Here is an 87,054-nt window from a genome sequence, read left to right as displayed (position 1 = left end):
CTCTGTTCGCCTTAGTGCCACAACGGGGGGCGACGGGGCGGCGGGGGCGGCGGGGGCGACAGGGGGCGACGGAGGCGGACGGGGCGACGGGGCGGCGGGGGCGGACGGGGCGTCGGGGGCGGGGCTGGTGGTCAGCGGCGGTTGCGGGACACCAGGGCCTGGTTGAGGCGGCCCAGCAGGGTCGCCAGGGTGGCCCGGTCCTCGATGCTCCAGTCGCCCAGCATGTCGCCATAGAGCCGGGTGCGGGCGGCCTGCACGGCGGCCATCCGCTGCAGACCGGCCGCGGTGGGGGAGATGACCGTGCCCCGCCCGTCGGACGGGTCCGGGGTGCGGGTGATCAGACCGTCCCGCTGTAAGGCCGACACCTGTCGGGTCACGGTCGAGCCGTCCAGGTTGAGCCGCGCGGCGAGTGCGGAGACGTTCTGCGGCCCGGCCTCGTCCAGGTGCCGCAGGATCACGTACGCCGCCCGGTCGAGCACCCGGTGCTCGGCGGAGCCGGTGGCCCGCCGGGTGGCCTCACCGAAGCGCATCAGCAGGGCCACCTCCGTCTCGATCCGGCCGAAGGTGATCTCGTCGTCGTCGCTCATAGTTGTATGATACAGGATAAGTATCTGTATCATACAGCTAATTGAGGAGTTGGAGTGGATCGGCGTTCCGAACCCAACCGCAGTGCCATCTACGCCACCACGCTGGTGGCCTTTCTCGCCATCGCCGGCATCGCCGTCGTCGACCCGATCCTGCCGGCCATCGGTGACGCCATCGGGGTGACCGCGTGGCAGGTCGAGTTGCTGTTCACCGCGTACATCGCGGTCATGGCCCTCGGCATGATCCCGGCGACGCTCGCCAGCGGCCGGTTCGGCTTCAAGCCGGTGCTGATCGCGGGCGTCTCCGTGGTCGGCCTGGCCGCGATCCTCGCCTCGTTCAGCGACAACATCGTCCAACTGTCCGTGCTGCGCGGTGTCTGGGGCCTGGGCAACGCGATGTTCTTCGCCACCGCCATGGTGGTGCTGGTCAACCTGGCCGTCGACCGGGAGTGGGTGGTCGGCCTCTTCGAGACCGCCCTGGGTCTCGGCTTCGCCGTCGGCCCGCTGATCGGCGGCCTGCTCGGTGAGGTCAGTTGGCGGCTGCCGTTCTTCGTGTGCGGCGTGTTCATGGTGCTGGCGCTCGGCGTGGCCGCCCGCAAGCTGCGCGAACCGACCAACCGGCAACCCCCGGTACGCGTCGGCCAGATCTTCGCCACCTACCGTCGGCCGGCCTTCATCGCGCTCTGCGTGGTGACCGCCGCGTACAACTTCGTCTTCTTCGTGGTGCTCGGATACACGCCGCTCTTCCTGGGCCTGGACGTCATCCCGTTGGGTCTCGCGTTCACCGGCTGGGGCCTCGGCCTGGCCGCCGGCATCATGGTGATCGGCCACCGGCTGGCCCACCGGATCGGCGCGGTGCAGACCGTCGGCGTGGCCATCACCGGCCTGCTGGTCTGCATGGTCCTCTTCGCCACCTCCACGAGCACCGCCGAGGCGCTGGTGGTGCTGGTGCTCTCGGGGCTCTGCATGGGCCTGGCCAACGCCAACCTCACCGACCTGGCGCTCGGCCTCGGCTCCAGCGACCGCCGGGTCGCCACCGGTGCGTTCAACCTGGTCCGCTGGGGCGCCGCCGCTCCCGCGCCGATCATCGCTGGCAAGCTCGCCGAGCACTCCCTGGCCCTGCCGTTCTGGGTCGGCTTCGGCGTCCTCGCCGTCGGGGTGGTGGTCTACCTGGCCTTCGCGCACCTGATGGCCGCCGGCTACGGCGAGCGGGTGCTGTGGTCCCGCTGGAACCGCGCCGCCGTCGAGGCCGAACACGCGCCGGAAGAACCGGTAGGCGAGGTCTACTGACCGTCGTCGGTCGCGAGGGGGTCAAGGTCCGCGCAGTTTCGGTGATACTGCTGCCTCCCGGCGTTGTGAGGCAGCACTATCCCTGAAGTTGCGCGGATCTTGAGGTCGCGAGGTCGCGAGGTCGTGCGGTCGTGCCGTCGTGCGGTGGCGCGGCGGGGTCAGCTCAGCGCGCGCCACAGCAGGTAGAGGCCGATCGCCGTGCCGAACACCACGATCAGCGTCTTGAGCAGCACCGGCGGCAGCCGGCGGACCAGCCGGGCGCCCACGTACCCCCCGATCAGCGTGGCCGGGGCGACCACCGCGACCGCGGCCCAGTCCACCGGCCCGAACAGGGCGAACACCACCAGCGTGGTCAAGCCCACCACCGCGGAGAGCAGGTTCTTGATCGCGCTCACCCGGGCCAGCGTCACGTCCAGCACCAGGGCCAGCCCGGCCACCAGCATCACCCCGAGCGCCGCGCCGAAGTACCCGCCGTACACCCCACCCAGCGCGACCATCGTCTGCACCGCGATGGTCCGCTGGCGTGGCGACAGATCGCGGGGGTGGCCGACCAGCCGGCGCAGCGGATCCTGGAAGGCCAGCACCGCGGTCGCGCCGAGGACCAGAAACGGTACGAGAAGCTCGAACGCGCGAGCCGGGGTCAGCAGCAACAACAGCGCCCCGACAATCGTGCCGACGATCGTGGTCGGCACCAGAGTGGCCAACGCCCGAGGGCGCGGCAGATCCGCTCGACTGCCCGCCACGCTGGCCACGTACCCGGGGAACACGGCGATGGAGTTGCTGACGTTTGCCGGCACCGGGGGCAGCCCGACCGCGATCATCGCCGGAAAGGTGATCAGCGAACCACCACCGGCCACCGCGTTGACCGTGCCCGCGGCGAGACCGGCGGCGAGCAGCAGCGCGGCGTGGGAGAGATCCATAGCCCCACGAGGCTAGCGCCCGCTCCGCTCGGCAAAGACGCCGGAGTCGTACCCGGTGACCACCTCGACCGACCGTGACCTGCGCGATCTTGCCAGGGCGGGGCGGCAATACCGGCGTACGGCCCGTCGTTAGGATGGATGCGCGACGGACGAGTCGACCGGGCGGTCGCGTCGGCGGGCTTCGGCCCGCCGCCGAGGAACGTCCGGACTCCACAGGGCAGGGTGGTTGTTAACGGCAACCCGGGGCGACCCGCGGGACAGTGCCACAGAAAACAGACCGCCGACCCCAATGGGGACGGTAAGGGTGAAACGGTGGGGTAAGAGCCCACCAGCACCCCGGGTGACCGGGGTGGCTCGGTAAACCCCACCCGGAGCAAGGCCAAGTAAGGGCCGTCACCGCAAGCTGACGACCCGGCGCAGACGCTTGAGGGCTGCCCGCCCGATGTCTGCGGGTAGGCCGCTAGAGCCTGTCGGCAACGGCAGGCCGAGATGGATGGCCGCCGCCGACGCGAACCTTTCGGGGTACGCGCCGCGCACAGAATCCGGCGTACAGGTCGACTCGTCCGTCGCCCACCAGCGCGCAGTGGCGGTGATTGTGCTCGATCCAGGATGTAGTGGCTTCTCGCCGCGACCGATGCCACTACATCCTTGATCGAGCGCGAGCATGACGGCCGACCTGCACCGATCAGTGCACGAGCACGATTTTTCCGCGTGCGTGGCGGCTCTCGCTCAGTTCGTGCGCGGCTGCCACCTCGTTCAGCGGGAACGCCGCCGCCACCGGCACCCGTAGCCGGCCCTCGCTGGCGAGCGCGACCGCGATGGTGAGGCCGTGCACCGCCAGCGGGTCGGCCGACGATCCGACGGCTGCGGCCGTGTCGTCGGCCGGTGCTCCGTGCGACATGTGTACACCGTGGGCCGCCGCCGCGAAGTCGGCGATCGTCACCACCCGCGCCGGGTCGCCAGCGATGGCGATGAGGTCTGGCAGGGCACCTCCGGCGCAGTCGAACACCGCGTCCACGCCGCCCGGTGCCAGCGCGCGGACCCGTTCGACGAGCCCGGCACCGTACGTTGTCGGCTCCGCGCCGAGGGAGCGCAGGAAGTCGTGGTTGTGCTCGCTGGCCGTACCGATGACGGTTGCGCCACGGGCGACCGCGAGCTGGACGGCGACGGTGCCCACCCCGCCGGCTGCGCCCTGGATGAGCACGGTGTGCCCGGCGCCGACCGCGAGCCGGTCGAGGACCCGGGTGCCGGTCTCGACGGCTCCGGCGGCGCCACCGGCCTCCTCCCAGCTCCACGCGGCCGGTTTGGTCGCCCAGGCGGTCAGGACCGTGAAGTCGGCGTTGGCGCCGCGCGTGGCCGAGCTGGCCATGCCGAACACCTCGTCGCCGACGCGCACGCCGGTGACGCCGTCCCCGATCTCGTCGACCACGCCGGCGGCGTCGAAGCCGGTCCGGTAGGGGAACGCCAGGGGTACGACGTCGCGCAGCTCCCCGGAGCGGACGCGGATCTCTCCGGGCGAGATGCCGGAGGCCCGTACGGAAATTCTGATCTCGCCCGGCCCGGCGTGTGGCGCCTCCACCTCGGCGACCTGCATCACTGCTGGCGGTCCGTACTCGCTGAATTGAACTGCTCTCATGGGCCGACCGTAACGGAGCACCCCGTCCGTTTGGCTAAAGTGATAGAGGTGAAGGCCCAAGTGATAACGAAGCTCCGCTCGGACGCTCGCGACAACCGTGAGCGCATCCTCGCGGTCGCGCGGGCGGCCTTCGCGGCCGAGGGCCTCGACGTGCCGATCCGGGAGATCGCCCGGCGCGCCGAGGTCGGCGTCGCGACCGTCTACCGGCACTTCCAGACCAAGGAGGCGCTGCTGACCGAGGCCTTCGCCGAGCAGATGGCCTCCTGCTCTGCGGTCGTCGAGGAGGGGCTGGCGGCGGGCGACCCGTGGAGCGGGTTCCGTCTGGTGATCGAGAGGCTCATGGAGATGCACGCCCTCGACCGGGGCTTCGCCCGCGCGTTCACCTCGCCGCTTCCCCAGGCGGTGGACTTCGCCGCGGACCGCGACCGCACCCTGCGTCTGCTGCTCGAACTGGTGCGCCGAGCGAAGGAGGCGGGCCCTCTGCGGAAGGATTTCGTCCTCGAGGACATCAGCCTCGTGTTGATGGCGAACGAGGGCATCCGCGCCGAGTCGCCCGAGGTGCGGGTAGCGGCGTCGCGTCGGTTCGCCGCCCTGGTGCTCCAGTCGTTCCAGGCGAACCCCGTCCCGACGCCGCTCCCGCCGGCCGTCCGACTGCCCCTCTCCAGGGGCTAGCGCGTACCCCTGATCAGCAGCAGCTCGACGCGGCGCCGCTGGTGGCGGGCGCCTTCTCGGCGGCCGGAGCGCAGCAGGCGGTCGCCTTCTCCAGCTGCCCGGAGTCGGCCTTGACGGTGTAGACCTCCCACGGCTCGTTGCCGGGGCCATGCACCCAGACCTTGTCCTGGAGGGCGTAGCAGCACTCGGTGTCGTTCTCCTCCAACGCGATCAGGCCGGCGTCGGTGAGTCGCCGGGTGGTGTCGTGGACCTCGTCGGTGGTGGCCACCTCGACGCCGAGATGGTCCAGCGCGGTGGGTTGGGCGGGCTCGCCTTCGAGCAGGACGAGCTTCAACGGCGGGTTCTCGACGGCGAAGTTGGCGTAGCCGGGGCGGCGCTTGGCCGGTTCGACGCCGAACAGCCTGCGGTAGAAGGCGACGGAGCCTTCCAGGTCGGAGACGCGCAGGGCGAGCTGGACTCGGGACACGGGAGGGCCTCCTGGTGGGCGCGGCGGATGCCTTGTCTAGATGGTTTTCGAAGCAGTCCCACTGTTGCACCCTGTTTCGAAGACTGTCAAGATAGGCGAATGGCTAGACAAGCCCTCCCGATGGCGGACCAGCAGGCTCTCGCCTGCTGCTCGCCGCTGGCGGCACGTCCGCTCGACGCCGACCAGGCGGCCGTGGTCGCGCCGATGTTCAAGGCCCTCGGCGACCCGGTCCGGCTGCGCTTGCTGTCGATGATCGCGTCGGTTCCCGAGATCTGCGTGTGCGACCTGACCCCGGCGTTCGACCTGTCCGGGCCGACGATCTCCCACCACCTCAAGGTGCTTCGCGAGGCCGGCCTGGTCGACTCCGAGCGTCGGGGCACGTGGGTGTGGTATCAGGTCAGGCCAGAGGCCATCCGTCAGCTCGGCGTCCTGCTGGACCTGCCCGCGGTGGGCTGACAACCCCGCCCAACCGACCGGAACGGGCACAGCATGTCGGGTCACGCCCCGTCCTCCCCGCCTAGCGTTGCTGCTCGTAAGGGAAGGGAGACCCGGGTGCTGGAGCGGCTCAACGAGGCCATGGCGCACATCGAACGCCACCTCGACCAACGGATCGACGTGGCCGAGCTGGCGCGGATCGCGGTGACGTCGGAGTACCACTTCCGGCGGCTGTTCTCCGCGTTGGCCGGCATCCCGCTGTCGGAGTACATCCGTCGGCGGCGGCTCACCGTCGCCGGCGCGGACGTGCTGGCGGGGGAGCGGACGTTGCTCGACGTCGCGGTGCACTACGGCTACGGCTCCGCCGAGGCGTTCGCCCGGGCGTTCCACGCCGTGCACGGCGTGGGCCCCGGAGAGGCTCGGCGTACGAAGGCAGCGCTGAACGCCCAGCCCCGGATGTCCTTCCGACTCACCGTGGAAGGGAGTGGCAGCATGCGATATCGGATCGTGGAGAAGGACGAGTTTCAATTGGTGGGCCGCAAGGCTCGGGTGCCGCTGGTGCACGAGGGGATGAACCCGGCGATCGTCGCGTTCATCAAGGGCATCGACCGGGAGACGGTCGAGCGCATCGAGGCGCTCAACGATCAGGAGCCGAAGGGCATCGTCAACGTCAGCGACAACCTCGACGGCGGTCGCGCGGAGGGCACCGAGCTGGACTACTGGCACGGCGTGGTCACTGGCGCGGAGCCGCCGACCGATCTGGACGCGCTCCCCGTGTCGGCCGGTTCCTGGGCGGTCTTCGAGACCTCCGGCGCGTTTCCGCAGGCCGTGCAGTACCTGTGGCGGGACGTGTTCACCCAGTGGTTCCCGTCCAACCCGTACCGCAGCCGGCCCGGTCCGGAGATCTCCCGCGTCCGGGTGTCCGCCGACGGTAGTCAGGCCGAGGCCGAGCTGTGGATCCCGGTCGAGCGGGTCCCCACCCCTATGTAGAGTTCCGATACAGTAGCGGGATGCGGATCACCATTCCGGTCGCGAAGGTGCTGGCGGCGCTGCTCGCCGAGCCCGACGCCGAGCGCTACGGGCTGGACCTGATGCGGATGACCGGTCTGCCCAGCGGCACCCTCTACCCGGTGCTGCACCGACTGCGGGCGGCCGGCTGGCTGACTGCCGACTGGGAGGCGATCGATCCCGTCGAGGCCGGCCGGCCCGCCCGCCGGTACTACCGGCTCACCGCCGAAGGGGTGGCGGAGGCCCGTACGGCCCTCGCCGACCTGCGGGCCGCGATCCCTGACGGTCGTCCCTCCTGGGGCGGCACCACGCCGAGCGGCGCTCCGGCATGGTGACCCGTCGAGCTGCCGAGGCGCTGCTGGCGGTCGCCGCGCGACGTTGGCCCATCGACGTCCGCGACGACCTGCTCCGCGAGTGGATCGCCGAGCTGCACGTCCTCGCCGAGGGTGGGCGCCGGCGAAAGATGGTGGGGTTCGCCGTGAGCCTCGCCGTCAGCCGCGCCGGCGCCCCGCTCGTCGACCGCGCCATGATGCATCGGCGAGCCCGGCGTACGGCGGCCGCGTTGCTGCTGGCCCCGCTCGCCTGCGTCGCGATCGTGATCGTCGGCGCGGTGGTGATGAACCTGATCTACAACACGCTTCTCCTGCGGGTGAGCTGGTCCACGCAGGCGCAGATGCCGATCTGGACGACGTTGACCGCCGGGCTGGCGGTGCTGTTGGCGGTGCACGCAACTCGCTGGGCCCGGCACACCGCGCTCGGTGGTCCGCTGCGTATCGCGCTCGGCGTGGTGCTCCCGGTCGGGGTGGCCATGATCCCGCTCGGGTACGCCCTCAACACCGAGATGCTGGCTCGCACCGTACCCGGTGTGTTGCTCTGGCTCGGTGGCCTGACGCTGGCCCTCTGGGTCGCGGCGAGCCTCGCCGCCCGCGGCCGGGTCCGGGCCGCCTGGTGGTTGGGCGTTCTCGGCGCACTGGTCGCTGCCGACCTCGCGGTGATTCTCTTCGTGGTGGACACCATCCCGGCCGGCACCGGGGCCGCCGTCGGCGTCGGCGAGATGCCGGCCGACACCGTCGACCGGATCTCCGCGCCGCTGTGGCTCTTCAACTGCTGGACCGACTGGAACTTCGGCCTGCCCCGACCCACACCGTGGGAGATCTTCCTGATCACCGACCAGATCCTGGTGGAGCCCATGCTCTACCTGGCGTGCACGCCCTACGCGCTCGCGTACACCATCCGGGCCGCCCGGTCGGCGCCCGCTGAACCGGTCGCGATCGCGCCGACCCCGACCACGTCGCCGGCCTGACCCGGCTCAGCCGGGCACGTCCTCCCAGGTCGTGCCCGGCGGCAGGTACCCGGCCGACGGGTTGTCGCGCAGCGCGTAGGCGATGACCAGCAGGGCGTGCGCGTCCAACTCGGGCAGCCGGTCCAGCGGGAACCACCGCACGTCCAGCGACTCGTCGTCGTTGACCCGGGCGGTGCCGGACACCACCCGGCAGAGGAAGCCCAGGTTGAGGTACTCGCAGCGGTCCCCGTTGGGGTAGGTGTGCGGGTGCGAGACGGCGCTGGACAGTCGCACCGGCGTCACCTCCAGGCCGGTCTCCTCCTGCACCTCGCGGACCAGTGCGGCGGCTGGCTGCTCGCCCGGCTCGACGAACCCGCTGACCACCGACCAGCGCCCGTCGTCGGCACGCTGACCGAGCAGCAGCTCACCGGCGTCGTTGCGAATCACCGCGCTGACGCTGGGCAGCCAGAGCAGATCGTGGCCGACGTGCTTGCGCATCCCGAGGATGTACTCCGGTATCGCCATCCGGCGATCATAGGCCGGGTCCGCGGTCAGGCAGACCAGCTGACGGTACGACGAAAGCGCTCGTACTCCGCGGTCAGCTCCTGGTCGATCCGTTCGAACCGTGCCGGGGTGAGCACGACCTTCGGGTCCTGCCACGGGCGACGGTGAGCATCCGGCGACGCAGCCCGATCGGCGGGTGGCTGGCGAACAGCGACGACTCGTCGCGTACCGACAGTTGACGCAGAAGTGGCAGCCGTTCGGCGCCGGCCGCGCGGGCCTGGGCGAGCGCCGAGCGCCACCGGTCGGGTCCGTGTCCAGCCCGGGTTTCCCGGCGTACGGCCAGCGCGATCGACTCGGTGGCGAGCGTGACGTCGAGCAGGTCGGTCGCGGCAGTGCTGCCGGCCGCCCGGGCGGACAACTCGTCGGCGAGGTACTCGGCGCGCTGGGCATCCCGCAGCGCCACGCTCACCAGCAGCAGGTGGGCCATGAACAGCACCCGGGACAGCACCCCCTGGAACGCCCGGCCCAGCGCATCGCCGATCATCTCCACCAGCCCGCCGCCGACGGTGCTCCCCACCGGCCGGAACAGGTCGGCGGCCGAACCGAGCATGGTGAACGCGGGCTGGGTGAGCAGGCGCCGCCGCGGGTCATCGTTGACGAAGTGGCCGAGTTCGTGCCCGAGCAGCGCCACCCGCTCGCCGGCATCGAGCGAGCCCCAGAACGGCAGTCCCAGACAGAGCACCTTCCGGCGCCGCAGCCCGACCGTGGTCGCGTAGGCGTTGATGGCGCCGTCGACTCCGACCACGTCCGGAACCGGTGCCCCGATCGCCGAAGCCACCTCGTCGATCAGCGCGAACAGCTCCGGTGCCCGGTCCCTGGGGACCACCTCCAGCTCCGGGTCGAGCCGGCCGAACCGGGGCCGCAGCGCGATCGCCAGGCCGACCATCGCCACGCCCGGCAGGATCGCCAGGTTGGGAAACGGGAACGCCACGACCAGCCAACCACCGGTGACCGCGAGCGCGAGCACTCCGGACAACAGCACCAGTGACGCCACCGTGACCAGCGTCGCGGCGGCACCCGCCCCGCTAGCGCCGAGCGGCCGTCCGGTCAGCCTCGCGAACTGCCGCCCGGTCTCCCGGAACGCCAACCGGTGGGTCCACCGGTCGACCCACGTCCAGCCGAACTCGCGTTGGCGTCGCTCCGGGTCGTACGCGTCCAGATTCCACTCGCACCCGGGGCACCAGGGCACCGCGTCGCTGACCGACGCCGTCGTTGCCCCACACCCGGGGCACGCCCCCGCGCCGGTCACCGTGTTGATCACGAGGAAGGATCCTGCCCCAGCTCAGGCGTACATCGGAACTGGCCGTTCAGTGCACCTCTTTTGGCATTTCGGCCCGAGATGTCGAATGCATATCTACTGTGGAGAGGGTCGGTGACTTGCGTGATCCGGTGGCGGCTGGCCGGCTCGCGGTGCACAGTGATTCCCATGAGCGACAGCGGAATTGGTGGGCACTTCTACTGGTGCACCCGGCACCACCGGGTCGAGACCGACGACAACGTGTGCGCGGCGAGGCATGTTCTCGGCCCGTACGACTCGGCGGCCGACGCGGAGAACGCCCTGCAGCGAGTGCGGGAGCGTAACGAGGCGTGGGACGCCGAGGACGCCCGTTGGGCCGGGGAAGACAAGTAAACGGCGCGGGACGGCCCGTGCCGAGGTATGCCGTGCTCCGCGAGGAGGCACGCGAGAGCACGTCCCCAAGGAGGGAACCACGATGGCCGTTACACAGCAGGCCACCACCCGCCCGGCCGCCCGACGCACCACCGCGAAGAAGACCGCCGCGGCGGAGCGGAACACGGCGGCGAGCCGGACCACCCCCGTCCGTAAGTCCACCACCGGTGCGGCAGCAGCGAAGGCGCCGGCCAGGAAGGCGGCCGGCGGGGCGGGGCGTGCCCCGGCGAAGAAGACCACCACGGCGGCCAAGAAGGCGCCGGCGAAGAAGGCCACCACCACCAGGACCACCACGGCGGCCAAGAAGGCGCCGGCGAAGAAGACCACCGCCACTCGCAAGACGGCCACCGCCGCGAAGCGGAGCCCGGCGTCCGCCGCGAAGAAGACCACGACGTCCACCGCGAGGAAGACCACCACGGCCGCGTCGAGGACGACCGGAGCGGCGAAGAAGACCGTGAGCGCGGCGAAGAAGACCGGCACCTCGGCAGCGAAGAAGACCACCGCCGCGGCGAAGGCGCCCGCGCGCAAGGTCGCGGCGAAGGCATCGGCACGCAAGGCCGCGACGAAGGCTCCGGCACGCAAGGTCGCGACCAAGGCGTCCGCTGCGAAGAAGACGACCGCGAAGAAGGCCGCGTCCACCCGCCCGAGCGGCGGCGCCCGCAAGGCCCCGGCGAAGAAGGCCGTGGCGAAGAAGGCACCGGCCACGAGGGCGACCAGCACCTCGTCGAGCACCGCCCGCAAGGCGGCGGCGAGGAAGGCCCCCGCGAAGAAGACCGTCGCGGCCAAGGCCCCCGCCCGCAAGGTGACCGCCCGCAAGGCGCCTGCCCGCCCGGCCGCCGCGCGAGCCACCGCGACCCGGAGCACCGGGCGGAAGGCGACCGGCTGACCGACGTCCGTGAGATCTTCGGCCGGTCACCGGAAGCGGATCAACGGCGGCACTGTCAGGATTGACCCGTGGTCATCCGACGCGTACTCGCGCCCCGCATCGATTTCGGCACGCTGCGCCGCGAGCTCGGCCTGCCCGAGGACTTCCCGGCGGCCGCCCAACGGGAGGCCGACGAGTCCGCCGCCGCACCATCGCGGTCGCCCGTCGACCGCACCGACGTACCGTTCGTCACGATCGACCCGGCCAGCTCCCGAGACCTGGACCAGGCGATGCATCTCGCCCGCCGCCCGGGTGGCGGCTACCGGGTGCGGTACGCGATCGCGGACGTCGCCACGCACGTGAGCCCCGGCGGTGCGCTGGAGGCGGAGACCTGGCGGCGGGGGCAGACCATCTACCTGCCCGACGGCAACGTGCCGCTGCACCCGGTGACGCTCAGCGAGGGCGCGGCCAGTCTGCTGCCCGACGACGACCGGGCTGCGGTGGTCTGGACGATCGACCTGGACGCCGACGGCGGCACGGTCGCGGTCGAGTTGGAACGCGCCCTGGTCCGCAGCCGCGCCAAACTCGACTACACCGGGGTGCAGGCGGCGGCCGGTGCCGGTCGACTGCCCGAACCGATCGCGCTGCTGCCCGAGATCGGCGACCGGCTGACCGCCCGAGGGCTGCGTCGCGGTGCGATCAACCTGCCGCTGCCCGAGCAGGACGTGGAGCCCGACGGCGACGGCTGGCGGCTGGTGCTGCGCGGGCCGGTCCCGATGGAGGAGTACAACGCGCAGATCTCCCTGCTGACCGGCATGGCCGCGGCGGACATCATGCTGGCCGGTCGGGTCGGTCTGCTGCGTACGATGCCGCGCCCCAAGCCGGAGGCGGTGCAGCGGCTGCGGGCCGCCGCCGCGCCGCTGGGCGTGGACTGGCCAGATGACGTGGGCCCGGGCGAGGTGATCTCCAGACTGGACGTCGCCCAGCCACGCGCCGCCGCGTTCATCGACCAGGCGGCCGAGCTGATGCGCGGTGCGGCGTACACCGCTTTCGACGGGACCTTGCCCGAGCAGCCGGAGCACGGTGGGGTGGCCGCCGCGTACGCCCACGTCACGGCGCCGTTGCGGCGGCTGGCCGACCGGTACGCCACCGAGGTCTGCCTGGCCCTGCACGCGGACCGGCCGGTGCCCGACTGGGCGCGCTCGGCACTTCCCCGACTGCCCGAGGTGATGGCCAGCACCGACCGGACCGCCTCGGCGGCCAGCCGAGGCGCGGTCGAGCTGGCCGAAGCGGTGCTGCTGGCGGACCGCGTGGGGGAGACCTTCGACGCGGCCGTGCTGGATGTGGACGCCCCGCCCAACGGCAAATCCCGCCCCCGCCCGCCGGGCGGGACGGTCGCGTTGGACTCCCCGCCGGTACGCGCCCGCTGCCTCGGTCAACTACCACTCGGCGAACGGGTCCGTGTCCGCCTGGTCACCGCCGATCCGGCGTCCCGCACGGTCCTGTTCGAACTGGCCTGACGTCGGCGGCCGGCGTCCAGCGCCAGCGGTGCGGGCTGGCGTGGCGTGGCTTGGCTTGGTCCGGCTCGTCAGGGGTGGCCGGTAGCGGGGATTGTCACAGCGGCGCGCGCTGCTGCCACACCGGGCGGTTTGCGAGGATGAGCCCATGGCATACGACGCGAGCACGCTGCCCGACGTGTCCGGGCTGACGGTCGGCATCATCGGTGGCACCGGAGACCAGGGGCGGGGCCTCGCCTACCGGCTCGCCCGGGCTGGGCAGACCGTGCTGATCGGCTCCCGCTCCGCGGAGCGGGCCGCGGAGTCCGCCGCCGAGATCGCCGCCCTGCCCCGGATGCCCGCCGACGTCAGCATCACCGGGGCGGCCAATGACGAGGTGGCGCGGCGCAGCGACGTGGTGATCATCGCGGTGCCGTGGGACGGGCACGCCGCCACCGTCGCCGCCCTGGCGGAGCCGCTCGCCGGCACGATCGTCGTCGACTGTGTCAATCCGCTCGGTTTCGACAAGCAGGGCCCGTATGCGCTGACCGTCGCCGAGGGTAGCGCCGTCCAGCAGGCTGCGGCGCTGCTGCCCGACTCCCGCGTCTGCGCCGCGTTCAATCATGTCAGCGCGCCGCTGTTGGCCGACCCCGAGATCGACCGGATCGACCTGGACGTGCTGATCTGCACCGAGGACCGCGAACTGGTCGATGTGGTGGGTGCCCTCGCCGCCCGGATCCCGGGGATGCGCGGTATCTACGCTGGGCGGCTGCGCAACGCCCACCAGATCGAGGCGTTCACCGCCAACCTGATCGCGATCAACAAGCGTTACAAGGCGCACGCCGGCGTCCGCGTCACCGACGTGTGAGCGGCCGCGCCGGCCGGCTGGTTGCGCGCGCTCGGCGTCCACCGATCGATCATGGCCACTGGAATTGTCGTACGTTTGTTCTAGTGTCGGGTCGTGGTCGAGGAGTTGGCGCAGGCTGAGGATGCGGTGGCGTCCTGCGGCGCCGTGGCCACCTGGGCCGTTCCGGAGCCTGACCTCGTCGGGGCGCTCGAGACCGCGCATCGGCTCGAGCAGCGTCTGGCGGCGGTGAAGCTGGCGCTGGTGCGTGAGTTGGATGGTCGAGGCACGGCCGTGGCGCAGGGTGCGTCGTCGACGGCGGTGTGGCTCCGCGATCGGCTGCGGCTGACCATGCCCGCCGCTCGCCGGTTGGTCGACCTCGCCGGCTCGCTGGATGCTGGCGCCTCCGGCGTCCGAGACGCGCTGGCCGGCGGTGCGATCACTGTGGAGCAGGCCCGGGTCATCGGTGACACGGTCAGCATGGTGCACACCGCCGTCGGCGCCGAGGCTGCCGACACGGCCGTCGGCGTGCTGGTCGACTGGGCCGGGCAGTTCGATCCCACCCTGCTGCGCAAGTTGGGCACGCGGATCCTCGACCATGTCGCCCCGGAGGCTGCCGACGCCGCCGCCCGGGCGGCGCTGGACGCCGAGGCACGCCGGTCCGCCCGAGACCGCCACCTCACCCTGTCCGAGCTGTCCGATGGTCGCCTGCGCCTGTCCGGCAGCCTCGACGCCGAAGCCGCCGGTCTCCTGCGCGCCGCGATCGACCCGCTGACCGCGCCATCGGGCCACGACGACCCGCGCAGCCCCGGGCACCGTCGCCACGACGCCCTCGCCGACCTCTGCCGGCTCGCCCTGCGCAGCGGCCAGCTACCCGAGCACGGCGGCGAACCCGCCCAGATCGTCGTCACCACCGGCTTCGACGCGCTGACCCGACAGCTCGACGCCGGCACCCTGGACACCGGCCTCGGGCTCACCCCGGAGACGGTCCGCCGCCTCGCCTGCGACGCCGCGATCCTGCCCGCCGTCCTCAGCGGCGCCAGCCAACCACTCGACGTGGGCCGACAACGCCGACTCGTCACCGGGCCGCTACGACGCGCCCTGGTCCTCCGCGACCGCGGCTGCGCCTTCCCGGGCTGCGACCGCCCACCCCGCTGGTGCGACGCCCACCACATCCGACACTGGGCAGACGGCGGCACCACCAGCCTCGACAACGCGGTGCTGCTCTGCGCACACCACCACCGCCACATCCACCGCGGCGACTGGGCCGTCCGGCTGGGCGGCGACGGTCACCCCGAGTTCGTTCCACCAGCCTGGCTCGATCCCGACCAACTCGCCCGCCGCAACCAGTACCACCGGCGAACGTGACCACAACGATCGCCACGATCGCCAAGACTCCGGCCGGCCGTCTTGAACGTGTACCGCTCGCGTGCGGACCGGCTTGGCGTGCCTGCTCGTGGACCTTTTAGAAGGTGTGCTCAGCCGCCGGGAACTCGCCGCCGCGAACCTCGTCGGCGAACGTTCGGGTGGCGTCGGTGAGGATGCCGGCCAGGTCCGCGTACCGCTTGACGAAGCGAGGGGCCTTTCCGGTACGGAGGCCGGCCATGTCCTGCCAGACCAGCACCTGAGCGTCGGTGTCGGGGCCGGCCCCGATGCCCACCGTCGGGATCGGCAGCTCGTGGGTGATCCGCTTGGCCACCTCGCCCGGCACCATCTCCAACACCACCGCGAACGCGCCGGCCTCGGTCACCGCCCGGGCGTCGGCCAGCACCTCGTCGGCCGCGTCACCCCGGCCCTGCACCCGGTAGCCGCCCAGGGTGTGCTCGCTCTGCGGGGTGAAGCCGATGTGTGCCATCACCGGGATGCCAGCGCCGACGATCGCGGCGATCTGCTCGGCGCAGCGGCGGCCACCCTCCAGCTTCACGGCGTGGCAGCCGCCCTCCTTCATGAACCGTACGGCGGTCCGCAGCGCCTGGGTCGGGCCCTCCTCGTACGAGCCGAACGGCAGGTCGCCGACGATCAGCGTCTGCCGGGTCGCCCGGACCACGGCCCGTACCAGCGGCAGCAGCTCGTCCACGGTCACCGGCAGGGTGGTCTCGTAACCGAACACGTTGTTCGCGGCCGAATCGCCGACCAGCAGCACCGGCACACCAGCCTGGTCGAAGATCGTCGCGGTGTACTGGTCGTACGAGGTCAGCATCGGCCACCGTTCGCCGCGCTCCTTGGCGGCGATCAGGTCGCGGGTACGGACCCGTCGGGTGGCCGGGCCGCCGTACAGCGCGGTCACCTCGTTCGGAGTGGTCTCCACCATCACTGTCTCCCTTCCTCGAGGCCGCCTGCGCGGTCCCCGGGTTCCGTCGCGATCGTCGCACCGGGGGGCAGGGTGACGGCAGAGCGCAGTGGAAGATCTCACTCCGCCGTGGCGAGACGCCGGACCGGGCCAGCGACCCGGCGCGGCGCCAAGCGGTCGCAGCGCCGCGCGCCGGCCCAGCACCGCGCCGGATCGGCCCAGCGGTTTCACGCCCTCCCGGATGGCTCAGCCGTGTTCGCGCCACCGGTTGGTGATCGGGAGTCGGCGGTCCCGACCGAACGCCTTCATCGAGATCTTCGTGCCCGGGGCCGACTGCCGTCGCTTGTACTCGGCGGTATCCACCAGCCGGAGCACCTTGTCCACCACCGCCGGGTCGTGGCCCGACTCGACCAGCCCGTCCCGACCGAGGTCACCGTCGACGTAGCCGATCAGGATCGGGTCCAGTACGTCGTAATCGGGCAGGGTGTCGCTGTCCAACTGGCCTGGGCTCAGCTCGGCGCTGGGTGGCTTGCCGATCGAGTTCTCCGGGATCGGCGCGGTCTCGCCCCGTCGCACGGCGTCCGCGTTGCGCCACTTGGCCAGCCGCCAGATCAGCGTCTTCCAGACGTCCTTGACCGGGTTGAAGCCGCCCACCGAGTCGCCGTACAGGGTGGAGTAGCCGACCGCCAGCTCACTCTTGTTGCCGGTCGTCAGCACCAGGGGGCCCTCCTGGTTCGACAGCGCCATCAGGATCACGCCGCGTACCCGGGCCTGAAGGTTCTCCACGGCCAGCCCGGACAGCGAGAGGTTCGCCAGGAAGGCGTCCACCATCGGCTGGATCGGCTCGATCCGGTAGTCCAGTCCGGTGCGCTTGGCCAGGTCGGCGGCGTCCTCTCGGGAGTGCTCCGAGGAGTGCTGGCTGGGCAGTGACACCCCGACCACCCGGTCCGGCCCGAGGGCGTCGACGGCCAGCGCGGCCACCACCGCCGAGTCGATGCCGCCGGAGAGGCCGAGCACCACCGACGGGAAGCGGTTCTTGTTGACGTAGTCGCGCAGGCCGAGCACCAGCGCCTGCCACACCTCGGCCTCGTCGGCCACCGGCTCGATCAGCCCTCCGGTGGCCGCCGGCCCCGTCGGCGCGGGCGGAATGACGTCCAGCGTGCGGTGCGCCACCCGCATACCGTCCGCGACGATCGCCGCGGCCGGCCGCTCGACGGCGGCCGGCAGCTCGACATCGTGGACGAGCAGGTGCTCGACGAACTGCGGGGCGCGGGCGAGCAGTTCACCGTTGGCGGACACGATCATCGAGTCGCCCTCGAAGACCAGCTCGTCCTGGCCGCCGATCATGTTGACGTACGCGATGGCGGCGTTCGCCTCGGCGGCTCGGCGGCGGACCAGTGGTAGGCGGATGTCGTCCTTGTTCAGCTCGTACGGTGAGCCGTTGATGTTGACCACCAGGCCGACCCCGGCCTGCCCGGCGGCGGCGAACGGCCCGCCGGCCTGCCACAGGTCCTCGCAGATGGTCAGCGCGACGTCCACCCCGCCGATCCGCACCACGGTCAGCGTGTCGCCGGGGACGAAGTAGCGGTCCTCGTCGAAGACGCCGTAGTTGGGCAGGTGGTGCTTGAAGTAACGGGCGGCCACCACGCCCCGGTGCAGCAGCGCGGCGGCGTTGCGGGCGCCCCGGCCCGGCTCGGCATCGCCGCTGACCTGTGGGGGCCCGTCGGAGTCCAGGTAGCCGACGACGACCGGCAGGTCGCCGAGGCCGTCCGCGGCGAGGTCGGCGGCGAGCCGCTCCACCCCCGCCCGGGACGCGGCGACGAAGGACCGCCGGAAGACCAGGTCCTCGACCGGGTAGCCGGTCAGCATCATCTCCGGGAAGAGCACCAGCTGGGCGCCGGCGTCGGCGGCCTGGCGGGTCCAGCTGCGGACCAGGTCGGCGTTGCCGGCGAGGTCGCCGACGCTCGGGTTGACCTGGGACAGGGCGAGACGCAGGGTGGGCATGCCCTCATCTTGCCCCAGCCCGGCGGGGGCGTTCCCCAGCCTCGGACGAGACGGCCGCCACGCTGCGCGGGCGATTGCCGCCACGCTGCGCGGGCGAGGGCCGTCACGCTGCGGACGAGCGCCGCCCCGCGGCGGGCCCGACCCACCGGTTCGCTCCGCGTGGACACGAGGGGACGGGCGGCACCGCTTCGCGTAACGTCTGCGTAACCAGGCCCGGGAACACTGGGCGGCCAGGTCGGGTGTAGCCCGGCCGAAGGCGGACAAACTGTGTCGCGAGGGGTTGGGGAAGTGGACCGTCAGCAGGAGTTCGTCCTCCGTACGCTGGAAGAGCGGGACATCCGGTTCGTCCGGCTGTGGTTCACCGACGTGCTGGGCACGCTCAAGAGCGTCTCGGTGGCGCCCGCCGAACTCGAGTCGGCCTTCGAGGAGGGCATCGGCTTCGACGGCTCGGCGATCGAGGGCTTCGCCCGGGTCTTCGAATCGGACATGGTGGCCATGCCCGACCCGACCACCTTCCAGGTCTTCCCGTTCGAGGGCGGGGTCAGCGGCGAGAGCGCCCGGATGTTCTGCGACATCCTGCTGCCCGACGGTGGTCCGTCCTGGGCCGACCCCCGGCACGTGCTGCGCCGTGCTCTGTCCAAGGCCGCCGAGAAGGGCTTCACCTTCTACACCCACCCCGAGATCGAGTTCTTCCTGCTGGAGAACGGGCCGCAGGACGGGTCGGTGCCGATCCCGGTGGACACCGGCGGCTACTTCGAGCACACCACCCACTCGGTGGCCCGCGACTTCCGCCGGCAGGCCGTGCTGGCCCTGGAGCGGATCGGCATCTCGGTGGAGTTCAGCCACCACGAGGTCGCCCCCGGCCAGCAGGAGATCGACCTGCGGTACGCCGACGCGCTCACCACCGCCGACAACATCATGACGTTCCGGCACGTGGTCAAGGAGGTGGCGCTCTCCACCGGTGTGCAGGCCAGCTTCATGCCGAAGCCCTTCATCGACCAGCCCGGCAGCGGCATGCACACCCACCTGTCGCTGTTCGAGGGGGAGCGCAACGCGTTCCACGACGCCGGCGACCCGATGAAGCTCTCCAAGGTGGCGAGGTCGTTCATCGCCGGCCTGCTGGTGCACGCCCGCGAGTACACGGCGGTCACCAACCAGTGGGTCAACTCGTACAAGCGGCTCTTCCCCCAGGCGCTGCCGGACCGGATCACCGAGAGCCCGGCGTACGTCTGCTGGGGTCACCTGAACCGTTCGGCGCTGGTCCGCGTCCCCGCCTACGGCAAGCCCAACTCGGCCCGGGTCGAGGTCCGCTCGCTGGACTCGGCCACCAACCCGTACCTGGCCTTCGCCGTCATGCTCGGCGCGGGCATGAAGGGCATCGAGGAGGGCTACGAGTTGCCGCCGGGCGCCGAGGACGACGTCTGGTCGCTCACCAGCGCGGAGCGGCGCGCCATGGGGTACGAGGCGCTGCCGGAGAACCTCGCCGAGGCGATCGACGTGATGGCCGATTCCGAACTGGTCGCCGAGGTGCTCGGCGAGCACGTCTTCGACTTCTTCCTGCGCAACAAGCGGGCCGAATGGGAGCAGTACCGGCGCGAGGTCACCCCGTACGAGCGGCAGCGGTACCTGTCGTTGTAGCCGCGCGGGGCTGACGCGCTTGCGCGCTGCCGCTATCGTCTCGATCACCGCGCCGGCACCCGGCCGAGCGGGACCGGTCGGGAGGCAGTCGGTGCTGGAGGATCTGTTCAGCGGTGCCTGGCAGAGCGTTGTGTTCGGGATCGTCGGCGTCGGGCTGATGGCCGCCGGCTTCCTACTGGTCGACCTGCTCACGCCGGGGCGTCTGCGGGACCTGATCTGGGTGCAGCGCAACGCCAACGCGGGGTTGCTGCTCGCCGCCAATCAGCTCGGCATCGCGGGGATCGTCTTCACCGCGATCCTGACCAGCTACAGCGACTTCGGCAAGGGGCTCGCCTCCACCGTGGTGTTCGGGCTCATCGGGCTCGCCATCATGGCGTTGGCCTTCTTCGTGCTCGACCTGCTCACCCCGGGCAAGCTCGGCGACATCATCTGCTCGGACGAGCCGCACCCGGCGGCCCGGGTCAGCGCCGCCACGCACTTCGGTGCGGCCCTGATCGTCTGCGCCTGCATCGCCTGAGCGGTCCCGTCGTCCATCGGCGTCGTCGTACCCCGGTCGTAGCGTGCCGGGCATGAACCGCACCGACCGCCTCTACGCCCTGGTCGAGGAGCTGCGGGCGGTGTCGCCACGCCCGCGCAGCGCCCGATGGCTGGCCGCGCGCTTCGAGGTGAGCAGCCGGACCATCGAGCGCGACATCGGCGCGCTACAGGAGGGCGGCGTGCCGATCTGGGCGGAGCCGGGGCGCACCGGCGGTTACGTGCTGGACCGCGCCCGCACCCTGCCCCCGGTCAACCTGACCGCCGCAGAGGCGGTGGCGATGGCCGTCGCGCTGCACCGGCTCGCCGGCACGCCGTTCGCCGGGTCGGGCGCCACCGCGCTGCGCAAACTGGTGGCGGTCCTGCCGGCCGCCGACGCGGCCGAGGCGCACCGGCTCGCCGGCCGGGTGCACCTGATCGGCGACGGGCCGGCCACGCCCGTCCCGGCCACCGTCGCCGACGCGGTCTCCGCGCGGCGGGTGCTGCGCATCCGGTACACGGACCGCAGCGGCATCGATTCGGTCCGCGAGGTCGAGCCGGTGGGCTACCTGGGCAACAACCGATTCTGGTACCTGCTCGCCTGGTGCCGGCTGCGCGACGAGCTGCGCTGCTTCCGCACCGACCGGATCCACGAGGTCCGGCCGCTGCCCGAGATGGTGGTCCGGGAGCTGCGCCTTGCCGATCTGGACATCCCGCACGAGCGGGTCCGTCCGTTGAGCCTGGTCTGAGGCGCGCACGTCGGCGCGCAGGCCCGGGTGGGCCTTGTGAGGAGAAACCCCGCCGGGTGATCCGGAAACACCGACAGGACGTTGTCGCGAACGGCCCCGAGACTGCTTCAGACGACGGCCGAACGGCCGGCACGGAAACTCTGGAGGCAGTAAATGTCCAGGCCCACCACGCCTGTCACCTGGTTCGAGATCGGCACCGACCGACCCGAGGACGCGGAGCGGTTCTACGGAGAGTTGTTCGGCTGGACCTTCGAGGAGCAGGCCCCGACCAACGGCGGCTCCTACCGCGTGACCGGGGCCGGCGGCGACATCGGGATCGGCGGCGCGATCCGGGCGACCGACGGGACGTCGCCGAACTACGCGGTGTTCTACGCCGAGGTCACCGACGTCGAGGAGACCTGCCGACGGGCCGAGGCGGCCGGCGGCCGGGTGTTGGTGCCAGCGCGTACGACACCGGCCGGTCTCACGTTGGCCCACCTACTCGACCCGGCCGGCAACCATCTGGGCGTGTTCGCGCCCCCGCCCCAGCAGCCCTGACCCCCTTCCGGAGATGTGATCGACTCGGTTTTCAGGATGTCGGGGTGTCCGCGTGCGCCGGACACCGCGACATCATGGAAACCGAGTGGATCAAGCCGCGACAGACCCGAGCCGGCCCCGGCTCTACAGGGCGGACCGGGGCCGGCGGGGCGTACCGAGGCTGGCACTGGCTCCGACAGGGCGGACGGGGTCGTCCGGGGCGTACAAGGTCGGCCCCGGGCTGTCGGGGCCGAGGCAGCCGGGTTACTTGCCGGGCGTGCCCGCGGGAGCGCCACGCCAGCCGTGGCCACCGTGGCCGCCCAGGCCGGGGAAGACGCCGGCCTCGACGGCCTTGGTGATGGCGTCGGCCTGCTCCTGGGTGAGCTTGCCGTCCTTGACGGCCTGGTCCAGCCGCTCCTTCAGGGCGGCCTTCCGGGCCTCGGGGGACGGGCGCTCCGGTCGACCGGCCGGCCGGTGCTCCTCGCGCACCTTCTGCAGCGCGGCGGTCACCTTGTCGGTCGGGACGCCCAGCTCCTTGGCGAGCGCGGCGGCGAATTCGCCCTGCCGGTCGGCCTTCGGCGTGGCCGGGGCGGCCGCGGTGCTGCTGGCGCTCGGCGCCGGCGTGCCGGCGTCCGCGGCGAAGGCGATCGTCGGGGCCGCGATCCCCACGCCGAGGACGCCGGCGGTGGCCAGGCCGGCCAACAGGTGCTTCTTCGACATCGTGCGGGACATCAGTCCTCCAGATCTCAGTGCGTGCTGCGATGACATCACCGACAGTGACCGGCCAGCCTGGGCGGGACCCGTGGCGAACCTGTCAGCGGGCTGACAATTCGGCCGAGGTGAGCGGACAAACCGGTTGCACCATCGCAGACCGTGCGGCCAGGGTTGACGGGCCACCGAGGGAAGGACTGCGAATCGTGACGACCGCCAAGATTCGGGAGATTCCGCTCGCCGAGGCGGGTTCCGGCCCGTACGGCATCACTGCCGGCCCCGACGGTGCGCTCCTGGCTGACGCTGGTCCATGCCGGCGGGATCGCCCGACTGGACCCCGACGGCGCGACGCGGACGTATTCGCTGGGCTCGGCCGGCAGCCGCCCGCTGATCATCACTGCGGGATCGGATGACGCGCTCTGGTTCACCCGCTCCGGGGACGACCGGATCGGTCGGATCACCGTCGACGGCGAACAGCGCACGGTCGCCCTGCCGGCCGGCACCGGCCCGGGCGGTATCGCCGCCGGCCCGGACGGCGCCCTCTGGTACGCCGGGATGACCTCCGACACGATCGGCCGGGTGGACACCGACGGCGGGGTCACCTCGTATCCACTGCCGGTGACCGGTGGCCTCGCTTCGATGATCACCACCGGTCCGGACGAGGCGCTCTGGTTCACCCTCAACCAGGCGAACGCGATCGGCCGGATCGACCTCGCCGGCGCGGTGACCCTGCACCCGCTGCCCACCGGGAACGCCGGGCCCGTCGGCATCACCCTCGGCGGCGATGGTGCGCTCTGGTTCGTGGAGATCGCCGCCGGCCAACTCGGCCGCATCACCCCCGATGGGCGGTTGGACGAGTTTCCGCTGCCGAACCGATCGGCCCGTCCGCATGCCATCGTGGCCGACCCCGCCGGTGGCGCCTGGTTCACCGAGTGGGGCGCCAACCGGATCGGTCACATCGACCTCGCCGGCCGGATCGACGGCTACGACCTGCCCACCCCCGACGCCGAGCCGCACGGCATCACGGTCACCGGGGACGGCTCGGTCTGGGCCGCCCTGGAGACGGGCGCGGTCGCCCAGCTCAGCCCACCCGGGACGTCGGAGGGCTAGGCGACGGCGGGTTGGACGACGAGGGTCCCGGCGTCGGCGTCGAGGGTGGCCGAGGTGCCCACCGGGACGGTGAGTTGGTTGGGGCCGTGGCCGATCGGCAGGCCGCCGAGCACCGGCACGCCGAGGTCGCCGAGGCGTTCGGTGAGCACGTCGACGACCGTGGTGTCCCAACCGTCGCCGCAGTCGGTGAACTGCCCGACCGCCACCCCGGCCAACCCGTCCAGCGCGCCGGCGCGGCGGAGGTGGGTGAGCATCCGGTCGACCTTGTACGGCGGCTCCTGCACGTCCTCGATCAGCAGCACCGCCCCGGTCAGGTCCGGCAGGTCCGGGGTGCCGATCGACGCGGCGATCATGCAGAGGTTGCCGCCGAACAGGGTGCCGGTGGCCCGTCCGGGGACGCGGACTCCGAACGTCTCCTCCTCGGCCACGGCGGCGACCGTCACCGGTTCGGTGGTCATCAGAGCCCTGTGCAGCGACTCGGCCGACCGCAGCGGCGTGCGCTCGTCGCGCCAGGCCGCCCCCGGGCCGTGCACGCCGGCCAGTCGGGCACCCCGCCACAGCGCGAACTGCAACGCGGTGATGTCGGAGAACCCGGCCACCACCTTCGGGTCCCGGCGGACGGCCGCCATGTCGATGGCCTCCACCATCCGCTGGGCGCCGTACCCGCCACGGGTGCAGATCACCCCGCGGACCTGCGGGTCGGCGAAGGCCGCGTTCAGGTCGGCGGCGCGCAGCTCGTCCGTGCCGGCCAGGTAGCCGTGGCGGGCGTACGCGTTGGGTGCCGGCACCGGCCGCAGCCCCCAGCCGGTGAGCAGCTCCATCCCACGGGCCACCCGCTCCGGCGAGGTCGGCCCGGACGGTGACACCAGCAGCACCGTGTCACCCGGTCGCAGCACGGGCGGGCGAACGGCGGTGTCTTCGGTGATCACAGCGGCAGAGCCTATCGACCCCGTTCCGGCCGCGTGGCAGGACGCCCAGGCGGGTCGTGGCGGGGCGCGGCACCCGGTGACGCACCGGCTAGCCTCGACGGGTGGCAACCGCGTTGGTGATCGAGAACGACCCGACAGACGACCTTCGCCGCCTGGGTGAGTGGCTGACCGAGACGGGCCTGGAACTGTGGGTGGTCCGCCCGCACGCCGGCGACGAGCTCCCCGCCGACCTGGAGGGGTACGCGGCGCTGGTGGTGCTCGGTGGCGACCAGCAGGCGTACCCGCTGCCGGACGGCTCGCCGGGCGCACCCTGGTTCCCGGCTGTGGAGGGGCTGCTGCGTAAGGCGGTCCGGCACCGGGTGCCCACCCTGGCCATCTGCCTGGGCGCGCAGCTGCTGGCCACCGCGCACGCGGGGCTGGTCGAGCGGAGTCCGTCCGGGCCGGAGATCGGTCCCGGCGTGGTCGGTCGGCGCGACGCCGCCGAGGGCGACCCCCTGTTCCGGTACGTGCCGTTGATCCCGGACGTGCTCCAGTGGCACTCCGACGAGATCATCGAGCTGCCCCGGGGCGCCACCCTGCTGGCCGCCTCCACCCGTTACCCGCACCAGGCGTTCCGGCTCGGCGACCGGGCCTGGGGGCTCCAGTTCCACATCGAGTGCGACGCCGCGATGATCGCCGAATGGGCCACCGACTCGACCCAACTCGCCGAGCTGGGCTACGACCCGGCGCTGGTGGTCGCGGCCTGCGAGTCGGTGCTGGTCGACGTCGAGGAGGTCTGGCAGCCGTTCGCCGCCCGGTTCGCCCTGCTGGCCCTCGGCGAGCTGGACGACAGCACCACGCGGCGCGGCCTGCCGCTGCTCGGGCACTGATGGGCCGGCCGACCAGGGCGCCGGGCCGACTCGCCCGCTACGGCTTCGGCGCGGCCGAGGGCGACAGCGAGGCGCGCGCCGCCGACCTGCTCGGCCCGGACGGGCTGCGGCTGTGGCGGGCTGCCGAGCAGGAGCCGGTCGACGATCGGGCCGCGGAGCTGCTCACCGCGCTGTCCCGGGCCGCCGACCCGGACCTGGCGCTGCGCCAACTGCACCGCATCGTCGAAGCCGAACGCCGCGCAAACGCCGGCGCCGCGTCGCGCGAGGCCGGCGCCGCGTCGCGCGAGGCCGGCGTCGTGAGCGACGGCGCTGCGGGCTCGCCGCTGCTCGCCGAGCTGCACGCCGATGCCGGGCTGCGCCGACGGCTGATCGCGGTAATCGGTGCCTCCTCGGCGCTCGGGGACCACCTGGTGGCCAACCCCGAGCAGTACACGGTGCTGCGCACCGCCCCGGACGGGCTCGCGCCGACCGCCGAGGGGCGGCTGGAGCCGACCGGCGACGGCAACCCCGTGGCGGTGCTGCGTACCGCGTACCGGCTGGCGCTGTTGCGGATCGCGGCGGCCGACCTCACGGGCGGGCGCGGCCTGGAGCAGACCATGGCCGCGCTCTCCGCGCTGGCCGACGCGACGCTGGCCGCGGCGTACGAGGTCGCCGTCGCCGAGCTGCCGCCGGGCACCGCACGACCCCGCCTGGCCGTCGTGGCGATGGGCAAGTGCGGCGGCGACGAGCTGAACTACGTCTCCGACGTGGACGTGATCTTCGTGGCGGCCGAGGACGCCGACCTGGCCGCGGCCACCATGGTGGCGACCCGACTGATCCACATCTGCGGCCTGGTCGCCTGGCCGGTGGACGCCGCGCTGCGCCCCGAGGGCAACCGGGGTCCGCTGGTGCGGACCCTCGCCAGCCACCTGGCCTACTACCGGCGGTGGGCGCGCACCTGGGAGTTCCAGGCGCTGCTCAAGGCCCGCCCGGCCGCCGGTGACCTGCCGCTGGCCCAGGAGTGGATCGACCAGCTCGCACCGCTGGTCTGGCGGGCCGCCGAGCGGCCCGAGGCGGTCGAGGACGTTCGCGCGATGCGACGCCGGATCATCGACCACATCCCGCCGAAGGAGCTGGAGCGCGAGATCAAGCGCGGCCCCGGCGGCCTACGCGACATCGAGTTCGCCGTGCAGCTCCTGCAACTGGTGCACGGCCGCATCGACGAGACGCTGCGCGTACCCGGCACCATCCCGGCGCTGCGCGCGCTCGTGGCCGGCGGCTACGTGGGCCGTGCCGACGGGGAGGCGCTGCTGCTCGGTTACCGCTTCCTGCGCGGCGTCGAGCACCGGCTCCAACTCCAGGGCCTGCGCCGTACGCACACCGTGCCCACCGAGCCGGCCGCGCTGCGCTGGCTCGCCGCCGCGTTGGGCTACACCGCCACGCCGGGCCAGAGCGCCGTCGAGAGGTTCCGGGCCGACTGGGTCACCCATGCCGCCGAGGTACGCCGGCTGCACGCCAAACTGCTCTACCGGCCGCTGCTGGAGTCCGTGGCCCGGGTCCCGGCCGACGGGCTTCGGCTCACCCCGGAGGCGGCCCGGCACCGGCTGGAGATCCTCGGCTTCGCCGACCCGGCCGGGGCGCTGCGCCACCTCCAGGCCCTCACCGGTGGGGTGAGCCGCACGGCGGCCATCCAGCGGACCCTGCTGCCGGTGCTGCTCAGCGAGTTCGCCGACGAGCCGGAGCCGGACCGGGGTCTGCTCAACTACCGCAAGGTCTCCGACAAGCTGGGCAGCACCCCCTGGTACCTGCGGCTGCTGCGCGACGGAGGGCCGGTGGCCCGGCGGCTGGCCCGGGTGCTCGCCCTCTCCCGGTACGTCGCCGACCTGCTCGCCCGGGAGCCGGAGGCCCTGCGGCTGCTCGCCGAGGAGAACGAGCTGGCGCCCCGCCCGCGCGAGGTTCTCCGGGAGGGCTTTCTCGCTGCGGCGGCCCGGCACGCCGACCCGGTCGAGGCCATCCGGGCGGTGCGCGCGCTGCGCCGCCGGGAGTTGGTCCGGGTGGCCTGCGCCGACGTGCTCTGCCGGGCCGGTTCGCTCGCCCCCACCCCCACCCGCACGGACGACGGGAGCCGGCGCGCCCCCGGACTGGCCGACATCACCTCGGTCGGTACAGCGCTCGCCGACGTCACCGACGCCACCCTGGCCGCCGCGCTGCGGGCCGCCCAGGCCAGCCAGCCGGCGCCGCCCGGGCTGCGCTTCGCCGTGATCGGCATGGGCCGGCTCGGCGGGTACGAGTCGAACTACCTCTCCGACGCCGACGTGCTGTTCGTCTACAACCCGCCCCCGGAGGGCAGCGAGAGCGCGGCCAGCGCCGCCGCCCACGCGATCGCCGAGGAGCTGCGCCGGCTGCTCGGCGTGCCCGCGCCCGACCCACCGCTCGGCGTCGACGCCGACCTGCGGCCGGAGGGTCGGCAGGGCCCGCTGGTGCGCAGCCTCGCCGCGTACGCGCAGTACTACGCCCGCTGGTCGCGGGTGTGGGAGGCCCAGGCGCTGCTGCGGGCCCGGTTCGTCTGCGGCGACGCCGACCTGGGCGCCGAGTTCGAGACGATGATCGACCCGGTGCGCTACCCGATCGAGGGGCTCACCCGCGAGCAGGTCGTCGAGATCCGTCGGATCAAGGCCCGGGTGGAGACCGAGCGGCTGCCCCGTGGCGCCGACCCGGCCACCCACACCAAGCTGGGCCGAGGCGGGCTGGCCGACGTGGAGTGGGCGGTGCAGCTCATCCAACTCCGGCATGCCGGCGCGGTGCCGGCGCTGCGCGGCACGCGTACCCTCGACGCCCTCGCGGCGGCCCGGGACGCGGGCCTCATCGACCCGACGGACGCCGCGGAGATGGCCGCCGGGTGGACCCTGGCCGCGCAGGTCCGCAACGCGCTGATGCTGGTGCGAGGCCGCGCCGGCGATCAGCTGCCCCGGCACGGGGTGGAGCTGGCCGGGGTGGTCCGGCTGCTCGGCCGAGACGACCCGGGGGAGTTCCTCGACGAGTACCTGCGGACCGGCCGCCGCTCCCGCGCCGCCGCCGAGCGGGTGCTCGAGGCGTAGCGACGTCAGCTGCCGAGGGTGTACTCGCCGGGCCGAGGGACGGTGACGGTCGTCCAGTCTCCGTTGGCGGTGACCGTGGCACCTCCGGACGCGACCAGCCAGCGACCGTGCCGGACCTGGACCGCCACCGGACCGGCCGCCGGAGCACGGAAGGTCACCGACGCGGCGTCGATGCGAACCAGTTCGGCGGGGGCGGCGACCAGCGGAGTCGGGTCGGCGACCGCCCAGACCCGCCAGTGTGGGCCGGACCAGACCGGCGTCAGGTAGGGCAACCCGCCCTCGATCAGCTCCGCCTCGGCCCGTCCCACCCAGGACGGCGGGGCGTCCGGCAGCGCCACGTACTGCACGGCGTTCTCCGCCAGCCAGGCTCGGTAGCTGGCCGCGGTCAGCGGCACGCCGGTGCCGGCCGCGCCCGGCACGGTGGTGAAGAACAGCGGATTGCGGTCGATGTCGGCCTGTCGGAGCCAGCCCCGGGCCAGCGGCACCTCGCCCAGCCGGGCAGCCTCCCAGTAGTTGCGGGTGGGCGGCACCTCGACCCGGCCGGTGAGCCGCTGACCAGCCAGGAAAGCGCGCAGCGGCGCGTGGTAGCTGGCCGCGCTGGTCGGGTCGCCGATGCTGCGCAGGTCGGCGGGGACCACCGGCGGCAGCCAGCCCCAGACTGCCACCAGCAGCGCGGCCAGGCCGACGCCACCCACCAGTCGGGGATGGCGGGTCAGCCGGGTGGCGAGCCACGCCGGGGGGCGGGCGGCGGCGGCCAGCACCGGTAGGGCGAACATCGTCACGAGCCGGGTCGCGTTCAACCCGACCGGAGTGTGCACCAGGGCGGCGGCGAGCACCCCGGCCGCCGAGAGCAGCGCGCCGACCCGCACCGGCCGGTACGCCACCAGCGCGGCCACCACCAGGCTGGTCAGCACCGCCCGCTGCGCGTCGGTGCGGCTGATGTTCATCCAACCGCCGTCGCCGAAGAGCAGGGCCGTCGCGGCCAGCGGCACGGCCGCCGCGATCCCGAGCGTCAGGCCGTCGGCGTACCGGCGGGCGAGCAGCAGCGCGACGCCAGCGAGACCGACGAACAGGCCGGCCACCGGGCTGGCCGCCGACGCCAGCAGCGTGCCGGCCGCGGCGAGCCCGAGCCGCAGCGGCGTCCGTCCGTCCGTTCGCCCGTTTTCGGGGTACGCGGCGGAGCGGCCGAGCGTGAGCGCCAGCAGCGCGACCAACCCGAATGCCACGCCGAGGGCGTAGGTGACCCGGCCGGAGACCAGGTTGCCGGCCAGGGTGACCACGCCGACGAGGCTGCCCAGCAGGGGCCGAGGCACCCCGTGGCGGACCAGCAGCGCAGCCAGCGCGGCGGCCGATGCCACCAGGGCCAGCGCGCCGGTGACCCGCACGCCGAGCAGCGCCATCACGGGCTGGGACAGCAGGCTGTAGCCGAACTGCTGCACGCCCGCGTACCAGTGCAGATCCACCGGGGTGAGGCCGTGCGCGGCGAAGAAGTCCGCCCGGGCCACCTGCGCGGCGAGGTCCGAGCCCATCACCGGCAGGGACAGCCAGAGCGCGGCGAGCACGGCGGCGGAACCGGTGGCCATCGCCACCACCCGACTGCTCCGCATGCCCACCTCCGTACCGCGACCACCGTACTGGCAGCATGTCCGGCGTGCCTCACCACCTCGCGCGTTGGACCGGCCTGGCCGGATCGGCGCTGCTCGCCGTCGCCGCCTTTCTCAGCGGCGCCCTGCCCGGCTCACCCCTGCGCTCCACCCCGGTCAGCATCTGGCAGGGGCCGCACGGGCCGCTGATCATCGCCGCCTGGCTGATCGGCACCGCGCTGCTGGCCGGCGCGTGGTGGGCGCTACGCGAGCAGGTGCCGTCGACCCGCTGGGCGCTGGTGACCGTCGGGCTCTGGCTGCTGCCGCTGCTGATCGCGCCGCCTCTGGAAAGCCGCGACGTCTACGCGTACGCCTGCCAGGGCGCCAGCTACGCCGCCGGGATCAACCCGTACGAGCAGGGTGTCTCCGCGTTGCCCTGCCCCTGGCTGGACACCATCTCCTACATCTGGCGGGACACCCCGGCGTCGTACGGGCCGCTGTTCGTGGTGCTCTCCGGCGCGGTGGTCAAGGCCACCGGTTCCCTCACCGGTGCCATCGTGGTCTTCCGGCTGATCGCCGTGGCCGGGGTGGCGCTGACCGCCATCAGTCTGCCGGTGCTGGCCCGCCGGGTCGGCGTACCCGCTGGCCGGGCGGTGTGGCTGGCGCTGGCCTGCCCGCTGGTCGCCGTGCACCTGGTCTCCGGCGCGCACAACGACGCCCTGATGGTGGGCCTGCTGGTCGCCGGGCTGGCGGTGGTGGCCTCCCGGCCGGGCCGCCCCGGCCCGCTGCTCGGTGGCGGGGCGCTGCTCGGGCTGGCCGCCGCCATCAAGGTGACGGCGCTGGTCGTGGTGCCGTTCGCGGCGCTGGTGGCGATCGTCGGCGGGTACTCGATCCGGGCTCTGGTGCGGCACGGCGGGTGGGTGGTCGGCGGCGCGGTCGCCGCCGTCGCCGGGGTGACCGTGGCCGCCGGCCTGGACTTCGGATGGGTCAGCGGGCTGGCCCGGGGCGGCGACGTGATCGCCTGGACCTCGCCGTCCACGGCGGTCGGGCAGACCGTCGGCTACCTGGTGGTGCCCTTCGGCGGGCACATCGACGCTCTGCCGGTCACCCGCGGGATCGGCCTGGCCGCGCTGGCGGTGCTGTTGGTCTGGCTGTGGTGGCGGGCCCGCACCCGAGAGCCGCTCGAGTACGCCGGCCTGGCCCTGGCCGCCACGGTCCTCCTCTCGCCGCTGTTCCACCCCTGGTACTGGATCTGGCCGTTGGCCGTGCTGGCGGCGACCGCCCGGAAGACCGGATGGTTCGTCGTGATCGCCCTGGCCTCGTCGTTCCTGGTGCTGCCCGACGGCACCGGGCTGGCCCGGTTCACCAAGACGGTCGGAGCGCCGCTGATGACGCTGTTGGTGATCGTGCTGCTCGTCCGGTTGGTACGGTCGGCTCGGGCGGCCCATCGGCCGGTCGCCGCGGACTGAGGGAAGGTGCGCCGGTGATCGATCCCGGTGCCGCGCCGCCTCCGTCCGCGCCTCCTCCGCCGCCGCGTCCGCCGGGTGGGGCGGCGTCGCCCGGCCCGTTGGGGGCGCGCGCGGCCCGGTACGGCGGCCTGGTCGGCGCGACTCTGCTCTCCGTCGCCGGGTGCCTCGGTGGGACGCTGCCCGACGCGCCGCTGGGCGCGACGCCGGCGTCGATCTGGCGCATCCCGGCAGGCCCGGCGACGCTGACCTGCTGGCTGGTCGGCACCGTGCTGCTGGTCGGGGCGTGGTGGTCGCTGCGCGGGGGAGCGCCGTCGAGCCGGTGGGCGTACGTCACGGCGGGACTGTGGGCATTGCCGCTGCTGGTCGCGCCGCCGCTGGGCAGCCGGGACGTCTACTCGTACGCCTGCCAGGGCTGGACGTACGCGCACGGCGTCGACCCGTACGCCGTGGGCGTGGCGGCGGCGGGCTGCCCGTGGGTGGACACGGTGGCGCCGATCTGGCGGGACACGCCGGCCCCGTACGGGCCGGTCTTCGTCCTGCTCGCGGCGCTCGCGGTCAGCCTCGGCGGTGGGCTCACCGGCACGGTCGTACTCCTGCGGGTGATCGCCGTGGCGGGGCTGCTGCTGGCCGCGTTCTGCCTGCCGGGGCTGGCCCGGGCCGTCGGGGTGCCGACCCGACGGGCCGCCTGGCTGGCGCTGGCCAGCCCGCTGGTCGGAGTGCACCTGATCGCGGGGGCACACAACGACGCGGTGATGTTGGGCCTGCTGCTGTGCGGGCTGCTGGTGGCCGTTCGCCGGCCGGGCCGGGCGTCGGCGTTGCTGATCGCCGGGTTACTGCTCGGGCTGGCGGTGGCGGTCAAGGCCAGCGCCGTGGTGGTGGTGCCGTTCGCGGCGCTGGCCGCGGTACACGGCCGCCACACCGTACGGGCGCTGCTGCGTGACGGCGGCTGGCTGGCCGGCGGGCTGCTCGCGGTGCTGCTGGTCACCTCGGCGCTGTCCGGCCTCGGGTTCGGCTGGGTGGGCGGGCTGACCCACAGTGGGGACTCCGAGCAGTGGACGTCACCGCCGACCGCGGTCGGCTTCGTGGTGGACTACGCCGGCGCGCTGGTGGGCCGCGACCCGATGGCGGTGCCGGTGGTCCGGGCGGTCGCGTTGCTCCTGCTCGCCGGAGTGCTGGTAGTGCTGTGGTGGCGTACCTGGCAGGCGCTACGCCGGTCGGACGACGGAGGGCTCCCGATCGAGGCGCTGCGTGCCCCGGCGGCGCTGCGTGCCCCGGCGGCGCTGCGTGCCCCGGCGGTGTTGCGTCCCCGGGCGGCGGCGCGCGGGGCCGCGCTGGCGCTGGCCGCCACGGTCGTCCTGTCCCCGGTCTTCTACCCCTGGTACGCCACCTGGCCGCTGGCACTGCTGGCGCTCACCGCCACGCGGACGACCTGGTTCGTGCTGCCAGCCGCACTCGCCGCCTTCCTCGCCCTGCCCGACGGCACCAACCTGGCCCGCTCCACCAAGGCCCCCGGCGCCCTACTGATGACCGCCCTGACCCTGCTCCTGGCGCTCCGAGCGCTCCGTGCCCTGCGCCAAAGCCGCCGCCCGCAGCGCCCTCGCGTTCCGCGCTGACCCGTGGTCTGTCCGCCTCGACCCCGGCACGCCTTGGGTGCGACAACCCGGACAGAACCCCCATGGCCCTCATGAGCGTCGGCGCCGATGTCATCGAGGTCGTGCTCGATCCTGGATGGAGGGGGGTTCGGGGCCTGGGAGGCCACTACATCCAGGATCGAGCATGATCTCGGCCCCGGCCGAGTCCAAGATCCGCGCACTTTCGGGGAAAGTGCTGCCTCGAGGTGCGGGGAGACAGCAGTTTCCCCGTAGTTGAGCGGATCTTGGCCGGGCGTGCCCAGTCGACGGTGGCCCAGGCGGCCTTCGGCCGGCCCGGTCGCACAACATCCTGGTTGTAGTGGCATCCGGCGTGCTCGACACCACTACATCCTGGTTCGAGCACGCTCGCGGGGCGCGGGCAGACAATGGTCGGGCCGGCTCCGCGTGCGCGGAGCCGGCCCGGCCGGTGGAACGAGTGACTTGTCAGCAGTCGTAGTACATGGCGAACTCGTGCGGGGTCGGGCGCAGGCGCACCGGGTCGACCTCGTTGGCGCGCTTCCAGTCGACCCAGGTGGAGATCAGGTCGGGGGTGAAGACGCCGCCGTCGAGCAGGTAGTCGTGGTCGGCCTCGAGCGAGTCGAGCACGGCCGACAGCGAGCCCGGCACCTGCTTGACGTCGCCCCACTCCTCCGGCGGGAGGTCGTACAGGTCCTTGTCGATCGGCGTCGGCGGCTCGATCTTGCTCTTGATGCCGTCGAGGCCGGCCATCATCATCGCCGAGAAGGCGAGGTAGACGTTGGCCGACGGGTCCGGAACGCGGAACTCGACGCGCTTGGCCTTCGGGTTCGCGCCGGTCACCGGGATGCGGGTGCAGGCGGACCGGTTGCGCTGCGAGTAGACCAGGTTGACCGGCGCCTCGAAGCCCGGCACCAGGCGACGGTACGAGTTGATCGTCGGGTTGGTGAAGGCCAGCAGCGACGGCGCGTGGTGCAGCAGACCACCGATGTACCAGCGGGCCATGTCGGACAGGCCGGCGTAGCCGGTCTCGTCGTAGAACAGCGGCTCGCCGTTGAGCCAGAGGCTCTGGTGGGTGTGCATGCCGGAGCCGTTGTCGCCGAACAGCGGCTTGGGCATGAAGGTCGCGGTCTTGCCGTTGGCCCAGGCCTCGTTCTTCACGATGTACTTGAAGAGCTGGAGCTGGTCACCGGCGTGCAGCAGGGTCGAGAACCGGTAGTTGATCTCAGACTGGCCGGCGGTGCCCACCTCGTGGTGCGAGCGCTCCACGTTGAAGCCGGTGTCGACCAGGCGGCGCACGATCGAGTCACGCAGGTCGGCGTAGTGGTCGACCGGCGGGACGGGGAAGTAGCCGCCCTTGTACGCGGTCTTGTAGCCGCGGTTGCCGCCCGGCTCTTCGCGGCCCGTGTTCCAGGCGCCCTCGATCGAGTCGATGTAGTAGAACGACTGGTGCGCCGAGGTCTCGTGGCGGATCGAGTCGAAGATGTAGAACTCCGCCTCGGCGCCGAAGTAGGCGGTGTCGGCGATGCCGCTCGCCGCCAGGTACGCCTCGGCCTTCTTCGCCACGTTACGCGGGTCGCGGCTGTAGGCCTCGCGGGTGAACGGGTCGTGGATGAAGAAGTTGAGCGCGAGCGTCTTCTGCGCGCGGAACGGGTCGATGAACGCGGTGGCGACATCCGGGAGCAGGAGCATGTCCGACTCGTGGATCGCCTGGAAACCGCGGATCGACGAACCGTCGAACGCGAGGCCGTCGGTGAAGAGGTCGTCGTTGACGGACTCGACCGGCAGGTTGAAGTGCTGCATCACGCCGGGCAGGTCACAGAAACGTACGTCGACGAACTTCACGTCCTCGTTCTTGAGGTATCGCAGCAGTTCCTCGGGATTGGCGAACACACGTCCTCCTGGCACGTCCACGGGGTGGCTAGGCTTCTGGCGACGCTATGGCCAGGCGGTTGCCCTGCCATGTCTCCAGTGTTTCTGCCGTGTTACGTCCCTCGCGGAGCGTCAGCGACGCTCCCCAACCGCTCTCGGCCCGCCGCGAACGCCGTACCGGCGGTGCCAGTCTAATGACAGATGATGCCTTTGGTCTGATTCGGCACGCGGCGTCAGGCGGCACCCGGCAGCCCTCCTTCCGGCGCGGATACCCTTGACCGCTGTGACCAACCCGCACCTCCCGGCAGCGCCGGCCACCGACCCCACCTTCACCCCGCCGAGCCTGGGCCGGCGGTTCGGCGCGCTGATCATCGACTGGGTGCTCTGCCTGCTGGTGTCCAACATCTTCGGCGGATCGATCCAGCATCCGTGGCTGACGCCAACGGTGCTGGTCGTCGAGTACGGCCTCTTCCTCGGCCTGTTCGCGCAGACCCCGGGCATGTACATCACGAAGATCCGCTGCGTGAACTGGCACGACGGGGGCCGGATCGGGGTGCCCCGAGGGCTGCTCCGCGGCCTGCTGCTGGCCGTCGTCGTCCCCGCGCTGATCATGGACGAGCACCGTCGCGGCATCCACGACCGGCTCGCCGACTCGGTCATCGTCGACGCACCCCGCCGCTGACCAACACCCCGACGCGAAAGAGCCGGGCCCGCAGGGGTCCGGCTCTTTCCGGCGTACGCCGCAGAGTGTTCTGGCTTCGGCGTACGCCGCAGAGTGGTTTTCGGCGTACGCCGCAGAGTGGTCTTTTCGGCTCACGCCGAAGGGATCAGCGGCCCCGCTGCTGGCGGAACGCGCCGCCCGACGGCCGCATGTTCTTCGGGATCGCGCCCTTGGGCATCTGCGGCCGGGACGTGAGCGCCTTGAGCCGCTTGTCCAGCGAGTTGACGTCCTTGCCGCTGAGCGCGCGCGGCAGGCGGAGCAGCGTGGTCCGCAGCTTGCGGATCGGCAGCTCGCCCTCGTCCTGACCGATCACGTAGTCGTGCAGTGGAGCGGAGCCGATCACCTTGGCGAGCCGCCGCTTCTCCTGGCCGAGCAGGCCGCGGACCCGCTGCGGGTTGCCCTCGGCCAGCAGGATCACGCCCGGCCGGCCGATCACCAGGTGGACCATGTCCATCTGGGTGGTCGAGCTGACGGCCGGGGTCACCCGCCAGTCGCCGCGCATGTTCTCCATGATCTGGGCCGCCGCGCCGGGCTGCCCCTCGGCGGCGTTCATCATCGCCTTGTTGGACCGCAGGTTGAGCACGATCAGCACCGCGAGCAGGATGAACAGGATGCCGATCGGCAGCCAGATCCAGCTCCAGAGGATGACCGCGACCACGGTGAGAGCGAGCGGGAGGAGCACCGCCGCGGCGACCAACGGCGCAAACCACCGGTCCTGCTTGGCGGTGAACTGGAACACCATCCCGATCTGCTTCAGCCGTTGGCCGAACGAGATCTTCTCCTGGGGCTTTGCCATGTCGCAGAGTCTAGTGGTCGCCGGCGGCCCCGTTGATCCGCGTCCGGGTGCCGGTCGGCTGAGTACCTTACGTCGGCTTGCGCGTCGCCGGCGGACACGTAAGGAGGGCTGCGCCCGCGAAGATCAGGCGGTGTGCCCATGCCCGAGTGGGGCCTTCGCGCGAAGAGTCAACGTCATCAGATGACGACGACCGCACGAAGGAGCCCGACATGTTTGGCAACGACGCGGAATTCCTGCTCACCCTGCACCGCACCCACGCCGCCGAGCTGCGCGCCGAGGTGTCGGCCGACCGGCTCGCCCGGTCCGTGGCCCGCGACAGCGGCCGCGGTTGGCTGGGCCGGCGCCAGCCGGCCACCCGTACCGGCGACTCCCGCCGGTGACCGCGACCGCCCCGCCCGCCGCGACCGCCCCGCCCGCCACGCCGGCCTCGCCGCCCGGTCACCGACCGATCGGCGGGGTAGGCGACGGGGCCCGCCGTGGCATGCTCGGTCCCGTGACCGTACGCGCCGCCAGCTCCGTCCTCGTCGGCCGTCAGCGTGAGATCTCGGCGCTACGCGACGCGTTGGCCCGGGCCCGGGCAGGCGAGCCGAGCACGGTGCTGGTCGGTGGCGAGGCGGGCGTGGGCAAGACCCGGCTGCTGGAGGAGTTCACCGGCTGGGCCACCGACACCGGAGCGCGGGTGCTGGTCGGCCAGTGCCTGGAGCTCGGCGAGGCCGGCCTGCCGTTCGCCCCGTTCGCCGCCGCGCTGCGCGCGGTGCTGCGCGCCGACGGCGCCGAGGTCTTCGCCGGCTACGAGGCGGAGTTCGCCCGACTGCTGCCGGAGCTGGGCCGGGTGCCGGCGGCACTGGCCGCACCGGCTGCGGCTCCGCTCGCCGACGCCCCACGCGGCTACCTGTTCGACCTGGTCGCTGAGTTGTTCCAGCGGCTCGCCGACGTGCAACCGCTGGTGCTGTTGATCGAGGATCTGCACTGGGCCGACCGCTCCACCCGGGACCTGATCGGTTTCCTGGTGCGGGCCGCCCGGCCGGGCCGGTTGCTGCTGGTCACCACCTACCGCACCGACGAGTTGCAGCGCGGGCATCCGCTGCGCCCGTTCCTGGCCGAGTTGGACCGGGCCCGAGGCGTCGAGCGGGTCGAGCTGGGCCGGCTGGACCGCGAGGGCACCGGCGCGATCCTCGCCGACCTGCTCGGCACCGAACCGACCGCCCGCGCCGTCGACGACGTCCACGAGCGCACCCAGGGCAATCCCTTCTTCATCGAGGAGCTGGTCGTCGCCGGCGATCCGGTCGGCTGCGCCGCGCTCCCCGAGACGCTGCGCGATCTGCTGTTGGCCCGGGTGGACCGGCTGCCCGAGCCGGCCCAGCGGGTGCTGCGGATCGCCGCGGCGGGCGGCACCCGCTTCGCCCACCACCTGCTCGCCGAGGTCGCCGGGCTGCCCGAGGTCGAGCTGGAGGACGCGTTACGCGCCGCCGTCGCCGCCCAACTGGTGTTGGCTGACCGGGACGGCGACTACGAGTTCCGGCACGCGCTGGTCCGCGAGGCCGTGCATGACGAGCTGCTGCCCGGTGAGCACGCCCGGCTGCACGCCCGGTTCGCCGCCGCCGTCGAGGCGCAACCTCACCTCGTCGCCGCCGGCCGGGCCCCGGCCGAGATCGCCCATCACTGGTACGCCGCGCACGACCACCCCCGCGCCCTGGTCACCGCGCACGTCGCGGCCAGCGCCGCCGCCGACCGGTACGCCTACGCCGAGCAGCGCCGGCTGCTGGAGCGGGTGCTCGAGCTGTGGGAGCTGGTGCCCGACGCCGCCGACCGGCTCGGCATGGACCACCTGGCGCTGCTGGGGCAGACGCTCGACGCCGCGATCACGGCCGGCGACTTCAGCCGCGCGCTGACCCTGACCCGAGCCGGCCTGGACGAGGTGGACGCCGCCGCCACGCCACTGCGCGCCGCCCGCCTGCTGGACCAGCGGGGTCGGTTGCTGGCCCTGCTCGGCAAGAGTGACGGCCGCGGTGAGCTGAGCGAGGCGTACCGGCTGGCGGCGGGCGGTCCGGCCGGCGTGGAGCGGGTACGCCTGCTCGCCGACATCGCCGCCCACCTGGTCAAGATCGATCCCCAGCAGGCGGCCGAGGTCGCCGCCGAGGCGAGCGCCGACGCCGAGGCGCTCGGCGAGGGTCTGGCCCTGCTGCCCACCCAGGTCGCCCTGGTCCACCACCGCGAGTGTGACCTCGAGCGGGGGCTGGCCGAGCTGCGCCAGGCCGAGGCGACCGCCCGGGCGGCCGGGGACGTCCCGGCCCTGGTGATCGCCATGGTCTACCAGTCGGACATGCTCTGCGAACTGGGCCGGTACGCGGAGTCCGCAGAGGCGGCCGCCGCCGGGGCGGCCGAGGCGCGGCGGGTGGGGATCAGCCGCTCCACCGGGGCGTACCTGTTGTCGAACCGGGCCGAGGCGCTGCTCGCGCTGGGCCGCTGGGACGAGGCCGAGGCGGTCTGTGCGGAGGCCGCCCGGATCGACCTGTCCGGCGTCACCGGGCTGCACTGGCTCCAGCAGAGCGCCGGGCTGCGGCTGGCGCGCGCCCACCCGGCCGCCGAGGAGCTGGTCGACCGGGCGCTCGCCTTCCTCAGCCGGCCCTACCTGTGGCCGAACCACCGGCTGCCCCTGCACGAGCTGGCGATCGAGGCGGCGCTTGCCAGCGACGACAAGGTCGAGGCCGTCCGGGCGGCCCGTGTCGCCCTGGCCGACGAGCGCCTCCCACGGTTGCCGCGCGAGGGCTGGCCGGTGTTGAGCGCCGCCGCCCGTACCGCCGCCCGGACCGGCGACCCGGAGCTGGCCACTGCCGTCGCGGCCCTCGCCGCCGACCTGCCCGCCCGGCATCCGGCCGCGCGGGCACACGCGGCCCAGGTCACCGCACTGCTCGCGGTCGGCGGCCAGTCCCTGCCGGCGTGGCGGGCAGCGGTGGTGGCCTGGCGGGCCGACGGGCAGCCGTACCCGTTGGGCCGGGCGTTGCTGGCGCTGGCCGAGGCGGCCGCGGCCGTCGGCGAGCGGGACGAGGTGTCGGGTGCGGTGGCCGAGGCCGCCGAGATCGCCGCCCGGCTGGGGGCTGCGCCGTTGGCCGAGGCGGCCGCCACCCTGGCACGACGGGTCGGCCTGCGCGGGGCGACCCGGGGCCGGCCGGGCGCGGACCTGCTCACTGCGAGGGAGCGCGAGGTGCTGCTGCTGGTCGCCGAGGGGCACAGCAACAGTCAGATCGCCGAGCGGCTGTTCATCTCGCCGAAGACGGCCAGCGTGCACGTGTCCCGGATCATCGCCAAGCTGGACGTGACCAACCGGGTCGAGGCCGCGGCCCTGGCCCACCGCCTGGGCCTGCTCACCGAGCCCGCCGCACCCCGCTGACGAGCACAGATCAGCGCGGCAGGTAGATCCGCCATCCGTCGACGGCGACCAGCTCCAGGCTGCCCGGGGCGGCCCGGGACTGTTCGTCGAGCCGAGCCGCCAGTGGCGAGTCGGCCGGTGCGACCCAGGCCGGCGCGGGAGAGCGCTGCACAGCCCGGCCGTACGCGGGATAGCGGTCGAAGCCGGGGCGCAGCGTGTCGTCGACGACCGCGCAGACCACGTGCTCGGCGCTGGCGAAGGTCAGCCGGTTGCAGGTCCAGTAGCCGGCGCGCACGTGCCGTACGCCAAGCTGGCGCAGGGTGGTCACCAGGTCGGCGTGCCGCGCTTCGGCGGCCCTGGTCGCCGGCACGATCTGCGCGGCTCGCCAGGTGGCGTGGGCGGCGGTGCCCACCGTGGCGACGAGCACGGCCAGCGCGACCGACCCGGTCACCGTCCACCATGGGCCGCGCCGGTCGCCCGCCGGGCCGACGAGAGCATGCCGGTCTGCCGTCGGGCCGACGACAGCGCGCCGGTCGGCCGCTCGGCCGAGCAGAGCGCGCTGTGCGGCCGTCCACAACGGCCAGAGCAGCGCCGGCAGGGAGACGAGCAGGCCGAACAGGTAACGGGAGCTCTCCACCGGGGTGAGCCCGGCGGCGCTGCTCACCGTGTACGCGGCGAGGGTGGCCACCGCGGCCAGCACGAGGACCAGCCGCATCGCCGCCGAGACCCGCGTATCTGCTCGCCGGGCACCGTCCCCGGCCGCCCCGGTCGTGCTCGCCGAGTCGGCCGGCCGCCACGCGGTGACGGCGGGCCGGCGCAGCGCCCGCCACGCCGTGACACCGGCGGTGGCCAGCAGCACCGGCAGGGCCAGCGCCCACCACAGTTGCCACCCGGCGCATCGTCCGGGGTCGCAGAAGCCCATGCCCAACGGCGGGCCGAGCAGCAGTCCCCCGTGCAGCCGGTCCGCCCAGTCCGCGGTGGCGTTCGCTCCGCCGGCGGCGAGCACCGGGTCCAGCGGGCTCCGCCCGCTCAGCAGGCTGTGCACCAGCATCGGGGCCGCCCCCAGCACGGCGGCCGTCCCGAGCAGCGCGCCCGGCGCCCCGCGCAGCTCGCGCCAGCGGAACGCGACCAGCACCGCCCCGGTCGCCACCACGTACGGCAGCGCCAGCGGATCGACCCAGAGCAGCAGGCCGGCCAGGAAACCCCAGCCCGCCCAGCGCGCCAGCCGCCACTCCGGCCGACCGGCGGCCAGGTCCACGGCGAGCAGGGCGAGCGCCACTGCGGCGGCGTTCATCTCCGGATAGCCGCCGCCGGCGATCAGTTGGGATTTGACCACTCGGTCGGAGCCCAGGGCGAGCAGCGCTACCACCAGCAGCCCGAACCAGCGGTCCCCGGTCAACCGCAGAGTCAATCGCCAGGCCGCCACCAGGAACAGCGCGTACAACGCCAGCGTCGGCAGCCGCAGACCGAGCAGCGACGGCCCGCCGGCCAGGGCGAACACCGGCGCTGCCAGGTACGCCTCCAGCGTGCCCATGTACTGCTGGCCGTAGAACCAGATCGGGAAGCCCTCGCCCCGGGCGATGTGCAACGCGGCCAGCCCCATGGTGGCCTCGTCGCTGTTCGTCGGCGGGGCGGCGTACGCCAGCAGAGCGAGGCGGTAGCCGACCCCTACGACGACGGTGAACACGGTGAGGATCCCGGGCAGCCGGGACCACGGGGTGGGCGGCAGCGCGCCCAGCGCTGACACCGGCACCTGTGCATAACGGGCGAGGTGCCGTAAATGTCGCGCAGGCTGCGATGTCGGGCTGCCGCCGTGGGGTGCCTACGGCGGCAGGCCGCCGAAATGGGCGGGGCTGGTTAGGCCAGCCGGCGGGTCAGCTCGCGTTGCTGACCGGGATGCCGGCGCGGGCGTCGAGCGCCTGCCGGTAGAGCCGGCCGGCACGGTAGGACGAGCGCACCAACGGCCCGCTCATCACGCCAGCGAAGCCGATCTCCTCGGCCTCCTCGCGCAGCTCCACGAACTCCTCCGGCTTGACCCAGCGGGTCACCGGGTGGTGCCGGGGGGTCGGGCGCAGGTACTGCGTGATGGTGATCAGCTCACAGCCGGCCTCGTGCAGGTCGCGCAGCGCCTGCGAGACCTCGGCCCGCTCCTCGCCCATGCCCAGGATGAGGTTGCTCTTGGTGACCAGGCCGTCGGCGCGGGCCTGCCGGATCACGTCCAGCGAACGGTCGTAGCGGAACGCCGGCCGGATCCGCTTGAAGATGCGCGGCACGGTCTCGACGTTGTGCGCCAGCACCTCCGGGCGGGAGCCGAAGACCTCGGCCAACTGCTCGGGGACGGCGTTGAAGTCCGGGATCAGCAGCTCGACGCCGCAGCCGGGCTGCAGGGCGTGGATCTGCCGGACGGTCTCGGCGTACAGCCACGCGCCGCCGTCGGGCAGGTCGTCGCGGGCGACGCCGGTGATGGTGGCGTAGCGCAGCCCCATCGAGACCACCGACTCGGCGACCCGGCGCGGCTCGTCGGCGTCGAACTCGGCCGGCTTGCCGGTGTCGATCTGGCAGAAGTCGCAGCGCCGGGTGCACTGGTCGCCACCGATGAGGAAGGTGGCCTCCCGGTCCTCCCAGCACTCGTAGATGTTGGGGCAGCCGGCCTCCTGGCAGACGGTGTGCAGCCCCTCACGCGAGACGAGCCCGCGCAGCTGGGTGTACTCCGGGCCCATCTTGGCCTTGACCTTGATCCATGGCGGTTTACGCTCGATCGGCGTCTCGGCGTTGCGCGCCTCGATGCGCAGCAGACGGCGCCCCTCGGGGGCGGCCGTTGCGGTGCGCGCTGCCTGGCCGGTCGTCGGCGCGGAGTGCTCGATCGTCACGAAAACGAGCCTACGCCGGATGGCCGGCGTCTATGTGCGTCAGGCGACCGGCGTCACGCCCCAGAAGTTGTGACGCCGGACACCGGAGTGTCGAAAATGGGCGTCACAACCGCAGGGATCGGGTGTTACTGTCTCCGCCAACAGCGACGACGGAGCCGAGTAGCGCCCCGACCCGCCAGTGCAGAGAGCCGCCGGTGCTGAGAGGCGGTCTGGCGCCGGTGCGTGAAGACCCTCCTGAGCTGCGGGAAGAACGGTTGCGGCCCGCCGCGCCCAGTAGAGCCCGCCCGGCTGGCCCCGGTCATCAGGCGACGAACGAGGTCTCCGCTTCGGCGGGGACGAAGGTGTGGTGGCACCGCGAGGTTCCCGCTCGCCCACACCTCTTTGGGGTCGCGTTGCGATGATCAAGGAGGTACCACCGTGCAACGCATCCTTTCCTCTGACCTGCCCACCCACATCGGTGAAACCGTGCGGATCGCCGGGTGGGTCCACCGCCGCCGGCTGTTGAAGTCGGTGGCGTTCCTGATCGTGCGGGACGCCGGCGGCCTGTCCCAGGTCGTCGTCACCGAACCGGCCGCCCGCGCCGAGCTGGAGAAACTCACCGAAGAGACGGTCGTCGAGGTCGTCGCCACGGTGGTCGCGAACGACACCGCGGCCGCCGGAGTCGAGCTGACCGACCCGACGGTACGACCACTCGGCCCGCCCGCCGTGCCACCGCCGTTCGACCTGTACCGGCCGGCTCTCACCGCCAGCCTGCCCACCCAGCTCGACAACGCCCCGACCGCGCTGCGGCACCCGACCCGATCGGCGGCGCTGCGGATCTCGGCGGCGGCGGTGGCGGGGTTCCGGGCCACGCTCAGCGACCGGGACTTCGTGGAGATCCACACTCCGAAGGTGGTGGGCTCCTCGACCGAGAGCGGGGCGAACGTCTTCGCGCTGGACTGGTTCGGCCGGCCCGCGTACCTGGCCCAGTCGCCGCAGTTCTACAAGCAGCTCATGGTCGGCGTCTTCGAGCGCGTGTACGAGGTGGGGCCGGTGTTCCGGGCCGAGCCGCACGACACCGTCCGGCACCTGGCGCAGTACACCTCGCTCGACGCGGAGCTGGGTTTCATCGCCGACCACCGGGACGTGATGCGCGTGTTGCGCGACGTCGTCGCCGGGATGCTGACCGGCGTGACGGAGCGAGCCGGTGCGGCGCTGGCCACCCTCGGCGTGACCCCGCCGGAGGTGCCGGCCGAGATCCCCGCCGTGCACTTCACCGAGGCGCTGCGGATCGCCGGCGCTCCGGCCGACGAGCCGGACCTCGCGCCTGCCCACGAGCGGGCGTTGGGGGAGTGGGCCCGGACCGAACACGGGTCGGACTTCCTCTTCGTCACCGGCTACCCGATGGCGAAGCGACCCTTCTACACCCATCCGGACCCGGCCCGGCCGGCGTACTCGAACGGTTTTGACCTGCTCTTCCGTGGTCTGGAGCTGGTCACCGGCGGGCAGCGGCTACACGGGTACGACGACTACCGCGCCGCGTTGGCCGCGCGCGGCGAGCCGATCGAGCCGTACGCCGGCTACCTGGACGCCTTCCGGCACGGCATGCCGCCACACGGCGGCTTCGCGATCGGGCTGGAACGGTTCGTGGCGCGGCTGGTGGGCGCGGCGAACGTTCGGGAGGTCACCGCGTTCCCGCGCGACCTGCACCGCTTGACCCCGTAGCGCCGCCCGGCCGGCCGGTGCCGCCCGCCAACTCGTCGATCTAGGGAAGATTGCAGTGTCTGGAGATCAGGTAGCGACGATAGTCCCTAGATCGACGAGGTTGGAGCGCTCAGACCTCGGTCAGGGTGGACAGCCGGCGCTCGACCACCGGGAGCACGTCCGCGACGGTGACCGGGCGGCCCAGCTCGGCGGTGAGCGAGGTGACGCCGGCGTCCCGGATGCCGCACGGCACGATCCGGTCGAAGAACGTCAGGTCGCAGTCGCAGTTGATCGAGAAACCGTGCAGGGTGACGCCCCGGGCCACCCGGATGCCGATGGCGGCCACCTTGCGGGCCGGCCCGCGGTCGTCCTCGGGAACCCAGACCCCGCTGCGCCCCTCGACCCGGCCGGCGGCCAGCCCGAACTCGGCGCACACGTCGATCAGCAGCTGCTCGGTACGGCGGACGTAGGCGACCACGTCCACCGGGTCGGGCAGCCGCAGGATCGGGTAGCCGACGAGCTGACCCGGCCCGTGCCAAGTGATCTTGCCGCCGCGGTCCACGTCGACCACCGGAGTGCCGTCCTCCGGCCGGTCCCACGGCTCGGTGCGCTTGCCCGCGGTGTAGACGCTCGGGTGCTCCAGCAGCAGCACGGTGTCGCCGCGCTCGCCAGCCACCACCGACTCGTGCAGCCGGCGCTGCTCGTCCCAGGCGGCCTGGTACTCGAGGAGGCCCGCGCGGACGGCCGTCAGGCCGGAGGTCGTCGTGGTCACGGCATCCAGCCTAGTCCCGTGACTGGCGAAGATCCCTGGTGAGCCGCCTCACCAGCGCTCCTGATGCCGCTCTCGGTCAGGCCGGTGGAATGCGCCAGAGCCAGACGTCGTCGACCCGTTGCGGCTCGCCGAGCAGGGCGGTGGCGGTACGCCGGACCGCCTCCTCGTCCACCTCGAACTTCGCGCCGTGCACCTGGTCGGCGAGGACGACCGTCTCGATCCGCCAGTGCCGCAGATCGGCCTGGACCTCCCGGATGCTCCCGTCGGTGATGATCGGCATTAGCCCGGTACGGCCAGCCTGGTCCATGAGCGCGCTGAAGGTGCGCGGCACCGGCCCGATCCGACCGCGCCCGTCCGGGCCGCCGGGGCCGAGGAAGAAGCCGCCCGGGATGGCGAACTCGCCCTGCCGGTGTGCCAGCGCGTACGCCTGCCAACGCTGGCCGTCCGGGTAGATGTCGACGGTCAGCGGGACCGGGGTGAGGACCCCGCCCGGCGCGACGTAGTCCCGCCAGGTGCCGGCCGCGATGAACCGCGGGATGGGCTCCCGCTCGTCGGTCAGCAGCGGAGTGGGCAGCAGCGGCAGCAGAGCCACCGCGAACCCGACCACCCAGGCCACCTCCGTGGAGCGGTGCCGGGGCGGGTCGGCGCGCAGCTGGTCGAGGGCGTACGCCAGCAGCACGCCGATCACCGGCGCGACCACCAGGGCCAGCCGGGCGGGCAGCGCGGCGTTCACCACCGGCAGGTGCCCGAGCAGGTCGAACGGCAGCAGCAGGTCGGTGCGTCGCCCGTCGACCTTCGCCACCGGCCCGAAGGAGAGGACAGCGAAGATCAGCGCGGTGACCCCCAGCGCCCAGAGCGTGGCCCGGCGACCGGCGTCGGCCCGGCGCCAGAGCGCGACGAAGCAGACCACGGTGAGCACCAGCAGGGGGATGCCGAAGAACGAGTTCTCCTCGGTCGGGTTCGGCGCCAGCGCGGTGCCCAGCCCGGCCTCGCCGGCCAGTGAACGACGCGGGAAGGCGGCGAACGCCGCGATGTCCTCGGAGTGGATCACCGGGTCGAAGCCGGTGCCGTGAAACCGCTGCGGCCCGGCGAAGTGCAGCCACAACGGGTACGACAGCAGCGCACCGGCCGTCACCGCGGTCATCCCGAGCCCGCGTAGAAAGGTGGGCAGCGCGGCGCGGGCCTCCGCCCGGTGGGCCGGGTGCACCGCCCAGACGGCGACGAACACGCCGAGCGCGAGCGCGGCGAAGAACAGGCCCTCGGCGGCGATCGAGAAGGACACCGCGACCAGTACACCGAGGATCAGCCCGTTGCGGAGCCATTGCCCGGCCCGCCGCAGCGCGAACAGTCGCCAGATCAGCAGCGGCACCAGCCAGCCGGCCGTCCAGTTCAGGTGGGCGTTGGCGTGCGAGACCATGCCGGGGGAGTAGGCGATGAACAGGCCGCCGACGCCGGCGGCCAGCCGGTTGCGGACCAGGTGCCGGGAGAACAGCCAGTACCAGGCCAGCGCGGTGGCGAACAGGTTCAGGGTCAGGATCACCAGGAACGTCGCCGGCGGCCCGATCAGGTAGGTGAGCGGGGCGAAGACCACCGCGTACACCGTGATCGAGGTGTTGACCGCGAGGTTGACCCCGTCCGGGACATTGATCAGGTACGTGAAAAGCGGGTTCTCACCATGGGTGACCGCGTGCCCGCCGAAGGCCAGCAGCCACTCGAAGAGCGCCTGGTCGCTGGAGTTGACGGTGATGGTGCGCAGGTTCGGGGCCCGCCACAGCCCACTGGTCACCCAGACGGCGAGCGCGAGCGCCACCAGCACGACGATCAGGTCGGCCCGGCGGTCCCGGGTGACACGCGGCGGGGACGCGGGTGCGGGCCCGGTGGCCAGCGACGGGGAGGACGGCACGCAGCGGACGTTACCAACCGGACCTGGACCGGCCGGTCAGACACGGAACCTTCGGGCAGACATCCCGTTGCGAGCCGACGGAACCGGGCACACACCTCCATACCGGTGAATGTGTGAGCGTGCCCCATGTCACAGCGGTGACACATCGACGTAACCTCGCGGCAATTCGACAGTGACTCAGTTCACAGTCTGCCGTCTGGAGGCCGCCGTGCGTCGCTCCTCGTCCATCCTCACCCGGCTGACCGGTGCGGTCGCCGGCCTCGTCCTCGCCGTCGCCGGCGCGGTGGCCCTCGCCGCGCCCGCCCAGGCCGCCACCCTGACCCAGGTCACCGGCTTCGGCTCCAACCCGGGCAACCTCGCCATGTACGCCTACCGGCCGGACGGTCTGCCGGCCAACGCCCCGGCGGTCGTCCTGCTGCACGGGTGCACCCAGAACGCCTCCGGCTACTTCGCCAACTCCGGCTGGCAGAAGTACGCCGACCAGTGGAAGTTCACCCTGATCGTGGCTCAGCAGCCGTCCGCCAACAACGCCAACTCCTGCTTCAACTTCTTCGAGCTGGGGGACACCGCCCGGGGCCAGGGCGAGGCGCTGTCCATCAAGCAGATGGTCGACCACGCCAAGACGAACTTCGGGGTGAACGGCTCCCGGGTCTACGTCAGCGGTCTCTCCGCGGGCGGGGCGATGAGCGCGGTCATGCTCGCCACGTACCCGGACGTCTTCGCCGCCGGGTCGATCATCGCGGGCATCCCGTACCGCTGCGCCACCAGCATGGTCAACGCGTTCAGCTGCATGAACCCCGGCTCGGACAAGACGCCGGCCGCCTGGGGCGACCTGGTCCGTGGCGCCTACTCCGGCTACGCCGGGCCGCGGCCCCGCGTGGCCATCTGGCACGGCACCTCGGACACGACGGTCACCCCGCTCAACGGCACCGAGTCCCGCGACCAGTGGACCAACGTGCGCGGCGTCTCGCAGACCCCGAGCAGCACCTCGTCACTGCCCGGCAACACCAGCCTCGAGGTGTACGGCAACGACGACGTACGGCTCTACCGGGTCTCCGGGATGGGGCACGGCACGCCGGTCGACCCGGGCTCCGGGGCCGACCAGTGCGGCAACGCCGCCGCGTACTTCCTGGACACCATCTGCTCGACGTACCGTGACGCGCTCTTCTTCGGCCTGAACGGCGGCGGAACGGACCCGACCCCCACGCCCACGGCCACGGCGACCCCGACCCCGACGCCCACGCAGACCCCGCCGGCGACCTGCGTGACCGCCAGCAACTACGCGCACGTCGCGGCCGGCCGGGCGTACCAGTCCGGCGGCTACGCCTACGCGAACGGCTCCAACCAGCGGATGGGCCTCTACAACACCTTCTACACCAGCGCCCTCAAGCAGACCGGCCCCAACTACTGGGTCATCGGCTGCTGACCCCACCCCCGAAACGGAGGGCCCTTCCCGACCCGACGGGAGGGGCCCTCCTCGTCGATCTAGGGCAGATTGCAGTGGCCGGAGATCGACTAACGAGGTTTTGCCCTAGATCGGCGGGGCGGGTGGGGCGGGCGGGGCTGGGCGGCGGGGGTGGAGGGCCCTTCCCGACCCGACGGGAGGGGCCCTCCTCGTCAGTCGGTGAGGGCGGCGTGCAGGGCGCTGGGGAGGTCGGGGTGGTGGTACGCGAAGCCCGCCTGGGTCAGGACGCCGGGGAGGACCCGAGCGCTGGTCAGGGCCTCCTGGGCGAAACCGCCGAGCGCCACCTTCAGCGCCAGCGACGGGATGGGCATGATCGCCGGGCGGTGCAGTTGCCGGGCGAGTTCGCGGGTGAACTCCGCGTTGGTCGCGGGGGCGGGGCCGACCACGTTGACCGGTCCGGCGACGTCGTCCCGGTCGAGCAGGAAGAGGGTCGCACCCAGCCAGTCGGCCATCGAGATCCACGGCCACCACTGCCGGCCACCGCCCAGCGGGCCGGAGATGCCCAGCCGCATCGGCAGCAGCTGCGGCTTGAGCATCCCGCCGTCGCGGTGCAGGGGGAGGCCGATGCGTAGTCGCACCACGCGGACCCCGGCGTCCTCGGCCGGGCGGGTCGCGGCCTCCCAGACCCGGCACACGTCGGCCAGGAAACCCTCGCCGGCCGGCGCGTCCTCCTCCACCGCCCGGTCGCCGGTGTTGCCGTACCAGCCGACGGCCGACGAGTTCAGCAGCACCCGTGGCCGGTCGGCGGCCGGCAGCCCGGCGATCGTGCTCGCCAGCGTGCCGGTGGTGTCCACCCTGCTGGACCGGATCACTCGTCGGTAGTCGTCGTTCCAGCGCTTGTCGCCGACGCCCGCGCCGGCCAGGTTGACCACCGCGTCCGATCCGGCGACCACCGCGGGGTCGAGCTGCGCGGCGGACGGATCCCACCGCTGTTCCCGCGGGTCGCGCGGCGGCCGACGGACCAGCCGGGTGATCTGGTGTCCGTCGGCCGCGAGCCGGTCGACCAGCCGGGTGCCGAGGAAGCCGGACGCGCCGGCCAGAAGGATCCGCATGCCCCCATCCTCGTCCCGAACGCCGCTGCTCGCCGGGTGGGGGTCAGGCTGCCGGGGTTGGGCGCAGGTCGGCCAGCAGGCGCTCCACCTCGGCGTACGCCTCCGGGCTCAGCGGGCCGAGCGCCAGGGTCGCCAGGTTCTCCTCGGCCTGAGCCACCGTGCGCAGACCGGGGATCGGCACGGTGTGCGGGTTGCGGGCCAGCAGCCAGCCGAGCGCGCCCTGGGCCAGGGTGCGTCCGTCGGCGGTGAGCGCCGCGCGGACCTGATCGACCCGCGCCGCCCAGCGCGGCGTCGGTCGCCCGTCCGTGAACCACTGCAACCACTCGGGCGCCCTGCCGCGTACGTCGTCCGTGCCGACCGCCCGGGTCGACCCGGTGAGCAGCCCCATGGCCAGTGGCCCCCGGTTGAGGCTGGCCAGGTCGTAGGTGTCGCAGACTGCCAGCACCGCCGCGTTGTCCCGGAGCACCGACAGGTCGTGCTGGATGGCGGCGCAGTGCGTCCCGGCCGCCGCGAACGCCTCCGCCGAGGCCGGGTCGTCGGTGCTCCAGCCGTACGCCCGGATCTTGCCCTGGCTGACCAGGTCCTCCAGGGTGCCGACCAGGTCGAGGGCGGCGGGCACTGGCAGCTCGTTGATGTGCAGTTGGTACAGGTCGACGTGGTCGGTGCCCAGCCGGCGCAGCGAGTCCTCCAGGCTGCGTACCGCGAAGGCCGGGCTGGCGTCGGTGCCGAGCGCCCGCCGGGTGGCCTCCTCGCTGACGTTGCCGAACTTCGTGGCGATCACCGCGTCGTCCCGGCGGCCGGCGAGGGCCCGACCGAGAATCCGCTCACTGTGCCCGGCGCCGTAGTTGCTGGCCGTGTCGAACAGGGTCACCCCGAGATCGAGCGCCCGGTGGATGGTCCGAATCGATTCGTCGTCGTCCACCTCGCCCCAACCGAACGGCTGCCCGCCGTCGCCCCAGAGCGGGCCCCCGATCGCCCAGCACCCCATCCCGATGGCGCTCACCTCGATGCCGCTGCGTCCCAACGTCGGTGTCGTCGTCATGCGGTGCAGCTTTCGTCGTCGAGTGCACTCGAAGTCAAGCTCAGACGATGGCGGTCAGCCGCGGCAGCAGCGGGGCCAGCGGCTCGAGCGCGTCGGGCCGGACCACGTAGCGGGTGACGCCCCAGCGTCGCCGGTGCGATTCCACCGTCGCGACGATCTCGTCCGGGCTGCCGATCAGCACGAACGGGGAGGCCAGCAGCTCGTCGACGGTCAGCCCGGTCTCCTCGGCGCTCTGCGCGGCGGCGGCCCGCGCGTCGTCACCCACCACCACCCGCTGCACCAACGCCTCCAGCGCGGGCGGGTCGGCCCGTCCGGCCGCGCCGGCCGCGACCGTGGCCAACTGCGCCTCGATCTCCGCGGACCGCCAGCGCACGTCGTGGTCGTGGCCGTCAGCGAGGGTACGGCCGAAGCCGGTGAGCCCGACCACGTCGGCGTGTGCGCCGGCCCAGCGCAGCAGCTCGGTGTTCGCCGAGCCCATGGTCAACGGGATCCGGGACCGCGTCGGACGGGGTCGGTCCAGTCGCGCGCCGTACATCGTCAGGTCGGCGGAGTCGACGGTGACCTCGTCGCCGGCCAGCAGCGCCCGTACCGCCTCGGTCACCGCGATGCAGCGGCGCACCCGACCGGCGACGTCCGGGCGTTCCCGCCCCACCGCCCGCCACTCGGCCGGGGTGTGGCCGGCTCCGATGCCGAGCCGGGCCCGCCCGTCGGAGACCAGGTCGAGGGTTGCCACGTCGGCGGCGAGCAGCGCCGGCTCGCGGACGCCGGCGTTGGAGACGTACGAGCCCAGCCCGAGGGTCGAGGTGACCGCCGCCGCGGCGGCCAGCGCCACGAACGGTGTGGCCCGTGCGCCCGGGTGGTCACCGACCAGCAGCGCGTCGTAGCCGGCGGACTCGGCCCGCCGGGCCAGCTCACACCAGCTGACGGCGTCGGACGGGCTCGCCTGGACGGAGAAGGTGACCATGCGCCCAGCCTGCCGGGGTACGGGCCGGATGGCCAAACCGGGAGAGCCGGTTCTGCCAAGGGGAGAAAAGCGTTCAGCCGAGCAGGTCCTCGACCGTCCCGGGTTGGCCGGTGAGCGCGTTGAGCGCCGTGACCAACCTCTTCTCCTCGTACCGGAAATGGGACTCCAGCAGCGCGGCCAGCCCGTCCAGCTCGCCGCGTACCCGGGCCACCGGCATCGGCGTGGCGCCGCCCAACAGATCCTCGATCCGGCCCAGGATGCCCGCCACCACCTCGTGGTCGGTGATCAGGTTGGCGAGGACCGGGCGCAGCTCAGGGACCTGGTCGGCCAGCAGCCGGAACGCGCCGCCGTCCTCGGCGGTGTGGTGCCGGCCGAGCGCCGCGCAGAAGGCCAGGCAGTGGGCGCGCAGGTCCCGCGACGGGTGGGCGTCCTCGGGGGCGGCGGTGTCGAGGCTCGCCCGGAGGCGGGCCAGCTCCGCGGTGAGCCAGAGGTGGATCTCGATCATCTGATTGCCGACGGCGGCGAGCCGGCCGGCCGGCGAACTGGTCGGGTGCACGTTCATTCCCATGCTGTCCCGCGCCTCCATGCCCAGGGCGGCCTTCGGGCCCGGTACACCGCGACGCTGAGCGGGAGCCTACCTCGGGGCGTTACGGCGTGGTCGGCTCGTCCGATTCCTGGAGGTCGTGCCAGCGGGCCCGCCAGGCGGCTTCGTGCGCCTCGTGGGTGGTCCGCTCCTCGAAGACGACCGCCCGGAGCGCGCGCCGGGATGTCGACATCACCAGCACCTCCACGGCCACCAGCGCGACGCAGATCGCGGTCAGCAGGCCGAGCGCGCCCAGCGCCGGCAGGCGCTGCCCGATCGGCAGCGCCACCGCGAGCACCACCAGCACGCCGACCCGGGTCCAGCTGACCGTGCGCAGGGTGCGCAGCTGGAACAGCATGTTGACGGCGAAGTACCAGATCACCCCACCGAAGAGCATCGGTACGGCCGGCCCGTCGATGCGCTCGGCGGCCCCGCCGGCCGGGTCGGTGACCTGGTGCAGGATCTCCTCGCTGCCGATGGAGAAGAGGATGACGGCCGCGATCATGGGTAGGTAGAGGTAGGCGTACGCGTCGCGGGCCATCGCGACCCGGGCACCACCTTCCCCCGCATGCAGGGCGATCCGGGCGGCCGGTCCGATGAAGTCGAAGTGCGCCCACCACAGGGCGGCGGTGAACACGATGCCGAGGCTGGCGGCCGCCACCGCGGGCCAGGTGACCTCCTTGCCGAGCAGGTTGCCGCCGACACCCACCGAGATGATCGACTCACCCAGCGCGATGATCAGGATGAGGTCGTAGCGTTCGGTCCAGTGTTCGGCGCTGGTCACTCCCCAGCCCCAGGTGCCGACGATGAAGCCGGTGGCGTACTGGACCACCACCACCGCGATCCACAGGCCGTCGCGGACCAGCGCCGCTCGGCCCGCGTCGTCGATCATCGGCGGGACCAGCGCGGCGGCCAGCAGCAGGACGATGCTCGCCGCCAGCTCCGGGGCGAACCGGCGCAGTTGTCGGCGCTCCTGCGGGCTGTCCCGCACCACATAGGCATAGAGGATCGCGTGGACGCCACGGACCACGACGTAGCTGACGGCCACCAGCATCGGGCCGGCGGCACCGGCCTGCGGGTCGCTGAACGCCTGCGGCAGCGCCAGCGCGAACGCGAACAGCGCAGCCATCGCGATCACCATCAGCACCGGGACGTAGCCCTCGCCGAGACGGATCCGGGTGGCGACCAGGCTGTGGACCACCCAGCACCACCAGAGCACGGCGAGCACCAGCCCGGCGTGCAGCAGTTGCCGACCGGAGATGTTCGCGGCGGTCGCCCGGGTGATGATGAAGAACGAGAAGACGAAGACCAGGTCGAAGAAGACCTCGAACTTGTCCACCCGGGCGCCGGGGGCGATGGGGACGGCCGGACCCAGCTGCCCACCCCGCCGGTAGCCGCCCACGATCCCACTCTGGCAGCGTCCGGCCGGGCCGGAGGCGGGAACGGCTCAGCCCGTGATGCGGCGTCGCAGGCCGTCGGGACATCCGCCTCCCCGCCGATGGCGCCGAATGTTACCTCTGGTCCGGGGTGGGAAAACGCGTGTACCGCGGCCTCCAGTAGGACAAGGATGGATCATGACGACGAGCAAGCCGATCACCACTTCGTTCGCCCATCACTCCACGGCCATGGACGTGATCCAGGGCGTGGATCTCGTCAGGCGGCGGGCGGTCGTCACCGGTGGGTCGTCCGGCATCGGTGTGGAGACCGCCCGCGCCCTCGCCAGCGCCGGTGCCGAGGTGACCCTGGCCGTCCGTGACACCGACGCCGGCCAGCGGGCCGCCGAGGACATCACCGGCACCACCGGCAACGACCGGATCCTGGTCGCTCCGCTGGACCTCGCCGACCAGGACTCGGTCGCCGACTTCGTCGCCAACTGGGACGGTCCGCTGCACATCCTGGTGAATAACGCCGGCATCATGGCCGCACCCCTGACCCGCACCCCGCAGGGCTGGGAGATGCAGTTCGCCACCAACCACCTCGGGCACTTCGCGCTCGCCACCGGGCTACGCCCGGCGCTCGCCGCCGCCGACGGGGCCCGGATCGTCTCGCTCAGTTCCGCCGCCCACCTGCGCTCGCCGGTGGTCTTCGAGGACATCCAGTACGACCGCCGGGAGTACGAGCCGTGGCAGGCGTACGGGCAGTCGAAGACGGCCAACGTGCTCTTCGCCGTGGAGGCGACCCGCCGCTGGGCCGACAACGGCATCATGGTCAACGCGGTGATGCCCGGGGCGATCCGGACAAACCTGCAGCGTTACGTCAGCGAGGAGGAGCTGAACCGGTTGCGCTCGGGCAACGCGGCTGCCTGGAAGACCGTCGAGCAGGGCGCGGCCACCTCGGTGCTGGTGGCCGCCTCGCCGCTGCTCGACGGGGTCGGCGGGCGATACTTCGAGGACTGTCAGGAGGCTGCCCCGGCCCAGCCCGGCCAGCGGACGGGCGTCGCAGACTACGCGCTGGACCCGGAGGCCGCCGAGCGACTCTGGCAGGTCTCGACCGAGATGCTCAGGGGCTGAACGCCCAGGAACGGCGAAAGAGCGCCCCGGTCGACGACCGGGGCGCCCTTTCGCGGTTGACGCGGGGGATCAGGCCAGGCCCAGCTCCGACTCGAAGTTGCCGGCCTCCAGCCGCTCCTTGACCGCGGCCAGGAAACGGGCCGCGTCGGCGCCGTCGATCAGCCGGTGGTCATACGACATGGCCAGGTAGACCATCGACCGGACCGCGACGACCTCGCCCAGCTCCGGGTCGTTGACCACGACCGGCCGCTTGACCACGGCACCCGTGCCGAGCATCGCCGACTGCGGCGACGGCACGATCGGGGTGTCGAAGAGCGCGCCCCGGCTGCCCGTGTTGGTGAGCGTGAAGGTCGCCCCGGCCAGCTCGTCCGGGCTGATCTTGTTGGTCCGGGTCCGCTCGGCCAGGTCCGCGACCCGCTTGGCGATGCCGCCCAGGTTGAGGTCACCGGCGTCGTGGATGACCGGCACGACCAGGCCCCGCTCGGTGTCCACCGCGATGCCCAGGTGCTCGGCGGCCGGGTAGGTGATCGTGCCACCTTCCAGATCCAACTGAGCGTTGACGATCGGGTAGGTCTGGAGCGCCTCGACCGCGGCGAGGGCGAAGAACGGCAGGAAGGACAGCTTGACGCCGTGCCGCTGCACGAAGGAGTCCTTCGCCTGCGCCCGCAGCTTGGCGATCCGCGTGACGTCCACCTCGACCACCGTGGTGAGCTGCGCCATCTCGTGCAGCGACTCGTGCATCCGCTTGGCGATGGCCTTACGGATCCGGGGCAGCTTCTCGGTGGTGCCCCGCTTGCTGCTCGGCTGCGGCTTGGCGGCCGGCTTGGCCGGGGCCTTCGCCGCAGCGGCCGGCTGCGCGGCGGGGGCCGGGGCGGCCTTCGCCTTCTCGGCCGCCTCCAGCACGTCCTGCTTGCGGATCCGGCCACCCACGCCGGTGCCGTTGAGCGAGGCCAGGTCGACGCCGTGCTCGCTGGCCAGCTTGCGCACCAGCGGGGTGACGTACCCGGCGGCCTCCTCGCCGCCGGCCGGGGCCGGGGCGGTCGGGCGCTGCGGCGACGCGGTCGGCGCGGCCGGCTGCGCGGCCTGCTCCGTCTGTGCCGGCTGCGCCGAGGTCTCGGTCTCCGCGGCCGGCTCGTTGTACGACACGCCCGCGGTCGGCTCCTCGACCTTCGGCGCCGGCTTCGGCTCGGCCTTCGGTGCCTCCGCCTTCGGTGCCGGCGTCGGCTCGGGCTCCGCCGCGGCCGGTGCGGCACCGGCGGCACCGATGATCACCAGGGCGGCGCCGACCGCGGCGGTCTCGTCCTCGGCGACCTTGATCTCCAGTACGGTGCCGGCGACCGGCGACGGGATCTCCGTGTCGACCTTGTCGGTGGAGACCTCGAGCAGCGGCTCGTCGACCTCGACGGTGTCGCCGACCTGCTTGAGCCAGCGGGTGACGGTGCCCTCGGTGACGCTCTCACCCAGGGCCGGCATCGTCACCGGGGTGCCCTCGCCCGAACTGGCGGCGGCCGGGGCCGGCGCCGACGTCGGTGCCTCGTCCTGGGCGACCTGGTCGGAGGTGCCCTCGGCGGCGGCGGTCGGCTCGGTGGCCGGCTCGACCGGAGCCTGCTGCTGCTCCTGCGGGGCGGCCTCGCCACCGCCGGTCGACTCGCCCTCGCCGGCGATGACGGCCAGCTCGCTGCCGACCTCGGCGGTCTCGTCCTCGCCGACCACGATCCGGCTCAGCACGCCCGCCGCGGGCGACGGGATCTCGGTGTCGACCTTGTCGGTCGAGACCTCGAGCAGGGGCTCGTCGACCTCGACGGTGTCACCCTCCTGCTTGAGCCAGCGCGTGACGGTGCCCTCGGTGACGCTCTCGCCGAGCCGGGGCATGGTGACCGATACCGGCATGTTCTGAGACTCCTTCATTCCCCTGGTGGGATCTTCGCCCGTCGCCGGACGCCGCGGTTGTGGTGATCAGGCGTGCGCGTGCAGCGGCTTGCCGGCGAGGGCCAGGTGCGCCTCGCCCAGGGCCTCGTTCTGGGTCGGGTGTGCGTGCACGAGCTGGGCGACCTCGGCCGGGTACGCCTCCCAGTTGTAGATGAGCTGCGCCTCACCGACCAGCTCGCCCACCCGGGCGCCGACCATGTGCACGCCGACCACCGGGCCGTCGGCGACCCGGACCAGCTTGATGAAGCCGGTGGTCTTGAGGATCTGGCTCTTGCCGTTGCCGCCGAGTGAGTAGTTGTAGGTCTGCACCTTGTCGCCGTACTGCTCCTTGGCCTTCGCCTCGGTCAGGCCGACCGACGCCAGCTCCGGGTCAGAGTAGGTGACCCGCGGGATGCCGACCTCGTCGATGACGGCCGGGTTCTGGCCGGCGATCTCCTCGGCGACGAAGATGCCCTGCTGGAAGCCGCGGTGCGCGAGCTGGAGGCCGGGCACAATGTCGCCGACCGCGTAGACGTTCGGCACGCTGGTGCGCAGCCGCTCGTCGGTCAGCACGTAGCCGCGGTCCATCTTGACGCCCTGCTCCTCGTACCCGAGGTTGGCGGTGTTGGGGCCGCGGCCGACGGCGACCAGCAGCAGCTCGGCCTCGACGGTCTCGCCGCCCTGGATGGTCAGCTTGACGCCGTTGTCGGTCTTCTCGACCTTCTCGAACGGCTTGCCGACCTTGAAGTTGATCTTGCGCTTGCGGAACGCCCGCTCCAGCGCCTTCGACGACTCCTCGTCCTCGGCGGCGACCAGCCGGGGCAGCGCCTCGACGATCGTCACGTCCACGCCGAAGGACTTCCACACGCTGGCGAACTCGACGCCGATCACGCCGCCGCCCAGCACGATCACCGACGAGGGGACCCGGTCCAGGGTGAGCGCGTGGTCGCTGGTGATGATCCGCTCGCCGTCGACCTCGAGGCCGGGCAGGCTCTTCGCGTACGAGCCGGAGGCCAGGATCAGGTTGCGGCCGGTGTAGCGCTTGCCGTCGACCTCGACCACGTTGGTGCCGACCAGCTTGCCGGCGCCGGACACCAGGGTGATGTTCTTCGAACCGCCCACCAGGCCCTGCAGGCCCTTGTACAGGCGGGAGATCACGCCGTCCTTGTACGAGTTGACCCCGGCCATGTCGATCCCGACCAGCTCGGCCTTGATGCCGAACTGCTCCGACTCGCGGGTCTGGTCGGCGATCTCCGCGGCGTGCAGCAGGGCCTTCGTCGGGATGCAGCCGTTGTGCAGGCAGGTGCCGCCGAGCTTGCCCTTCTCGATCAGCGCGACCGAGAGGTCGAGCTGGGCGGCGCGCAGCGCTGCCGCGTAGCCGCCGCTGCCACCTCCGAGGATGACGATGTCGAAGGTTGCGTCGTTCGGCTCGCTCACGTCCAACTCCCAGGTCGCGTCACTGCATTCGGGGGTCACTAAGGGGTAACAGGGACACACCCCACCTCGGTCATCTTGTCACCACTGAGCACAGGGTGCGTACTGAGGTGCCCAACGACACGTCGGCGACACGTACGCTTGGCACCGTCTTCGATGACGGACGGTGGGGGAGAGGTCCCGTGGGTTTGTTCCGGCGCCGCAAACAGGCGCGTGTGGCGAGCCATGATCGTGCGGCCGATCGTGGCGACCTGGACCATCTCGAGACCTTCGTCCGGAGCCGGCGCGGGGTGGAGGCGTTCATCGAGCCGCGCACCACGGTCACCGAGACCACGGTCATCCTGATCGCCGACGACGGCGAGTGGACCCGTCGGCGCATCGACGGTCCGGACGGCGCGCGGCGCTTCGCGTACCGGATGGCCATCCCGGTGTACGACGTCCGGCTGATGGGCTACCCGCAGCGGATGCGCGACTTCAACGAGCGGCGCAAGCGCCGCCCCGACCGGTACTGAACGTGACCGGGGCGCCCCCCAGAAGAGAGCGCCCCGGATCGTCAGATCGTCAGCCGTTGACGGCGACGTCCTCGACCAGCTGCACCAGGGTGCGAACCGGGACGCCGGTGCCGCCCTTGGTCCAGTAGCCGGTCGCCTCGCCGGAGTGGTAGCCCGGCCCCGCGATGTCGATGTGCGCCCACGCCACGTCGTCGGTCACGAACTCCCGCAGGAACACGCCGCCCTGCAGCATGTGGCCGGCCCGGTCCATCCCGGCGTTGACCTGTGAGATGTCCGCCACCTCCGAGTCCATGCCCTTGCGCACGTCGTCCGGGAGCGGCATCGGCCAGGCCGGCTCGCCGACCGTGTCGCCGACCGCTTGGACCCGCTGGCACAGCTCCGCGGTGCCCATCACGCCGGCCATCCGCTTGCCCAGCGAGATCACCTGGCCGCCGGTCAGGGTGGACGTCTCGAACAGGTAGTCGGTGCCGTCCTCGCAGGCGCGGGCCATCGCGTCGCCCAGGACCATCCGGCCCTCGGCGTCGGTGTTGAGCACCTCCACCTTCTTGCCGTTGTACATGCTGATCACGTCGCCCGGGCGGTAGCTGCTGCCCGACGGCATGTTCTCCGCCATCGGCAGGTAGGCGTTGACCGCCACCGCCGGCTTGAGCGCGGCGATCGCCAGCATGGCGGCGCCCACGGCCGCGGCGCCCGCCATGTCGGACTTCATCTCCCACATGCCCTGCGCCGGCTTGATCGAGATGCCGCCGGTGTCGAAGGTGATGCCCTTGCCGACCAGCGCGACCCGCTTGCCGCTGCCACCGTCCGTCGGGGTGTAGGTCAGCTTCACCAGCCGCGGCGGAGCCTCCGAGCCCTGCCCGACCGCGACGATGCCGCCGTACCCGCCAGCGGCGAGCGCCGCCTCGTCCAGCACCTCGACGCCGAGGCCGGCGTCCCGGGCGGCAGCGGCCACGGTGTCGGCGAACGACGGCGGACGCAGCTCGTTCGGCGCGGTGTTCACCCAGTCGCGGCTGAGCCGGACCGCGCCGGCTACCACCTGCGCCCGGGTGACCTCCGCCTGGGCGACCGCGTCGCTGGCGTCCGGCACCGCGACCAGGACCTCGGCCACCGGCTCCCGCCGGGACGGCTGCGGCCGGGTCTTGTAGCCGGCGAACCGGTACCCGCCGAGCAGCGCGCCCTCACCGACCGCGCGCAGCGCGGCCGGCGCGTCGGCGTCGTCCGGTAGCGGCAGTGCCAGCGCCACCTTCGGCGCGCCCGCCAGGGCCCGGACCGCCGCGCCGGCCGCCCGACGCAGCGTCTCCGGGGCCGGAGCGGCGCCCGACGGCTCCGAGCCGAGCCCGACCGCGAGGACCACCGGGGCGGTGATCGTGCCCAGCGTGGCCAGCTTGATCACCTCGCCCGGCCCACCGGTCGCGCCGAGCAGCGCCAGTGTCTCGGTCAGCTTGCCGTCGAAGGCGGCGGCGATGCTCTCCGCGCCGCTGGCGAGCAGCAGAGTGCCGGCGAGGCCGCTGGTGGCGCCCTGCTCTCCGGTCTGGCTGTGCACGCCGATCACGATCGCGTCGACGGCGAGCTCCGCCGGGTCGGTGTCGACCAGGCTCAGGGTGGTGGTGCGGGGTGATGTCACTGAAGCTACTCCGGGCGGGCCGGGCCGGTCGCTGCGTCGCGTACCGGCGGTGAAGGTCTCCGGCGGAACCTACCCGCCGGACGTCGGGGCTGTCCCGCCGATGGCGCCTGCGGGCTCCCGCCGATGCTAACCAGCGGCCCTGCCCCCGGTAAGTTGCCACCCATGACCGACGTGACCTCCGACGCCGCCGCGACCCGGCTGCGCCGTTCCCCACTGCACGAGCGGCACGCTGCGGCCGGCGCCAAGTTCGCCCCCTTCGGGGGCTGGGAGATGCCGCTGGAGTACGCCGGCGGCGGCGTGCTCAAGGAGCACACCGCGGTCCGGACCGCGGTCGGGGTCTTCGACGTCTCGCACCTGGGCAAGGCCCGGGTCACCGGCCCCGGCGCCGCCGAGTTCGTCAACGCCTGCCTCAGCAACGACCTGGGCCGGATCGGCCCCGGCCGCGCGCAGTACACGCTGTGTTGCGACGACGCCACCGGCGGTGTGGTGGACGACATCATCGCCTACCTGTACGCCGACGACCACGTCTTCCTCATTCCCAACGCGGCGAACACCGCCGAGGTGGTCCGCCGGCTGCGCGCCGCCGCGCCGGAGCAGGTCACCGTCACCAACGAGCACGAGGCGTACGCGGTGCTGGCCGTGCAGGGCCCCCGCTCGGCGGAGCTGCTGGGCGCCCTCGGCCTGCCCACCGAGCACGGTTACATGAGCTACTCGACCGCCAGCCTGGCCGGGGTGGAGCTGACGGTCTGCCGTACCGGCTACACGGGCGAGCTGGGCTACGAGCTGGTGGTGCCGGCCGAGCACGCGGTCGCCGTGTGGGACGCGCTCTTCGCTGCCGGTGAGGGCTTCGAGCTGCGGGCCTGCGGGCTGGCCGCCCGGGACACGCTGCGTACCGAGATGGGCTACCCGCTGCACGGGCAGGATCTCTCGCTGGAGATCACCCCGGTGCAGGCCCGCTCCGGGTGGGCGGTGGGATGGGACAAGCCGGCCTTCTGGGGCCGTGCCGCGCTGCTCGCGGAGAAGAGCGCAGGCCCTCGCCGTACGCTGCGCGGCCTGGTGGCCGTCGACCGGGCCATCCCGAGACCCGGGATGGCGGTGTACGTCGGTGACGTGCAGGTCGGCACCGTGACCAGCGGCACCTTCTCACCCACCAAGAAGCAGGGCATCGCCCTGGCCCTGCTGGACACGAAAGCGGAGCTGAAGGACGGCGACGAGGTGGAGATCGACATCCGCGGCCGGAGAGCACCCATGCAGGTGACCCGCCCGCCGTTCATAACCCCATCGGTGCGCTGACCCGCCCGCCTCCCCTCCCCACCCTCACCTTCACCCACCCCCACCTTCACCGGTGATCAAGAGGTTTGCGTCAGGATCCGGGCTCCGGATGACGCAAACCTCTTGATCACGCTGGTGGGAGGGGCGGGGGGAGGGTTAGGGGGCTGGGGTGGGGGGTTCGCCCGCGTCCAGGACCGCTTGGGTCCAGCCGCCCTCGATGACGCCGGTGGCGTCCAGCACCGCCCAGTCGACGACGTCGGTTGTTTCGATCACCACCGGGGTTCCGATGCGGACACTTGGGTCGGTGTTGGCGTCGCTGGAGCTGACACCGACGATCCGCTCCGGGGTGTCCCACGAGGTGACCCCCGCCCAGACGTACTCCGGGCCGTCGTCGCCGGGCAGGCCGTACTTGACCACCACCTGCGACTCCACCGGCAGTTGACCCGCGACGAACCGGGCCCGCGCGTCGCCCAGCGCGGCCCGGGCGGTGGCGACCGCCCGGCTCATCGCGTCACCGGCGCGGGCGTACCGCACATCCGGCTGGATGCCGGAGAACAGCGTCGCGCAGGCGGCGGCGTAGTAGCGCCCGTCCGGACCCGGGTGCCCGGCCGGTGGGCGCAGGCTGAGGAACGAGTCGGCCTCCGGGTCGGTCGCCGGGTCCAACTCCAGGCGCAGCAGCACCGGAGCGGTCGCGCCGTGCTGCTCCGGATTGCCGTACGCCACCGCGATGTCGTGCCCCGTCACCGTGGCCAGCACCGGCAACTGCACGAACGCCGGCACCTCCTCGCCAGCGAGCCCGTCGGTCCAGTCCCGCAGCAGCCGGCGCGCCGCACCGGTCATCACCGCGCCCCAGGCCCGGGTGAGGTGGTCGGGCACCCCCTGCGTCTGCAACTCCAGCAGCCCGAACCGGCGCAGCCCCTTGGTGGTGAACCACAACCCCTCCGTGTCGGACGAGTACGGCACCAGCACCCAGTCCACCAGCCGGATTCGGCCCTGCTCGTCCGGGAGCGAGCGCAGCGCGGTCTCCGGGTCGAGGAACTGCAGGCCGAAGACGTCCACCACATCGCCGTCGACGGACTCCGCCACCGCCGCGGCCACCGCCCGGGCCGCCCACTCGTGCGCCGGCGGCCAGCCGGGCCGGTACTCGGCCTGCACCACCACCAGGTGGCTCGCCGCGGCCAGCCGATCCAACTGCGCCTGGGTGGCGCCGAACGCGGTGAGCAGATCCGGTGGCAGTTCGGGGAACTCGCTGATCGGCCGGGTGTCCACGCTCATCAGCGGGCTGTCCAGCATCTGCTTGGCCAGCCCGTGCACCGGCTCGGCCAGCCGGCCGGTCAGCGCCGCCACCGCGGTCTTGGCGCTGACCTTCGGCAGCCCTGCCATCGGCACCAGGTAGGTCGCGCTGAGCGACTCCGGGACCGGTACGGGCAGGAAGTCGTCCGTGATGAGCATTCATGTCCCCCGGTGGGCCGCGCCGGTGCTGTCGAGCCGAACGCTACCCGGCCCGCCGTGCCAGCTTCAGGCGGACAGCACCAGTCCCAGGTAGACGAGCGTGGTGACCACCTCGACGGTCGCTCCGAGCACGTCGCCGGTGATCCCGCCGAACCGGCGTACCGCGTGGGCCAGCAGCGGAACCGCGACGGCGAGCGCGGCGACGACGGCCAGTGGCCCCTGCCACGGACGGCCCGGCACCGCCGGCACCGCCAGCAGCACGACGGCGATCGCGCCGGCGGTCAGCGCCACCGGGCCGACCGTGCCGGCGACCAGCGCCCCCAGCCCGTCCGGTCGAGCCGCCGGCACGCCCCGCCGACAGGCCACCGTCACGCCCAGCCGCCCGGCGGCGGTCGCCGCGACCACCGCCGCGAGGCACGCCGGCCAGGACCGTCCGGCCAGCTCGGCGAGCGCCGCGGCCTGCACCAGGAGTACGACCACCAGCGCGACCACCCCGAACGGGCCGACGTCCGGCTTCTTCATGATCTCCAGCGCGGCGGCGCCCCGCCGGTACGAGCCGAGCGCGTCCACGGTGTCGGCCAGCCCGTCCAGGTGCAGCCCTCGGGTGAGCAGCGCGGCGGCGGCCACCGTCACGCCGGCGGCCACCAGCGGGGGAGCGAGCGCGGCGGTCAGCAGCAGTACGCCGGCCAGGAGCGCGCCGAGCAACGCGCCGACCGCCGGGGCGAGCGCCATCGCGGTGCCGGCCACCGGTCGGTCGATCCGGCCGGCCCGCACCGGCAGCGTGGTGAACGTGGTGGCCGCCAGCCGGGCCCCCGCGGCGAGCCGTGACTCAGCCGGCACGCCAGCCCGACGCCGGCTGCTCGTCCGCTCCGGTGCTGGCCGGGCCCGGCCCGTCCGGCTCCGGCTCGGCGTAGTCCGGGTCGGCGTAGTCGGAATCCGGGTACTCGGACTCGGGGTAACCGGTCTGCGCGTACTCCGGGTCGGCCGTGTCCCGGCCCGGCTGCCCGCCGCCCAGCGACGGATGGACCGGCAGCGCTGCGGCCATCGACAGCACCGAGCGCAGCAGCGGCAACGCGGCCAGCGCGTTCGCGCCCTCGCCGAGATCCAGTCGCAGGTCGAGCAGCGGAGTGAGGCCGAGGACGTCGGCGGCCAGCCGTACGGCGGGGTGGCCGCCGTGGTCGGCGAGCAGGCACCAGTGCCGCGCCTGCCCGGCCAGGTCGCGGCTGACCATCCCGGCCGCCAACCCGACCGGCCCGTCCAGCAGCACCGGCACCCGGCGGGCGGTGGCACCGAGCAGGATGCCGGTGGCGACCGCCACGTCGCCGCCGCCCAGCTCGGCCAGCACGTCCTTCGCGCCGCGCGGCGAGCGGCGGGTGCGGTGCAGCGCGTCGCGTACCGTCGCGCAGCGAATCATCCAGGCCGCGTCGTCGATCTCGTTGGCCTCGGTGATCACCCGGCCGAGCACCGCCGGCGGCTCCGCGCCCGCGGTGGCCGCCAGCACCGCCGCGGCAGCCGCCTCGGTGCCGGAGCCGCACGCCGCCAGGACCAGCAGCTGTACGCCGGCGTCCGCGGCCTGCTCGGCGAGCCGCCAGCCGTAGCGCAGTGCGGATTCCACCTGCTTGAGGGAGAGCGCCGGCTCGTTCTCGATCGGCGCGGCGCTCGGAGTGTCCACCACCTGGAGGCTGGCACCGCTCTCGGCGGCCAGCCGGGCCAGCACGCCCTGGCCGGCGCGGGCCTGCCGGGCCCGGCGCTCCGATTCGCCGGCCACGGTGCCGGCCGACGCGCCGCCGGCGTGGTCGCCGTGCAGCAACAGCACCCGCACCGAGCCCCAGGCGACCGGCGTCGAGGTGGCCTGGGTGGCGGCGGCGAAGCCCACCACCCGATCCAGCACGCCCAGACCGGCGCCGGGTACGTCCAGGGTGGCCAGGCGGTCCACCGCCTGCGGGCCGGTGTACTCGTCGGGCATCGGCAGCTCCATGCCCGGCTGGATGACCAGCCCGGTGGCCACCATCGGCAGCGCCATGGTCGGCGCGGCCCAGGGGTTGCCCGGCTCCTTGTTCGGAGCGACCGGCGGCGTGTGGGTCAGCACGTCCGGTAGCTGCACCTCGGGGGTCGGCTCGACATCGCTGAGGAGCGTGCCGTTCGGCGGCGCGGCGGGCGCGTTCGGCGTGGCATCGACGACGGGAGCCGGAGCCGCGGCGACGGTCGGGGCGATCGGCTTCAGCCAGACCGGCTGGCCGGCGACCACCAGCGCCACCGCGTCGCAGGCGTCGGCGACCGCGCGGTTGACCGCGCCGAGCGCGTCGGTGAACGCCCGGCCCAGCGGCGTGGTGGGCACCAGCGAGAGCCCCACCTCGGGGCTGACCAGGACCACCCGCGCCGGGCAGGTGCGCAGCGCCTCGGCCAGCTCGTCGATGGTCGCCACGTCATCGGCCGGCTGGTGCTCCGGGTCGAGCAGCACGGTCACCCAGCCGCCGAGGTCGTCGACCAGCAGCGTCTCGTTGGGTTCGGCGGACGCGAGGACGTCGGCCAACTGCCGTGGCTCGGCCGAGGTCTCCTCCGTGCTCCAACTCCCCGGCCGGCGGGCGCGGTGCGCCGCGAGCCGGGTCGCCCACTCGGTGTCCTCCGGGTCCCCCTCCGGCGCGGTGGCGAGGTAGCGGACCACCGGAGCATCGGTGACCAGGGACTCAGCGAACTCGGACTTGCCGGACCGAGTGCCGCCGAGCACCAGGACCGTGTTCCACCCGTCAACGGACATGCCCGTACCTTAAGGCCGCCGGGGGTTCCGGTGCCTGCCGGCCCGGTGCCCATGGCCGGGCGGTCGGTGCTCGGTCAGTCGCAGTGCTCGAAGCCGCTGCCGTAGCTGACCCCGCCGGTGGCGCCGCCCCACTTCACGCACGACCCGGCGGCCTTGGCCCGCACCGGCCCGGCGTAGTAGGTGAACGCCCCGCTGTCGGTGCTGCGGGCCCGCCCCTGCACCTCCAGGTACGCCGACACCGCCGACGCCTTACCGACGGCGGTGTCCTTGAGGGTGACCACGCAGTTGTTGCCGGTGCCCGCGTGGTACAGCAGGAAGACGCGCCCCTTGCGCTGGCCGCCGCTGGTCAGCGTCGCCGAGTCGATCACCTGGTAGCCGCTGCCGCACGCCTGCGCCGCCGTGTACGGGTTGGGCCGGCCCGCCGGGCTGCCGGTGGACGTCGGTCGGCTGCTGGCGGTCCCGGTCGGCGTACCGCCCGCGGTCGCCGTACTGTCCGGTTGCCCACCGGTCGGCTCGCTGGTCGGGGCGCCGGTCGCGGTGCGGGTGGCGCCCGGCGTGCCGCTCGGTCGAGGTCCCGGGGTGGTCGAGCCTGCGGAGCGCAGCGGCGCGTCCGGGGCCGCCGCGGACTCACCGGCCAGCGCGGGCGGCGGGTTCGTCCCGTCGGGCTTTCCGTCGGGCCGGAGCGCAAGCACGGCCACCGTGGCGACCAGCGCGACGAGGACGGCCGCGCCGGCCCCGACCAGGATGGCCCGGCTACGGCCGGGCGAGCCCGCTTGCAGCGGGTCCTCCCGGGTCCGTCCCGGCTCGGTCGTGGGCTCGGCCGCGAAACCCGCCGGGGTACGCACCGCAGCCGACCCCACCCACGCCGGCCCGACGAGCGCTGGCGTGGCCAGTGGCGGGCCGGCGGGCGCTGGCGTGGCCAGCGGTGGTCCGGCGACCGGTGGGCCGGTTAGGTGCGGCGCTGCCAGCGGTGGGCCGGTCAGGGGCGGCGCTTCCAGCGGTGAACCGGCGGGCGGCGAACCGGCGGGCGGTGAACCGGCGGGCGGTGAACCGGCGGGCGGAGTGGCCGCCGCTGGCGGAGTGGCCGCCGCTGGCGGCCCGGAGGCCGGGGTGGGCGGCACGGGAGCAGAGACGGGCGGGGTGAGCGACACCGCGTTCGGCACGGACGGCGTGGGGGCGGCCACCGCCCACGGCGGCCGGGCGGCCGGCGGGATTCTGGCCAGGGTCGCGTCGCGGGCGTCGGCGGCGGCACCGGCCAGCTCGGCGGCACTGGCGTACCGGTCGGTCGGGCGTTTGGCCAGCGCCCGCGCGACCACCGCGGCGACGGCGGGCGGGGTGTCCGGCGGCAGCGGCGCCGGCTCCTCCTGGGCGTGCCGCAGCGCCACGGCGAGGGGGTTGTCGCCGTCGAACGGTGGCCGTCCGGCGAGGCAGAAGTACGCCACCGCGCCGAGCGCGTAGACGTCCGTGGCGGCCGAGACCGGCTGCCCGGTGGCCTGCTCCGGAGACATGTACGAGGCGGTGCCGAGCACCATGTTCGCCGCGGTCAGCCCGGCCATGCTGCGGGACCGGGCGATGCCGAAGTCGACCAGCACCACCCGGCTGTCCGCCTTGATCAGCAGGTTGCCCGGCTTCACGTCGCGGTGCACGATGCCGGCGCGGTGCGCGGTGTGCAGCGCCTCCCCGGCCTGCGCCAGCACCGACATGGTGGTGGCCGGGTCCAGCCGGCCCGCCGCACGTACCCGGGCGGACAGGGGCTCGCCCTCGACGTACTCCATCACCAGGTAGTCGACCCGGCTGCCGTCGGCGAGCGCGGCCTGCCCGACGTCGTGCACCGCGACCACGCCGGGATGCCGCAGCGCCGCCAGCATCCGCGCCTCGGCCCGGAACCGGGTGGTGAACTCCTGGTCGGCGACCAACGACGGCAGCAGCACCTTCACCGCCACTTCGCGTTCGAGCAGCACGTCGGTGCCGCGCCAGACCGCGCCCATCCCGCCCGTCGCCACCCGCTCGCCCAGCCGGTACCGGTCGCCAAGCAGCACTCCCCGTGTCAGCACCGAGCCACCGTACCGGCCGCCGCCGATGCGTTGATCGGCCCCGGGGGACGGTGCAGGGGTGAGCGAGCGGCCGTCACGGGCCGGGCCGACTACGCTTGCGGGGGTTCGTCCCACGGGGACTTCAGCGGCGAGGGGAGACGCGGCATGGCGTGGAGCTGGCGGTACGAGGGCACGAACGGCCAGACGGTCGAGGGACCGGCGGAGTCGTTCGGCAGCCAGGCCGACGCCGAATCCTGGATCGGTCAGTCCTGGCGGGAGCTCGCGGCGTCCGGCGTCACCTCGGTCGCGCTCGTGGAGGACGACCGGGTGGAGTACCGGATGAGCCTGCTACCCACGGCCGAATGATGAGCTACGACCGGCCGGGCGGCGAAGGGCTGGTGCTCGGTGTGCCCCGCGCGGCGTTCCGGCCCAGCCCGGTCTTCCTCGGCCTGGTCGCCCTCTTCGCGGTCAGCGGGGTGCTGACCTGGAACGGGTACGGCAGCGTCCGGTTCGACGTGTTCCTCTTCGTCGTCTCCGGCTGGCTGGTCTCGCTCTGCCTGCACGAGTACGCCCACGCCGTCGTGGCCTACCGGGCCGGCGACCGGGCCATCGCCCACCGTGGCTACCTGACGCTCAACCCGCTCAAGTACACCCACCCGCTGCTGTCGATCGTGCTGCCGGTGGTGGTGCTGCTGCTCGGCGGCATCGGCCTGCCCGGTGGTGCGGTCTGGGTGGATCGGCACGCGATCCCGGGCCGGCTGCGACACACGCTGGTCAGCCTCGCCGGGCCGGCGACCAACGTGCTGTTCACGCTGGTGCTGGTGGCCGCGCTGCGGATCGGCATCGAGTCGGGCGGCCCGGTCGAGTTCTGGGCCGGGGTGGCGCTGTTGGCGTTCCTCCAGCTCACCGCGAGCGTGCTGAACCTGCTGCCAGTTCCGGGCCTGGACGGCGGCAACATGATCCAGCCGTGGCTCAACCCGCAGTGGCGAAAGATGTACGACATGTTCGCCCCGTACGGCTTCCTGCTGCTCTTCGCGCTGCTGTGGAACCCGCGCATCGGCGGCTGGTTCTTCGACGCGGTCTTCGCCATCGGGGACCTGCTCGGCCTGCCCTCGTGGCTCTACGCCACGGGCCTCGAGCTGATCCGCTTCTGGCAGAGCTAACCCACCCCACCGCCCGCGCCGCCCGCCCGCGCCGCCCGCGCCGCCCGCCCCGCCCGTCGATCTAGGGCTTGTTGCTGCGTGTTGATCTCTATTGGTAGCAATATGCCCTAGATCGACGCCGCGGGACGCGGCCTGATGCGGCGGGATGCGGCTTGACGCGGCTCGACGCGGCGGGCGGGGCGGGCGGGGCCGGAGCGGGGTGGGGAGGGGTTACGGCCGCTCGGCGGGGGACTGGGTCTTTGCCGGGTCCCGCTCGGTGACCGGCTCGACGATCTCGTCGATCGCCGTGAGCAACTCGGCGTCGAGCTTCACGCCGGCCGCCTTGACGTTGTCGTGCACCTGCTCCGGCCGGGACGCCCCGATGATCGCCGAGGAGACGTTCGGGTTCTGCAGCACCCAGGCGACGGCGAGCTGGGCCATGCTCAGCCCGGCCTGCTCCGCGAGGGGCTTGAGCCGCTGCACCCGGGTCAGCACGTCGTCGGTCAGGAAACGGGAGATGAAGCCCGCACCGGACTTCTCGTCGGTGGCCCGGGAGCCGGCCGGCGGCGGCTGCCCCGGCAGGTACTTGCCGGACAGCACGCCCTGCGCCATCGGTGACCAGACGATCTGGCCGATGCCCAGTTCCTCGCTGGCCGGCACGACCTCGGACTCGATGACCCGCCACAGCATCGAGTACTGCGGCTGGTTGGAGACCAGCGGGATATGCAGCTCACGGGCGAGCGGGTGGGCGGCGCGCAGCTGCTCGGCGGACCACTCGGAGACGCCGATGTAGTGCGCCTTACCGGCGTGTACGACGTCGGCGAAGGCCTCCATCGTCTCTTCCAACGGCGTGCTGTGGTCGTACCGGTGGGCCTGGTAGAGGTCCACGTAGTCGGTGCGCAGCCGGCGCAGCGAGCCGTTGATCGACTCCATGATGTGCTTGCGGGACAGGCCGCGGTCGTTGCGGCCCGGCCCGGTCGGCCAGTAGACCTTGGTGAAGATCTCCAGGCCCTCGCGGCGTTCGTTCTGCAGCGCCCGGCCGAGGACGTCCTCGGCCCGGGTGCCGGCGTACACGTCGGCGGTGTCGAAGGTGGTGATCCCCGCGTCGAGGGCGGCCCGGACGCACGCGAACGCCGCGTCCTCCTCGACCTGCGAACCGTGGGTGATCCAGTTGCCGTACGAGATCTCGCTGACCATCAGGCCGGAACGGCCCAGGTGTCGGAATTCCATGGTCCGACCCTAGCTCTGGTGGATCAAGGTCGGCCAACGGCCGGTCAGAGCACCGGGTTGATGTCGGTGAGCAGCCGCTCGATCTCGGCCACCACCGCGTCCCGATCCGGGTGCACGGGATCGATGAGCGGCTCGCCCCGCCGGTCCAGCGCACCCCAGCGTCCGTTGGTGCTGCCGACCAGGAACGCGACCGGGTGGATGACCAGCCTCGGGTGCGCCGGCTGGACCAGCATCGCGCCGGTGCGGTCCACCACACCGCGTCGGCCCGCGACGTCGACCACGGCGAGGCCCTCGTCGGTGAAGCCGTCGACCTGCCGCCCGTCGGCCAACTCCGTGCTGAAGGCGTGGTACCGGGTCGGCACCACCATCCGGCCGTTCCGATCGACCGCACCCCACCCCTCGCGCTTGACCGCGGCCACCCCGCGCTGGAACGGTCGCACGTCAGCGAAACCGGGCGGGACCTGCACCGTGCCCGTCGCGTCGATCGCCAACCAGCCGTTCGCGTTGTCCGCCACCCAGGACAGGCCGTCGCTGAACGGACGCGCCGCGCGGTAGGTGGGCGGGATCACCGTCGTACCGCCCAGGTTGATCAGCGACCACCGGTCGGTGTCCGGCCGGCGGACCCAGGCCAGGCCGTCGTGGAACGGCTGCGCCTCCGCGTACCGCGCGGGGATGACCAGCTCACCGTCCGGGTCGGTGTAACCCCACAATGGTCCGTCGCGGCCGGGCAGCGGCGGTCGGTCGCGGTCGAGCAGTTCGTCCCGACCACGGGGGTACGCCCCGAAGCCGTCCGCCTCGGCGCGGGTGGTCACCGCGTCGAGGCTCACCCGGATTCGGTCCAGGAGGTCCGCGTCCCCGGCGCCGCGCAGGTCGAGAGCCCGCTCGAAGTGCTGGCAGGCCTCCATCAGCCGGCCCTGGTCATAGCAGGACCGACCGGCGTGCTCGTGCAGGGCGGCCCGCAACCGGTCGGGCAGCTCGATCGAGAGGGCCTTGGCGAAGAGTTGGTCGGCCTCCGCGAAGTCACCGCGCCAGCGCAGCACGTGGGCGAGCCGGGCCTGGGCGAGCGAGGTCCGCCGCAGCTCGCCGGTGGCGTCGGCGTAGGTGAGGGCGAGCCGGCCGTCGGCCAGCGCGTCGTCCAGGTCGCCGAGGATCCGGGAGGTTACCGCCCGCAGGCTGAGCAGGCGGGCGCGGGCCCGGTTGTCGATGGCCGAGCCCAACTTCTCGGTCAGCCGCCGCCGGATCGCCCGCAGGTCGTCCGGTTCGGCCAGCACCTCGCGCAGGGTGACCGGGTCCAATCGCCAGCGGTACGCCGAGAGGACCTGCTCCGGGTCGCCCTGGTCCGCGAGCGACGGGCGGGGTGCCGGCGGCGGCTCAGTGTCGGCAGCGGGTGGCGCGGTCCGCGGCCCGGGAACGGCGGCCGGCGGTGCGGACACGGGCGGTGCGGAGACGGGCTGCGCGGGGGCGGGCGTCGCCGACAGCGGTGGCGCGGAGATGGGCGTCGCCGACGAGGGCTGCGCGGGGACGGGCGTCGCCGGCAGCGGTGGCGCGGAGATGGGCGTCGCCGACGAGGGTGGCGCCGAGACGGGCGTCGCCGACAGCGGCGGTGCTGAGATGGGCGTCGCCGACGAGGGTGGCGCCGAGACGGGTGTCGCCGACAGCGGCGGTGCTGACACCGGCGTTGCCGGGACGGGTGGCGCGGACACTGGCCGCGCCGCATACATCGGCGGCGCCGATACCGGAGCCGACGTGGCCGGCGGTGCGGAGGTGGGGGCTACCGGGACGGTGGGCTCAGCATCTTGCTCGGCCAGCGCGGATCGGGCCGGCGGTGCATCGGTGGCCGACAGGTCGTCGGATCGCGAATTGGCCGGCGACGTCGGTCCGGCGATGCTCCGACCAGCCGCTGGCTCATCCCCAGTGGAGGTCGGTGCGTGCTCCGCGTCGAGGTCGACCGGGCCGCTGTCCTTCCTCGGCGGTGCCGAGGGAGGCCGGTCCGCCAGCGTGGGAATCGGCCGCTGGTCGTCGAGCGGCGTCGTGGTGGACCAGTCCGGCGACTCGTGATCGGCGAGGCGATCCGACGCCCAGGCGTCGTCGGTCGTGGACTCGTCCGGAGGCGCGGCGACCTGGTGGTCGGCCTCGGTGGGCTCAGGCTCGGTGCGGTGGCGGTCCATCCCGGTGCTCGGCACGTCGGAGACCGGCTGGTACGCCTCCGCCGTCGTGGGCACGCCAGCCCGCTGCGGATCGCCGGTCCAGTCGTCCGCCCAACTGGGCGGGGCGCCGGACACTGGCCGGTCCGGTGGCGCGGACACCGGCGCGGGCGTGTCGTCCTGCGTCGACTCGACCGTTGGCTTCCGATCGCTGACGACGTCCTCGGCCCAGCGGCCGGAGTCGCTGTAGACCGAGTCGGCCGGAAGCGCCGACACGGGCCGGGCCGGGGGCGCGGAGACCGGCCGGGCCGGGGGCGCGGAGACCGGCTGGGCCGGGGGCGCGGAGACCGGCTGGGCCGGGGGCGCGGAGACCGGCTGGGCCGGGGGCGCGGAGACCGGCTGGGTCGGCGGCGCGTGGACCGGCTGGGCCGGGGGCGCGGAGACCGGCTGGGCCGGGGGCGCGGAGACCGGCTGGGTCGGCGGCGCGGAGACGGGCGGTGCGGACACCGGCGGTGCGGGCGGCGTGGAGATCGGCGGTGCGGGCGGTGCGGACACCGACGTCGCAGCGGCCGGCTCGTCGGCTGCGTAGGGGCTGGCATCCGTCGGGCCGGCCGTCCGGTCCTCGGTCGCGGGCTCGGCAACCCAGGTCGGCTGGTCGCGTTCCGGGCGGGTCGACGTCGAGTCGCCAGCCGAGCCGCCGGAGGCCGGCTGTGCCTCGGCCGGCTTGCGGTCGGCCGACAATTCGTCCCCTGTGGACTCGACCGGGGTCGCCGAGTTGAACCAGGCGTCCGGCCCACGGGTGGTCGAGGGTTCGACGGGCTCGGGCGCCACCGGCGGATCCGATGGCGGCGGCGGGACGTAGCGGCGCGGCACGCCGGGGGCCAGCGGAAGTGCCGGCTCGGCGACGCCCGCCGTGGGTGTCGGGGCCGGTCGGGGGTCCGGTGCCTGCCAGGTGGGTGGAGGCGCCACCGACGGGCGCGCGTCCACCGTCGGGGCAGGCCGGTCTGTCGGGGTCGGCCGGTCTGTCGAGGTCGGCCGGTCTGTCGGGGTCGCGCGGTCTCCGCCGCCTGGACCGGTGTAGCGCGGCGGCGCGGTGGGCCGGGAATCGGCCGCCTCGGCTGGCGTCCGGCGCTCGTGGGGCATCGGTGCGTCGGGGCGCTGGTCGGACAGCGGCGGATCCACCGGCGCGGGCAGGAATTCCAGCCGGAGCCGGGCGGCCGGCGGACCCGAGACGGGTACGTCCCCTGCCGGGGAGACCGGGGCTGGTGGCACCGGCCCGTGCCGATCCGGGCGGCTGGGCGGTGGGTAGTCGGTCGGGCGGCGGTCGCGATCCGTCGGAGCGGGGGAGATCGGGGCGGCCGAGAGCGGACGGTCCCGTCCGGGCGCGGCGGGGGAGACGGGTGCCGGCGACACCGGTCGCTCGGGGGCGACCGGGGCAGCCCAGCCGGAGGTGGCTGCCGCCGCGGCGGGACGAGCCGGTCGTTCGTCGTACCGGGATGGTGTGGCCGGTGGACGCTCGGACCGGGAGCCCGACCGTGATGGCCCACCGGGCTCGGCGCTGCGGTGCGGCTCGGTCCGGTGGTCCGGCTCCCGGGAGCGGTCCGGGCGCACGGGACCCGGCGGTGGCCAGGGCAGGTTGCCGTCCGGCCGGTCGCCGGGCTGCGGCCGGGGCTCGCGGTACGTCTCCTCGCGGTACGTCTCCTCGCGGTAGGCCGCCGGCCGGGCCTCCTCGCGGGGGCGCCGGTCCGGGTACGCGTCGGCACGGGCCGCCGCCTCGCGGGGCTGCCAGTGCGGCTCGGCGTCGGGTCGACGATGCTCGTCGTCCCGGTGCGGCTGAGGTTCCGGCTCGGGCCGGCGGCGGCGTCCACCGTCGGGTGTCTGCGGTGTCCGAGTCCCCTCGTCCGGGCGGTAGCGCCGGTCGGTCGGCGTGCCGTTCGCGGACTCCGCGCGGGATCGCGCCGGCGCAGCGTCGTCGGCGCGGTCGGCGCGGTCGGCGCGGTCGGAGCGGTCGGCGCGGTCGGAGCGGCGAGGGTCGTCGGCGCGGTCGGAGCGGCGGACGTCGTCGGCGCGGTCCGGGCGGCGGGGGTCGTCGGCGCGGTCCGGGCGGCGGACGTCGTCGGCGCTCCGGTCGGGGTACCCGTCCGCGCGGTACCGGGAACGACCGTCCACGGGTGCCCACTGGCCAGCGCCGTCGGCGGCCCAACCCTCGGCCGTCCGGCCGTCCTGGCCCCGGGGCGTTCGTGCCCCGTACCCGTCGGCGGGGTGGCGCTCGTATCCGGCGGCCGGTCGCTCCTGGGCGCCGCGCCGGCGCTGTGCCTCGTCCGGCTCCGGCACCCACCCGGAGTCGCCCCGGGGAGCGGGGGAGACCGGTGGCGCCGTCGGGTACCCCCGGTCCCGGTCGGCTGGCTCGTGCCGGGGCCGGCGGCTGTCGTACCGGTCGGTGGCGGACTGGTCCCGGTGCCAGGCTGCCTCCCGAGCCGGGCCGCGCTCGTCGGCGGGGTGTCGGTCGTCGGTGCCACGCCGGTCGGACCAGGCGGTTCGCGGGTCCGACTCGGGGCGGCGATCCTCGCGCCGGGGCGGCTCGGGCAGTGGCCGGCGGTACGGCTCATGGTCGTAGCGTCGGGGGTCGTCGTCGGTCCGGCCGTAGGAGGCGGTCTCGACCGGGCGTTCGTCGCTCCGGGACCGGCCGTAGGCGGGCGCCTCGATCGGCTCGTCGTCGGCCCAGGATCGGCTGTACGGCGCCGATTCGGCGGGCGGTTCGTCGGCCCAGGACCGGCCGAGGTAGGTGCCGTCCGGGCGGGTCGGCGCGAGCGGCGGCACCTCGGTGCGGCCGACCACGGTCGCCCGGCCGCGCGACGGCGGGGGCGGTTGGTCGGACAGGCCGATGTCGCCGGGATAACGCTGGCCGGGGAACTGGGGGTGCCACTCGGTGGTCGGTTCGCCCACCCAGGACGGTTCGTTCGGATCCCGCCCCCACCGGTCGGCGTAGCGGTCGTTCATCCGGTGAGCCCGTCGCCACACCCGGCCAGCCGGCCGATCCCCGCCGGAGGTGGGCCGTACGCGTGCGCGCCCCGGTGACCGCTGGGCGTCCGGTCGCCGCCTGCCACGCCCCGGTGGCCGGCTCGCGTCCGCTCGCTCACGGCGTTGTCACCTCGTTGCAAATTGTCGCGCTGGGGCGCCTCGCGTGCCGGTCAAGTCGCCCGTTCCGGCAGGGCGTGGGCTGCGGATGGAGGGTAACGGCGTGGACTCGGTCACCGCCACTGTGGCGACGCCCACGGGCACAAACGTTATCCCATGGTTTTTGGACATTTGGGTCGATAACCGAATCTGGCATCGACGATACCGCACGTGCTGCCGAGCTGGTCCGGCCGGGATCGTCGTCCGAGGTCAGGGATGTTCCATGATCAGTACGGCGAAGGTGCCGGGGGTGAGCGCCTCGTAACGGTGCGGGGCGTCACCGGGGAACGTCGCGTAGTCGCCGGGGTCGAGGTCGACCTGGCCCGACTCCGGGCCCACCCGCAGTCGACCGGCGGCGACCACCACGTGCTCGACGCTGCGGGGAGTGTGCGCCTCGGCGGCCCGGACCGCGCCCGGCTCCAACGTGATCAGGTAGACGTCCCGGCGCAGGTGCGCCGCCCCGGCGCTGAGCAGCGTGCCGGTGAAGTCGGCCTGCTCGGAGCGGACCTGCGGCCCCTCACCGGCCCGGATCACCCGGACGGTGTCGTCGGCCGGCTCCACCAGGCGGCTGAACGGCACGCCGAGTGCCACGCCGAGCGCCCAGAGCGTCTCCACGCTCGGGTTGCCGGTGCCCGACTCCAACTGGGACAGGGTGGACTTGGCCACCCCGGCACGGCGGGCGAGCTCGGTCAGCGAGATGCCGACCCGCTCCCGCTCGCGACGCAGGGCTGCGGCGATGGTGGCCAGCGGGGCGGCCGGTTCGGGAGACATGCGTTCGCTCCATTGGATCAACGTTCGGTTTGACGAACAGCGGTGAGCTGTTCACCATGGTGAACCATGCGTACGGTACAACGAACAGCCGGCGCCCGGATGCTTCGTGACGTGCTTGCCCTCGCGGCGGCCATGATCGCGGTGGGTGCCTCGTTCGGGGCGGTGGCGGTGGCCGCCGGGCTGCCCGTGTGGGCCACTCTGACCATGTCGGCGGTCCTGTACGCCGGTGGCGCCCAGTTCATGGCGATCGGTCTGGTGGCCGCCGGCAGCCCACTGGCCGCCGTGCTGGCCGGTCTGCTGCTCAACGCCCGGCACCTGCCGTTCGGTCTCGCCCTCGGCGACAGTCTCGGTCCACGACTGTGGCATCGGCTGGTCGGCAGCCACCTGATGACCGACGAGACGACCGCGTTCACGCTGGCCCGACCGCCCGGCGCCGCCCGGCGGCGGGCGTACTGGCTGGCCGCGCCGTCGCTCTTCCTCGCCTGGAACGCGGGCAGCCTGCTGGGCGTCCTCGCCGGTGGTGCGGTCGGCGACCCGGCGGCGCTGGGTCTGGACGCCGCCTTCCCGGCCGGGTTGATCGCGCTGCTGCTGCCGACACTGCGCGACCGGGACACCCGCAACGCCGCGCTGGGCGGAGCCGCGCTGGCGGTCGCCGTCACTCCGGTGCTGCCAGCGGGGTTGCCGGTGCTGCTCGCGCTCGCCGGCCCGGTCGCGCTCGCCCTCCGCCGCCGACCGACCCCGCCCGAGGCCGGGCCGCTCGTCGAGGCTGGGCCGCTCGTAGGGGCTGGGCCGCTCGTAGGGGCCGGGCCGACCGGTGGTCGCGCGGGGCCGACCGGTGGCGTCGGGGCGGACGACCTGGGAAAGACCGTTCGTCCGCCGTCCAGCTCCGCGCCGACGCCACGGGCCGGCACCGACCCGTCCGCACCCGCTGGCGTGGCCGAACGCACCGAGGAGGGGACGTGCTGATCGCGGTGATCCTGGCGTTGGCCGCCGGTACCTATGGCTTCCGGGTCGCCGGCGTGCTGTTGCGGGACCGGCTGGACCTGCCCGAGTGGGCCCGGCTGTTGCTGCCGGTGGGCGCCGCCGCGTTGCTCGCCGCGCTGGCCGCCACCGCGGCGCTCACCGAAGCCGGCCGGTTCGCCGGCTGGGCTCGGCCGGCCGGGGTGCTGGTGGGCGTGCTGTTGGCCTGGCGGCGGGTGCCGTTCGTGCTGGTGGTGATCGGCGCGGCGGCCACCACCGCGGTGCTCCGCCTGCTCGGCGTGCCCTGAGCCGAGGTCAGACCTTGTCGCCGAGCTTGACCTGGGGGGCCGGGGCGCGCATCCGCCGGAAGGTGATCGACCGCATGACCGCGTACAGGTAGAGCGAGCCCGGCCGTACGTCGCTCTTCGGGAAGCGCTCCCGAACCAGCTTGCTGATCTTGCGACAGATGAGCACCGAGTCGACGATCACGCCCAGCGCCAGGGCACCCCAGAGCACGTTGGAGATCAGTCGGACCAGCGGCGGCATCGCGCCGTTCGACCCGATCAGCACGACCAGCGCGCCGCCGAAGAACCAGGTGCCGACGGTACGCCGGGAGTCGACCACGTTGCGGGCCAGCAGTCGCTCCGGGCCGCGGTCACGGGGGCCGCCCTCCCGGCGGAACTCCGACGCGGCCTCGGCACGCAGTTGGCGGCGACGCTCCCGCTCCTCCTCCTTGGTCAGGGGGCGGGTCGGGCCGGCCGGCCGGCGGCCGGCGGTGGGCCGCTTCGGCGTCTCCCGACCCTTGGCGGGGGTGTAACCCCGGGAACGATCGGCGGTCTCCTCAGGGGTTACCGAGGAGACGGCCTCGTCGACGAGGTCGGTGGACTTGCGGCGAAAGAGCGACGGCACGCGGCAAGGGTAGCCAACGGTTCGGGCCCGGTGCACATCGCGGTGCACCGGGCCGTCGTAGCGCAGGTGTTCGACGTTACGGACGCTCGGCGTGCGCGCCGAGGTCGGCGAGCTTCGCCTCGAAGTCCTCGTAGCCGCGGTTGATCAGGTCCACCCCGTACACCCGGGAGGTGCCCTCGGCGGCCAGCGCCGCGATCAGGTGGCTGAACCCGGCCCGCAGGTCCGGGATGACCAGGTCCGCGGCGTGCAGCTTGCTCGGCCCGGCGATCACGGCCGAGTGCTTGAAGTTGCGCCGGCCGAAGCGGCACGGGGTGCCGCCGAGGCAGTCCCGGTAGACCTGAATGTTGGCGCCCATCGAGTTCAGCGCCTCGGTGTAGCCCAACCGCTGCTCGTACACCGTCTCGTGGACGATCGACAGGCCCCGGGCCTGGGTCAGCGCCACGACCAGCGGCTGCTGCCAGTCGGTCATGAAGCCGGGGTGGACGTCGGTCTCCAGCGCCACGGCGTTCAGCTCGCCGCCCGGGTGCCAGAACCGGATGCCGCCCTCCTGGCCCGGGTCGCCCAGCTTCGGCGCGCGGGCGTCGGTGACCTCGTACTCGCCGCCGACCGAACGGAAGATGTTCAGGAAGGTCATCATGTCGGCCTGCTGCGCGCCGAGCACCTCGACGTGACCGCGGGTGGCCAGCGCGGCAGCGGCCCAGCTCGCCGCCTCGATCCGGTCCGGGATCGGGCGGTGGGTGTAGCCGTGCAGCTTCGGCACGCCCTGGATCTCGATCACCCGGTCGGTGTGCACCTTGATGATCGCGCCCATCTTCTGCAGGATGCAGATGAGGTCGATGATCTCCGGCTCCACCGCGGCGTTGCGCAGCTCGGTGACGCCCTCGGCCATCACCGCGGTCAGCAGCACCTGCTCGGTGGCGCCGACGCTCGGGTACGGCAGGGCGAACTTGGTGCCGTGCAGCCCGTTCGGCGCGGACAGGTGCAGACCCTCGGGCCGCTTGTCGACCGTCGCGCCGAACTCGCGCAGCGCCTGCAGGTGGAAGTCGATCGGGCGCGGCCCGATGTGGCAGCCGCCCAGGTCCGGGATGAACGCGTGCCCGAGCCGGTGCAGCAGCGGGCCGCAGAACAGGATCGGGATCCGGCTGGAGCCGGCGTGCACGTTGATCTGGTCGGTGCTGGCGCTCTCCACGTTCGCCGGGTCGAAGACGAGCTCGCCGTCCTCGCCGCCGTCGGTCACCTTGACGCCGTGCAGACCGAGCAGACCCCGGACCACCTCGACGTCGCGGATCTTCGGCACGTCGAACAGCCGGCTCGGGCTGTCGCCGAGCAGCGCGGCGACCATCGCCTTCGAAACCAGGTTCTTCGCGCCGCGCACGCGGATCCGCCCTTCGAGCGGAGTGCCTCCGTGCACAACCAGGACGTCGTCGGTCAACGCAACCTCCAGCGCGTCGGTGCTGCTGTGTAGATGGTGGGGAGCCATGAACGGTGTCGCTACCCCGGATGCGGCCAGATCGAACCGGCCCGCTTGCGTCGTCGCTCCGGCAGCATAGCCCTCGGTGACGATAAAGGACTCGGTCACATCGGCGTGTGTGGCATTAATCGGTGATCCGGCGCTTTTGCGTACCAAGGGCGCTACAGAACGTGATCAGGCCGCAGTCGGTGCCGGGGTGTCCGCACCGGGCAGGGCGAGCATCTGGTCGAGGGCCACCCGAGCGTGGTGCGCGGTGTCCGGGTCGACCGTGATCTGGTTGGGCACCCGGCCCGCGACCAGCTCCTCCAACGCCCAGACCAGGTGCGGCAGGTCGATCCGGTTCATCGTCGAGCAGTAGCAGACGGCCTTGTCCAGGAACATGATCTGCTTGTCCGGGTGTGCCAGCGCCAGCCGGCGGACCAGATTCAGCTCGGTGCCGAGCGCCCACGCCGAACCGGCCGGAGCCGCCTCGATGGTCTTGATGATGTACTCGGTCGAGCCGACGTAGTCAGCGGCGGTGACCACCTCGTGCCGGCACTCCGGGTGGACGAGCACGTTGACACCGGGCACCCGCTCCCGGACGTCGTTGACGCTCTCCAGGGTGAACCGGCCGTGCACCGAGCAGTGCCCCCGCCAGAGGATCATCTTGGCGTCCCGCAGCTGCTCGGGGGTGAGGCCACCGCCCGGCTTGTGCGGGTCGTAGAGCACGCAGTCGTCGAGCGAGAGGCCCATCTCCAGGACGGCCGTGTTGCGGCCCAGGTGCTGGTCGGGCAGGAAGAGCACCTTCGACCCCTGCTCGAACGCCCAGTCCAGGGCGCGCTTGGCGTTGGAGGAGGTGCAGACGACACCGCCGTTGCGGCCCACGAAGCCCTTGATGTCGGCCGAGGAGTTCATGTACGTCACGGGCACGGTGTCCGCGGCGATGCCCAGCTCGGTCAGCGTGTCCCAGGCGGCCTCGACCTGGCCCAGCACGGCCATGTCCGCCATCGAGCAGCCCGCCGCCAGGTCGGGCAGGATCACCCGCTGGGCGTCGGTGGTGAGGATGTCGGCGCTCTCGGCCATGAAGTGCACACCGCAGAAGACGATGTACTCCGCGTCCGGGCGGGCGGCGGCCTCCCGGGCCAGCTTGAACGAGTCGCCGGTCACGTCCGCGAACTGGATCACCTCGTCGCGCTGGTAGTGGTGCCCCAGCACAAAGACCCTGCTGCCCAGCTTCGCCTTCGCCGCCGCGGCGCGGGCCACCAGATTCGGGTCGCTGGGCGCCGGCAGGTCGCCCGGACACTCGACGCCGCGCTCGGTGTCGGGGTCGCTGCCCCGGCCGAGCAGCAGCAGAGCCGTCGCCGTGTTGGAAGGTTCCACCCAGGTCGAAGTCACGTACCCCATGGTCCCACAGCGCGGGCGCGGCGCGGCCTCGGTCGGTGTGGGCTGCCACACTGCTCGGCATGCGCGTGCTGCTCTGTCCGGACAAGTTCGCCGGCACCCTGCCCGCGCCGGAGGTGGCCGCCGCGGTGGCCGCCGGCTGGCGCACCGTCGCCGCCGCCGACGACCTGCTGATCCGGCCCCTCGCCGACGGTGGGCCGGGCTTCGTGGAGGTGCTCGCCGAGGCGGTCGGCGGCCGGCGGGTGCCGGTGCCGACGGTCGATCCGTTGGGCCGGCCGGCGGCCGGTGAGATCCTGCTCACCCGCGACGGCGCCACCGCCTACCTGGAGAGCGCCCAGGCGTGCGGCCTGCACCTGCTCGCCGCCACCGAACGCGACCCGAAGACCACCACCTCGTACGGGCTGGGGCTGCTGGTGACCGCCGCAGTGGAGAGCGGCGCCCGGACGGTGGTGATCGGGCTGGGTGGCTCCGGCACCAACGACGGCGGCGCCGGCATGCTCGCCGCGCTGGGCGTGACCCCGCTCGACGCCGCTGGCGCGGCACTGCCGTACGGCGGGGCGGCGCTGGCCGCGGTCGACGCGCTCGACGGCGCACCCCGGCTGCGTGGCGCCCGGCTGGTCGCCGCCACCGACGTGGACAATCCGCTGCTCGGCCTGCACGGCGCGAGCAACGTGTTCGGCCCGCAGAAGGGCGCTGACCGCGCCGACGTGCTGCTGCTCGACTCCGCCCTGGAACGCTTCACGGCGGTGCTGGAGCGCGACCTGCCCGACTGCCCGGCGGGGCTCGGCGCGCTGCCCGGCGGCGGAGCGGCCGGCGGCATCGGCGCGACCATCCTCGCCCTGGGCGGTGGTTGCGAGTCGGGCATCGGCCTGGTCACCGCCGCCACCGGGCTGGACGCGGCGTTGGACAGCGCCGACCTGGTGATCACCGGCGAGGGGTCCTTCGACCACCAGTCGCTGCGCGGGAAGGTGGTGGCCGGGGTGGCCGGCGCCGCCCGGGACCGAGGGGTGCCGTGCGTGGTGGTGGCCGGTCAGGTGAGCACCGGTCGGCGGGAGGCCGCCTCGGCGGGCGTGACCGACTCCTACAGTCTGGTCGAGCACTTCGGCGGGGAGGAGGGCGGCGGGCTCGCCGCCGCGCTGAGCCGGCCTGCGGAAGGGCTGCGCGAGTTGGGTGCCCGGTTGGCCCGGCAGTGGAGCCGCTGAGCGTCCACCCCACGTCGCCGGCGCGGTCGGGGCCGGGCCGACCTGCGGCGAGGGTCACGCCACCGGGGTGAGTCCGGCCGGATCGGCGTACCATCGGTCAAGGACCCACACCGGGAATGACTGGACGGCGCGCGACGTTGGCCAGTGCGTCCGGACCCAAACCGCGCAGGGAGACTTCCACGTGACTACGCCAGCGCAGACCGAGTCGACCGAGGCCAAGGCCTCTACTTCCGTCGTCCTCACCGACGTCGCGGCGCAGAAGGTCAAGGCTCTGATCGAGCAGGAGGGCCGCGACGACCTGCGGCTTCGGGTTGCGGTGCAGCCGGGTGGCTGCTCCGGCCTGCGGTACCAGCTCTTCTTCGACGAGCGTTCGCTCGACGGTGACGTCGTCACCGACTTCGACGGTGTCGGGGTCGTCGTCGACCGGATGAGCGCTCCGTACCTTTCGGGCGCCACCATCGACTTCGCCGACCGAATCGACGCCCAGGGCTTCACCATCGACAACCCCAACGCGGGCAACTCCTGCGCCTGTGGCGACTCGTTCAACTAGAGTCGCGCCACGCACCAGCACGACGGGGCCGCCCTTCGGGGAACGGCCCCGTCGTCGTGTGTGGGTCGGCTCTGCGGGCCGGTAGGCTGTCCGCGCCGTGCTCCCGACCCCGAGGGTTGACATGAAGATCGCCGTGACCGGCTCGATCGCCACCGATCACCTGATGAGCTTCCCTGGCCGTTTCGCCGACCAGCTCATCGCCGACCAGTTGCACAAGGTTTCCCTCTCGTTCCTGGTCGACGACCTGGTGCTGCGCCGCGGTGGGGTGGCGGCGAACATCGCCTTCGGCATGGGGCAGCTCGGGCTGCGCCCGGTGCTCCTGGGAGCGGTGGGCGCCGACTTCGCCGACTACCGCTCGTGGCTGGAGCGGCACGGTGTGGACTGCGACTCGGTGCACATCAGCGAGGTGGCCCACACCGCCCGGTTCGTCTGCACCACCGACACCGACATGTGCCAGATCGCGTCGTTCTACGCGGGCGCGATGAGCGAGGCCCGCAACATCGAGCTGTCCCCGGTCGCCGACCGGGTCGGCGGCCTGGACCTGGTGCTGGTCAGCGCCAACGACCCCGAGGCGATGCTGCGCCACTCGGCCGAGTGCCGCACCCGCGGGTACGCCTTCGCCGCCGACCCCTCCCAGCAGCTCGCCCGGATGCCGGGTGAGGACGTGGTGGCGTTGATCGAAGGCGCCGAGTACCTGATGACCAACGACTACGAGAAGTCGCTGCTGCAGAGCAAGGCCGGTCTGAGCGACGACCAGCTGCTGGAGCTGGTGAAGGTGCGGGTCACCACGCTGGGCAAGCACGGCGTGGAGATCGCCCAGCGGGGTGCCGACCTGATCCACGTGCCGATCGCGCGGGAGATCCGGGCCGTCGACCCGACCGGTGTCGGCGACGGCTTCCGGGCCGGCTTCTTCACCGCGCTCTCCTGGGGGCTGGGCCTGGAGCGGGCCGCGCAGGTCGGTTCGCTGCTGGCCACGCTGGTCCTGGAGACCGTCGGCACCCAGGAGTACGACGTCCGCCCCGACCTCTTCGTCAAGCGCCTCGCCGAGTCCTACGGCGACACCGCGGCCGACGAGATCCGCCCGCACCTACTGCCGTAACCCCTCGCCCTCGCTGCTCGCTGCTCGCCCTCGCTGCTCGCTGCGGCGATCTTGCACTTTGTGTCTCTAATCCGCGGCTTTTGCGCGCGTTGTCGGGGCAGGAACTGCAAGATCGCCGCGGTGGTGGGGCGCGGTTGTGGGGCGCGGTTGTGGGGCGCGGTTGTGGGGCGCGGTTGTGGGGCGCGGTTGTGGGGCGCGGTTGTGGGGCGCGGGGTGGGGCGGTGTGGGTTTAGTGGGTGCGGCGGATGTCGTAGGCGGGGCCTTCCGGGCCCGTTATCGCGGCCAGGAACTCCTGGCCGCGCATCCGGCACCAGGCGGGGATGTCCACCGCCGCGGCCGGGTCGTCGGCGAGCACCCGGACCACCGTGCCGACCGGCACCTCCGGCATTCGTCGGGCCGCCGCGATCACCGGTAGCGGGCAGCGCTGGCCCCGGCAGTCGAGCACCTCGTCCGGCATCGTCACAGCCCCACCACCCCGGCCTCGGCACGCAGGTCGGCGACGATCCCGGGCAGCTCGGCGAGGAACCGCTCGACGTCCGCCTCGGTCGTCTCCCGGTGCAGGCTGACCCGGACGTTGCCGTGTGAGAGCACCCCCATCGCCTCCAGCACGTGCGACGGGCGCAGTGTGGACGAGGTGCAGGACGAGCCGGACGACACCGCGAAACCCCGCCGGTCCAGCGCGTGCAGCAACGCCTCGCCGTCGACGTACAGGCAGGAGAACGTGACCAGGTGCGGGAGCCGGAGCACCGGGTCGCCGACCACCTCAACGTCGGGCACCTCCACCGGGACCCGGGCCCGGATCCGGTCCACCAGTGGCGTCAGCCGGGCCGCCTCGGCCGCGGCGTCGGCCGCCGCCGCGCGCAGGCTGGCCGCCGCCGCCACCACCGCGGGCAGATTCACTGCCCCGGGGGTACGCCCGGACTCCCGCTCGTCGGCCGGCCACGGCGACTCCCAGCGGGCACCCTTGCGGACCGCCAGCAGACCCACCCCCGGTGGGCCGCCCCACTTGTGCGCGCTGGCGGTGAGCACCGACCAGCCCGCCGGCAGGGGCACCCGACCGACCGACTGCGCCGCGTCGACGTACAGCGGCACACCTGCCTCGGCGCAGGCGGCGGCCGCCTCGGCGACCGGCTGCACGGTGCCCACCTCGTGACTGGCGGTGATCAGCGCGGCCAGCGCGACCCCGGGAGCCCGGACCGCGGCCGACCAGGCGGACAGGTCCAGTCGGCCCAGCCGGTCGACCCCTACCGGGTTGGCGGCACCGCCCGCGGCGAGGTGCCGCTCGGCGGCGTGCAACACCGCGGAATGCTCGATCGCCGAGTGCACCAGCGTCGTGCCGACCCGACGGCGCCCCGCGAGGCCGCCGAGCACCGCGCCGTGCGCTGCGGTCGTACCGCTGGGGGTGAAGGACAGCTCGTCGGCGCGGACGCCGAGCGTCTGCGCGGTGGCCTCGCGGGCGGCGTCGAGCAGTTGCCGGGCCCGGCGGGCCTGGCTGTAGAGCTTGCCGGGGTCGGCCCAGCCGTCCTCGAGAGCGGCCAGCAGCGCCTGCCGCGCGACCGGATGCAGGGGCGCGGCGGTCGCGGCGTCCAGGTAGACCGGGGAGGCACTCACGATTCCCTACGCTATCGCGGCGGTATGCCCAGGATCCCCCCGATGGGGGCGGACAGTGACCCCACCACGGCCGAGTCCGCCATGGTCGAGTAATCTGCGACCGTCGGTGACGCCTTTGCCGCGGCGCTGAGAGAAGGACGCACCGCGGCGCGCTAGGGAGGCAGGACCAGGTGGTCGCAAGGAGTTCGGAGGTACGGCCGTCGGCCGTACGGCACAGCGCTACCCAAGGGGTCGGTGGACGCCGACGGCGCGGTGCCGGTCGGTTGGCCGGGCTCGGTCTTGGCGGCGTGGCGCTGCTGGTCCTGCTCACGGGCTGTGACGTGGGGCAGGCGTTCGACGGGTTCGGCTGGCCGCAGGGCGGCATCTCGGCCGAGTCGCGGCGGATGTACGACCTGTGGATCGCATCCTGCATCGCCGCGCTCGCGGTCGGCGTCTTCGTGTGGGGCCTGATCTTCTGGTGCGTCGTGCGGTACCGCAAGCGTGGCAACGCGCTGCCGGTGCAGACCCGCTACAACCTGCCGATGGAGTTCCTCTACACCATCGCGCCGATCCTGATCGTCTCCGTGCTCTTCTACTACACGGCGATCGTGCAGACCGACGTGGACAAGCTGTCGAAGAACCCCGACGTCACGGTCGAGGTCGTCGCCTTCAAGTGGAACTGGCAGTTCAACTACCGCGACGGCCAGGGCACCGAGGCTCGCACCACCGCGTCGACGCTCGGCACCAGCGAGGTCATCCCGGTGCTGGTGCTGCCGACCAACCGGTCCATCCGGTTCGAGGAGACCAGCCGCGACGTCATCCACTCCTTCTGGGTGCCGGAGCTGCTGTTCAAGCGGGACGTCATGCCGGGCAAGATCCGCAATGTGTTCGAGGTCTCCAGCCTGGAGGCGGAGGGCGCCTACGTGGGTCGCTGCGCCGAACTGTGCGGCAGCTACCACGCGTTCATGAACTTCGAGCTGCGGGTCGTCTCGCCGGAGAAGTACGACCAGTTCCTGGCGGCGAAGCAGAGCGGCAAGTCGACGCAGGACGCGCTCAGCGCGATCGGCGAGCAGCCGTACGCGGAGACCACGGAGCCGTTCGACACCCGGCGTACGCGGGACAACTTCAACCCGGACAACGCTCCGGCCGGCGCGGGAAGCTGAGGCAACGGCATGAAGACCGAATGGCGTATCTTCCTGATCATCGCCGGGTTCCTCTTCGGCGCCACGATCCTCTACGGCACCTGGACGAACGGTCAGACCGGCGGCGTCGAGTGGGTGGGCACGGTCGCCCTGGCGCTTTCCTTCCTGCTCTGCACGATGTGCGGCGGCTTCTTCTGGTTCGTCTCCCGCCGCATCGACCTGCGCCCGGAAGACCGGCCGGACGCCGAGATCGCTGACGGCGCCGGCGAGGTCGGCTTCTTCAGCCCCGGCAGCTACTGGCCGTTCGGTCTGGCACTGGCCGCCGCGACGGCCGGCCTGGGCCTGGTGTTCTGGCAGTACTGGCTGATCGGCGCCGGTCTGTTGGCGGTCATCTTCGGCGCCTGCGGGCTGCTGTTCGAGTACTACAGCGGCACCCGGCGCACCGCCGAGCACTGACCCACCCGGTCGCCAACCCGTACCACCACGAAGGCCCGTTCCCCCGCCCGGGGAGCGGGCCTTCGTCATGTCCTGGCCCTGACCCGCAGTCCTGACCTCGGCCCTGGCCCGCGGTCCTGACTGGCCCGAGCCGTTCTCGGGCGCCGGCATTGTCGCTTGGGCGGGTGATCGACTCGATATCGCTGATGTGGGGGTGTCGGTGTGGGTGGGATACCGCGACGTCGGGGATGTCGAGTTGATCGAGCGGTGGCGCCGTCGGCGCGGGGAGTCTGCCGCGCGGGGCGGGCCGGGCGGTGTTGGTGGGCGCGGGCAATCTGCCCCGTGGGGCGGTGCTGGCGCGACACGGCGCTGGCTGGCGCTCCGCGGGCGGGGCGCCGCAGGCCGCGCGGGCGGGGCGCGGGCGGGGCGCGGGCGGGGGCGGGGCGCTCCGCGCGGGACG

At 73.1% G+C, this 87,054-nt stretch carries 75 protein-coding genes and 1 other RNA gene; 38 read left to right on the top strand and 38 right to left on the bottom strand.

Translation table 11 applies throughout. The annotated features are described in order from the left end of the window. Positions 1 to 131: 131 nt before the first annotated feature. Entirely contained in the window at positions 132 to 587 is a 456-nt protein-coding gene (locus tag V6V47_RS23560) for a MarR family winged helix-turn-helix transcriptional regulator (RefSeq protein WP_334630496.1), read from the bottom strand. Positions 588 to 641: 54 nt separating this feature from the next. Here V6V47_RS23560 and V6V47_RS23555 point away from each other — a divergent pair, with 54 nt between their 5' ends. After that, positions 642 to 1,874 carry an MFS transporter gene (locus V6V47_RS23555; protein ID WP_334630495.1) on the top strand — a complete coding sequence of 411 codons (1,233 nt, stop codon included), beginning with the start codon at positions 642 to 644 and terminating at the stop codon, positions 1,872 to 1,874. 158 nt (positions 1,875 to 2,032) lie between these two features. On the opposite strand, the gene V6V47_RS23550 is transcribed toward V6V47_RS23555, so the two are convergent. Beyond that, on the bottom strand, positions 2,033 to 2,794 hold the full coding sequence (locus tag V6V47_RS23550) for a sulfite exporter TauE/SafE family protein (protein WP_334630494.1): 762 nt from the start codon (positions 2,792 to 2,794) through the stop codon (positions 2,033 to 2,035). Positions 2,795 to 2,944: 150 nt separating this feature from the next. On the opposite strand from V6V47_RS23550, the gene rnpB reads away from it, so the two are divergent. After that, an RNA gene (gene rnpB / locus V6V47_RS23545) (RNase P RNA component class A) lies at positions 2,945 to 3,360 on the top strand. Between the two features lie 119 nt (positions 3,361 to 3,479). On the opposite strand, the gene V6V47_RS23540 is transcribed toward rnpB, so the two are convergent. Beyond that, positions 3,480 to 4,430 (bottom strand): NADP-dependent oxidoreductase, encoded by a 951-nt coding sequence (locus tag V6V47_RS23540; protein WP_334630493.1) that lies wholly within the window; start codon positions 4,428 to 4,430, stop codon positions 3,480 to 3,482. Between the two features lie 48 nt (positions 4,431 to 4,478). Here V6V47_RS23540 and V6V47_RS23535 point away from each other — a divergent pair, with 48 nt between their 5' ends. After that, on the top strand, positions 4,479 to 5,102 hold the full coding sequence (locus V6V47_RS23535) for a TetR/AcrR family transcriptional regulator (RefSeq protein WP_334630492.1): 624 nt from the start codon (positions 4,479 to 4,481) through the stop codon (positions 5,100 to 5,102). Between the two features lie 13 nt (positions 5,103 to 5,115). Here V6V47_RS23535 and V6V47_RS23530 read toward each other — a convergent pair whose 3' ends face one another. Further along, the gene (locus tag V6V47_RS23530; protein WP_334630491.1) at positions 5,116 to 5,568 is read right to left on the bottom strand and encodes an ArsI/CadI family heavy metal resistance metalloenzyme; all 453 of its coding nucleotides are present in this window, start codon (positions 5,566 to 5,568) and stop codon (positions 5,116 to 5,118) included. A gap of 99 nt (positions 5,569 to 5,667) precedes the next feature. On the opposite strand from V6V47_RS23530, the gene V6V47_RS23525 reads away from it, so the two are divergent. From V6V47_RS23525 to V6V47_RS23510, 4 genes are all read left to right on the top strand, one after another. Next, positions 5,668 to 6,024 carry an ArsR/SmtB family transcription factor gene (locus V6V47_RS23525; protein ID WP_334630490.1) on the top strand — a complete coding sequence of 119 codons (357 nt, stop codon included), beginning with the start codon at positions 5,668 to 5,670 and terminating at the stop codon, positions 6,022 to 6,024. Between the two features lie 96 nt (positions 6,025 to 6,120). After that, complete coding sequence (locus V6V47_RS23520) at positions 6,121 to 6,993, top strand: AraC family transcriptional regulator (protein WP_334630489.1); 873 nt, start codon at positions 6,121 to 6,123, stop codon at positions 6,991 to 6,993. Positions 6,994 to 7,013: 20 nt separating this feature from the next. After that, complete coding sequence (locus V6V47_RS23515) at positions 7,014 to 7,346, top strand: PadR family transcriptional regulator (RefSeq protein ID WP_334630488.1); 333 nt, start codon at positions 7,014 to 7,016, stop codon at positions 7,344 to 7,346. Beyond that, positions 7,340 to 8,314, top strand: a complete 975-nt coding sequence (locus V6V47_RS23510) for a hypothetical protein (RefSeq protein ID WP_334630487.1) — start codon at positions 7,340 to 7,342, stop codon at positions 8,312 to 8,314. Before V6V47_RS23515 ends, V6V47_RS23510 begins: the two co-directional genes overlap by 7 nt. Positions 8,315 to 8,320: 6 nt before the next feature. On the opposite strand, the gene V6V47_RS23505 is transcribed toward V6V47_RS23510, so the two are convergent. Both V6V47_RS23505 and V6V47_RS23500 read right to left on the bottom strand, forming a co-directional pair. Next, positions 8,321 to 8,818, bottom strand: a complete 498-nt coding sequence (locus tag V6V47_RS23505) for an NUDIX hydrolase (RefSeq protein WP_334630486.1) — start codon at positions 8,816 to 8,818, stop codon at positions 8,321 to 8,323. A 73-nt stretch (positions 8,819 to 8,891) separates the two neighbouring features. Next, positions 8,892 to 10,118, bottom strand: coding sequence for a M48 family metallopeptidase (locus V6V47_RS23500; protein ID WP_334630485.1), 1,227 nt, complete (start codon positions 10,116 to 10,118; stop codon positions 8,892 to 8,894). A 165-nt stretch (positions 10,119 to 10,283) separates the two neighbouring features. Between V6V47_RS23500 and V6V47_RS23495 the strand changes: the two genes are divergently transcribed. The 5 genes from V6V47_RS23495 to V6V47_RS23475 all read left to right on the top strand — a co-directional run bounded on the left by V6V47_RS23495 (position 10,284) and on the right by V6V47_RS23475 (position 15,099). Next, positions 10,284 to 10,487 carry a hypothetical protein gene (locus V6V47_RS23495; protein WP_334630484.1) on the top strand — a complete coding sequence of 68 codons (204 nt, stop codon included), beginning with the start codon at positions 10,284 to 10,286 and terminating at the stop codon, positions 10,485 to 10,487. Positions 10,488 to 10,569: 82 nt separating this feature from the next. Next, a complete protein-coding gene (locus V6V47_RS23490) occupies positions 10,570 to 11,412 on the top strand; it encodes a histone (RefSeq protein WP_334630483.1) in 843 nt (280 codons plus the stop codon). A gap of 68 nt (positions 11,413 to 11,480) precedes the next feature. Then, entirely contained in the window at positions 11,481 to 12,911 is a 1,431-nt protein-coding gene (locus V6V47_RS23485; protein ID WP_334630482.1) for an RNB domain-containing ribonuclease, read from the top strand. A gap of 145 nt (positions 12,912 to 13,056) precedes the next feature. Beyond that, a complete protein-coding gene (gene npdG / locus V6V47_RS23480) occupies positions 13,057 to 13,755 on the top strand; it encodes an NADPH-dependent F420 reductase (RefSeq protein ID WP_334630481.1) in 699 nt (232 codons plus the stop codon). A gap of 93 nt (positions 13,756 to 13,848) precedes the next feature. Then, a complete protein-coding gene (locus V6V47_RS23475) occupies positions 13,849 to 15,099 on the top strand; it encodes a DUF222 domain-containing protein (protein WP_334630480.1) in 1,251 nt (416 codons plus the stop codon). Between the two features lie 97 nt (positions 15,100 to 15,196). Here V6V47_RS23475 and panB read toward each other — a convergent pair whose 3' ends face one another. Together panB and V6V47_RS23465 are read right to left on the bottom strand one after the other, a co-directional pair. Then, positions 15,197 to 16,042, bottom strand: coding sequence for a 3-methyl-2-oxobutanoate hydroxymethyltransferase (panB, locus tag V6V47_RS23470; protein WP_334630479.1), 846 nt, complete (start codon positions 16,040 to 16,042; stop codon positions 15,197 to 15,199). A 225-nt stretch (positions 16,043 to 16,267) separates the two neighbouring features. Then, positions 16,268 to 18,025 carry an NAD+ synthase gene (locus tag V6V47_RS23465; protein ID WP_334630478.1) on the bottom strand — a complete coding sequence of 586 codons (1,758 nt, stop codon included), beginning with the start codon at positions 18,023 to 18,025 and terminating at the stop codon, positions 16,268 to 16,270. Positions 18,026 to 18,313: 288 nt separating this feature from the next. Here V6V47_RS23465 and glnA (V6V47_RS23460) point away from each other — a divergent pair, with 288 nt between their 5' ends. The 4 genes from glnA (V6V47_RS23460) (at position 18,314) to V6V47_RS23445 (ending at position 21,462) form a co-directional block, all read left to right on the top strand. Continuing rightward, positions 18,314 to 19,663, top strand: a complete 1,350-nt coding sequence (gene glnA / locus V6V47_RS23460) for a type I glutamate--ammonia ligase (protein WP_334630477.1) — start codon at positions 18,314 to 18,316, stop codon at positions 19,661 to 19,663. A gap of 91 nt (positions 19,664 to 19,754) precedes the next feature. Beyond that, a complete protein-coding gene (locus V6V47_RS23455) occupies positions 19,755 to 20,180 on the top strand; it encodes a DUF350 domain-containing protein (RefSeq protein WP_334630476.1) in 426 nt (141 codons plus the stop codon). Positions 20,181 to 20,232: 52 nt separating this feature from the next. Next, positions 20,233 to 20,925, top strand: a complete 693-nt coding sequence (locus V6V47_RS23450; RefSeq protein WP_334630475.1) for a helix-turn-helix transcriptional regulator — start codon at positions 20,233 to 20,235, stop codon at positions 20,923 to 20,925. A 153-nt stretch (positions 20,926 to 21,078) separates the two neighbouring features. Next, the gene (locus tag V6V47_RS23445; protein WP_334630474.1) at positions 21,079 to 21,462 is read left to right on the top strand and encodes a VOC family protein; all 384 of its coding nucleotides are present in this window, start codon (positions 21,079 to 21,081) and stop codon (positions 21,460 to 21,462) included. A 243-nt stretch (positions 21,463 to 21,705) separates the two neighbouring features. Here the strand turns inward: V6V47_RS23445 and V6V47_RS23440 are convergent, their stop codons facing one another. Then, complete coding sequence (locus V6V47_RS23440) at positions 21,706 to 22,173, bottom strand: hypothetical protein (RefSeq protein ID WP_334630473.1); 468 nt, start codon at positions 22,171 to 22,173, stop codon at positions 21,706 to 21,708. 264 nt (positions 22,174 to 22,437) lie between these two features. On the opposite strand from V6V47_RS23440, the gene V6V47_RS23435 reads away from it, so the two are divergent. Continuing rightward, the gene (locus tag V6V47_RS23435; RefSeq protein ID WP_334630472.1) at positions 22,438 to 23,262 is read left to right on the top strand and encodes a Vgb family protein; all 825 of its coding nucleotides are present in this window, start codon (positions 22,438 to 22,440) and stop codon (positions 23,260 to 23,262) included. On the opposite strand, the gene V6V47_RS23430 is transcribed toward V6V47_RS23435, so the two are convergent. After that, positions 23,259 to 24,191 carry a S66 peptidase family protein gene (locus V6V47_RS23430; RefSeq protein WP_442934293.1) on the bottom strand — a complete coding sequence of 311 codons (933 nt, stop codon included), beginning with the start codon at positions 24,189 to 24,191 and terminating at the stop codon, positions 23,259 to 23,261. The two genes, V6V47_RS23435 and V6V47_RS23430, sit on opposite strands and share 4 nt — an antisense overlap. 101 nt (positions 24,192 to 24,292) lie before the next feature. Between V6V47_RS23430 and V6V47_RS23425 the strand changes: the two genes are divergently transcribed. Together V6V47_RS23425 and V6V47_RS23420 are read left to right on the top strand one after the other, a co-directional pair. Continuing rightward, positions 24,293 to 25,060, top strand: a complete 768-nt coding sequence (locus V6V47_RS23425) for a type 1 glutamine amidotransferase (protein WP_334630471.1) — start codon at positions 24,293 to 24,295, stop codon at positions 25,058 to 25,060. After that, a complete protein-coding gene (locus V6V47_RS23420) occupies positions 25,060 to 28,137 on the top strand; it encodes a bifunctional [glutamine synthetase] adenylyltransferase/[glutamine synthetase]-adenylyl-L-tyrosine phosphorylase (RefSeq protein WP_334630470.1) in 3,078 nt (1,025 codons plus the stop codon). The genes V6V47_RS23425 and V6V47_RS23420 overlap by 1 nt, the downstream gene beginning before the upstream one ends. A 5-nt stretch (positions 28,138 to 28,142) precedes the next feature. Here the strand turns inward: V6V47_RS23420 and V6V47_RS23415 are convergent, their stop codons facing one another. Beyond that, positions 28,143 to 29,744 (bottom strand): hypothetical protein, encoded by a 1,602-nt coding sequence (locus V6V47_RS23415; RefSeq protein ID WP_334630469.1) that lies wholly within the window; start codon positions 29,742 to 29,744, stop codon positions 28,143 to 28,145. 44 nt (positions 29,745 to 29,788) lie between these two features. On the opposite strand from V6V47_RS23415, the gene mptB (V6V47_RS23410) reads away from it, so the two are divergent. Continuing rightward, positions 29,789 to 31,189 (top strand): polyprenol phosphomannose-dependent alpha 1,6 mannosyltransferase MptB, encoded by a 1,401-nt coding sequence (gene mptB / locus V6V47_RS23410; RefSeq protein WP_334630468.1) that lies wholly within the window; start codon positions 29,789 to 29,791, stop codon positions 31,187 to 31,189. 98 nt (positions 31,190 to 31,287) lie between these two features. Further along, complete coding sequence (gene mptB, locus V6V47_RS23405; RefSeq protein WP_334630500.1) at positions 31,288 to 32,802, top strand: polyprenol phosphomannose-dependent alpha 1,6 mannosyltransferase MptB; 1,515 nt, start codon at positions 31,288 to 31,290, stop codon at positions 32,800 to 32,802. Positions 32,803 to 33,264: 462 nt separating this feature from the next. Here mptB (V6V47_RS23405) and glnA (V6V47_RS23400) read toward each other — a convergent pair whose 3' ends face one another. Beyond that, on the bottom strand, positions 33,265 to 34,689 hold the full coding sequence (gene glnA / locus V6V47_RS23400; RefSeq protein ID WP_112671701.1) for a type I glutamate--ammonia ligase: 1,425 nt from the start codon (positions 34,687 to 34,689) through the stop codon (positions 33,265 to 33,267). Positions 34,690 to 34,951: 262 nt separating this feature from the next. Here glnA (V6V47_RS23400) and V6V47_RS23395 point away from each other — a divergent pair, with 262 nt between their 5' ends. After that, on the top strand, positions 34,952 to 35,350 hold the full coding sequence (locus V6V47_RS23395) for an RDD family protein (RefSeq protein WP_334630467.1): 399 nt from the start codon (positions 34,952 to 34,954) through the stop codon (positions 35,348 to 35,350). Between the two features lie 145 nt (positions 35,351 to 35,495). Here V6V47_RS23395 and V6V47_RS23390 read toward each other — a convergent pair whose 3' ends face one another. Continuing rightward, on the bottom strand, positions 35,496 to 36,185 hold the full coding sequence (locus tag V6V47_RS23390; RefSeq protein ID WP_334630466.1) for a DUF4191 domain-containing protein: 690 nt from the start codon (positions 36,183 to 36,185) through the stop codon (positions 35,496 to 35,498). Between the two features lie 209 nt (positions 36,186 to 36,394). Here V6V47_RS23390 and V6V47_RS23385 point away from each other — a divergent pair, with 209 nt between their 5' ends. Next, the gene (locus V6V47_RS23385; protein ID WP_334630465.1) at positions 36,395 to 36,565 is read left to right on the top strand and encodes a hypothetical protein; all 171 of its coding nucleotides are present in this window, start codon (positions 36,395 to 36,397) and stop codon (positions 36,563 to 36,565) included. Positions 36,566 to 36,678: 113 nt separating this feature from the next. Next, positions 36,679 to 39,576, top strand: coding sequence for a helix-turn-helix transcriptional regulator (locus V6V47_RS23380; protein WP_334630464.1), 2,898 nt, complete (start codon positions 36,679 to 36,681; stop codon positions 39,574 to 39,576). A gap of 10 nt (positions 39,577 to 39,586) precedes the next feature. Here V6V47_RS23380 and V6V47_RS23375 read toward each other — a convergent pair whose 3' ends face one another. Together V6V47_RS23375 and lipA are read right to left on the bottom strand one after the other, a co-directional pair. Further along, complete coding sequence (locus tag V6V47_RS23375; protein ID WP_442934292.1) at positions 39,587 to 41,308, bottom strand: hypothetical protein; 1,722 nt, start codon at positions 41,306 to 41,308, stop codon at positions 39,587 to 39,589. A gap of 121 nt (positions 41,309 to 41,429) precedes the next feature. Further along, entirely contained in the window at positions 41,430 to 42,425 is a 996-nt protein-coding gene (lipA, locus tag V6V47_RS23370) for a lipoyl synthase (protein WP_334630463.1), read from the bottom strand. A gap of 417 nt (positions 42,426 to 42,842) precedes the next feature. Here lipA and aspS point away from each other — a divergent pair, with 417 nt between their 5' ends. Then, positions 42,843 to 44,129, top strand: coding sequence for an aspartate--tRNA(Asn) ligase (gene aspS / locus V6V47_RS23365; protein ID WP_334630462.1), 1,287 nt, complete (start codon positions 42,843 to 42,845; stop codon positions 44,127 to 44,129). Positions 44,130 to 44,238: 109 nt separating this feature from the next. Here aspS and lipB read toward each other — a convergent pair whose 3' ends face one another. Continuing rightward, positions 44,239 to 44,880: a lipoyl(octanoyl) transferase LipB gene (lipB, locus tag V6V47_RS23360; protein WP_334630461.1), complete on the bottom strand. Its 642-nt coding sequence runs from the start codon at positions 44,878 to 44,880 to the stop codon at positions 44,239 to 44,241. Between the two features lie 76 nt (positions 44,881 to 44,956). Beyond that, positions 44,957 to 46,783 carry a DUF2079 domain-containing protein gene (locus tag V6V47_RS23355; RefSeq protein WP_334630460.1) on the bottom strand — a complete coding sequence of 609 codons (1,827 nt, stop codon included), beginning with the start codon at positions 46,781 to 46,783 and terminating at the stop codon, positions 44,957 to 44,959. A gap of 208 nt (positions 46,784 to 46,991) precedes the next feature. Between V6V47_RS23355 and V6V47_RS23350 the strand changes: the two genes are divergently transcribed. Next, positions 46,992 to 48,209 carry an extracellular catalytic domain type 1 short-chain-length polyhydroxyalkanoate depolymerase gene (locus V6V47_RS23350; protein ID WP_334630498.1) on the top strand — a complete coding sequence of 406 codons (1,218 nt, stop codon included), beginning with the start codon at positions 46,992 to 46,994 and terminating at the stop codon, positions 48,207 to 48,209. Positions 48,210 to 48,400: 191 nt separating this feature from the next. On the opposite strand, the gene V6V47_RS23345 is transcribed toward V6V47_RS23350, so the two are convergent. From V6V47_RS23345 to V6V47_RS23325, 5 genes are all read right to left on the bottom strand, one after another. Continuing rightward, entirely contained in the window at positions 48,401 to 49,300 is a 900-nt protein-coding gene (locus V6V47_RS23345; protein ID WP_334630459.1) for a TIGR01777 family oxidoreductase, read from the bottom strand. A 43-nt stretch (positions 49,301 to 49,343) separates the two neighbouring features. After that, positions 49,344 to 50,342, bottom strand: coding sequence for an aldo/keto reductase (locus V6V47_RS23340; protein WP_334630458.1), 999 nt, complete (start codon positions 50,340 to 50,342; stop codon positions 49,344 to 49,346). A gap of 40 nt (positions 50,343 to 50,382) precedes the next feature. Next, positions 50,383 to 51,306, bottom strand: coding sequence for a TIGR03621 family F420-dependent LLM class oxidoreductase (locus V6V47_RS23335; protein WP_334630457.1), 924 nt, complete (start codon positions 51,304 to 51,306; stop codon positions 50,383 to 50,385). A gap of 73 nt (positions 51,307 to 51,379) precedes the next feature. Next, complete coding sequence (locus V6V47_RS23330) at positions 51,380 to 51,874, bottom strand: hemerythrin domain-containing protein (protein ID WP_334630456.1); 495 nt, start codon at positions 51,872 to 51,874, stop codon at positions 51,380 to 51,382. A gap of 79 nt (positions 51,875 to 51,953) precedes the next feature. After that, complete coding sequence (locus V6V47_RS23325; RefSeq protein ID WP_334630455.1) at positions 51,954 to 53,291, bottom strand: low temperature requirement protein A; 1,338 nt, start codon at positions 53,289 to 53,291, stop codon at positions 51,954 to 51,956. A gap of 172 nt (positions 53,292 to 53,463) precedes the next feature. Here V6V47_RS23325 and V6V47_RS23320 point away from each other — a divergent pair, with 172 nt between their 5' ends. Further along, entirely contained in the window at positions 53,464 to 54,399 is a 936-nt protein-coding gene (locus V6V47_RS23320; protein WP_334630454.1) for an SDR family NAD(P)-dependent oxidoreductase, read from the top strand. 69 nt (positions 54,400 to 54,468) lie between these two features. Here the strand turns inward: V6V47_RS23320 and sucB are convergent, their stop codons facing one another. Beyond that, positions 54,469 to 56,289, bottom strand: a complete 1,821-nt coding sequence (sucB, locus tag V6V47_RS23315) for a 2-oxoglutarate dehydrogenase, E2 component, dihydrolipoamide succinyltransferase (protein ID WP_334630453.1) — start codon at positions 56,287 to 56,289, stop codon at positions 54,469 to 54,471. A 66-nt stretch (positions 56,290 to 56,355) separates the two neighbouring features. Further along, a complete protein-coding gene (lpdA, locus tag V6V47_RS23310; RefSeq protein ID WP_334630452.1) occupies positions 56,356 to 57,783 on the bottom strand; it encodes a dihydrolipoyl dehydrogenase in 1,428 nt (475 codons plus the stop codon). 140 nt (positions 57,784 to 57,923) lie between these two features. Here lpdA and V6V47_RS23305 point away from each other — a divergent pair, with 140 nt between their 5' ends. Then, positions 57,924 to 58,253: a hypothetical protein gene (locus tag V6V47_RS23305; protein WP_334630451.1), complete on the top strand. Its 330-nt coding sequence runs from the start codon at positions 57,924 to 57,926 to the stop codon at positions 58,251 to 58,253. A gap of 49 nt (positions 58,254 to 58,302) precedes the next feature. On the opposite strand, the gene V6V47_RS23300 is transcribed toward V6V47_RS23305, so the two are convergent. After that, the gene (locus V6V47_RS23300) at positions 58,303 to 59,877 is read right to left on the bottom strand and encodes a leucyl aminopeptidase (protein ID WP_334630450.1); all 1,575 of its coding nucleotides are present in this window, start codon (positions 59,875 to 59,877) and stop codon (positions 58,303 to 58,305) included. A 162-nt stretch (positions 59,878 to 60,039) separates the two neighbouring features. Here V6V47_RS23300 and gcvT point away from each other — a divergent pair, with 162 nt between their 5' ends. Next, the gene (gcvT, locus tag V6V47_RS23295; RefSeq protein ID WP_334630449.1) at positions 60,040 to 61,170 is read left to right on the top strand and encodes a glycine cleavage system aminomethyltransferase GcvT; all 1,131 of its coding nucleotides are present in this window, start codon (positions 60,040 to 60,042) and stop codon (positions 61,168 to 61,170) included. 135 nt (positions 61,171 to 61,305) lie between these two features. Here the strand turns inward: gcvT and V6V47_RS23290 are convergent, their stop codons facing one another. From V6V47_RS23290 to V6V47_RS32750, 4 genes are all read right to left on the bottom strand, one after another. Continuing rightward, a complete protein-coding gene (locus V6V47_RS23290) occupies positions 61,306 to 62,601 on the bottom strand; it encodes a DUF2314 domain-containing protein (RefSeq protein ID WP_334630448.1) in 1,296 nt (431 codons plus the stop codon). 66 nt (positions 62,602 to 62,667) lie between these two features. Next, a complete protein-coding gene (locus V6V47_RS23285) occupies positions 62,668 to 63,441 on the bottom strand; it encodes an adenosylcobinamide-GDP ribazoletransferase (RefSeq protein WP_334630447.1) in 774 nt (257 codons plus the stop codon). Then, positions 63,431 to 65,359 carry a bifunctional adenosylcobinamide kinase/adenosylcobinamide-phosphate guanylyltransferase gene (cobU, locus tag V6V47_RS23280; protein ID WP_334630446.1) on the bottom strand — a complete coding sequence of 643 codons (1,929 nt, stop codon included), beginning with the start codon at positions 65,357 to 65,359 and terminating at the stop codon, positions 63,431 to 63,433. Before cobU ends, V6V47_RS23285 begins: the two co-directional genes overlap by 11 nt. Before the next feature lie 74 nt (positions 65,360 to 65,433). Further along, positions 65,434 to 67,413: a protein kinase domain-containing protein gene (locus V6V47_RS32750; RefSeq protein WP_442934291.1), complete on the bottom strand. Its 1,980-nt coding sequence runs from the start codon at positions 67,411 to 67,413 to the stop codon at positions 65,434 to 65,436. Positions 67,414 to 67,557: 144 nt separating this feature from the next. Here V6V47_RS32750 and V6V47_RS23270 point away from each other — a divergent pair, with 144 nt between their 5' ends. Together V6V47_RS23270 and V6V47_RS23265 are read left to right on the top strand one after the other, a co-directional pair. Continuing rightward, positions 67,558 to 67,758 (top strand): hypothetical protein, encoded by a 201-nt coding sequence (locus tag V6V47_RS23270; RefSeq protein WP_334630445.1) that lies wholly within the window; start codon positions 67,558 to 67,560, stop codon positions 67,756 to 67,758. Beyond that, on the top strand, positions 67,758 to 68,555 hold the full coding sequence (locus tag V6V47_RS23265) for a site-2 protease family protein (protein ID WP_334630497.1): 798 nt from the start codon (positions 67,758 to 67,760) through the stop codon (positions 68,553 to 68,555). The genes V6V47_RS23270 and V6V47_RS23265 overlap by 1 nt, the downstream gene beginning before the upstream one ends. 210 nt (positions 68,556 to 68,765) lie before the next feature. On the opposite strand, the gene V6V47_RS23260 is transcribed toward V6V47_RS23265, so the two are convergent. The 4 genes from V6V47_RS23260 to V6V47_RS23245 form a co-directional block, all read right to left on the bottom strand. Continuing rightward, positions 68,766 to 69,764 carry an aldo/keto reductase family protein gene (locus tag V6V47_RS23260; protein WP_334630444.1) on the bottom strand — a complete coding sequence of 333 codons (999 nt, stop codon included), beginning with the start codon at positions 69,762 to 69,764 and terminating at the stop codon, positions 68,766 to 68,768. Positions 69,765 to 69,808: 44 nt separating this feature from the next. After that, positions 69,809 to 74,908 (bottom strand): WG repeat-containing protein, encoded by a 5,100-nt coding sequence (locus tag V6V47_RS23255; RefSeq protein WP_334630443.1) that lies wholly within the window; start codon positions 74,906 to 74,908, stop codon positions 69,809 to 69,811. Then, positions 74,905 to 75,048: a hypothetical protein gene (locus V6V47_RS23250; RefSeq protein ID WP_334630442.1), complete on the bottom strand. Its 144-nt coding sequence runs from the start codon at positions 75,046 to 75,048 to the stop codon at positions 74,905 to 74,907. The genes V6V47_RS23255 and V6V47_RS23250 overlap by 4 nt, the downstream gene beginning before the upstream one ends. A 247-nt stretch (positions 75,049 to 75,295) precedes the next feature. Then, on the bottom strand, positions 75,296 to 75,856 hold the full coding sequence (locus tag V6V47_RS23245; RefSeq protein WP_334630441.1) for a helix-turn-helix domain-containing protein: 561 nt from the start codon (positions 75,854 to 75,856) through the stop codon (positions 75,296 to 75,298). A 66-nt stretch (positions 75,857 to 75,922) separates the two neighbouring features. On the opposite strand from V6V47_RS23245, the gene V6V47_RS23240 reads away from it, so the two are divergent. Continuing rightward, complete coding sequence (locus tag V6V47_RS23240) at positions 75,923 to 76,822, top strand: AzlC family ABC transporter permease (protein ID WP_334630440.1); 900 nt, start codon at positions 75,923 to 75,925, stop codon at positions 76,820 to 76,822. After that, positions 76,816 to 77,124 carry an AzlD domain-containing protein gene (locus V6V47_RS23235; RefSeq protein ID WP_334630439.1) on the top strand — a complete coding sequence of 103 codons (309 nt, stop codon included), beginning with the start codon at positions 76,816 to 76,818 and terminating at the stop codon, positions 77,122 to 77,124. Before V6V47_RS23240 ends, V6V47_RS23235 begins: the two co-directional genes overlap by 7 nt. 7 nt (positions 77,125 to 77,131) lie before the next feature. On the opposite strand, the gene V6V47_RS23230 is transcribed toward V6V47_RS23235, so the two are convergent. The 3 genes from V6V47_RS23230 to nadA all read right to left on the bottom strand — a co-directional run bounded on the left by V6V47_RS23230 (position 77,132) and on the right by nadA (position 80,570). After that, the gene (locus V6V47_RS23230) at positions 77,132 to 77,725 is read right to left on the bottom strand and encodes a DUF3043 domain-containing protein (RefSeq protein WP_334630438.1); all 594 of its coding nucleotides are present in this window, start codon (positions 77,723 to 77,725) and stop codon (positions 77,132 to 77,134) included. Between the two features lie 76 nt (positions 77,726 to 77,801). Continuing rightward, positions 77,802 to 79,205, bottom strand: a complete 1,404-nt coding sequence (gene murA, locus V6V47_RS23225; RefSeq protein ID WP_334630437.1) for a UDP-N-acetylglucosamine 1-carboxyvinyltransferase — start codon at positions 79,203 to 79,205, stop codon at positions 77,802 to 77,804. A gap of 165 nt (positions 79,206 to 79,370) precedes the next feature. After that, positions 79,371 to 80,570 (bottom strand): quinolinate synthase NadA, encoded by a 1,200-nt coding sequence (nadA, locus tag V6V47_RS23220; protein WP_334630436.1) that lies wholly within the window; start codon positions 80,568 to 80,570, stop codon positions 79,371 to 79,373. Between the two features lie 68 nt (positions 80,571 to 80,638). On the opposite strand from nadA, the gene V6V47_RS23215 reads away from it, so the two are divergent. The 3 genes from V6V47_RS23215 to V6V47_RS23205 all read left to right on the top strand — a co-directional run bounded on the left by V6V47_RS23215 (position 80,639) and on the right by V6V47_RS23205 (position 83,427). After that, a complete protein-coding gene (locus V6V47_RS23215; protein WP_334630435.1) occupies positions 80,639 to 81,778 on the top strand; it encodes a glycerate kinase family protein in 1,140 nt (379 codons plus the stop codon). A gap of 181 nt (positions 81,779 to 81,959) precedes the next feature. Then, positions 81,960 to 82,328, top strand: a complete 369-nt coding sequence (gene erpA, locus V6V47_RS23210; protein ID WP_334630434.1) for an iron-sulfur cluster insertion protein ErpA — start codon at positions 81,960 to 81,962, stop codon at positions 82,326 to 82,328. Between the two features lie 121 nt (positions 82,329 to 82,449). Next, positions 82,450 to 83,427: a carbohydrate kinase family protein gene (locus V6V47_RS23205; RefSeq protein WP_334630433.1), complete on the top strand. Its 978-nt coding sequence runs from the start codon at positions 82,450 to 82,452 to the stop codon at positions 83,425 to 83,427. A gap of 229 nt (positions 83,428 to 83,656) precedes the next feature. On the opposite strand, the gene V6V47_RS23200 is transcribed toward V6V47_RS23205, so the two are convergent. Together V6V47_RS23200 and V6V47_RS23195 are read right to left on the bottom strand one after the other, a co-directional pair. Next, complete coding sequence (locus tag V6V47_RS23200; protein WP_334630432.1) at positions 83,657 to 83,890, bottom strand: sulfurtransferase TusA family protein; 234 nt, start codon at positions 83,888 to 83,890, stop codon at positions 83,657 to 83,659. Beyond that, complete coding sequence (locus V6V47_RS23195; protein ID WP_334630431.1) at positions 83,887 to 85,038, bottom strand: cysteine desulfurase family protein; 1,152 nt, start codon at positions 85,036 to 85,038, stop codon at positions 83,887 to 83,889. Before V6V47_RS23195 ends, V6V47_RS23200 begins: the two co-directional genes overlap by 4 nt. Positions 85,039 to 85,208: 170 nt before the next feature. On the opposite strand from V6V47_RS23195, the gene ctaC reads away from it, so the two are divergent. Both ctaC and V6V47_RS23185 read left to right on the top strand, forming a co-directional pair. Then, entirely contained in the window at positions 85,209 to 86,180 is a 972-nt protein-coding gene (ctaC, locus tag V6V47_RS23190; RefSeq protein ID WP_334630429.1) for an aa3-type cytochrome oxidase subunit II, read from the top strand. Between the two features lie 9 nt (positions 86,181 to 86,189). Then, positions 86,190 to 86,615 carry a cytochrome c oxidase subunit 4 gene (locus V6V47_RS23185; protein WP_334630426.1) on the top strand — a complete coding sequence of 142 codons (426 nt, stop codon included), beginning with the start codon at positions 86,190 to 86,192 and terminating at the stop codon, positions 86,613 to 86,615. The last annotated feature ends 439 nt before the right edge of the window (positions 86,616 to 87,054 follow it).

Source organism: Micromonospora sp. CPCC 205539 (assembly GCF_036906815.1).
In the GTDB taxonomy this organism is placed as follows: domain Bacteria; phylum Actinomycetota; class Actinomycetes; order Mycobacteriales; family Micromonosporaceae; genus Micromonospora.
The sequence above is the reverse complement of the archived record's forward strand: the minus strand, read 5'-3'. Positions and strand labels throughout refer to the sequence as shown.

Coding starts and splice junctions, on each gene's coding strand:
- V6V47_RS23560 (WP_334630496.1), bottom strand. CDS start 587: ATGAGCGACGACGACGAGATCACCTTCGGCCGGATCGAGACGGAGGTG.
- V6V47_RS23550 (WP_334630494.1), bottom strand. CDS start 2,794: ATGGATCTCTCCCACGCCGCGCTGCTGCTCGCCGCCGGTCTCGCCGCG.
- V6V47_RS23540 (WP_334630493.1), bottom strand. CDS start 4,430: ATGAGAGCAGTTCAATTCAGCGAGTACGGACCGCCAGCAGTGATGCAG.
- V6V47_RS23525 (WP_334630490.1), top strand. CDS start 5,668: ATGGCTAGACAAGCCCTCCCGATGGCGGACCAGCAGGCTCTCGCCTGC.
- V6V47_RS23515 (WP_334630488.1), top strand. CDS start 7,014: ATGCGGATCACCATTCCGGTCGCGAAGGTGCTGGCGGCGCTGCTCGCC.
- V6V47_RS23510 (WP_334630487.1), top strand. CDS start 7,340: ATGGTGACCCGTCGAGCTGCCGAGGCGCTGCTGGCGGTCGCCGCGCGA.
- V6V47_RS23505 (WP_334630486.1), bottom strand. CDS start 8,818: ATGGCGATACCGGAGTACATCCTCGGGATGCGCAAGCACGTCGGCCAC.
- V6V47_RS23495 (WP_334630484.1), top strand. CDS start 10,284: ATGAGCGACAGCGGAATTGGTGGGCACTTCTACTGGTGCACCCGGCAC.
- V6V47_RS23490 (WP_334630483.1), top strand. CDS start 10,570: ATGGCCGTTACACAGCAGGCCACCACCCGCCCGGCCGCCCGACGCACC.
- npdG (WP_334630481.1), top strand. CDS start 13,057: ATGGCATACGACGCGAGCACGCTGCCCGACGTGTCCGGGCTGACGGTC.
- panB (WP_334630479.1), bottom strand. CDS start 16,042: ATGGTGGAGACCACTCCGAACGAGGTGACCGCGCTGTACGGCGGCCCG.
- V6V47_RS23465 (WP_334630478.1), bottom strand. CDS start 18,025: ATGCCCACCCTGCGTCTCGCCCTGTCCCAGGTCAACCCGAGCGTCGGC.
- V6V47_RS23450 (WP_334630475.1), top strand. CDS start 20,233: ATGAACCGCACCGACCGCCTCTACGCCCTGGTCGAGGAGCTGCGGGCG.
- V6V47_RS23445 (WP_334630474.1), top strand. CDS start 21,079: ATGTCCAGGCCCACCACGCCTGTCACCTGGTTCGAGATCGGCACCGAC.
- V6V47_RS23440 (WP_334630473.1), bottom strand. CDS start 22,173: ATGTCCCGCACGATGTCGAAGAAGCACCTGTTGGCCGGCCTGGCCACC.
- V6V47_RS23420 (WP_334630470.1), top strand. CDS start 25,060: ATGGGCCGGCCGACCAGGGCGCCGGGCCGACTCGCCCGCTACGGCTTC.
- V6V47_RS23415 (WP_334630469.1), bottom strand. CDS start 29,744: ATGCGGAGCAGTCGGGTGGTGGCGATGGCCACCGGTTCCGCCGCCGTG.
- V6V47_RS23390 (WP_334630466.1), bottom strand. CDS start 36,185: ATGGCAAAGCCCCAGGAGAAGATCTCGTTCGGCCAACGGCTGAAGCAG.
- V6V47_RS23385 (WP_334630465.1), top strand. CDS start 36,395: ATGTTTGGCAACGACGCGGAATTCCTGCTCACCCTGCACCGCACCCAC.
- V6V47_RS23345 (WP_334630459.1), bottom strand. CDS start 49,300: ATGCGGATCCTTCTGGCCGGCGCGTCCGGCTTCCTCGGCACCCGGCTG.
- V6V47_RS23340 (WP_334630458.1), bottom strand. CDS start 50,342: ATGACGACGACACCGACGTTGGGACGCAGCGGCATCGAGGTGAGCGCC.
- V6V47_RS23335 (WP_334630457.1), bottom strand. CDS start 51,306: ATGGTCACCTTCTCCGTCCAGGCGAGCCCGTCCGACGCCGTCAGCTGG.
- V6V47_RS23330 (WP_334630456.1), bottom strand. CDS start 51,874: ATGGGAATGAACGTGCACCCGACCAGTTCGCCGGCCGGCCGGCTCGCC.
- V6V47_RS23320 (WP_334630454.1), top strand. CDS start 53,464: ATGACGACGAGCAAGCCGATCACCACTTCGTTCGCCCATCACTCCACG.
- sucB (WP_334630453.1), bottom strand. CDS start 56,289: ATGCCGGTATCGGTCACCATGCCCCGGCTCGGCGAGAGCGTCACCGAG.
- gcvT (WP_334630449.1), top strand. CDS start 60,040: ATGACCGACGTGACCTCCGACGCCGCCGCGACCCGGCTGCGCCGTTCC.
- V6V47_RS23290 (WP_334630448.1), bottom strand. CDS start 62,601: ATGCTCATCACGGACGACTTCCTGCCCGTACCGGTCCCGGAGTCGCTC.
- cobU (WP_334630446.1), bottom strand. CDS start 65,359: ATGTCCGTTGACGGGTGGAACACGGTCCTGGTGCTCGGCGGCACTCGG.
- V6V47_RS23270 (WP_334630445.1), top strand. CDS start 67,558: ATGGCGTGGAGCTGGCGGTACGAGGGCACGAACGGCCAGACGGTCGAG.
- V6V47_RS23265 (WP_334630497.1), top strand. CDS start 67,758: ATGAGCTACGACCGGCCGGGCGGCGAAGGGCTGGTGCTCGGTGTGCCC.
- V6V47_RS23260 (WP_334630444.1), bottom strand. CDS start 69,764: ATGGAATTCCGACACCTGGGCCGTTCCGGCCTGATGGTCAGCGAGATC.
- V6V47_RS23255 (WP_334630443.1), bottom strand. CDS start 74,908: ATGAACGACCGCTACGCCGACCGGTGGGGGCGGGATCCGAACGAACCG.
- V6V47_RS23245 (WP_334630441.1), bottom strand. CDS start 75,856: ATGTCTCCCGAACCGGCCGCCCCGCTGGCCACCATCGCCGCAGCCCTG.
- V6V47_RS23240 (WP_334630440.1), top strand. CDS start 75,923: ATGCGTACGGTACAACGAACAGCCGGCGCCCGGATGCTTCGTGACGTG.
- murA (WP_334630437.1), bottom strand. CDS start 79,205: ATGGCTCCCCACCATCTACACAGCAGCACCGACGCGCTGGAGGTTGCG.
- V6V47_RS23215 (WP_334630435.1), top strand. CDS start 80,639: ATGCGCGTGCTGCTCTGTCCGGACAAGTTCGCCGGCACCCTGCCCGCG.
- V6V47_RS23205 (WP_334630433.1), top strand. CDS start 82,450: ATGAAGATCGCCGTGACCGGCTCGATCGCCACCGATCACCTGATGAGC.
- V6V47_RS23185 (WP_334630426.1), top strand. CDS start 86,190: ATGAAGACCGAATGGCGTATCTTCCTGATCATCGCCGGGTTCCTCTTC.